The following is a 94,312-nucleotide window of genomic DNA, read 5'->3' as shown; positions in this document are numbered from 1 at the left end:
TGATTGAAGTGATTGACTCAATACAGCAAACGAATACCGGTCGCTTAGCTCAGCCGGGAGAGCACCTCCCTTACAAGGAGGGGGTCACTGGTTCGATCCCAGTAGCGACCACCACTTAATTTCGTTGCACAGCTTTCCAGATTTCGGAACGAATTTATCAACTACATCCATGTAGTTGACCCTAACTGGCCGCGCTGAAGCGCGTTTAAACTTTGTTCCAGACAAGTTTATGCCTGGTGACATTAGTGCTGTGGTCCCACCTGATCCCATTCCGAACTCAGAAGTGAAACGCAGTCACGCCGATGGTAGTGTGGGGTCTCCCCATGTGAGAGTAGGTCATCGCCAGGCGCCAAATAAAACAAAAAGGCCACCCAACAGGGTGGCCTTTTTGCTTTGCTTAAACGCTTATAACTGTCAATTGCGTGCGTCAGTCGGCACAATTGCCCTATTAATCTGGGTCTGTGTAATTTGAACGGTATAATCCGGGAGATGGAAGTGGAATGTCGTTTGGGATGTGGCGCCTGTTGTATCGCGCCTTCCATCAGTAGCCCGATCCCGGGAATGCCGCAGGGCAAGCCCGCCGGTGTGCGTTGCGTTCAGCTCAGTGATGATAATTTGTGCCTGATCTTTGGCCAGCCTGAGCGGCCCCAAGTATGCAGCGACTTCAGCGCTACTGTGGATGTGTGTGGCGCCAGCAACGAAGAGGCTATGTGGATCATCACATCTCTGGAATCTGCAACAAATTGATTTTTCTAGGTGATTTATGCAATTGACCCGCTATACCGACTTTGGCATACGAACTTTGATGTATATGGCGGTGCAGCCTGAACGTACGGCGTTATTCCGAATCGCCGAGATCACAGAAGTATTTGATTTGTCGCCAAATCATGTTTCGAAAATCATCCATCATCTGGGTAAGGTTGGATACCTGCAGACGGTGCGGGGCAAGGCGGGTGGTTTCCGTTTGGCAAAAGCGGCCGGTGATATCAACCTTGGCGCTTTGGTTCGTGAGCTTGAGCATTCACTCGCGCCGATAGATTGCAGCAAACCATATTGCCGGCTTACACCTGCCTGTCAGCTGAAAGGCGTATTGGCCGAGGCGGTGGCGGCTTATTTAGCGGTACTCGATCGCTATTCTCTCGCGGACATAGTCTCAAATAGGGACGAGTTGCTGGCGCTGCTGCCGGACCGCACTATCTCAGTCTTACAGCTGGGCTAGTTCCTTGTTGCTGTGCCAGGCGATATGGCAACAGATGTGAGGTTGGCACCAAGGTAATGCCTTCCTGTGCCAAACGCGGCAGATTGGCTTTCAGAAATCTGACTGTGGCGGGATGAGGATGGGCAATAGCAACGGCAAAGCCTTGCTGGTGTGCCTGTTCCATCATGATCCTGAATTGCTTCTCCAGTGCTTTTTTACTGGTGTCATTGTCCAGAAATACATGTCGCTTCAACATAGGCACGCCAATCGCTTCGGCCTGATTGGCCGCTTTGCTGTGTCCTGTGGTCAGGCTGTCGACGAAATACAGATTGTTTTGCTTGAGCCGCTCCATCACCCACAGCATATGGCTGTCCATTTGGGTCAGCAGGCTGCCCATATGATTGTTTGCCCCTTTGGCGTAAGGAATGCGGACAATGGCATCGTCGACCTTACGCTTAATTTCCTGCTCGCTCATGTCTTTGGTCAGCCCGCCTTTACCGAGCGGCTTGCCATTTAATGCCTGCATCGGCAGGTGCAACATAATTTCGTAGCCCTGCTTATGGGCTTTACCTGCAAGCTCAACGCCAAGCGGACTGAGTGGAATAACCGAGAGGGTAATATCTTTTGGAAGTGACAGGACATCCTCATCGGTTTGACGATAGCCTATATCGTCAATGATGATAGCCAATTGGGCCCCTTGGGCTGTAAACATCCCTGCTGCAAGCAGCAAACCAAGCAAATAGCGCACTGAGTATTATTTTATTGTTTATTTTTGCTGTTCAATCCAGTCGATGGCGGAGGCCAAGATAGGGTCTGAAGCAGAATTAAGTATCGTTTCAGGCTCGATTATAGGCACATCGTTACCGTCTTTAACAGTATTCCCGCTGGCTATTTTTATGTCGGGCTCTATTCCTTTTGCATGAATATCATGGCCTTTGGGAGTGCTGTAATGGGCAATCGTGAGTTTGATGGCGCTGTCCATATTGATGGTGGGTATGATGCTTTGCACTGTCCCCTTGCCAAAGCTGGTTTCGCCCATCAGCAGTGCCCGACCATTTTCCTGCAGTGCCGCGGCCAGTACTTCCGAGGCCGAGGCTGAACCTTTGTTGATGAGCACCAATATAGGTACGTTGGCCATCAGGGTTTGCGGTGAGGCGTAATAGTCTGAGTTGGCGTCGAAAAAGCGGCCGGATGTTGAGACTATTCGCCCCTTTGCGAGAAAGAGGTCGGCGATGCGGATGGCTTGATCAAGCAGGCCGCCCGGATTGTTGCGTAAATCGAGAATGAGCCCTTTGGCCGGTGTATGCCACTGCTCGAGCTGGGCAATTAGCTCTTCGGTGCTGTTTTCCTGAAAGCTGGTGAGCTGAATATAGCCGATGTCGCCTTCAAGCCATTTACCCGCCACTGAACTCACCGAAATGGTGCCCGGTTTGAGGGTGACACTGTAGCTTGCTTCTGCATGCTTTAGCGTCATTGTCAGTGGCAAATCATTCACGCTGTGATAGCGGATTTCGGCCAGCACGGCACTTAAATCCATGTCCTCAACTGGCTTGTGATTCACGGTTTCTATGGTGTCACCGGCGGCAATACCTGCCTTGGCGGCCGGTGAACCGGAAAACGGGGCGACAATGCGGATATGGTTGTCGTCAGACGCAATCTCAAAGCCAAACCCAAAATACTCGCCACGATTACTGTCTTTTACATGGGTAAGATCCTGATGCGAAAGGTAGCTCGAGTATGGGTCCAGCTTTTTGAACATGCCTTCGATGGCGCCCTGAATAAGCTCATCCCTGCTTATCTGATTCACGTAATAGGTTTCGATGGTATCCATAATGTCTACCAGCAATGGGTAGTCATACTGGCTTAACATGGATTTGGCGTTTTCCTGTCCTGACAGGCTGACCGAGAGGCCAAGTGTCAGACCCAGGCACATAGCGCCGAGATAGCGGATGAACTGTGACATAAAAGGCCCCCTGCTGTGCGGGGCAGGTATCAGCGCTTGCAGTAAGTTGCCGGGTCGACGGCCTGCCCCTTGTGCCTTATCTCGAAGTATAGGCCAGGCTCTGTCTGTCCACCGGAACGTCCTACCAGTGCCACGGTTTCGCCGCCGTTGACCAGGTCACCCGGTGATTTAAGCAGGGCCTGTGCGTGACCGTAAAGGCTCATATAACCGTGGCCGTGATCGAGCACCAGTACCATACCAAAGCCTTTAAGCCAGTCGGCATAAATTACCTTGCCGTCGGAAATGGCTTTAATATCCTGACCTTCGGGGGCAGAAAGCACTACGCCTTTCCATTTGATTTGTCCTGAGCGGGCGGCGCCGAAGGATTCACTGAGGCTGCCCTTGGTTGGCCAGCTTAGTTTGCCACGCTGACTGGCAAGGCCGGTGAGTTTGGGGCTGTCTTTCACGGCTTTGAGTGCCTGATCCAGTACCCGCTTGAGGCTTGCTTCTTCAATTTGCAGCTGTTCAAGCTCGGCGCCGCGGGACGACAGCGTCTTTTGCAGTTCTTTTATGGTGGCCTGACGCTGCGACTGCTCGGCTTCGAGACGCTTGGATTGTTCCTGCTGCTTGGCGGCGAGCGCGGTCAGCTTTTCCTGCTCATCGATTTGCTCGGCATGGTTTTGCCTTAGCTCATCCATGGTGAGCTTGAGTTCGTTGATGGCTTTCATGCGGGCGTTGTTCAAATACTGGTAATACGCCAGCATGCGCTCAACTTTGGCCGGATTTTGCTGGCTGAGCAGCATCTTGGTGTAATCGTGACTGCCGGCAAGGTAGGCGCTGGCCAATTGTTTGGACAGGGTTGCTTGCTGGCTCGCCTTAAGGCGATTGAGTTCTTCGCTGCGGCCTTTGAGGCCTTCGAGTTTGCGGTCAACCTGTTTGAGGCTGGCACGGGTTTCCTTCACCGCTTTGGCCACACTGGCGATGGCCTGTTCATCCTGCTTCAGCAGCGCCTGCAGTTTTTCACGGCGTTTGCTGGCGTCTTTCAGCACATTCTGTTCTTTGGCTATCTGGCTTTGCAGCGATTTAAGCTCAGCCTGACGGCGCTCCAGATCATCGGCCTGGAGCGGCATAGAGAAGATAAGAAAGCCAGCGAGGATGCCGGCTTTCTTCAGAATGTGCTGCGACAAATGCATTACTCTTCGATGGAAATCAACACGCGGCCGGTCATATCGGCCGGAATGTCCTGTCCCATGAGGCTGAGCATAGTGGGTGCGACGTCACTCAGACGGCCACCTTTGGCGATGTGGGCTTTACGGCCAACATAGATGAAGGGTACCAGCTCGCTGGTGTGCGCCGTGTGTGCCTGACCTGTGCTTGGGTCACGCATTTGTTCGGCGTTGCCGTGGTCGGCGGTGATGATACATTCGCCGCCCACTTTACCCAGCGCCTCAACCACCCGGCCAATACAGGCGTCAACTGCTTCGCACGCCTTGACGGCGGCATCGAAGTTACCGGTATGACCGACCATGTCCCCATTGGGATAGTTACAGATGATCACATCATACTTAGCCGATTCAATTGCTTCCACCAATTTGTCGGTGAGTTCAGTCGAGCTCATTTCCGGCTGCAGGTCGTAGGTGGCGACCTTGGGCGAATTGATGAGGATGCGGTCTTCGCCGTCAAAAGGCTGCTCTTTGCCACCGTTAAAGAAGAAGGTGACGTGGGCATACTTTTCCGTCTCGGAAATACGCAGCTGGGTCATGCCGCGGTTTTGCAGCACTTCGCCGAGGGTGTTGCTGAGATCTTCCGATGGGAAGGCGATGCTGCCGGCGATGTCTGAGGCATATTCGGTGAGCATCACAAAGTTGACCTTTGGAGTCACGGCGCGCTCAAAGCCATTGAAAGCAGGGTCGGTGAAGCTGCGGCTTATCTGACGGGCACGGTCGGCGCGGAAGTTCATAAAAATCAGCGCGTCGCCATCGTTCAGGGTTACCGCCTGGTCGTTGGTATCAACAATGGCGCTTGGTGAAACAAACTCATCGTTTTCGTCACGGCCATAAGCGGCGTCCAGCGCGGCAACGGCGCTGTGATAACTGTGCTTGCCTTTGCCCTGGGTGATGAGGTCGTATGCCTGCACCACGCGGTCCCAGCGGTTGTCCCTGTCCATGGCGAAGTAACGGCCGATAACAGAGGCTACGCGGCCAACATTCAGCTCACTGAACAGGGCTTCAAAGTGGGCGAGGCTGCCTTTGGCGCTGCGTGGCGGCGTGTCGCGGCCATCGAGGAAGGCGTGCAGATACACCTTGGTGGCACCGCGTTTGGCGGCCAGCCGTACCATGGCTTCAATGTGCTCTTCGTGGCTGTGTACGCCACCGGGTGACAGCAGGCCCATCAGGTGCACAGCACCACCTGCGGCAATCGCCGCATCCACTGCCTGACACAACGCCGGGTTGGCATCAAACTCGCCATCTTCAATGGCTTTGCTGATGCGGGTCAGTTCCTGATACACGATACGGCCGGAGCCGAGGTTGATGTGGCCTACTTCGGAGTTGCCCATTTGACCGTCGGGCAAGCCCACATCGTGGCCTGAGCCGGAAATTAAACCGCTTGGATAAGTGGCATTGAGCCTGTCGAGCACTGGGGTATTGGCATGGAAGATCGCATTGCTTTCATGATCTTCACGATAGCCCCAGCCATCGAGGATCAGTAGTGCCAGAGGACGTTTGGCTGTCATCGTGGTTTACCTTCAAGATTGATAAAGGGAAGAAGCGTTGAATCCGGAAAATTGTTCAAATATTACTACGACAGCCACCAAGGGACAAAGGCATTTACCCCGATTGCGACCATCGGCGGATTTTGTGCGGTAAGCGCGGCGCGCGCGTGAATCCGGGGCCAATTTGCTGCATTGTGGTGTGTTGGTGGTATACTCTCAGCCCACAAAGTTTCAGGTCTCCAACCAGACGGAATATCATGCAAGAATACATCGAGTTTTTCAGGGCGAATCCCATGCTCAGCCTGGCCTGGCTGGGTCTGTTTGTGGCACTGGTTATCACCACCATCAAGTCAATGACTTCCAAGGTGAAAAACGTCAGCACCCAGGAACTGGTTCAGCTGGTGAACAAAGAAAACGCCAAAGTGGTGGATGTGCGGGCCAAAGAAGAGTTTCGCAAAGGCCACATTGTCGGCGCCGTGAACCTGACCATGTCAGAGATCAAAAATAATCAGATTTCTTCCCTTGAAAGTGCCCGCAAGAGCCCCATTATATTGGTGTGCAACGCTGGCATGACGTCTGGTCAGGCCGCTCAGCTGCTGGTTGCTCAGGGCTTTGAGCAGGTTTACAGCCTCAAGGGCGGTATGGGTGATTGGCAGGCTGCCAATTTGCCGGTGCAGTCAAAGCGCTGAAAATAAAGCGTTGCAATCCTGTGGTGGATTTTGCAGTGTAGCCACAGCGGGGATGCCTGAGGGCATCCCAACTCTTTGGTCGGCAAAGGGCTTTTGAAGTTTTTTTAGCTGGCAAGATCTGAACCGGGACGGTACTGAGATCCACTTGCGGCCTCAATAGCCCAGCCCATAAAAACAGGCTTAAAAAAGCCGACACAACTTATTGATAGGTAGGAAATTATGGCTGAAGTAGCAAATAACGAACAACAAGCCCCACAGTTCAACATTCAACGCATTTACACCAAGGATGTGTCGTTCGAAACTCCAAACAGCCCAGCCGTGTTCCAAAAAGAGTGGAGCCCTGAAGTTAAGCTGGATCTGGATACCCGCAGCACCAAGTTGGCTGATGACGTATTTGAAGTGGTACTGTCACTGACTGTAACTGCCCAAAACGGCGCTGAAACTGCTTTCCTGTGTGAAGTTCAGCAAGCCGGTATTTTCCACATCGGTGGTCTGACTGAGCCACAACTGGCCCACTCACTGGGTGCCTACTGCCCTAACATCCTGTTCCCGTATGCCCGCGAAACTGTGGCCAGCCTGGTAGCCCGTGGTACTTTCCCACAGCTGAACCTGGCGCCGGTTAACTTCGATGCTCTGTTTGCCCAGTATGTGCAACAGCGCGCTGCTGCCGCTCAGACCGCGCAGCCTGAAGAAGCCAACGCGTAACACGCAATGAAAGATACTGCCGATATCACGGTATTGGGGGCGGGCTCCTATGGCACCGCCCTTGCCATTTCTCTGGCCAGCAACGGTCATCGCACCCTGCTGTGGGGCCACGATGCATCCCATGTTGCCAAGCTCGCCAGCGATCGCAGCAATCAGGCGTTTTTGCCCGGGATTGCCTTTCCCGACTGCCTGATCCTTGAAGCCGATTTGGGCAGGGCGCTGGCGGCATCACGCAACATTCTGGTGGTGGTGCCAAGCCACGTGTTTGGCGATGTATTGCAGCAGGCCAAACCTTTGCTGCGTGCCGACTCCCGTATTGTGTGGGCCACCAAGGGGCTTGAGCCTGAAACCGGCCGTTTGCTGCAGGATGTGGCACGCGATGTACTGGGCGATGCCTTCCCGTTGGCCGTGCTTTCGGGCCCGACCTTTGCCAAAGAGCTTGCCGCCGGACTGCCAACGGCAATTTCTGTGGCCGGCACGGATGCAACCTTCACCAGCGAACTGGTGGAGCTGCTCCACAGTCCCAAACGCCTGAGGGTGTATGCCAATGATGATTTCATTGGCCTGCAACTTGGCGGCGCAGTTAAAAACGTGATTGCCATCGGCGCCGGTATGAGCGACGGCATAGGTTTTGGTGCCAATGCCCGTACTGCGCTTATCACCCGTGGTTTGGTGGAACTCAGCCGACTTGGCGAAGCCCTCGGCGCCCAGCAGGCGACCTTTATGGGCATGGCCGGCCTTGGCGACCTGGTGCTGACCTGCACTGATAACCAGTCGCGCAATCGCCGTTTTGGTCTGGCGCTGGGCAAGGGTTGCGATGTCGATACCGCCCAGGCCGAGATTGGCCAGGTGGTCGAAGGTTATCGCAACACCAAAGAGGTTTATACCCTCGCCAAACGTCTCGGGGTCGAAATGCCCATTACCGAGCAAATTCACGCTGTGCTGTATCTGGGCAAATCGCCGCTGGATGCGGCCAAAGAATTGCTCGCCCGTGAGAAAAAATCCGAAACCGCCCCAACCGAATAAACCGGCTTCTTGCCGAGTAAAAGCGCTGGGTCGGACAAAAAAGGATGCTAGAATTGGCATCCTTTTTTTATGTCCGGGAGTCAGGGCGGATGTCAGCCAGTCAGTATCATCAGGTCATTATCATAGGCGCAGGCGCAGCCGGGCTGATGTGTGCGCTTACCGCAGGTTACCGCGGCCGCGATGTGCTGGTGCTTGATAACGCCAAGCAGCTGGGGCGCAAAATCCTGATAAGCGGTGGCGGCCGTTGTAATTTTACCAACCAGCAAACGCTGCCATCGGCCTACTTGTGCTCCAATCCCCATTTCGTGAAGTCGGCGCTCGCCCGTTACACCCAGTGGGATTTTATCGGCATGGTGGAGCGCCACGGTATCGCCTTCCATGAAAAAACGCTCGGGCAGCTGTTTTGTGACGACTCGGCCAAAGACATAGTGCAGATGCTGACGACAGAGTGCGACTGGGCCGGGGTGAAAGTTCAGCTGCGTACCGAAATAACCTCAGTAGAAAAATCCGATCAGGGCTTTGTGCTGGCGACCAGCGCCGGCGAATACCGCTGTGATTCACTGGTGATTGCCACCGGCGGTTTGTCTATGCCCAAGCTTGGCGCCACGCCTTTTGGTTACCGCATTGCCCAGCAATTCGGCTTGAAGGTACTGCCAACGTCGGCTGGCTTGGTGCCTTTTACCCTGCAGCCAGACGACAAGGAAAAATTCGAGTGCCTCGCCGGTATCAGTCTGCCGGTGACTGTGACGGCATCCTGTGGCCAGTCATTCAGTGAAGCCTTGCTCTTTACCCACCGGGGTGTATCCGGGCCGGCGGTGCTACAAATTTCGTCGTTCTGGAAACCCGGCGAATCCGTCAGTTTCGACTTGCTGCCGGGTATCGACTTTGTACAGTGGTACAAAACAATCAATGCAGAATCACCCAAATTGTCACTCAAGAACGCACTATCACGGCTGTTGCCGAAGCGTCTGGTCGAGCGCTTGATTGAGCTTGGCGACTTGCCCGACAAAAACCTCAACCAACTTGGCAAAACGGAAGTGGACAGCATTGCCGCGTATCTTGGCAACTGGCAATTGGCACCGGGCGGCACAGAAGGTTACCGCACCGCCGAGGTTACCCTGGGCGGGGTGGATACCGATGAGCTGTCGTCCAAAACCATGGAAGCCAAGCGCTGCCCCGGGCTTTACTTTGTCGGTGAGGTGATGGATGTGACCGGCTGGCTTGGCGGCTATAACTTCCAGTGGGCCTGGAGCTCTGGCTTTGCCGCTGGCGAAGCCGTATAAGACGCAAGGGCTAATTCACTCTCTAGCTCGCGATAAATAAGGACTTTATCCGTCACGTTTTTTTTCTGCTGCTACACTTTTGAGACGGAAGCGATTCGGCTTGGGATCGGAAGTGGGCAGCCAATATGATGGAACCTTATACCGTTCTGATTGTGGATGATGTCAGAACCAACCTGCTGGTTATCGGGCAATGCCTCAAGGGATTGTACAACGTCCGGGAAGCGATCAGCGGGGCGCAGTGCCTGAAGCTTGCACGGACAGAGCCACAGCCAGACCTTATTTTGCTGGATGTGGTCATGCCCGATCTCGATGGCTATCAGGTGTGCAAAGCCCTCAAAGCCGACCCGATGACGGCTGAAATTCCCGTTATTTTTGTCACAGGTAAAGACTCGGACGATGACGAGCAGCACGGCCTGCAGCTCGGCGCCGTGGATTACATCACCAAGCCTATTCGCCCCGCCATAGTTCGCGCCCGTGTTTCCGCCCACATTCAGCTCAAACAGCAGCGCGACAAGCTGCAGCATATGGCGCTGCACGACCAACTCACCGGCCTGTATAACCGTCATTTCCTGGTTGAAAGCGCCCGTCAGCGCCTCGCGCGGGTGGTGCGCCATCGCACGCCGTTGACTGTGGTGCTTATCGATATAGATCACTTCAAAAAAATCAACGACGCCCACGGCCATTTGACCGGGGACAAGGTGCTCACCAAGGTCGCCAAGCTGCTTGAGAGCAATACCCGCCGTGAAGACGTGGTGGCACGGCTTGGCGGTGAAGAGTTCGTGATTTTGCTCGAGTGTCCGCTCGATGTTGCCGCGCAGAAAATGGAGCAATTGCGCCAGCAGGTGGAGCGGCTGGAACCTGAGGGGCTGCATGTAACCGCCAGTTTTGGTTTGGTTGAGGCCAGCCCCTATAACGCCGACTTTTCCCATCTGTTGGTGATGGCGGATGATGGTGTTTACAAGGCCAAAGCCCAGGGACGTAACCATGTAATTTGCTGCCGTGCTGAAACCAGCGCCATCAAGCCTAAAACCTCGCCTCAGGAATAGAGGAATACCCCATGATAAAACCTGTCATTCTTGCTTTGTTACTGCTTCTGCTTGGCGGTTGCAGCGATTCGCCGCCACCCAAGGTGGTACTGGCGATTAATCCCTGGCCTGGCTATGAAATCTTGTATCTCGCCAGCCAAAAGGGCTTTCTAGCGGAAGAGGGGCTGAATATTGAGCTGGCGCAGGTCGCCACTTTGTCTGACGCGCAGCGGGCCTACCTTTCCGGACGGGTAAGCGGATTCACCAGCACCATGATTGAAGCTGTGCAGGTTGAGGCGCTTGGCGGCAAGCCGGTAAAGGTGGTATTGGCGGCAGACTATTCCAACGGCGGCGATGTTATCCTCGCCCACAGCAATTTGCCTGATGTGAAGTCGCTCAAGGGTAAAACCGTTGGCTGTGAAGTGAGCTCGCTCGGGATCTACGTGTTAAACCGCGCGCTTGCGGCCAATGGCATGAGTTTGGATGATGTCAAAGTAATTAACGTTGAGCAGGGCGATGGCGGACGCATGCTGGAGTCAGGTGAGATAGTTGCTATGGTGTCGTATCCGCCTTACTCGTTTGCCATTCTCAAGGAGTCCCATAGCCACCTTATCTTTACCACCCGTGAAATTCCGGGTGAAATTCTCGATACCATTTCAATCGATGCTGACATCCTTGCCACGCAGCCTGACTTTGTTCCCAGGCTCAGACGGGCATGGCAAAAGGCGCTGGATTATTTTCAGGCACAACCTGAAGAGGCCATCGCCATGATGGCACAGCGTGAGGGCATTTCGCCGGATGAGTTTCAGGCCGCCATCAATGATTTGTACCTGCTCAATACAGCAGATCAGCAAAAGATGTTTGATGATGTCAGCAAGCTTGAAAACATGGCCCGCTCTGTGTGTACCACGCTTAAGCATATCGATGCCGTCGAAGGCGACTGCAGCCATGTCATCGGCATGTTCGACGTTTCCGGAGGTCGATGAATGGTAGGGTTGCCGGGCAAGGGCCGTCAAAGCCTCGGCTATAAGCTCAATATGGCAACGGTGCTGATGGCTGCTGTGGTGACTGTGCTTGTCGGGTTTTACTACCGCGCTAACATGCGCGAGCAAATCGCCAATCAGGTGCACCATGAAATGCTGGATTTGGTGAGCAGCCTTAATCTGGCATTAGAGGCGCGTGCTGCTCAGGCTGATGCGCAGCGGGTATTGGCGGCGTTGGCAACCAAAGACTCTATCCAGCAGATGAGTCTGATGCTGGGTGATACCATAGTGGCCGACAGTCATAGTCAGCATGTGGGCCGCAGTGTGGTGTCAGTGTACGGTGATGAGGTGCTGCAGCGTGCCAATGACGTGTTGAAGCGTAAGCGGCAACAAACTTATCAGAGTAACGACGGACTGGTGCATCAATTTGAACTCATTCACCTGATATCTGAAGAAAAGCAGCGGCTCCGCCCGTATGTGGTTTATGTTGCCTACAGCACGGTGGAGCTTGAGCAGGCGGCGCGCTCAAACCTGATTGAGGTGATGGCGATTCAGATAATCAGCTTCTTGCTGCTGCTTGCCATTAACACGCTGGTACAGCAGCGGGTGCTCTTGGGGCCAATCAACCGCATCCGCCGCCAGATTGTTGCCGATCCGCAGCACCCAATTGAATCAGCGAGTACCGATGAGCTGGGGCTGCTGGTCGACAGCTACAACGATTCGATTCTGCAGCGTATTGCACAGGCCAAAGAGTTGGCCCACTCCCGCCGCTATATCGACAATGTTACTGACGTTATTCCGGTGATGCTGGCCTATATCGATGCCGGTCGCTGCTATCGGTTTGTCAATCGTCGTTACTTACAGTGGCTTGATAAGGAGCCGGACGAGGTGCTTGGTCATTTGGTGGCAGACATACTGCCACCTGATATTGAGCGGGTGGTTAATCCGCATCTTGAACAGGCGCTTGCAGGCAATATCCAACAGTTTGAAATGGAGCAGGAGGGGTTTGACAGCGAGCTTTGTTACTTTCAGGCAACCTATGTTCCTGATTTTGATGAAGAGGAAAAAGTCATTGGCTTTTTTGCCTGTATCGAAGATTTAAGCCGGATAAAAATCAACGAGCGCAAAATTGAAGGCTATGCCCAGGAGCTTGAGTTCAATAACTGGGCACTGATGGATGCGCGGGAAAAGGCCGAAGCGGCCGCTAGGTCCAAGGCGGACTTTCTTGCCTGTATGAGCCACGAAATCCGCACCCCCATGAACGGCGTGCTGGGTATTTTGTCGTTACTGGATGAGACCGAGCTGTCGTCGCAGCAGCATCATTATGTCTCGCTTGCATCCTCCAGTGCCGGCTCCTTGCTGGCGCTGCTGAACGACATTCTGGATTTCTCCAAAATCGAATCCGGTAAGCTTGAGATAGAAGAAATCTCCTTTGATTTGATTAAGCTGCTCGACGATTTCCTGCAGCCGCTGGCAATCCGCGCCGAAGATAAGGGGCTTAAACTGCTGCTGGATGTGTCCGGCGTACATCAGCGCTGGGTTAAGGGCGACCCCAGCCGCATCCGTCAAATCCTGATAAATCTGGTCGGCAACGCGATTAAATTTACCGAAATAGGCTGGATAGCCATCCGGGTACAGCTGCTGGTGGAATCATCCCATTCGCTGCGCCTTGAGGTCAGCATTGAAGACACGGGTATCGGTATTGCCAAAGACAAGCTTGAGCAGCTCTTCAGCCCCTTTACCCAGGCCGATTCGTCCACCACCCGTCACTTTGGTGGCACCGGCCTTGGGCTGTCGATTGCCAAGCGATTGTGCGAGCTGATGGGCGGCGATATTCGGGTGCTGAGTGTCCCCTCCATCGGCAGTACCTTCAGTTTCAACGTGCTGCTGCAGGCCGACACCAGCGTCGACAACAACTGGCCGCCGGCGCTGGCCCATCACCGGGTGCTGCTCGGCGGTGAGCTTGGTGCATCTGAGCGAATGCTGATGGATCTGCTGGGAGCCTGGCAAATGGAGCTTAAGTCAGTGGATGGGCACCCTAAAAATGCCAAGAGCTACCATCTGGATGAGGGAGACTACTTTCTGTATTCCGTGCCGGCGCACTTGAGTCAGGTGCGGGACGAGCTTGGCTGGCTTGAGCGATTTGGCCAAGACAACAAGCTGCATGCCATTGCCATTATTTCGCACCGGCAGATGCTCGATTTGCCCGAAGCGGTTATCGCGGGCGCTAATCTGCTCTGTCGGCCGGTACAAATTCAGCGCTTATCCGAGCTTTTGAGCGGCGGTGACAGCGCGCCGCAGACTGGCGGCAAAAAGCTTACGGCGCATTTTCAGGCCAAGGTGCGTTTGCTGCTGGTTGAAGATAACAAGGTTAATCAGCTGGTGGCTTTGGGCATGCTTAAAAACCTCGGCCTTGAAACTGTGGATGTCGCCAACAACGGCCTCGAAGGGCTTGCGACCCTGCAGCAGGCGGATTATGACCTGATTTTAATGGATTGCCTGATGCCGGAAATGGATGGTTATCAGGCAACAACCGCCATTCGTGCCGGGGATGCCGGGGCCAAATATCGTGATATACCCATTATCGCCATGACCGCCAATGCCATGAAGGGCGACCGTGAACAGTGCCTGGCGGCCGGTATGACAGATTACATCGCCAAGCCACTGGACATTGATGCCGTGGCCAAAGTCTTGAGCCAATATGTGTCGGCCGTCGACGGCGCTGGCATGATAAAGGGCGCTGCCTCACCAACAGAGTCGGTGCAGGAGGTGCTGTTTGACCGGGAGCAGGCGCTGAAAATGCTGTCCGGTGATGCAGAGCTGCTGCAGGACATATTGCTGGTATTCCGTGAGGAGATGGCGGTGCATCGGGACGCTTTTGTCAGTGCGATGGCGCAGCGGAATGTGGTTGCTGTGCGTAACGCGGCTCACTCCATAAAGGGGGCGGCGGGCAACCTGTCGATGAAGGCGCTGGCAAAGTCGGCCCGCGACATGGAGCAGGCGGCGCGGGAGCAGGACTGGAGCTTTATCGAGCAGCAACAGGATGACTTTTTAATTCTGCTGGAGAACACCCTGGAGTTGGCTGAGCAGTGATAATTTGAGCCCGGTCGCCTTCTTTGCGGTTAAGGCTTTGGTGAGAAGACATTTATGGTATTTTAGGGGAGAATCAATTAGCCGTAATCCGGCGCTCTCCAGCCATAAAGGAAGCTCACATGGCCAAAGCCAGAATTGGGATAGTCACTGTCAGCGATCGTGCCAGCCAGGGCATTTACGAAGACCTCTCCGGACAAGCCATTATCGACACCCTCACCGCTTATCTCACCAGCGAGTGGGAAGCGGTGTACCGCCTTATTCCCGATGAGCAGGATCAAATTGAAGCGACCCTGATTGACCTTGCCGATAACGAGCAATGCTGTTTGGTGGTAACCACAGGTGGCACAGGCCCGGCCAAGCGTGATGTGACTCCGGAAGCAACAGAAGCCGTGTGCCACAGAATGATGCCGGGCTTTGGCGAGCTGATGCGGGCCGAGTCGTTAAAATTTGTCCCCACCGCGATTTTGTCGCGCCAGACTGCCGGCCTCAGGGACGATACCCTGATAGTCAACCTGCCCGGCAAGCCCAAGTCTATCCGCGAGTGCCTGGATGCGGTGTTTCCCGCCATTCCTTATTGTATTGACCTGATGGACGGGCCGTACCTTGAATGTGACGAGGCCGTCATCAAACCCTTCAGACCTAAAAAATAACGGATGCGTTACTCTCATCCCAACCGGACGTTTGCGGCGCTGCAGCGGCCCCGTGTAGCACTGCGACTTTTCTGTATGATGCTGCTGGCGCTCTGGCTTGCGGCCTGCAGCTCAAAGCCTGAGCCAGAGCCTGCGCCGCCTCCGGTCGCCGTTGCCACGCCCTTATCCGAGCCCAGATTGCTGACACTGTTCAAACAGTGGGAAGGGGTACCGTACCGCCTTGGCGGCATGAGTAAGCGCGGCATCGATTGCTCGGGCTTTACGCTGATGGTGTATCGGGACTTGGCCGGGGTGAGCCTGCCGCGCACGGTAAACGAGCAGTTAACCGGCGGCAAGGCGGTGTCTCGCGGTCAGCAGCGTCCGGGGGACCTCATCTTTTTCAAGACCGGCCGCAATAACCGCCATGTGGGCGTGTCACTTGGTGGCGATCGCTTTGTGCACGCCTCCACCAGTTCCGGGGTGATTATTTCCAGTCTCAGCAACAGCTACTGGCAGCAGAAATTCTGGCAAATCCGCCGTTACGCGGATTAGCACGAGAGCCGAGCGGATCCAACGCGGATTGGGCTTGCGCAGCTTAGAATTGGCTTGCTCAGCCTAGAGCGGACTTGTGCAGCCCACGGCAAAGGCGATGAACCTGGCATCGGTTTCAGCCGTGATGGCGAGCGCAGTGGATGAGAGGATGAGCGGGCTGTGTTCATCGAGCCGGTGTTCACTGGTCTGCACTTCGCCGCGCAGCAGCAGCGCGCCATATACCCCGGCGCCCGGCTGTTTGGCCTGATGCCAGCCACGCTGGGCACCGAGTGCCAACCTTTGCGCCGTTTTCATCACACCCGGACGAACAAACAGATTGAAATCATCTACATGATGCGACAGCAACGTCGCATCCACCCGTTCAGCACCGGCAAAATGCCAGGCCTCAGACTCGTCAGACAGGGTAAAGGTATTGCCATTATGGATGAGGGAAAGTTGGCCATTCAGGATCAGCAGCAGCCGGTCGTAGCCACTGAAGTCACTGAAGGGGCCGGATTGCTCGACCCGGGCGCAGCTGATGCGAAAGTCAAAGTCCCGCGCGGCAAGCGAACTGCCTTTGGGGGCTATCATCAGCTGAGTGGTACTGCCACCGTCCCAGCGACTGGTTACAAAGTCAGTGGCGGCGACGACAAGGGTTGGCATTCCGTAGCATCCTTCAAAGGGTCAGAGGAACTTCTGAACGTACCAGCAACTGGCACTGACTGCTAATCCCTGCTGTTTTGCCCATGACAATCCATGTCGGACCAAATGTTCTGCAAGGCCCTGCCCACGCAGCTCGGGTGGCACAAAGGTGCGGCTGAAATCGACATCATCACCGTGACGGCGATATTCGAGCCTGGCCTCGGCGCCGTCCCGGCTGAGCAAAAACACCTGCTGATCCTGCTGGTGGATAATTTCAGGCATCATGCTTTACTGCGTTCTCTGGCGCGCTGTTTTTTGTAGCTCTTGGCTTCGGCCGGTACCGGGCTGACTTTACCGGTTTCGAGCCACTTGCGCAGGCGGCTGGCATCACCAATATGGCTTTGTTTGCCGTAAGAGTCGAGCACTACGAAGGCCACGCTGCGACGGGCCATCTTGGTCAGCATCACCAGACAGTGGCCGGCTTCGTCGGTAAAGCCGGTTTTGGACAGTTCAATATCCCAGTCGGCCTTTTTGGTCAGGCGGTTGGTGTTGTTGAATGCCAGGCTGTAGCGCGGCTTACCGAAGGTCATGTCTTTGTTGGGGGTTGAGCTTAATTTGCCAATCAGCGGGTACCTGTCGGCTGCCTTCAGCAGCTTCACCAAATCATTGGCGGTCGAGACGTTTTTCTCACTGAGGCCTGTGGGTTCGACAAAGCGGGTGTTCTTCATGCCAAGGGCTTTGGCTTTGGCATTCATGGCTTTGATAAAGGCCTTGTAGCCGCCCGGATAATGGTGCGCCAGGCTGGTGGCGGCGCGGTTTTCGGACGACATCAAAGTCAGCAGCATGGCGTTTTCGCGGCTTAAGGTGCTGCCAAGGCGCACGCGGGAATACACGCCCTTCATGTGCGGATTATCGCGAATGGTGATGTCGATGGTTTCTTTCATCGGCAGCTTGGCATCCAATGTCACCATGGCGGTCATCAGCTTGGTCACCGAGGCGATGGGCACCACCAGATTGGGATTGCTCGAATACAGCACCTCATTGGTTTTGGTATCGACCAATACCGCGCTGTAGGAGGCCAGTTCCTGAACCGGTTTTTCTTTGGTTTTGGTTGCTGCAATGGCTGCGGGTGAGGCCAGAAGCCCCAGCACCAGCATGCTACCGAGAATATGCGCAAATTTGGATTTCATGGGTGTCGCCACAATATCAAAGTTTCAATTTGTTGTTTTGTTATAGTGTTTTTGCCATCTGGGTGACAATAAACCAAGTGTAATCAAGGGTGAGACAATCACAAGTTGTCAGGGTTCGATTTGTTGTATATTTTTTAGCAGCTTGTACAGGTCCTCTGGCATATCGGCTTTGCGTTGTTGCCTGAAATCAAACATCACGGCCACTGAGCTGCCTGTGGTGGTAACGGCCTGTTGGTTGTCACTGAAAATCTCGTATTCAAGGGTAAAGCGGTCGCTGTGAACCTTGGAAACCGACACGCTGATGCTAAGGGTGTCAGGGTAAGTCACGGCGCGCTTGTATCTGGCCTGATTTTCGCTGATCACCGGGCCGCAGCCCGCGCGGTACAGCTGCTCAAGCGGATAATATTTCTCGAAAAAGGCGATGCGGGCGGTTTCAAAATAACGGAAATAGGCCACGTTATTGACGTGAGCCAATGCATCCATCTCTCCCCAGGCCACACTCACCTGGCACACAAAAGTGGCATTGTTATCTGACATTTCCGGCTCCCCAGTCACCTTAAACACAGACCTTAAACACAGACCTTAAAAACACAGACACCGGCCATCGCGCTCGGACAAACAAAAAACGCACCGTCCGGCGGCGCGTTTTCGCGTTATGGCAGCTTATTCGAAGGTCAATTCGTCAAAGCTTTGCACAATACGGTATTTGCCGGTGCGAATGCCGGGGCTGCGCACCATCTGGCAGGTGATCATGCCTGCCGCTTCGGCGGCCTTGAGTTCATCAACCAAATCCGACACAAACAGGATTTGTCTTGGGGTCAGACTGATGGTGTTAATCACGTTAGAATAGGCTTGCTTATCGAGCTTGTTGCCGGTGCGGGTATCAAAGTGACCGTTGAACAGCTCGGTCAGATCGCCGCCATCGCTGTGACCAAACAGCAGTTTTTGCGCATCGACTGAACCGGAAGAAAAGCTGTACACCCGCAGGCCCTGGGCGCGGTAGCGCTTAATGGCTTCGATAAAATCCGGGAAAATATGGCCCTTGAACTCACCCTTGCCGTAGCCTTGCTTCCAAATCAGGCCCTGCAGGGTTTTGAGTGGCGTTACCTTGCGGTCTTCGGCAATCCACTGCACCAAAATCTCGGCCACGCGGGCTACATCGGCATCGGGCTCGAGCGCAATATCGCGCACATCGCTCATGCAATAATCCACCAGAGGGTTATGCTGCTGCTCGGTCAGAAACTCGACCATCACCTTGGCGGAGTAAGGGAATAAGGTATTCTGAATAAAGTTGAGATCTGTGGTGGTACCGGCGGTGTCCACAATGACGGCTCTGATCCCCATGGGTTTGTATACTCCGTTGAATAATGACCACAAATGCAGCGCTCAGGTGTGCCGCTTGATCCTAAAGTGAATCCTTGTTGTTTGCCAGTGAATTCGGGGCTGATATGCAGCAAAATCCACACAAAATCCACATAAGTAAGCAGGTTCCGGCTTGAATTTGGCTGTGACTTGGTGGGAAGGCTGGTCGCCCAGCTGCAATTGCCCAGCCTGACTGCTGCCTTGATGTGATTTTGGCGAGCAAAAGCCCCTTTCGTGATACTTAGTGGGTTAACTCAGCCAGTTAATTCAGGCATCGAATTCAGTCTCTCAACTCAACTGTTAAATTCAGCAATATCGGTCAGGCAGCTGTGATTGGGGTTTGGCACACTAGGGCCGTTGAAATGTGACTCCCTGAATGAAAGGGATGGGCTGAAAGAAGAAAGCGAAACCAAGAGAGTGAAGCAAAAAGAGATGTCATCAGAGATAAGCTCAGAGCTTGAACGAGCCCTGGCGGCGACCTTACCCACAGGGCTCGACCCCAGGCTTGCGCGGGTGTGCGACTACATAGGTCGTCATCTGGATGAGGATTTGAGCCTCGACAGCTTAAGTCGGGTGGGGCACTTGTCGCGGTTTCACTTTCATCGACTGTTTGCGGCCGGGCTTGGCATTCCGCTGGGGCGTTTTGTGCAGCTGCAGCGGCTCAAGCGGGCGTCGTTTCGGCTCGGATTCGAGCATTCCATGCGGGTGCTCGATATTGCGCTGGAGGCTGGGTTCGATAGCGCCGAGGCTTTCAGTCGTGCCTTTAAGCGCGAGCTTGGCCTGAGCCCTTCGGCATTTCGACAGACACCTGACTGGGCGCAGTTGCACTCGGTTATGGACAGTATCAAAGTGCCCCGGCAAGGGTTAACAGGAACCAATATGGACATAAAACTGATTGAGATGGCAAGCCTGGCCGTGGCCTGGCTGGAACACAAGGGCAATCCGGCGCGGGTGCTGGACACCAGTGCGCGCTTTATCGAATGGCGTAAGCAAACCGGGCTGTCGCCCATTGCCAGCTCGCGCACCTTTGGTATTCCCAATGGCGATCCGGCCACCATGCCAGCCCAGGACTTTCGCTTTAAAGTGGCGGGCAGTGTTAAAGCGCCCGTGCCGGCCAATCCCCAGGGCGTGGAGAATGGTGAAATCGCTGGTGGTCGCTACGCCGTTATCCGCCACCTCGGCAGCCACGCCACCATGGATGCCAGCATTTACGGCCTTTTCCGCGACTGGCTGCCCCAAAGCGGTGAGACTGTGCGCGAAGCGCCGCTGTTTTTCGAGTACCTGAATTTTGTGCATCAGGTGGATGAATGTGACCTTATCACCGACATTTTTGTGCCACTGAACTGACGGTGAGGCTTAACTCAGCGGATAAAGATACTCCCCGGCTCGGGCCTGGATCTGGCTCGGCTTCAGCGCCTCTGGCGCTGGCATTGATGCTGTCGCCGGGGAGTATTCTGCTTGTCAGTGAATGCTTCTAAGATGAACGTTGTTTGCGTTAAAGCTTGTGGCGAATAGCCTGCAGTAGCGCCTCGGTTGACCAATCCAGGCCGTTGTAAGGCAGGTCGGGGGCGTAGTATTCGCCGTTGCCGCGGCTGCGGTTGACATACATCTTGTTGGGAATGATCACCGCCCCAAGGCCAGATGGAAACGCCTCGGTGCGGATATCCATGTAGCTGGAGTCGGCGCTGCTTGGCGCGCCAAATAGCCTTGTATTGTCAAACAGCTTGAAGGTATCCAGTGCATCCAGACAGGCGCTGGCGCATTGGCCCGGCACCAGCGCAATCACTGCGGTTGTCAGCGGTGAGATATCCCCGGGCAGCTCCTTCATGGCATCGGCAATGCTCATTGCCGCAACTTCATCTTTTTGTTTGAAAAAGGGCTCGTTTTGCTTGAGTGAAGCCGCCATGCCGTTGGCGGCCTCGGTGAAATACGGCAGGTACTCTGTCTGGCCCTTGCTCTGGAGCTCTTTAACGATACCTTTCACATATTCGGTATTACCGGCTGATGCCCGCCACCAGACTACGGTGGCGGCACCCTTTGCCTCAAGCCGGCGTAACACCCGGCCTTCGCCCCACAATGCCTTGGCGACACGCTCACTCCATAAAGAGGAGCCGCCCTGATTGTGGCGCAGGTCGAGCACTATGGCTTTTGCCTGTTGGAGTTTGCCGCGCTGCGCCGTGAGTTCACTCACCAGCTTGTCATAGGCGGCAGTATCATTTTCATCCGGCATAAAGGTGGGCAGGGCTACCCAGGCAATATCCTTATGCCAACTCAGCCCCACCGGCAGACGATCGCCGTTGTAATCGGCCTGCAGTGCCTCGAGTGCCGCTTCCGGCCGCACTGACCAGTTAAGTTTGAGGCTTAACTTACCCCTGGCGGTATCAAACTCGCAGCGCTCCAAAGGGGCAATAAAAGGATTGCTATAGTCCGCGAGCACCCGGTGGCCAAAGCTCCACTTATGGCCCGGCTGGTTTTTTTGCCCCTGAAATTGAAATACCCGCTCATCAAACAGTGTATCGATGGATTTGCCATCACAGCCCAGCACCTTATCGCCGCGCTTAAGCTCAGGCAGGGTACTGTACGACACCCACAGGGCATCGCCGCGCCAGACGGTATTGAAACCGGGCCAGCGGGTTTGCGGGACGTCCGCATCTTCAATGTTGGCGTAGGCACCGGCGTGGCCATCCTGAAGGCCAGTGCTGAAACGGCCGATGGCGGCGACATAGCTGCTGGCATCGGTCACTTTGGGAGTTAATGCCAGTGCATCGTTGCGTGCCTTGTCGAGCTGGGCGCCGAAGCCGGGATTGAGCGGGTCGAACATACCGGGGTGGTTGTCGCGGGTGATTTGATACGCGGCTTCGATGTCGGCTCTGGCGGTAGTGGCCCAGGCTTCAGCGGTTTGCGGCAGCGCTGGCTCGGCGGCGGCCACAAACAAGGGGAACAGGGCAGAGGTAGCGGCAGCTATTTTCAGTTTAGACAGCTTCGTTTTCATGGGCCTTCCTGGCTTATTTTTCAGTATGTTATCCAAAAGGCTTTGTAATCTAACCCGCCCACGGATATTTGCCAAGTTTGCGGTCGATAGTGACAACTGACACATGTTTCGGGGCGGGATACCGCCTAAGCTGGCCCAAGCTTATCGGCAAATCCGGAGGGAACCATGAAAGCCGCTTATCTGCTACTGCTCTTGCCCCTGTGTGGTTGTAACAGCGAATCGCTGGAAACCAGCAACTTTGGCAGCAGTTACTTCAAAAATGATTATCAGCTTATCAATGCCACCAATCATGAGGTGGCGTTTCATATCTCCAACGCCGATTGGGACGGCAAGGAGCGCGACCCGTCCAACCCCAAGTACCACTACAAGACCCTGCTGCCCGGCCATCCGGCCGAAACCATTCGCCACGAGGTGAATGCCGAAGAGCGCATCAGTGTCTATGGCGCCGTGCCCAATCAGACGCTGAGTGCCAAGGCGGCGCTCAAGGTGAAGCGGGACGTGCGTTATCACTTTCTCGCCTGGCAGGGAGATGGGCCTTTCAATGTGTCGGTGTTTGCTCAGGAGCGGCGCGACGTGAACAGCGAGTTTTCGCTGCGGCTGTTTGCCGCCGATGGGGTGAATGTCAGGGTGGGCGAGCAAAGATTCGCTCTGGCGCGGGGCGAACTCAAGGGCCGCTATCAGTTGCAAAACTGCGCAGGCACCATCGAAGTCAATGATATTCCGGTGGATGTCTGCGATGGGTCGCTCGGACGTTCCTACTTGTTGGTCATTGACAAGCAAGGGCGCAAGGGGCTTTATCTGGAGCAGTGATGATGGGATTTGGGATGGATTCTGGCATGGATGCAGCAACAAGAACCTGGTTTAGCCGCGCGCTCGACAAGAGCGGCTCGGCCGAGAGTCCGGCGCACGCCTTTTTGCTGCTCTTGGTGTGCGTGCCTGTGCTCTGGTACACCCTCAGCAATATCGCCGCGGGCAATGACTTACGCTTTGCCATGCCACCCGGGCTTGCCATGTTGCTGGTGACGGTATTGATTCTGGCGTTTGCCTATGTGAATGCCATCGACATGCCTGCCATGGCGCGGCTTCGTTTGCAGGTGCCGGCGCTGCTCGGGTTGCTGCTGATAGTCTCCAACAGCATCATCCTGATTCTGACCATAATTCTGATGACCAATCTGCCGAAGGTGCTGTCGGTCAGGCGCTGTATCGCGGTGGCGATTGCGCTGCCGCTTGCCTATGTGGCGGTTACCGAGATTGAGTACGGCTGGATCAATGCCGTGCTCTACAGCGCCTACAACCTGTTTTCGCTACGCCTGTCCTGGGCCAATCTCAAGGAGCAGGAGGCGAGTGCGACCAATCGACGCCTGCTGCGGGAGCTGCAGGCCACCCAGACCCTGCTCGCCGAGACCGCCAAGCGGGACGAGCGGCTGCGCATTGCCCGCGATTTACACGACATGATGGGCCATCGGCTCACGGCGCTGAATTTACAGCTCGAACTGATGCGTCAGCTCGGCGGTCAGCCGCAGCCTGCCCAGCTCGAAAAGGCAAAGGGGCTCGCGGAAGATCTGATGGCCGATGTGCGCCGGGCGGTGTCGGATATTCGCAGTCTGTCAGGCATTAACTTAAGTCAAAGCCTGCGGGCGCTTATCGACGATATCGACAAGCCCAGAGTGGTGCTGGCCATCGATGAGCGGGTGCACTGCGACAACACGGCGGTGGCCGAGCTGCTGCTGCGCGCCACTCAGGAGGCCATGACCAATATCCGCCGCCACAGCGATGCCAGCGAGTGCCGGATAGAAATCTGGCGCGATGACACCAGCCTCTATTGGCAGGCCGCCGACAACGGCAGCATGCTGAGGGCTATCACGCCGGGCAATGGTCTTAAAGGCATGCGCGAGCGTGCCCAGGCGCTCGATGGCACGCTCGATATCGCCTGTGGCCTTGGGCTCACCCTCACCATCAGTCTGCCGCTGCCCTTGATTGAGCAAGCCTGATTGAGCAAGGCTGATTGGTTAATGCTGATGGAGGCGTGATGATGGTAAATGTACAGGGGGAGCAGCCCATGATGCCCGGGGTGAGGGTGATGGTGGTGGATGACCAGCTGTTGGTGCTCGAAGGGCTGTGCAGCCTGCTGGCCATTCACCCGCAAATCGAGGTGGTCGCTCGCGCCACCTCGGCGCTGCAGCTGGCCGAATTACTTGCTGCCAGCCGTGCCGAGGTGCTGATCATGGATGTGCGGATGCCGGGGCTTTCCGGCATTGAAGCGCTGAGGCTGCTGCGGGAGCAGGAGCGGCTGGCGGGCCGCGCGCCAATCCCGGTGCTGATGTTGTCGACCTTCGATGAGCACGAGCTGGTGCTGGAGAGTTTGCGGCTGGGGGCGCAGGGATATTTGCGAAAAGACATCAGCTTTCAGAGCCTCACCGACGCGGTGCTTGAGCTCGCCGCAGGCAAGCGCCATATTCAACCCGCAGTCACCGCTGGGGTGGTGAGCCGCGCCGAGCTTGAATCCCTCAATCGTGACCTGCCTTTTACGCCGCTGTCGGACTGCGAGCTGGACGTACTGCGACTGATGGCGGCGGGATATTCCAATGTGGAAATCGCCTCGGCGCTGTTTAAGTCCCGCGGCACCATACGTAATCAGGTGTCGTCCATTCTCACCAAGCTGGTGGCCCGTGACCGCACCCGCGCCGTGCTGCGCGGCATCGAACTCAAGCTGCTGTAACTGTGCTTTTTAGCGGGTGCGTGCCTCAGCTGTCCACTCAGCTATCCACTCTGGTGTTCACTCAGGTATCCAGCCAGCGGCGGAACTCGGCGCTGCGGGTCTTGCTGGTGATAAGCGGCTCATCGAGGCAGGAAAGATACACGGCCAGGGTGTCTTTGCCATAATTTTCAAAGCGTTCGATAAAATTGATATTGACCATGTCGCTGCGGCTGATGCGAAAGAACACCTCAGGGTCGAGCTGGGTTTGCAGCTCGTTGATGGAGCCTGAGGTGAGCATATGGTGCTCGCCGCTTGTGTCGCAGGCCATTACCACCCCGCCGGAGGTGCGAAAACAGGCCACGTCGGTAAGCGGCAATACGTGCATCCCCTGGGCCTTTTTAAGCAGCAGCCGACTCTTGTAATTACCGGTTTTGACAGCGGTCCTGGCGGCGAGACTCAGTTTGAGCTGCTCGAAGTTGGCCATGGCCTCGCTGAAACGCTTAAAGGAAAAGGGCTTTAGCAGATATTCGATGCCCTGATTGGCAAAGGCCTGCATCCAGTATTGCTCGTAGGAGGTGGTAAATATCACCGGGCAGGGCAAATCCAGCGCCTGCATGGCAGTAAATACCTGACCATCCAGCAATTCCACATCGGAAAATATCAGCTCAGGCGCCGCTATCCCCTGTGGCTGCTCAAAGAAGCCAATCACCTCATCCACCCGTGACAGCACTGCCAGCACTTCGGCGTCGTCGAAATAGCGCTCGATGTAGCCTATCAGTTTCTCTGCTGCCAGCGGCTCGTCTTCAATGACCAGGATTTTCACGCCTTCTCCCTGTGTGATGGCCGCCTGTCAGGCGGCGGTGTGCGTTGTGGTTGTATGAGTTGTGGTGGCGGTTTGTGCCTTTGCTGCCGCCGCGCTTTGCAATGGAATGGCAATACAGAACTCGCCATCGTCTTTGGTTACCCGAATATCCCGGCCGCACAGGCTCAGGCTGCGGGCGGAAAGATTGGCAAGCCCAAGGCCGCTGGAAGCCGGTTTAAAGGCCTTTTCACGCATCGGGTTGCGGATTTGGATTTCGCCTTCGAAGACCAGCACCCTGATGGGCAGCGGCGCGGCGCTGTCACCCTGATTGTGCTTCACGGCATTTTCGAGGGTTAACTGCAAGGTGCAGGGCGGCAGCAGTTGACTGAGCGCTGCGGCATCCTCGGTGAAATCCGGCAGCTCAAGCCGATAGGCGCCATTGAAGCGAATATCCAAAAGCGCCATATAGTCCCGGGCAAAATCGAGCTCCTGATGCAGCGGCACCAAAGGCCGTTCACGGTTTTCCAGCACATAGCGGTAGATATCGCAAAAGGTGTGCAGAAACTCCTCGGCCTCGTCCGGATCTTTACTGATAAGCGCCGACAATACATTGAGATTATTGAATAAAAAGTGCGGGTCCAGCTGAGCCTGCAACAGGGCAACCTGACGTTCGAGGGCGAGCTTTTTCTCCCGCTCCAGCGCCACGGCTTGCTGCTGGTGGTTGTCCAGCACCTTGAGCACCAAAGTAACGCCGCCCACCATCAGGTGCAGCGCCAGATTGGTGGCGATGGACAGCAGCAGGTGGTAGCCATCGATATGCTGCAAACCGGCGGCGATTTCGATGGGCAGGGTGGCCATGCTCATCAGCAGGGCAAAGGCGATGGCAGAAACCAGATACACCTTGATGTAGTGGCTCGGGCGCGGGCTGAGCCCCCGACCTTTGCTCAGCAACTGATAGCATTTGAGGGTGAGCCACTGGGCCACAAAGGATTGCAGCGCAATCCAGATGGGGGCATCAAAATGCACCACCAAAGGCTCATCGGGGCCGGTTCTCAGCAGGGCGGCGTAAAAGGCCACCGCCAGTGAGAATGCAAAAATTGCCAGAATGTTGAGTAGCTTAGCCATTGCCATTAGTTAGTCCCTTCAGGAAGACGGAGTATAACCTGACCTTTTTCGTCAAGGAACTCCAGCTTGGCTTCGCCGCTTTCGGTCACGACCATCTGGATGCGTTTGTTGCCATCGGTGTCGTGCAGCTGCAACTTGGCATCGCCATTGAGGGTGCCGTAAAAGGCGCGGTAGGTGCCAAGCTGCTTGTCTTTCTCAAGCTGGGCGTAAATGGCTTCGGCCGTGGCTGTGTCGCCTGCTTTGCTCGCTGCCAGATATTCGCGCACCCTGGCGAAGTCCATTTCCTGGTCGCTGCGGTCCATCACCGTCAGGCCGCTCAGCTGATAATCGCCCTGTTCTATGTGCTGCATCATCAGGGTTTGGTCCTGGTTGTAGCGGTCAAAGCTGATGTGCAGGCCGTGGTCTACCTGGCCGTCTTTCTTGTGGCCGCGGAACACAAAACCGCCGTTTTCAGTGCCTTCGTCGTTATAGAAAATCATGCCCGGGCGGGCTTCTTCGCTGCGCCATACTTCCTTGCCGTATTTGTCGACCCCGGGAGAGCGCTCGGAGTTGGCCAGCACAATGCGGTTAAAGCCGCTCTTTTCGATGATGTTGATCCGCTCAACCGAGATTTCATCAAACACCTTGGGGGCGCTCGCCTGATACAGCTGCAATCCGCCGAGGGCGACAAGGCCACTAAGCAGCACGCCATTGATGAGTTTTTGCGTTGAAAGCTGTTTGTCCAATTTATTGAGTGCGTTATCCATTGTTGGCTCCGTGAATTTATGGGGTTGCGACTGCATCGCTGTTGTTGGAGCCAGAATAGGCAAACAAAAACCCCCGCTACAGTGAGAAACCCTGAGCGGGGGGAATTTACCGATAAGCGGGGGAATGAGCGCCTTTTCGTTACCTTTGTTGCATTGAATTGGTAATGGCGACCTCTGCGTAACCTTGATGCCACTATGGCTAACAGGGCGATAAAGCCCTGCGCAGTAAACTGTTAGCCAGATCGGACTTTGGGCCATTGGCGCTTTTATGTGCCGGGCGACGGGGCTAGTATCTGCGACCTTTTTTCCGGCCGTGGCAGCGGCGCGGTATCCAAAACCGGCAACAAACCAGACAAGACATAATGATCAGAACCTTTCTAGGCGGCTTTGCCGCATTTGGCCTGCTGTGCAGCAGTGTTGCAGCGCAGGCAGACGATATCACCCTCGGCCGCACCATTTTGCTGGAACACAGCAACCACGGCGCCGAAATCCCACTGATTATTTGCCGCAAAACCGATGCGGTAAAAATCCGCGCCGAGCGCGACCTGCATCTGCGTAAGGCGGTATTTACCTTCCGTAACGGCGAGACCCGCACCATTCAGTTTCAGCGCAAACTGAAAAAAGGCGAGACCACAGATTGGCGCAAGTTTTCTTACCGTCGCTGCGTGAAACACATCGAAGTGTTTGGTGAGGCCAAAGACGGCACCGCCGGGGTGAAGGTGCTTGGCCGCGAGCGCGACAAGGATTGATAAGCCCAGTGCATGTCATACAAAAAAGCCGCATCTGATGCGGCTTTTTGTTAATGGCGGCGCTTATTTACACTTTGAAGCGCGCCACTTCATCCTTTAGGGTAACGCCAAGGTTTGCCAGCTCAGTGCTGGCATCGGCATTGTGCTGGGCATTTTCGGTGACTGAGGCGATGCTTTCCTGAAACTCATTGATGCTTTGGGCTATATCGGCAATCACCGCCGCTTGCTCCTCGGTGGCCGTGGATACTTGGGCATTCATCATCACTATCTGGTTAATGGATGCCTGAATTTGCCCGATGATGGATGAGGAATTTTCAGCTTTCTCGCGGCTGCTGCGGGCGCTGGCTTCGGCGCGGCCCATCTCTTTAACCGCCTGCTGCGACATGCTTTGCAGCCGGTTAATCATTTCGGTAATGTTCTCGGTGGCTTTTTGAGTGTTGTGGGCGAGCTGGCGTACTTCGTCGGCCACCACCGCAAAACCGCGGCCTGAGTCGCCGGCACGGGCCGCTTCAATCGCGGCATTCAGTGCCAGCAGATTGGTTTGCTCCGCCACGCCACGGATCATCAGCACCACCTGATTTATCTCATTACTTTGCTTGTTAAGATCCTGAATAATTTCTGCATTGCTGATAACTATGCCCGCCAGTACCTCGACCGATTCGATGCTGTCGCGGATTGCGTCGCCGCCTTCTTTGGTGAGGCTTTCGACCTCACTGGCCTGATTCGAGGTGTTGACCGCATTTTGAGATACCTCGGCGATGGCGGCGTTCATCTCTGTGACGGCGGTGGCTATCATGGTGGTTTGCTGGCTTTGCTGCTCTGAGGTGGATGCCATCACGCTGCTGATGTTGCTCATTTCTTCTGATGCGGCACTTAAGGTTTTAATGCCTGAAAAAATGTTATTCACCAGGCTTTGCAGTTTCGCTGTCATGCTGTTGAAGGAGTGGCCGATATTGGCCAGTTCGTCTGAGCCTTTGACGGCGACCCTGCGGGTTAAATCGGCCGATTGGGTAATGTAGCTGATGGTGTTGCCAAGCTCAGACAGCGAGCTGTGTATTCCCCGAAACACAGCCACACCGATGAGGCTAAGCAGAAGGAGCAGGCCGATGCCGGATCCGAGCAGCACCTTGCGGGTGGCGGCGGCTTCCTGGTCGCCCTGCTGCTTTAGTTCCTGACTCATTTGCACCTGTTTTTCTATCAGGCGTTCCAACTTGTCGTTAAGGGGCGTTGCCAGTTCACGCAGTTGGTTAAGCTGTGCGTCAGAGGCCGGAGCGCCGTTAATGCCAGAGAGCATGGAGTCCAGCCACGAATCCAGCGCGGCAATCAAGGGCTTGGTTTGCGCAATCATCTCTTCTTCTTGGGGGCCGTGGCTGATGCTGGTGTACGCGCTCCATTCCTTCATGGCGTGGCTTCGCACCTCGGCCACCTGCCGTTTAAGCTCGTCACCGGAGAGTTTGCCCTGATGGTTGGCATACAGCAGCTCGGCTATGTCGACGGTGAGGTCGTTTTGCACCGAGGCTATTTCATGCATAGGCAGCAGGCGATGTTCGAACATCTCATCGATTTCGTGCTGCATGTTATTGATTTCGTGCATGACAAAACTGCCAAGCAGAATAAATGCCAGCAGTGGCAGGGTGACCAGCAACAAAATCCGTTGTTTTACGGTGAGAAATAACAGCATTGCGGCGTCCTTTTGCTACTGTGGCTGACTGCTTTTTATACAATTGAGGTTAGCAGTCGCAGCACAAATTCGCCAACTTTGACCGGGCTTTGCCTGAAACCGGGCAGCAAAAAGGCGCCCAAGGGCGCCTTTTCGTAGAGAACAGAAACGCTTGCTGGCGCCCTATTTGGCGCCTTTTGCCGGCAGCAGGAACTTAAGTCCATGGGTAAAGCCGCGTGGTGCCACACTTAAATGATCTTCGTCGTTCAGTACATCTAGGCGCAGCTTAAGGGAGGGATAGCCGCGCTGTTTGAGGGTTTTCTCAAACTGGCGTGCGTCGGTCACCATGTTGTAGCGGGTGGCGTAACGCTCATCCCCCGGCTTCATGTCTTCATATTCGCCCACGTACACATACACCCGTGCTGCCAGGTCTTTGTTTGATTTGGCATAGCGCTGCTCGAACGACCACATCACATGCTCATCAAACCAAAAGGACGGGCTGCCAAGGATTAAGCCTGAAAACATCTCGGGGGCAGTAAACATGGCCTGAGCGCCCAGCAGGCCGCCGTAGGAGTGGCCAAGGAACAGTCTGCGCGCCTCGTCGGTGCGGTACTTATCGGCAATAAAGGGGAATACGCTCTGCGCCAGATACTGCAGGTATTGCTGCCCCTGACCATGTGGCGTGTCGGTATTCGGGCCATTGAGGGATGGCGTGTAATCGCGCCTTCTGCTTGGCATGCCGCCTTCACCAATGGCGTAGGACAGCCCCACCAGAATGTATTCTTCCACCACCGGCTTATCGAGATTGAGGCGGCGGGTGATTTGTCTGAGCATGGCAAAGGCATAGTCGGCATCGGTGACATAAAGCACCGGATAGCGTCGCTCTGTCTCCTTGTCATAGGAAGGCGGCAGCGCGACAAACACCTGATAATCGCGGCCACTCTTGGGGTCGGCGACATTCCAGACTTCGGTGCCGACCACCTCATAGGGCTGACCCTCGCCGCGCTGCTCGCCAAGTGCGCTGGCAACCTGCACCTCGGTCATTTTGGGGTTTGTTGGGGCGTTGGCGAAGGCTTGGTTTGCTGTTGCCAGATTAGCGGCGCAGGCAAGCAGAAACGCGAATATCCGTGTCATGTAAAGAATTCCTTTAGGTAAGATGCGCCAAGAAGTCAGGCGGCAGGTAGGCCGCAGGCGCAAAAGAGGCCATTGTTATGTGGTTTATGCGGCTTGTCTACAGATAACCCCCCGTGCCCACGCTGGTGAACACAGGAACGGGTGAAGCTTGCCTGTTTGCCTTGGTTTAGGTTGCTGCATATAGGCTTGAATAGATTCATTTACCCTTATCGAGATAGGGTTGTTGGAGTTATTCTATTGGCATTGTGGTTAATGTGATTAATTGCCACCGCTTTTCTCAACAAAATGGAATCCAGCAATGTACAGACACTATCCCATTGCAATTCAAGCAGGCTCGGATGATTGCGCATATTGCGTGATCTTTCCTGACCTTAAAGGCTGCTACTCTGCCGGAGACTCCTACGCCGAAGCGCTGTCGGAAGCCAAGGCCGCGCTCGAAATGCACCTTGAATCCCTTGCGGATACAGGGGAGACCCCGCCGCCAGCGTCGGAAATTGATGAGCTGATCCATCTTGCTGAATATCGCGGCCATCATTGGGCGCTGCTCGAAGTGGATTTAACGCCTTACCTCGGCGGATCAGAAAAGAAAAACGTCACGCTTCCAAGCTTGGTACTGAAGAAAATTGATAACCTTGTCGCGCAAGAACCAGCCTATAAAGACCGCTCTAACTTCCTGCTGATTGCGGCAATGAATGAGCTTCAAAAGCACCGCGGAGTCTGAACAAAAAAGCCCCGGATTCGGGGCTTTTCTTCAATAGCAGATATGCTCGTCTAGCGAAGGGTCATGCACAGGCATTGTAGCCAGAAACGCCCTTTCATGCTCGCGCTCCACCGCCATGTAATCGCTATGGGACGTTACCGTAAACTGATACCTCAAGCTAGTCAGCGCGCGGTGCATTGCATACGGTGACGCCGTTCTCCGGATTGCGCTAGGGTGAGGGATAAACTCAGGAAAGCCGTAGACTCTCCGAATAAATACCTCCTCATAATCTTCCGGCAGTACACTGATTTTGCCGGTGTCCACAGCCGACTCAGACTCAATGCTTACCTGAAAGGACGCTAAACCGTCCTCAATTTCAAAAACAAACAATTCCATGATCACTCCTTTGAAGCACTGTTTGGCCTTTATCGTTCAGTCGCGTGCGACTGAGCCTCAGCATCACTGATGAACAAGTTTCCCGCTCTTCACCACATCCACCAGAGGATTCACGCCGTAGGAATAGGCTAATTCCGCCGGGGTGGAGATGCGCCACAGGCAGAAGTCGGCCTCCATACCTTCACGCAATACGCCAACGCGCTGGTCGCGGCCAAGGGCGCGGGCGGCGTTGCGGGTAACTCCGGCGAGTGCTTCTTCCGGCGTTAAGCGGAACAGAGTGCAGCCCATGTTCAGCATCAGCAGGGTCGAGCAAATAGGAGAGGAGCCGGGGTTAAAGTCGCTGGCGAGCACCATGGGCACCTGATAGTGACGCAAAAGATCAATGGGAGGCAGCTTGGTTTCGCGCAGGAAGTAAAAGGCGCCCGGCAACAGCACGGCGCAGGTGCCGCTGTGGGCGATGGCCTTAACACCGGCTTCGTCGAGGTATTCGATATGGTCAACCGACTTAGCACCAAGGCGTGCGGCCAGTTCACTGCCGCCAAGGTTACTGAGCTGCTCGGCGTGCAGTTTAACATCCAGTCCCAGCCCCTTGGCGGCGCTCAGCACCCGCTCGGTCTGCTCGAGGTTAAAGGCGATGTTTTCGCAGAACACGTCGGCGGCATCGGCAAGATTCTCGGCCACTACGGCAGGCAGCATCTCGTTGACCACCAAGTCGACATAGGCCTCGGTTCCGGCTTCGCCCTGACCCTTGAATTCGGGCGGCACCGCATGGGCGCCAAGGAAGGTGGTAACTACATCCACATGATGATGTTTGCCAAGTTCGCGGGCGACCCGCAGCAGCTTAAGTTCGGTGTCGAGATCAAGGCCGTAGCCTGATTTGATTTCTACCGTGGTCACGCCTTCTTTGGCGAGCGCATTGAGGCGGCGACGGGCGAGGTCGAACAGCTCGGCTTCATCGGCTTCGCGGCAGGCCTTTACGGTACTGACAATGCCACCACCGGCGCGGGCTATGTCTTCGTAGCTGGCGCCCTGCAGGCGCAGTTCAAATTCGTTGGCGCGGCTACCGGCAAACACCAGATGGGTGTGGGCATCAATCAGGCCGGGGGTGAGCCAGCCGCCGTGGCCGCGATAGACAGGGGTTGCCAGCACATCAAATTCGGGCAGATCGGCGCGTTTGCCTATCCAGGCGATTTTGCCATCCTTTACTGCCAGCGCCGCCTCGGTGATGGCGCCGTAGGCCTCGTTGCTGGACGGGTCCATGGTGGCAATGTTGATATCAATCCAAACCTGATCCCAAGACATGCTGACTCCTGCTGTGCTGGTAGGGTGTTGGCGCGCCGCCTGAAAACCAGTGCGGGCACCGACTAATCTATTGTTACGGCTTGATCTTTGCCAAACCAAGCAGTATCTACTTGTATATACAAGCTCGGATTATAGCCGACCATACGTCACTAAGACAGGTGCCCGGCTCAGTTGCCCCATCAAGGAAGGCCCATGACCACAGCCAAGTTTGCCGAAATCAAAGACCATATCCGCCGCCATATCGAGTCGGGTGAATGGGCCGAAAACAGCCGGGTGCCGTCGGAGAACCAACTCGCGGAGCAATTTGGCTGCAGCCGGATGACGGCGCGGCGCGCTCTGACTGAACTGGTGGACGCCGGGGTGCTGGAGCGCTCCCAGGGGCTTGGCACCTTTGTCGCGTCGCTTAAGTCGCAGTCGAGCATGCTGTCCATCCGTAATATCGCCGATGAAATCCGTGCCCGTGGCCACGGCTACAGCGTGCGGGTGCTGGAGCTTGAATCCATCCGTGCCATCGCGCCGATTGCCATCGCGCTGGGGCTTGAAGAGGGCTGCGAGGTGTTTTACTCGCTGCTGGTGCACTGCGAAGAAGGAGTGCCGCTGCAACTTGAAGAGCGCTTTGTAAATCCTGAGCTTATTCCCGAATATCTTAAGCAGGATTTCACCGCCCAGACACCGCACGAGTATTTGTCACAGGTGGCGCCGCTAACCGAGGCGCGCCACACTATTGAAGCTATCAGCCCCAAGGCACAGGTGTGCAGCCGTCTTGAAATCGACGCAGCCGAGCCGTGCCTGCAAATCATCCGCCGCACTTGGTCGCGTCAGGGCGTGGTGAGCTTTGCCAGGCTGGTGCATCCCGGCAGTCGCTTCCGGCTTGGCGGCCATCTCACCTTTAAATAACGCGCCGCAACGCACAAGGGACCATTTATCCCCTGTTCGTCGTATGCCTTTGGCGGGGGCGGCGGCGCTAAAATGAGTTAATTTCAGTGAAGGAGACACAGCATGCGCTGGCAAGGCAGACGGGAAAGTTCCAACGTGGAAGACAGACGCGGGCAACAGCCAGCCATGGCCGGCACCGGAGGCGCATCCATGCTGCCGCTGCTGCTGGGCTTGGTGCGTACCAAAACCGGGCGGATGTTGCTGCTGGTCGGCGTGGTAGTGATGCTGGTGCTGGGGCAAAACCCGCTTAACTTGCTGGCGCCGCAGGGGCAACAGGTCATTACCACCGAGGGTGATACCAAGGCGTATCAGACCGAAGCCGACTTTGTGAAGGTGATTCTGGCCGAAACCGAAGACTTCTGGCGCGCCGAGTTTACAAGTCAGGGCATGCAATACCGCGAACCAACCCTGGTGATGTTTACCGGCGCCACCCAAACCCAGTGTGGTATGGGGCAGGCGGCCATGGGGCCGTTTTATTGCCCGCCCGATGAGAAGGTGTATATCGATTTGTCGTTCTTTCGCCAGATGAAAACCGACCTTAAGGCCGGCGGCGACTTTGCGCAGGCTTATGTGATAGCCCACGAAGTGGCGCACCATGTGCAGAATCTGCTGGATATATCCGACAAAGTACACCGTGCCCAGCAGGGCAGCAGCAAGGTTGAGGGCAATAAGTTATCGGTGAAGCTTGAGCTGCAGGCCGATTGTCTTGCCGGATACTGGGGCGCCGATGCCGAGCGTAAGGGTTTGCTGGAGCGGGGCGACTTTGAAGAGGCCATTACCGCCGCCAAGGCGATTGGCGATGACACGCTGCAGAAAAACGCCACCGGCCGGGTGATGCCGGAAAAATTCACCCACGGCAGTTCGGCCGAGCGGATGCGCTGGTTCGACACCGGCTTTAAGGCATCGTCCATGGGGGCCTGCGATACTTTCGGTCGCTGATGGCTATACGGTCCGGTCGCTGACAGCGATAACCGATCCTGCTGTTGAGGAATTGCCGGGCAAGTTGGTCTCGGCTTGCGTGAGCTGGTGAGCGGTTTTTCAGTGCTTATCGGCAGTAAGTATGAGCTAAGTAATGTAAAAGGGGCCTTCGGGCCCTTTTTTCATGGCGAGGCGGCGCGCGAAACACATTTCCATACAGAACACTGCGTTTGGTATCTGATTAGACCAAAGGATAAATCACTTTTTATTCATGAATTTAATCTGAATTATGGAGTGCCGTGCTGTATATGGAATTTTGCCAAAGTCAGGGAATACCGATAGCATAGGCCGGGTTAATCCTATAAATACACGGAACCCGGTTTGCCGAGACTGCCGCGACTGTCATTGGCCTTGATGGCGCCTCTTTGCCTGATGCTGCTCTACCTGATGTTGGTAGTGGCCGAGTATTGGTATGAGAAATCTGAAACCCAGCAGCAGGTAGCCCAAAACCAACTGGCGCAGGTGCGCAACCAGATGTTCCGGCTGCAGCATATTGTCTCCGATGCCATGGCGGTTCAGGACGTGGAGCGCATCTCGCAGGAGGTGTCGCTGGCGGCGACCGACTTGGATTTGATGGTGCTGGTGCTGGTGGACCCGGCCAGCAACATTCGCTACGCCAACCATCTGGTGTGGCAGGGCAGCCGCGCCAGTCAGGTGATTGATGGTTATGATGTGCTTCGCCATCAGCAAACCGTGACCGCCGACAAGCCCTGGGTCGAAATCAATCCGCAGCGGCTGTCCATTCAGGCCTATTATCCCCTCAGCCACAAAGGCATTCCGCGCTACGGCGATATCAACCTGATTTACCTTGAATACGACCTCTCAGGTGCCTACGGCCGCGCTATTGGCCAGCTTGAGCAGCGTTTTATGCAGATCTGGGGTGGCGGCGCCGTATTTATCATCCTGTTTTTAATCGTGTTCCATTTTGTTTGTGTGCGGCCACTGCGGCAACTGCTGGGGCTGGCGCGCCGCGGCGAGCCTGAGGCGTTGGCCCGCACCGTGGACTTTGCCTCCACCGAGCTTGCCCGCTTGCAGGAATACCTGTACCAGAATGAATCCAGGCTGCAGCGGTCGCAAAAGCAGCTGCGCGATGCCGAGCAGCGTTGGCTGTTTGCGGTAGAAGGCTCGCAAACCGGCATTTGGGACTGGCAACTGGCTTCAGATGAGCTGTTTTTATCGGACCGCTGGAAGCTAATGCTGGGGTTTGCCCCCGGCGAAATCGGCACCGAATACGGCGCATGGGAGCGGCTGCTGCATCCTGACGACAAAGCGCAGGTACTGGAAAAGCTGCAGTCCTACCTTAATGGCAAAAGCGATGTGTACGAAAGCCGCCACCGCATGCGCCATCGCCAGGGGCACTACATTTGGGTGCTGGACCGTGGCATGGTGGTGGAATGGCAACCGGACGGTCGTCCGGCGCGGCTCATTGGCAGCCAGCGCGATGTGTCTGAAGATGTGCGCAACCAACAGGCGATTGCCCATCAGGCCAACCACGATGCCCTCACCAATCTGGCAAACCGCCGCGCCGTGATGGACGCGCTGTTTGAATTCCAGCAGGCCTCCAGCGCCGCCATGGCGCGCACCGGCGCGCTGCTGCTGATTGATTTGGATAACTTCAAGCTGATTAACGATGCCCTCGGCCATCATCACGGTGACCGGCTGCTTATTCAGGTGGCGGCGCGGCTGTCGGGCTTTTTTACCGACAATGCGCTGGTGGCCCGCCTCGGTGGCGATGAGTTTGCCATTATGGTGCTCGACTTAGCCAAGGACAGCGCCACCGCTGCCCATCAGGCGCAGCAGCTCGGGTCTGAGCTGCGTCAGTTGCTGGCGCGCACCTTTAATCTTGCTGATCAGCAGATTAACGTATCGGCTTCGGTCGGTATTTGCCTGTTCGACAATCAGCATCCGCTGGAAGCCTCGCAGCTGCTTAAGCGTGCCGACATGGCCATGTACGCCGCCAAAGACAGTGGCCGCAACGGCTGTGCTCTGTACACCGACGAGCTTGAAGGTAAGGCGACCGAAAATCTGTGGCTGCAAAACGAGCTGCGCCACGCCATTGAGCGCAATCAGTTGTCGCTGGTGTTTCAGCCTATCTACAACCAGGCCGGGGAGCTGGTGTGCTGCGAAGCCCTGTGCCGCTGGTATCACCCCGAGCGCGGGCCAATTTCGCCGGCGCGTTTTATTCCGGCGGCGGAAGATTGCGGCCTAGTCGTCAGTATTGGCCACTGGGTGCTGCTGGAAGTGTGCCGCACCATCAAGAGCATGGCGGCCAGAGGCACGCCGATGCCGGCGGTGGCGGTAAACATCAGTGCCCGCCACTTCAACCAGAGTGACTTTGTTGAGCGCCTGATTGCACTGCTTAAAGCCCACGATGTGTCGCCGTCGCAAATTGAGCTGGAGCTGACCGAATACGCGCTGCTGTCGAATCTGTCGGTGATCAGCGAACGCATGCAGCGGCTGCGGGCGCTGGGTTTCTCCATCGCCATCGATGACTTCGGTACCGGCTATTCGTCGCTGAGTTATTTGCAGAGTCTGCCTTTGTCACGGCTTAAGCTCGATGCCGCCTTCGTGGCGAAAATCGGCACCGAAGCCGGTGATGCCATAGTGCGGGCGATTGTGGAAATGGCCCACAGCCTGACATTGCAGGTGGTGGCCGAGGGCGTTGAAAGCCGCAGCCAGCACCAGCATTTGCAGTGGCTGGGCTGCGAGTTTTATCAGGGGTATTTGCTTGGCAAGCCTATGTCGGCCACCTTGTTGGTGAGCCCGGACACAGATAACCCGGTCGACATGCCTGCCTGAGTCGCCTCCCGGCGATTAATCCCTTCAGCGATTTGCCTTGTCAAAAAACGCCAGCATGGCGGCAATGGCTTTGCTGCGCGGCTCCTCTTGCTCCATCAGAATTTCATGGCGGGCGCCTTCAATCGGCAGGAGCTCACACAGACCGCCGACCGCGCGGTTTTGCGCCTTGTTATCCACGATAGTGTCTTCACTCGCCTGCAAAATCAGTAGCGGAATTTTACTCTCCCGCGCCGCCAGCAAGCTTTCATCGCAGGCATCCAGCGCTTCCAGCAGCCAATGGTTGCTGGGCGAGCCCAGTTGCAGCCGTGGATTGGCCTGATACAGCTCCCGATACGCCTGATAGCGCGCTTCGCTCTTGGTCAGCTCATTTTTGGCAAAGGGCACGGGCGTGTAGTCCTTGCCGCCGAGAATGTAGTTGGCGCCGCCCTTGGCGGCGGCGTCGAGTTTGTGCGCCAGCCAGCGGATAAACACCTTGTTCATCGGCAGGCATATGCCATACATGGGCGCCGAAAAACAGGCCGCCTTGAACAGCCCCGGATGCTGCTGCAAATAGAGGGTGCCGATGGCACCGCCCATGGAATGACCGGCCATAAACAGCGGCGCTGTTGCCCTTGAGCGCACCACTTCGTTGATAAAGGCACTCAGGTCGCTGATGTAATCATCAAACTTTGCCACGTGGCCCATGTGCGGGTTGGCGCAGACCCGGGTCGAAAGCCCCTGACCGCGATGGTCGAGGGCATAGACGCTGTAGCCGGCATCATAAAACGCCTGATACAGCTCCAGATACTTGATAAAGGCTTCGATACGGCCGTTGGAAAAGACGATGCTGCCCTTGGGGCTCGGGTGCTCCAGGGCCATCCAGGCGATGTGGATGCCGGGGGCTGTATCCAGAGTGCCAAGCTCGCAGCGGTCAAACAGCGCTTGCTGGGCGGGGGCGACGATAAGGGATTTTTTTAACACGTTGTTTTGCTTTTCAAGTTTAACATCAGGTGTCGCCGAAATTGCCGGGGCCATAGCCCCGGCTTTCGGTTTGTCTGCTAAGACTAACCCAAACTGGCGCGCTTAGCCTGCCTTGGCGGTAGCAATAAAGTCATCGATTTGCTGCTCCAGCACCGACAAGGGCACACTGCCGTGGGCCAGCACCGCGTCGTGGAAGGCGCGGATATCAAATTTATCGCCCAGCGCCGCCTCGGCCTTGGCGCGCAGACGCTTGATGGTCAGCTCGCCAATCTTGTACGACACCGCCTGACCCGGCCAGGAGATGTAGCGGTCAATTTCGGTGTTGACGTTATGCAGCGACAGCGCCGTGTTTCCGGCCATAAAGTCGATGGCTTGCTGACGGCTCCAGCCCTTGGCGTGCATGCCTGTATCCACCACCAGACGGGCGGCGCGCCACATCTCGTAAGTCAGGCGGCCAAAGTTGCTGTAAGGGTCGGTGTAGAAGCCGCCTTCGAGCCCGAGATACTCGCTGTACAGACCCCAGCCTTCGCCGAAGGCGGAGATATAGCTGTAACGGCGAAAGTCCGGCAGTTTATCCAGCTCCTGATTGAGGGCGATTTGCAGGTGATGACCGGGCACAGCCTCGTGCAGGGTCAGGGCTTCCATTTCGTACAGCGGGCGCTTGTCGAGTGCATAGGTGTTGACCCAGTAATAACCGGCTTTATCGGGGCTGGAGGAGCCCGAGTAGCGGCCTGTGGTGTACTTGGGCGCAATCTCTGCCGGTACCGGCTCGATGCCGTAGGGCTGACGCGGCAGCTTGCCAAAGAACTTGGGCAGCATGGCATCGGCCTTCTTGGCGATGTAGGCCGCTTCCTTCAACAGCTGCTCGGGGGTAGTGGCGTAGAAGCGCGGGTCGGTACGCAAAAAGTGCAGGAATTCATCGAAGCTGCCCTTAAAGCCGGTGCTCTTGATGACCTCTTCCATTTCGGCGCGGATGCGGGCCACTTCTTTGAGGCCCAGCTGATGCACTTCGTCTGAGGTCATGTCCAGCGTGGTGTAGTAGCGCACCCGGTTTTCGTAAAAGGCGTTGCCGTTTGGCATGTCGTAGGCGGCAATGGTCTCGCGCGCATTCGGCATGTATTCGGTGGTCATAAAGTCATAGAAGGCCTGATACTGGGGCAGTACCTTGTCGGCCACGGCTTTACGACCGGCTTTGGTCAGCTCGGCTTTGTCGGCGGCGCTGAAGCTTGCCGGAAACTGCTTGAACGGCTCGAAGTAGCTGCTTTGCTCCACCGGCACCATAAAGGCGCTGATGCTGTCTTCAAAGCCGTTGAGCGTTACCTTGGGTGGCGTGATGCCGCTGGCGAGCCCCTGACGCAGCCAGAAGGTTTGCTGGGCAAAATACTGGGGCAGGGCGTCGAGCTTGGCCAGATAGTTGTCGTAATCTTCGCGGGTCTTGAAGCTGCCCTTGGCCATGGAGGCGATGTAGGCGTGGAATCCGCCTTCGGACGAGATGGGCATGTAGTGGTCTTTAAACTCATACATGTCGACTTCGTTCTGGATTTGACCCTGCAGAATGTCGGCGTTGATGCGGTCTTCTTTGGAAAGCTTGCTGCGGTCCAGCGCGGTCAGGGAGGCGAGTAGCTCCTGACGCTTCAGCTGGGTTTGGGCCAGGCGCTCGGGTGACAGATCCGGCAGCTTGCGGGCGGCGGCTTTATCGCCTTTGCTGGCGGCGAGGCCCGGGCTGATTTCAACTTCAAGCGCCCAGGCCTTGTCTATGATGCTTTGCAGATTTTTATCAAGCGGTGCCACCTTGGCGGTGGTTTCGGCTGCTTGGCTCTGTGGCTCGGCAGTTTGCGCCGGGCGGCTGGCGTCGTAACTGTATTTGTAGGCGTCACTGGCGGTGGTAGTGACGTTACAGCCGGATAAGATGCCGCCAACGGCGATAACCAGCAGAGTGGGTTTGAAGAGCTTGTGCATGCCGATTCCTTGTAATTTTAAGTTTTCCACGCTGGGATTATGCCTGACTCACATCACCTTTCCAGTCCGAATGGCAAAAGTTTACCCGCTGACTTTGTGAGAAATTGTTGATTTTGAGAGCAGATTGATGATTAGTCGGAATAGACAGCGAATTTGCGTGTTAAACTTGGAGTCTGCCCAAGACCTAGAAAACATAATCAGTTGGCGGGGCATTCAAACAGGGGTTAACTATGATAGATAACAAGATTCCATTGGTGGATCTCCACCGGCATCTTGACGGCAACGTCCGGGTGCAAACCATTTGGGAGCTGGGTCATCAACACGGTATCGCCTTGCCGGCGGATTCGTTGGAGACTCTGGCACCTTTCGTACAAATTCAGGGTAAGGAAACCAGCCTGGTCGCGTTTTTGAAGAAACTCGACTGGATGGTGGCCGTACTTGCCGATCTGGATGCAGTGCAGCGTGTTGCCCGCGAAAACGTAGCCGATGCGGCGCTGTCAGGCCTTGATTATGCCGAGCTGCGTTTCAGCCCTTACTACATGGCGATGAACCACAAACTGCCGATTGAAGGCGTGGTGGAAGCCGTGATTGATGGCGTGAATCAAGGGCTTAAAGACCATCCACAGGTGAAGATTAACCTGATTGGTATCATGTCCCGCTCCTTTGGTGTGGATGCCTGCAGTGCCGAACTGAATGGCCTGCTCGCCCATCGCGACAAGCTGGTGGCCATCGACCTGGCCGGTGACGAGCTGGGCTTCCCGGGGAACCTGTTTAACGATCACTTCAAGCGCGCCCGTGACTCGGGGCTTAACATTACCGTGCACGCCGGTGAGGCCGCCGGTGCCGAAAGCATGTGGCAGGCGATTCAGGAGCTGGGCGCTACCCGTATCGGTCATGGCGTGAAGGCGGTTCAGGATCCCAAGCTGATGGAATACCTGGCCAAGCACCGCATTGGTATCGAGTCTTGCCCCACCTCCAACCTGCAAACCTCCACCGTGAAGTCGCTGGCTGAACATCCGCTGCGCACCTTCGTGGATGCCGGTGTGCTGGTGTGCCTCAACACAGACGACCCGGGTGTGAGCAATATCGACATCAAACACGAGTACGCCCTTGCCCATAACGAGATGGGCTTCAGCGCCGCCGAGCTTGCCAAACTGCAGGCCAATGGCGTGGAGATGGCGTTTATCTCTGACTCAGAGCGTAAAGCGCTGTACGCCGCCAAAGCCTGATGTAAGCGATTAAGCTGATAAAAAAACCGGCCCAGTGGCCGGTTTTTTGTTGGCTGATGCAGCCTGAAGCTTAAATCACCCGTGAGAACTGCTGCTGACGGGCCTTCTCGCGGAAGTACACGTCGAAGCACATGCAGATGTTACGAATAAGCAGGCGGCCTGTATCAGACACATGGATGCGGCGGTTTTCTATGGTCACCAGCTTGTCGTCGATAAAGGTTTGCAGCAGCTTTAAATCCTGGGCGAAGTAGTCTTCGAAGGTAAAGCCAAACTTCTCATCGATAACAGCCATATCCAAATCGAAGTGACAGATCAGCTGCTTAATCACCACGCGGCGGATTTCGTCGTCGTGATTGAGCTTGCAGCCCTTCCACAGCGCATGACCATGGTCGTCGATGGCTTCGTAGTAGGGGCGGATATCTTTCTGGTTCTGGGCGTAGCAGTCGCCAATCTGGCTGATGGACGATACACCCAGGCCCAGCAGGTCGCATTCTTCCTGGGTGGTGTAGCCCTGGAAGTTGCGGTGCAGCTTGCCGGCGCGTTGCAGCTTGGCGAGCTCGTCGTCTGGCTTGGCGAAGTGATCCATGCCGATGTACTGATAACCGGCGCCGACCAGGGTCTCGATGGTCTGGTGCAGGATTTCCAGCTTCTGCTGCGGTGATGGCAGATCTTCGTCCTTAATTTTGCGCTGGGCGGCAAAGCGCGCAGGCAGGTGGGCGTAGTTGAACACCGACAGGCGGTCTGGCGACAAATCGAGAATACGCTGGATGGTCTCGGCGAAGCTTTCTGGCGTTTGATGTGGCAGGCCGTAAATCAAATCCACGTTGGTAGATTCGAAACCCATGGCCTTGGCCTTGCCAATCAGGTCGAAAATAAACTGCTCGTCCTGCGGGCGGTTTACCGCTTCCTGAACCTGCTTATTGAAGTCCTGCACCCCGATGGAAATACGGTTGAATCCGGCTTCTTTGAGAGTATCGAGCATGGTCAGCTCAATTTCACGCGGGTCAACTTCAATGGAGAACTCGCCTTCGGCGGAAAAGTTGAAGTTGTCCTTCAAAAGCTTGGTCAGACGCAGAATTTGAGCAGGGCTCAGGAAGGTCGGCGTGCCGCCGCCCCAGTGCATCTGGGTCACGGTATAGCCCTTGAACAGCGGGGCCCGGCTTAAGATTTCACTCGCCAGATATTCGATGTACTGATCAGCCTTATGGGCGTGGCGGGTGATGACCTTGTTACAACCACAGTAGTAACAAAGCTTGGCACAGAAGGGAATGTGAATATAGAGTGACAGTTTGTCGCTCTTGCTGTGCTCAATGGCACTCAGCAGATCTTGCTCGGTAAAGCCGTCGTTGAATTCCAGCGCCGTTGGATACGAGGTGTAACGGGGACCGCTGTAGTTGTATTTCTCGATCATCGACTGATCCCAGCTGATGGTAGTGGGCTGCTTCAAGTCGTGTCCTCCGGTAATTTAGCAATGGGCGAAGTATGAGGCCTTTTCGGCCAAAGAACCTTGATCCAGGTTGTAAATTTCGTCACAGGGGAAGGAATATCCATGAAAAAGACCCTCTTGTCTGTCAGTTTGTGGGCGTTATGTGCCAACGCTCACGCACTGACCCTCATCCATGCGGGCACCGTGGTTGATGGGGTCTCGGCCAAGGCCGTGACCGAGGCTACAGTCGTGCTGGACGGCAATCGCATTCAGGCTATCGAGCGGGGTTTTCGCGCACCGGGCGAGGGCGATACAGTAATCGATTGGCGCGATGGCACCCTGATGCCCGGCTTTATCGATATGCACACCCACCTGACGTTTCAGGGCAGTAAAGACGCTTACCTCGAACCCTATACCCTGAACCCGGCCGATGTGGCACTGCGCGGCGTGATGTACGGCAAACTCACCCTGAATGCGGGCTTTACCACGGTGCGGGACTTGGGCGATGCCGGGCTTGGCTCCATCGCGCTGCGTAACGCCATAAACAAGGGCTGGGTCGAGGGGCCGCGGATTTTTACTGCCGGCACCAGCATTGCCACCACCGGCGGCCACGCCGATAAGACCAATGGCCGTAATCACGAGCTGATGGGTGACCCGGGGCCAAAAGAAGGGGTAATAAACGGTGCGGCCGAGGCCTACAAGGCCGTGCGCCAGCGCTATAAAGACGGTTCCGACCTTATCAAGATCACCGCCACCGGCGGGGTGTTGTCGGTGGCCAAGAGCGGTGAAAACCCGCAGTTTACCGATGAGGAACTCACCGCCATAGTCGCCGCCGCCAAAGACTACGGTTTTAAGGTGGCGGTACATGCCCACGGCAAAGAAGGCATGAAGCGCGCTATTCTCGCCGGGGTCAACACCATAGAGCACGGCACTTACATGGATGAAGAGCTGTTTGCGCTGATGAAGAAAAACGGCGTGGCGCTGGTGCCAACCCTGACTGCGGGCGAGTACGTGGCCGACAAGGCCAAGATTGACGGCTTCTTTCCCGAGCTGGTGCGCCCCAAGGCGGCGAAAATCGGCCCCAAAATTCAGGATACCTTTGCCAAGGCCTATAAAGCGGGCGTGACCATCGCCTTTGGTACCGATGCCGGGGTGTTCGAGCATGGCAAAAACGGCCGTGAATTCACTCTTATGGTGCAGGCGGGCATGCCGGAAATGGCGGCTATTCAGTCGGCTACCTCGGTGGCAGCCTCAGTGCTGGGGCAGAGCGAGCTTGGCTCCATTAAGGCAGGGCAGCTTGCCGACTTGGTGGGTGTGAAGGGTAATCCGCTGGAAAATATCAGCCTGCTTGAGAATGTGCAGCTGGTGATTAAGGATGGTCAGCGGGTGAAATAAGATGGCGTTTTATCTGCTTCAGACAAACAAAAAGGGCGCATAGCGCCCTTTTGTGTATCCGGCATCTGGCTGCCTGTCAGTGACAGCCCATCAGTGACAGCTTGAAAGTTTAAACTCTTTCAATCGCTTGGCGTCGTCCAGTATGGCGTCAGTCAGTTCGGATTCGGATTTCATCCGCTCGAAGTCAAACCGCATCCGCTCCTGCTTTGGCAGCGCCTTACGCTCTTCCATAATCGGATGGTTGCGAATGCGCTCAAAGTGCTTGAACAGCGCCGGATAGTCGCCGCTGACCCGCTCACTGAGTGACAGTGCTTCGAACAGCCGGGCAATCCGTACCACGCCTTCGGAGACTTCACATCTGTCTTCCAACATGGCGTGGGCAATGTAGCGAATATCTTCAAATATCGATTCGCGGCGGGCATCGGCGACAGCTTTCTGCTCGGCCTGCGCTTTGGCGCGCGCCTCGGTTTGCTTTTTCAGCTGCCACAGCAGTGACGCGGCATAAACTGCCAGCGCCAATACTATCAGTACCGCTACTATGATCAGGGCTTGGGACATGCCGGCTCCCTATCAGTCTTTGTCCTGGTATTGTTTGAGCACATCGGCGCCGGATTCGAATTTCTTCAGCAGCGCTTCTTCATCATCGTCGTCGTAGTCGACGTCGGCTTCATCGAAGTCGCTGATGCCAAGCTTGTCCATCAGGGCTTCGATTGTCGCGAGCTGCTCATCGAGCCAGCGCTGATCTTCGGCGCCCAGCACGCGGCCTTCTTCGAGACGGTCCAGCAGCTGGTTCAGGCGTGGATCTTCTTCGAGTTGCAGCAGCAACTGCTCATCACTCAGCTTTGGCTGCTTGGGCTTGGCCACTTTTGGCTCGGTTTTCGCCTGCGGCGCAAGCTGCAACGCTATCGGCTTTTTGCTGCCGTGGCGTGGGTCCTTATTGGCCTTTTGGCCTGAAGAACCCTGTTTGTCTTTACCCGGATTCTGACGGCTGCCGGACTTATTGCCTGTGTCGCGTTTTTTCGTTGAGGACACGCGCTCTGACTTGGGTGTCCGAGGCGCTTGTTGAGGGGCGCTGGAGGGTGCCTTGCGTGACTTCTTGATACGGGTCATGGCTTGTATTAACTCCGGAATAACCTGGTACAACCCGGTTTAAACGGCCGGGTCAGTGTTGGGGTCGCGTTTTATAGCAGATCCCGATGGTTTTTGCATCAGAATGCAGTCGTTTTCGGCAAATATTAGCCGAAAGCCGCTGGCCGAGGCGAGATATTCGAAGGTGGCTTTACCGGGAAAGCTCACATGGGCCAGATTGTTTTTGTGGTGCCATTTGTTAAACCGCTGCGGATCGCTCAGCATGCGGGTGCTCATGGCCAGATATCCGCCCGGTTTTAACAGGCGGGTAAACAGCTGCCATTCGCGGTGGGGCGCGCCGAAGTGCTCAAACACCCGAAAGCAGCAGATAAAGTCGTAACTGTGCTGCAGCGATTCACCGTCCGGCGCCATAAAGGGGTCGTATTGCCACAATTCATGGCCAGTAGCCTGGATGTGGGCAAGGCTTGATTGGTCCAGCACCCGGCCATAGTTAAGCCCTTTGAGCTGATTATGGCCCTGCGCCTGCAATTCCTGCAGCAAGGGCAAAATAAACTGGGGCAACTGACGCTGGTTCTCTAAGCTGCCACCGCGGCCATAACGTTGGCGGATGGCATTGGAGGGCAGGTGGCTGGCACCATCGGCAAACACCAATGCACAATGGCTGCAGACGTGAAAGCTGCGCTTCCTGTCCTGAAAAAACAGCCGGGTTTCCAGCTTAAGACACAGGGGACACCGTCGCATTGAGAATGGGATTACCGAAGGTTAGTGCCGGACTTGCGTGGCAGTATATCATGCACAAAAGAAAAAAGGCGGCAGTTGCCTGCCGCCTAACATCGGTGCCTTAGCACCTTATCCTGATTCCAAGTATCCTTACTTGCTATGTGACTTTCCCGGTCAGATCCGTCTTTTTTTTACTGCTTTCCTTGCGGAAATTTCTCGTTTTCGGTCTTCCAGACACTTTCTTTCATTCTGACGCCATCCTGACGACAGTTTCCGTAGATGGTCTCGCGACACATCCCTATCCAACCCGTCTTCATTGACGTTAAGGCAACCATCCGTGTTTCATGTACCTTCCGGTGATAACAGCATCCAGCCGGTGCATCCAAAGCATAGAGCTTCCGTTGCTTATCTGTACAAAGTACAGAATCCTGTTGGTTGAGTATCCCTGAAGTTTTAAGGGGAGTGCTAAACAGCAAAGTGCCAAAATCGGCGTTCCCTTATTTGATTTGCCCCGGATTTCAGACCGAAATCACTACTCGTTATTATTATTTGCGAGTGGGTGCAGCGATATTATTGTTATTGATTAACTTTATTCTTTTATCTTGAATGTAAACCGTACCATAACCTGTATGTTGTTAGCGTGATTTTTGTTCATACAGATGGGTTTGTTGCGGTACGTGGGCAATTAAACCGAAAAGCGTGATCAGTGTCAAGTAAAAATATAATCAGTTGACGTAAACGTCAACTTCGGGGTGTAAAAAAGGGCGACACCAGGCCACCCTTCTCTCATCCCTGCGAATTACTGCAGGTTAGCCATGTACTTGGACAGGGCTTCGATGTCAGCGTCGGTCAGTTTCTTGGCAACGTCCTGCATCATACCGTTCAGATCGTTGGTACGGGCTTTGTCGCGGAACTTGGTCAGCTGGATCTTGATGTAGTTGGCGTGCTGGCCAGCAACCATTGGGAAGCCGGCTTGCTCAGTACCTTTACCGTTAGGGCCGTGACAGGCTACGCAAGCTGTGATGCCGCGAGACATGTCGCCGCCTTTGTACAGCTGCTCACCCAGGGCCGGAACGTCGGCTACCGGAGCGTGGGTTTGGGTTTGGCTGGCGAAGAATGCAGCCAGATCAGCCATGTCCTGTTCATTCAGGGTCATGACCATGCCACCCATGATAGGATCCATACGGCCTTCTTTGCCGCCGGTTTTCATGGCGTTCTGGAAATCATGCAGTTGCTTTTCCAGATATTTGGCGTGTTGACCGGCGAGCTTGGGGTACATGTCGATCATGCTGTTGCCGTCGGCGCCGTGACAGGCAACGCACAGAGCCGCTTTGGATTGACCCGCAGCCGCATTACCTTCAGCCATAGCAGTGGTAGACATAGCAGCGAGAACAGACAGCGCAAGAGCTAACTTTTTCATAGCGTTCCAACTTCTTGTTAAGATTATTGTCCCGAGCTTACCGGCCTGGCCCGCAAGCGTGGTAATATAGCGTAATGTGATCGGGGCAATATTTTACACGAAAACGTGCAAAAGTAAGCAATTCTTCGACAAATTCTGCCCAACCCTGACAAATTTCCGGAGTCCAGAGTGAGCCAAACACGTATCGATTTTCGCCAAACCAAGTTTTTGATCAGCGCACCGGATATCGCCCATCTGGACAAGCATCTGCCGGGTGATGTGGGGGTTGAAATTGCCTTTGCCGGCCGCTCCAATGCCGGTAAATCGAGCGCACTCAATGCCTTGACTGAACAAAAAAACCTGGCGCGTACCAGTAAGACCCCGGGCCGTACCCAGCTGATTAACGTATTCGAGCTGGATGAACATCGCCGTCTGGTGGATTTGCCAGGCTACGGCTTTGCCAAAGTGCCGCTGGAGATGAAGCGTAAATGGCAGAATGCCCTCGGTGAGTATCTGCAAAAGCGCGAGTGTCTCAGTGGCGTGGTGGTGCTGATGGACATTCGTCATCCGCTCAAAGATTTGGATCGGCAGATGATTGAATGGTCGGTGGCGAGCCAAATTCCGGTGCTGGCGCTGCTCACCAAGTCAGACAAGCTGAGCCAGAGCGAAAAAATGAAGACAGTTAACACGGTCCGTAAAGAGCTGGCCGAGTTTGGCGACTGGGTCGCGGTGGAGTCGTTTTCGGCGCTGAAGGGCACCGGCAAACCCAAGGTGCTGTCTATTCTCGAAGCCTGGTGCAACCCCGACTGGCTCAATGACCAAATCGCCGAAGGCAAGGCTGAGTAAGTCATTCTCCTTGTAAGTCATTATCTTGAAAGTTGTTTTCAAGAAATGGCGATTTTTGAGAACGGCTCGATTTAATTAAAGCGTCGCAATTGCGGCGCTTTTTTATGGGCGCTATTTCTCTCGGTGTATTCATAAGCCGCGCCTTTTCTCTGCGTTTTTCTGTGCGTGTTTCTGAGCGCCTGCTGAAGGATTGCCATGACAGCGTGTTCCACGCTGACTTGGCTCGGTATGGTTGCTAAGCGCAGAAGAATGGGCCAGAGCGGAGCTTAGAAACAAAGCCGTGAATCTCAGCCACGAATCAAAGCCGCGAATCCAAGGCGTGAATCTAAGCGCGGGTGAGTGAGATTAGGCCAAGTGACTCTTAGACCAATGAGATAAAGCGAGCGTAGCTGCAACAGTTCAGGTGATATCGAAAGGGTTTTCGCAACAGCGCCGGTTAACTTCGGCAGCAAAACATTGGCGGGCGATAGCGAAGCGTTTTCTGGTCAAAAAAGCATAAAAAAACGCCGACGGACAAGCCATCGGCGCAAAGTCTTAGCTCTTTGGGGAGAAGCTAAAAAATTCAACAAGACTCAAGTACCACCAAACTGCTTCGATGGCTCTCAATGAACACATCTTATCCGGTCTTTGTGTTGAATTAAAGTAAAAGCTCTAAAATTTTTTCAGGGCATAAAAAAAGCCCCAGCATACAGGATGCTGGGGCGCCATAATTTGGCATCACTATCAAGTGAAATAAAGGTCTGAAAGATAGAACATCTTAACCTCTGTACCCTACGCCGAGAATAATACCCCAATCGGCGAAAATATGAAAACAGTTTTTTTGAAAAAGAGACAATAATGTGACCCGGATCGCGCCAGATTGGCTCAAAAATCCGCCTGTTTTGGTTGTAAAATTACCAACTAAGATTTCATATCAATGGGTTAAGTGATCATTGTCGACTATCAAGAATTTTTCTGATCAATTGGTAACGGTTTGAGTTTTTACTCGGCACCGTGTGGCTAAAGGCTGTTTTTGGTGGATTGTTCGGTAAATCCGGCATCTGGGTTGGTGAAAATCCGTACGGCAGGCAGGAGCTTTAAACCGAAACGTCATGCGTTTGAGCGCACTAATTGGTTGAGGTCCCTGGTCCAGGCGCTTGGACTCAGATGCTTGGACTCAAGTGCTTGGTCCAGATGTTTGGACTCAGGTGCTTGGACTCAAGTGCTTGGTCCAGATGTTTGGACTCGGGCGCTTGGACTAAGGTGCTCGGACTCAAGTGTTTGCTCCAGATGCTTGGACTCAGATGCCTGAATTCAGGCGCGCTTGGTTAGGCACTTGGATCCTTCGGTTTATTCAGACATCTGCCTTTCTCTGCCGAGCGCTTGATGTCAGTGGCTCAGCTGCTTGTCCTTGCCGGCTTAGGCATTTTCAGCATTCGGGCTCCAAGGCATTCAAGAGCTTAGCAACAAAAAAAGGCCCCGAGGGGCCCTTCTCTTTTTTGTCGCACTCTTATTTCACTTTTATCGCACTCATATCGCTCTGCAGCAAAACGCAAAGCTAACAGGGTGCTGTGCACTTGTGCTCAGCGCCAGCAGGTATCAGTGTGCCTGATCCCAGTTATCGCCAAGTCCGGCTTCGGCAAGCAGTGGCACATCCAGATTAGCTGCGCCGGCCATCAGTGCACACACCTTGTCTTTGAGTATGTCGGCCTTGTCTGCGTCCACTTCAAACACCAGTTCGTCGTGTACCTGCATGATCATCTGGATTTCGCCTGTGGTCTCAGTCTTAATCCAGTGCTGAATGGCTATCATCGCCTTTTTGATGATGTCGGCGGCTGTGCCCTGCATCGGTGCGTTGATGGCGGCACGTTCGGCGGCCTGACGGCGCATGGCGTTACGGTCGCGAATTTCCGGCAGATACAGACGGCGGCCAAACAGGGTGCTGACATAACCCTGCTCTGACGCCATGGCGCGGGTTTCTTCCATGTACTTGAGTACGCCCGGATAACGCTTGAAGTAAGTGTCTATGTAGCTTTGGGCCTCATTGCGGGGAATATCCAGCTGGCGCGCCAGACCGAAGGCCGACATGCCGTAAATCAGGCCAAAGTTCACCGCCTTGGCGCGGCGGCGCTGCTCTGTGGTCACGGTTTCAAACGCCACATCAAATACTTCGGCGGCGGTGGCGCGGTGAATGTCTTTACCTTCGGCAAAGGCACGCAGCAGGCCATCATCCTGAGACAGGTGCGCCATGATCCTGAGTTCAATCTGCGAGTAGTCGGCCGCGAGAATGCGTTTGCCTTCGGGGGCGACAAAGGCCTGACGGATGCGGCGGCCTTCTTCGGTGCGGATAGGAATGTTCTGCAGGTTCGGGTCGCTGGATGACAAGCGGCCGGTGGCGGCGTTGGCCTGATGATAACTGGTGTGCACCCGACCTGTGCGGCCGTTGATCATCAGTGGCAGCTTGTCGGTATAAGTACTCTTAAGCTTGGTCAGGCTACGGTGCTCGAGGATAACCTTGGGCAGCGGGTAATCCAGCGCGAGTTCGACCAGCACTTCTTCGGCGGTGGACGGCGCGCCCTTGGGGGTCTTTTTCAGTACAGGGTATCCGAGCTTATCAAAAAACAGCTCCTGCAATTGCTTGGTGGAGGCGAGGTTGAACGGCTCACCGGCAATGTCGTGGGCTTTCTTTTCCAGCTCATCAATTTTGCGCGCCAGCTCATCGCTTTGCTGACCGAGCAACATGCTGTCGATGAGTACGCCGCGCCGCTCAATGTCGGACAGTACATCAATCAGCGGCAACTCAAGCTCGGTAAACACTGACTCGAGCCCTTGCTCTTTGCTTAAGCGTGGCCACAGGTGCTGGTGCAGTCGTAAGGTGATGTCGGCATCTTCGGCGGCATAGGGTGCCGCCTGCTCGAGGGCAATTTGATTGAAGGTAAGCTGCTTGGCACCTTTGCCGGCGATGTCTTCAAAGGCAATGTTCTTGTGGCCCAGGTACTTGAGTGCCAGGCCATCCATGTCGTGGCGGCTCGCGACCGAGTTGAATACGTAGGACTCCAGCATGGTATCGAAGGCGACGCCTTTAAGCTGGATGCCCGCGTTCGCCAGTACGCTGATGTCGTACTTGAGGTTCTGGCCCACTTTTTTGATAGCGGGGTTTTCAAGAATAGGCTTCAGTTTGGCGAGTGTTGCTTCGCGGGGCAGCTGCTCGGGGGCACCGGGGTAGTCGTGCCCAAGTGGCAAATAGGCGGCGATGCCGGGTTCAATGGCAAACGACAGCCCAACCAATTCGGCCTGCATATAGTCAAGGCTGGTGGTTTCGGTATCCACCGCAAACAGTTCGGCCTTGCCGAGCTTCTCAAGCCAGGTATCCAGCTCAGCGTCAGTCAGCAGAGTCTGGTAATCGGTTGTCACCGGTGCCGCAATGGCCGGCGCTTCAGTGGTTTCTTCTGCTATCACCGCTGCCGGCTTTTGGCCAAGTGGCGACTTGTTGTCGAGCACTTCGGCGAGCCAGCGTTTGAATTCCATTTCGCCGTAACAGGCGATCAGCTCGTCGCGATTGGGCTCGGCCAGAGTCAGTGAATGCCAGTCCTGCTCAAGCTCAACGTCGGTTTTGATGGTGGCGAGTTGGTATGACAGCTCCAGCATCTCGGCGTTGTCACGGATTTTGGCGGCCATGGTTTTGGCGCCGCGAAAGCCAAGGTCGGTGACGCAGTCTGGCTCGGCAAGCAATTTGGTCACGCCGCCTGCGCCGGTGAGCATCGCCAGCGCAGTCTTTTCTCCCACGCCTGGCAGGCCCGGAATGTTATCGGCTTTATCGCCCATCATCGCCAGCAAGTCGATAATCAGCTCTGGCCCCACGCCAAACTTGGTGGCCACTTCTTCGGGGCCGAGTATGGTGTCGGTCATGGTGTTGATAAGCGTGATGTGTTCATTCACCAGCTGTGCCATGTCTTTGTCGCCGGTGCTGATAAGCACCTTGCGACCTTCGGCGGCGGCCTGCACTGCGATGGTGCCAATCACATCGTCGGCTTCGACACCGGAAATGCTGATAAGCGGTAAGCCCAGCGCCCTGATGATGCGGTGCAGCGGCGCGATTTGGCTGCGCAGGTCATCGGGCATGGGCGGGCGGTGCGCCTTGTAGTCGGCAAACATCTCGTTGCGGAAGGTCGGGCCCTTGGCATCAAATACCACCGCCATCTGGGTCGGCGCAAAGCGCGACATCAGGCTTCGCAGCATGTTGACCACGCCATACACGGCACCAGTGGCTTCACCTTTGGAATTGGTCAGGTGCGGCGGGGCATAATAGGCGCGGTAAAGATAGGAAGAGCCATCCACAAGGATGAGCGGGTTGCTGGCTATTTCAGGCATAGATTCGGCTTCGACAGTCCATGGATTCTTGGGGGCTTAGCATGCCACAGATAGGGAAAATCGGCCACAGCAAAGGGCTCACGGCCTGTGGATAAGTCTGTGAGCTAAAAGATCAACAAGTTGGAATGTCTTTCGATAAGGCTGAAGGGCAGTTTGTTAAGTTGTTGATTATTGTTGTTTTTGCCTCTTTCTGTGAGGCGCTTGGCAATTCCGTTAAATCTTCCTGATCTGTGGATTCTTTTGTTGGTTGTTTTTCTGCCTTCAGCAAGCGATGCTACTTCCTGTGCCTTGCCGAAGGTGATGAAATAACTTAGCACGATTTTTAATCAGATCAACCAATATGTGTCTGACTCGTTAAAACCAAATTACATAAGAAAGGAATTTTTTATGAAGAATGTAGCTGTTTTGCTGGCGGGCTGCGGAGTGTTCGATGGCAGCGAAATTCATGAGGCCGTACTGACCCTGCTTGGCCTGTCCAGAGCCGGTGCCTCGTACCAGTGTTTCGCCCCGGATATCGACCAATTGCACGTGGTCAATCACCTGACCGGTGAAGTGGCGCAAACCGAAAAGCGTAACGTGCTGGTGGAAGCGGCCCGTATTGCCCGAGGCAATATCAAGCCTACCACAGCGCTGAAAATTGCTGATTTTGATGCACTTATCATCCCAGGCGGCTTTGGCGCAGCCAAAAATCTGTGCAACTTTGCCCTTGTTGGTGCCGACTGCGAGGTATCCGCCGAGGTGCGCGACTTTATCAGCGAGTTTGCGCTGGCCAAAAAGCCGGTGGGCTTTATCTGTATCGCCCCTGTGATGATCCCCAAGCTCTACGGTAAAGGCGCCATCGGCACCATAGGTACTGACAAGGGCACGGGCGAGGCCTTCTGCGCCATGGGCGGTGAGCATAAAGATGCGCAGGTCGATGAGATTATCGTCGATGAAGCCAATAAGGTGGTGAGCACCCCAGCGTACATGCTGGCCGGCAGCATTGCCGAGGCGCACTCAGGTATCGAAAAGCTGGTGAATAAGGTGCTGGCGCTGGCATAAGGCGGCAGCAGTTAAAAAGCCGCTGGCGCTGATGCGATGCACTGTACCAGCGGCGTTACCTTGTTTTGCGGCTGTCCCACAGGGCTTGCAGCAGGCCGACCATCAAACCGCCGAGGTGGGCGGCATTGGCCATCGACAGGCCGAGCACATCAAAAAAGCCGAGTACCATCCACAGCACCATAAAGCCCATGTAACTGGCAGGCAGGCTGATCCCGGCCGACGGTTTACGCACGCCCATCAGCCAGCTGTAACCAGCAACGGCATACACCACCCCGGACAAGCCGCCAAAATTGGGGCCGGTTAAGAAATACTGGGCAATATTGGGCACAGTGCCTGCCACCAACAGCAAGATAAGCAGCGGTTTGGTACCGATGCGGGTTTCAATCCGGCCACCGAGAAACCACCACCACAGCAGGTTAAAGCTGATGTGCATCAGTGAGAAGTGCAGCAGCGTGGGGGTAAACACCCGCCACAGCTCGCTGGCCTGAAAGGTGCCGGTTGCGCCAAAAAAGCTCAGCAGCGCAAAGGTTTGGTCGCCAAAACCAAGATTCAGTGCGGCGTAAACCAGCACGCAAAGCGCAAAAATCACCAGCGTCAGTGGGCCCGCGCCTGTGATAAAGCGGCTTAAGAGTGACAAGCCCGGCGCGCCGTAATCGAGATGGGATGAGGTAGTACCGGACTCCCAGGAGGCGGCCAGGTATTTTTCATCCAGCGGGTTTTGCCGGAAACGGGCAAACTCGGCCTGCGCCGCGCTTAAATCGCTGGCGCTGACCACGCTCAGCACCACCACGTCATCGAGGAATGTCTGATGACATTCAATGCCCTGGCTTTTGAGGTAATCCACCAGTGCCTGCGCGGCGCGGGGATTAGGCAGGCGGCCGAATTCCATCACAGGTTGGCCATCGCCCAGGCGCTGTAGCCGCCATCGAGGCTGTAAACGTCATCAAAGCCCTGTTCGGCCAGGTAGTTGGCGGCATTCTGGCTGCTGATGCCGTGGTAGCACACCACCACCAAAGGCTTGTCCATGTCGGCTTCGGCAATAAAGCGCGCCAGGTTTTCGTTATTCAGGTTTACCGAGCCTTCGATGTGGCTGGTGGCATAGCTTTGTGGATCGCGGATATCGGCGATTTGCACGGCGGCGCCATCGGCGCGCAGGTGAATGAGCTCGTTAACGCTCAGATGTTTGAATGACATAGGCTTCTCAAAACGTTGGAGCGCATTGGAGCGCTTAAAAATCCTGGGTTCTAGTGTGCAACAGGGCGCGGTACTCTGTACAGCGCCCTGCAGGCAAAATCAGGCACAGGCAAGCGCCGTAGCGCCTGCCGTTGCACTTTCAGGTTAATCCCAGCTCAGGATAACCTTGCCGGACTGGCCGGAGCGCATGGCATCGAAGCCCGCCTGGAAGTCATCCACCTTGAACTGGTGGGTGATAATAGGGGAGATATCCAGACCAGATTGCAGCAGGCTCGCCATCTTGTACCAGGTCTCGAACATTTCACGGCCATAAATGCCTTTGATGATGAGGCCCTTGAAGATCACCTTGCTCCAGTCGATGGCCATCTGGCCGCTGGGAATACCGAGCATGGCGATTTTGCCGCCGTGGTTCATGGTATCGAGCATGGCGTGGAACGCAGCCGGTACGCCGGACATTTCCAAGCCTACGTCGAAGCCTTCGGTCATACCGAGTTCACTCATCACGTCTTTGAGGTTTTCTTTGGCCACGTTCACGGCGCGGGTAGCGCCCATTTTGCGGGCCAGCTCCAGGCGGTATTCGTTCACATCGGTGATCACCACGTGGCGGGCACCAACATGGCGGCACACGGCGGCGGCCATGATACCGATAGGGCCTGCGCCGGTGATCAGCACATCTTCGCCAACCAGATCGAACGACAGTGCGGTGTGCACCGCGTTACCGAACGGGTCGAAAATTGACGCCATTTCGTCGCTGATGTCATCGGGAATTTTGAACGCGTTAAAGGCCGGGATCACCAGATACTCGGCGAAACAACCTTCGCGGTTTACGCCCACGCCTGTGGTGTTGCGGCACAGGTGAGTGCGGCCGGCGCGGCAGTTACGGCAGTAGCCACAGGTGATGTGGCCTTCGCCGGAAACGCGGTCGCCAATCTTGAAGCCACGTACTTCCTGGCCGATACCGACCACTTCGCCCACGTATTCGTGACCGACAACCATGGGTACCGGGATGGTCTTTTGTGACCACTCGTCCCAGTTGTAGATATGCACGTCGGTGCCGCAGATGGCAGTTTTACGGATTTTAATCAGCAGATCGTTGTGGCCCATTTCAGGTTTGGGCGCATCAACCATCCAAATGCCTTCTTCAGGCTTGAGTTTTGCGAGTGCTTTCATGTTTTGCTCCAAAACAGGCATCAGATGATGCCCATTTCCTTACCAATGCGGGTGAAGGCTTCGATGGCTTTATCCAGCTGCGCGCGGGTATGGGCGGCAGACATCTGGGTGCGGATCCGGGCCTGGCCCTTTGGCACCACAGGGAAAGAGAAACCAATCACGTAAATATCTTCTTTCAGCAGTCGGGCTGAGAATTCAGCTGCCAGTTTGGCATCGCCCAGCATCACAGGCACGATGGCGTGGTCGGCACCGGCGAGCTTAAAGCCAGCGGCAGACATTTGCTCGCGGAAGTAACGGCTGTTTTCCCATACCGCTTCACGCAGGGCCTGGCCATCTTTGAGCATGTCCAGCACGCGGATAGAGGCCGCAACAATCGATGGCGCCAATGAGTTGGAGAACAGGTACGGACGTGAGCGCTGGCGCAGCCAGTCAATCACTTCTTTTTTGCCGGAGGTGTAACCACCTGATGCGCCGCCAAGGGCCTTGCCCAGGGTGCCGGTGATGATATCAACCCTATCCATCACGCCACAAAATTCGTGGGTGCCACGGCCATTTTGGCCAACAAAGCCAACGGCGTGGGAGTCGTCCACCATCACCAGTGCGCCGTATTGGTCGGCGAGATCGCACACACCTTTGAGGTTGGCAATTACGCCATCCATAGAGAACACACCGTCAGTAGCGATAAGGATATGACGGGCACCAGCCTCGCGGGCGGCTTTCAGCTGGGTTTCCAGATCGGCCATATCGTTGTTGGCGTAGCGGAAACGCATGGCCTTACACAGACGCACGCCGTCGATGATGGAGGCGTGGTTCAGGGCATCGGAGACGATGGCGTCTTCAGGGCCAAGCAGGGTCTCAAACAGACCGGCGTTGGCGTCGAAGCAGGAGGAATACAGGATAGTGTCTTCGGTGCCGAGGAATTCAGACAGCTTGGCTTCGAGCTGTTTGTGGATGTCCTGGGTGCCACAGATAAAGCGCACCGAGGCCATGCCGAAGCCGTGGTCGGTCAGACCTTGCTGGGCAGCCTTAACCAGTTCGGGATGGTTGGCCAGACCCAGATAGTTGTTGGCGCAGAAGTTAATCACTTCCTCGCCGCCTACTTTGATGGATGCTTGTTGCGGTGAGACGATCACCCGCTCGCTCTTGTACAGGCCTTCGGCCTTGACGTCGGCAAGCTGCTGTTTAATCTGCTCGTAGAATGAGGTTGATGCCACTTGTCTCTCCTTAGTTAACTTTATTCTGCTTTTGCTGGAGTGACGGCATTCTAACCCTAAACCAAATGCCGGAGCAGCTTTTTTTACGGGGACTCTGGCCGGATAACTTAGTTTAGGGCAAGCGAGGTTTTCACATAAATAAAACTAATCATTAACCTTAACAAATGCCGCAGCAGTACCGTTTGATTGTAGTCCCGCGTCGGTGAAAATGTCAGCAAGATAAAGCCGAGGAGCGGATGTCGTGAATGCTGAATGGTTAATGATGAAAGCTGGGTCGCGGGCCGTGGGATGCTTTTGCGGCGGAGGAAATGAAGAGCCATGCGCGGCAAGCGCCGCGCGTGGTTGACAATACTGGTGCTTTCGTCAGCTCAGGTTTAAGCGCAAGACTGAGCCTGAGCGGCCAAACGGCTCAGCAGCTCAGGCTGCCAGCGTTTGAAAGTGCTGCTCGAGGCGGCTGAAGGTCGGAATTGAGTCTTCGGTGGCGTAGGATTTGAAAATCATCAGCACCCGCAGCAGACCTTCGTACAAAGACGCTTTACTGATGGTGCCTATGCTGGACTGAGTCAGTTTGTAACTTATCCAGAAGCCGATAATCATCTTGATGGTGTCGGCCAGATCCGCGATGTTCTCATCGGGGATGTTGAAAATGCCGTCGTTTTTCAGCTGCTTCAGCACGCCGATGGACTGCTCCAGCACCGCCTGCTGCACCTTGAGGTAGCGCTGCTTGAGAGTTTCATCCCGGGCCAGAATATCGGCGAGGTTGGCGTACATAAAGCGGAACTGCCACATGGTGTAAAACATGGCATCGAAATAGCCCATCAGCAGTTCCAAATCCACCTTCTGACCGTGGTAGGGCTTAAAGCCACTGAGCAGGTGCTGTTCGTATTGATCGAAGATGCAGCGGATGATGTCTTCTTTATTGCGGAAGTGGTAGTAGAGGTTCCCCGGACTGATATCCAGATGGGCCGCGATGTGATTGGTGGTGATGGTGCGTTCACCATGTTCGTTGAACAGCTCAAGGCTTGCCTGAATGATTTTGTCGCGGGTCTTCATGGGTATCCTGTCTTATTGTTGGCGTGCCGCTTCCGGCGGAGCGCTCTTTGCTTATGACTGCATCAAAGCTTATGTTAGCATTGGCCTAATTTATCAGGCAAAAATCGTACAATATTTGATTAAAATGGTCCGGATTTTCTACTCGTTTTTACTGTATTTATTGTCGCCGCTGCTGCTGGTGTATCTGGCGCTGCGGGCGTTCAGAAGTCCGGACTACCGTGGCCGCTGGGCTGAGCGCTTTGGTCTGGCGCCGCTGCAGAAGACAGATGTGGTGGTGCATTCTGTCTCGATGGGCGAAACCCTGGCGGCCTTGCCGCTTATTCGCCGCATGCTGGAGCTGCGTCCGGGGCTTAAGGTTACCGTCACCACGTCGAGCCCCACGGGTTCAGCCGAGGTGATTAAGGCGTTTGGCGACAGGGTGCAGCACTGTTATCTGCCGTTTGATCTGGGCTTTGCCGTGCGGCGTTTTGTAAAAATGCTGCAGAGTGAAGAGCTTATCATTATGGAAACCGAGCTGTGGCCAAACCTCATCGCCGCAGCCAAGGCCCGTAACATGAAAATTTCTCTGCTTAACGCCCGCCTGTCGCAAAAATCCGCTGCAAGCTACGCCAAGTATGCCGCGCTCACCGGCCCCATGCTCCAATCCCTCGACCGGATTGCGGTGCAAACCGAGGCCGAGGCGGCGCGCTTTATCGCGCTGGGCGTCGAACCGAGTCGGGTCACGGTATGCGGCAGCCTTAAATTTGATATCAATATTGCCCCTGAGCGCAAAGTTGCAGCGCGGGCGCTTCGCTCTGAATGGGGGCGTGAGCAGGATTTACTCTGGGTTGCCGGCAGTGTGCATCCCGGCGAATTTGCCGCCATGCTCAATGCCCATAAAGCGCTGCTGCAAAGCAAACCATCGGCATTGCTGATTATGGTACCTCGACACCCAGAGCAATTTACCAATGCCGCCAAGGCGGTGGAAGAAGCGGGCCTCAGCCTGGCGCGGCGCAGCGAAAACGCCGTGCCGGTTGCCGGCATTCAGGTATTGCTTGGCGACACCATGGGCGAGCTTCTGACCTGGTACGGCGCGGCCGATGCCGCCTTTGTGGGCGGCACCTTGATTGAAAACGGCGGCCACAATCCGCTCGAGCCCGCAGCTATGGGGCTGCCGGTTGCCGTAGGGCCACACCATTGGGACTTTAAAGAAATCACCGGCCTGCTGCGGGATGAAGGTAATCTTACCGTGTGCGACTCGCCGGAAGGTTTCAGCGCCTGGTTGCATTCTATGGCATCTGATCCGAGCTTACGTGAGGATGGCGGTGAAGCGGGGCTTAAGGTGGTGGAAGCCAACCGCGGCTCACTCAAGCGTCAGTTGGCTGTGCTGGGGTACTAACGACCTTCAGGCTGCGGCGTAACCCGCCAGCAGCCACTGCCAGCAGGTATCATCAAAGGCAAGCGAGGGAAGCTTGCCTTTTTCTTTATCAAAAGAACGTCTTAATCTTGAAAGGTTGGCCTGCTGCCAGCTCTGGGCTGGCGTGCGGATTTCGCCTCTGTCGAAGTCAATCAGCGCAAACCCGTCGGGGCCTTTGAGGATGTTTTTGGCATTAAGGTCAGCGTGATACACGCCGCGACGATGAAAACGGCCGATGCAGGTGCCAAGTGCCTTCCAGTCGTCTTCGTTCATTGGCCCTTGTTCAAGCCAGGCGAGCAGGTCGCGGCAACCCGGCATCCGCTCAATCAGGATGTCGGCGCTGTACCAGAGTGCGAACCTTTGCACCCGCGCGCCCACCGGCCGTGGTACAGGCAAGCCTTCATGATGGAGCTTTTCCAGCAGCGCCAGCTCTGCAAAGGCGCGGGTGTTTGCAAGGCCTGTGTAAAAGTATTTGTCTTTACTGAATTTTTCCATCATCCCGCCGCGCCAGTAGTGGCGCAGTACCCAGTCTTCACTTGCCTCGGGATGGCGCACAAACCAGGTGGTATAGCGTCCTTTGGAGCTGCCGGTCACGGCGTTTTGCGCCTGCCAGTATTCGGGCGTGAAGTATTCCGGCGCAAGTGCGACAGGCTCGCCTTCGGCGCAGGCCAGTGTAAAGGGCGGGAAGTTTTGCTGCTGCATGTCGGGAATTCTTGTCCAAAGCGTGGAACCTGGCGCCATTCTACATTAAGATCCGGCCTTTGTACGCAGCAGCTTTCCGGCCATGACATTCGACCCAAGCAAGATGAAATCCCTGTGTTTACTGCGCCTTTCAGCCATCGGCGATGTGTGCCATGCGGTGGCCATGGTGCAGGCGATTCAGCGCCAATACCCCGGCCTTTCCATCACCTGGGTGATTGGCAAGGTGGAGTATCAGCTGCTTAAGCACTTGCCGGGCATCGAGTTTGTGATTTTCGATAAATCAAAAGGCTTCAAAGCCTATGGTGAGCTGCGCCGTGCCCTCAAGGGGCGTGATTTTGACGTGCTGCTGCACATGCAGGTGGCCCTGCGGGCGACTGTTGCCTCTTTGATGATCCCCGCCAAAGTGCGGATTGGCTTTGACCGTGCCCGCGCCAAAGAAGGCCAGTGGCTGGTGACCAATGAGCGGGTCGAAGCGCTCGCCACGCCCCATGTGCTGGAAGGCTTTATGGGGTTTGCCAAAAAGCTGGGAGTCACTGAACTTGCGCCCAAGTGGGACATGCATATTCCTGCAGCCGACGAGGCTTTTGCTGCCGAGCTGGTGGCCGATGGTGAAAAGGTGCTGGCAATTTGCGCCGCTGCCAGTAAGGCCGAACGCAACTGGCTGCCCGAACGTTACGCTGCCGTGGCTGACTATGCCGTTTCCAAAGGATACAGGGTATTGCTTTGCGGCGGCCCAGCCCAGCTTGAAAAAGATCTGGCGGCGGCGATTGAGGCTAATTGTTCGGCCACGCTAACCAATCTTGTTGGAAAAACCTCTTTGGTGCAGCTTCTTGCGGTATTAAAGCGGGTTTCGCTGGTAATTGCCCCTGATACGGGCCCAGCGCATATGGCCGTGACCCAGGGCACGCCTGTGATAGGTTTGTACGCTCATTCCAATCCCGGACGCACCGGTCCTTATCTCTATCAGGACTCTGTGGTGAGCGTTTATGATGAGGCTATCCGCGAGCAGCACCCGGGCAAAACGATTCCCTGGGGGCTTCGCGCCAAAGGCAGTCATCTGATGGAAAAGATAAGCACAGACACTGTGATAGCCATGTTTGATCGGGTGACTGCCAACACAGTGCGGCCAGTATAAATCAGCCGCGATAGACAGGCCGCAGCCGCCATAGAATGTTTGTAATCAGCTGGTCGTAATAGACAGGTTGCATCAGACCTGTCGAAATAGGCCGGCCGCAACAGCCTGGCGCAATCGCCGGGTGAGATCATCTGAAAGCAAGGCTTTTTAAGCCGCCGAATCGCGGCGCGGTTGTGGCCAAAGCTTTTGGGGCTTGTGCGGACAATTCAATAATCAGGCAGGCAAGATAGCCCGCACCAAGTAAAGGGAACCAGGCTACCAGTGGAAGGGAAGCAACCTAAGTTTCTGTTTTTACCTGTTTCTGATGCTACCGGCATCGGCGAGTATATGCGCTCGGTGATCATCGCCGACGAAATTGTGCGCCTGTATCCAGAAGCGCAAATCCATTTTTTGCTGAGTCGTGAGGCACCTTACGCCAGCAGCTGCCCTTATCCTGCAACCTTACTTGACGACAGCCCGACTCTCGCGGTCGGCGCCGTGTGTGACTTTATCAGCGACTTCAGCCCGGACGTGGTGCTGTTTGATGCCTCCGGCCGCCGCTCGCAGCTTGCCCACGCCAAACGCTGCGGCGCGCGGGTGATTTTTATCAGCCAGCATGCCCGCAAGCGCCGCCGTGGCATGAAGCTCTCCCGCGCGCGCCTCACCGATGTGCACTGGGTGGCGCAGCCTGAATTCGCCATTGCGCCGGTATCCGGATTTTCCCGCAATAAACTCAAGTTGTTTCGCCTGCCGCAGCCTGTGGCAACCGGCCCTTTTTTCAGCCGTCCGACCGCGTCGCATCAGCAGGCGCTGCTTGAACAATATGGGCTTGAGCGTAACAACTATTGGCTGGTCAATGCTGGCTCCGGCGCCCATCAACTGCAAGGTCAGTCGGCTGTACTTAAGTTTGCCGAGGCGGTCTCTGCCAGCTTTGCCAGCAGCCTGGTTCCGGCGCTGGTGGTGCTCGGCCCCGGCTTTAAAGGCGAGACACCGAGCCTGCCTGGGGTAACTTTTGTGCCGTCACTTGGTAATCGCGACTTCATTAATCTGCTTGAGGCGGCCCGCGGCGCCTTGCTCTCGGGTGGCGATGGTTTGTTGCAGGCCATTGCCCTGAAAAAACCTTGCCTTGCGGTAGCCGTCGCCAAAGATCAGCCGCTGCGGATAGCCGCCTGTATGCGCATGGGCCTTGTTGTTGGTGGTGAGGCCGATGCCATTAGTGAGGGAATGGTATTGCTTAATGCAAAGTTGCCCGAGCTTAAGGCTGCGCTGTCGCAGCATAGCTGCGGCAATGGTCTGGACTGGGTCGGTGCTGAACTGCCCCGGCTGCTTGATTGGAAACATGCAGGATGAAGAAGCGTGTTGCGATAGTGATAGACAGCCTCGCCGGCGGCGGCGCCGAGCGGGTGATGTTGACACTGGCCAGCTCGCTCCTTGATGCCGGCCACTCGGTCGACATGATTACGCTCGCAGATGACAGGGAGCATAGCCTGCCGCCGGGGCTTAGGGTGCATTGCTGCTTTGGCGCCAAACCCGGTGCCATTACAGGATTTTGGCGGGCGGCGCAGTCTGCAGCCAAGCTTGGGCGCTTTATCGGCGCCATTGAGGCGGCCCATGGCCCGTTTGACCTTATCCTCTCTAATCTTGATAAAGCCAACCTCTTAATGGCGCGGCTTAAGCTGCCACACCTCTTTTTTGTGGTGCATAACTCAGTGGAAGAGGAGCTTAAGCGTCAGCGTAAGCTTGGGCCTTTGGCGTATTTTTCCATGCTAAGAGCCAAGCGGGCGCTCATGGGTAAGCGTCTGGTAGCGGTGTCGCGCGGCATTGCCGATGAAATCCGGCAGACCGGGCGCATCCACCCCCTCAGTATTGAGGTGATTTACAACCCGTTCGATTTTGCAGCGTTGGCGGAAAAAGCTTCCGAGCCGCAGGACTTGCCCAAGGGCGATTATCTGGTGCACGTTGGGCGGATGGCCAAACAGAAGCGCCATGATGTGCTGTTTCAGGCGCTGGCACAAAGCCGCCATGGTTTAGCGCTGGTGCTTTTGTGCCAGAATGTAAAAAAAGCCCGTAAGCTTGCCAAAAAATATGGGGTCGAGGACAGGCTTATTCTGCCGGGGTTTCAAACCAATCCTTACCCCTGGATTAAAGAGGCTAAATTACTGGTACTGAGTTCAGATTACGAAGGCCTGCCGACTGTGCTGATTGAGGCGCTGGCGCTGGGCACGGCCGTGGTCAGTACCGATTGCCCCCATGGCCCGAATGAGATTTTAACCGGCGAACTTAAGCGCTTTTTGGTGCCAAGGCGCGACAGTTCGGCGCTGGCGGCTGCGATGGATGATGCTGTTAATCATGCAGCTGCATCTGATGCGCCGCGAATAACATTGCCAGAATCGCTCAGGCGCGAGCTTGAGGCAACGCAGGTGATGGCGCGCTATCTGGCGCTGTGCGATAAAAGTTGATAACTTGCTCGCGCATAACAGTCAGCTTATGTGCTCAGCATAAAGACGGATTTCAATCCAAGGATTTTTATGACCCAACGTGACGTCGCTCTGGTGATTACCAGCTGCAACAGATTCGATTTGCTTGAAGATACCCTGCGAAGCTTTTTTGCCTTCAACACCTATCCCATCAAGCAGCACATCATTGTGGAAGACAGCCATAACATCGCCAAGCTGCGCGCGACCCTGGCCAAGTTCCCCGGGGTGGATTTCACTGTGCTGCACAATGACCCGCAGCTTGGGCAGATGAAAAGCATCGACCGGGCCTATGCCGAGGTGCGCTGCGATTACATTTTTCACTGTGAGGATGACTGGGAGTTTTATCGCAAGGGCTTTATCGAGGATTCGTTCAAGGTGCTCGACAGCGATGAGAAGATAGTGACTGTGTGGCTAAGAGAGCAGGACGACACCAACGGTCATCCGGTGGCGCCTGAGATTTATAAAACGGCGGATGCCGAGGCTTTGCCATATCAGCAGATGATCACCCATCACCGCAAGCATGAAAAAGCAGATTTATGGCATGGGTTTACCTTTAATCCCGGCCTGCGTCGCTTAAAGGATTACCAGCTGGTGGCGCCCATCAGCAGTTATTCAGGGGAGCGTACCCTGTCTGAAGCCTATTTCTCCCACGGTTTTCGCGGCGCGATTTTCCCCAAGGGTTATGTACGCCACATAGGCGACCATCGCGGTATCCGCTATAAGCTGACAACGCCGTTGTGGGTTAAAGATTTGTCAGTATCGTTTCGCCGTTTACGCCGAAAGCTGGCAGCGCTGGTCGGCCGCTGAGGTCGGCGCCGGGCGCTCATTCACACACTCATTCAGGCCCTGGTCGCAGCGTACTTTACGCTCGGCCAGGCAGGCCTCAAACAGCAGGTTGTTTTTCTCAAGTGCCGCTTTGCAGTTCTCTTTGTGATACAGATGAAAGGCAACCCCGGCAAATTTCAGTACTTTGCGTTTAAGCCCCAGGTGTAACAGCCGGGCGGCAAATTCTTTGTCTTCCGGTCCCCAACCCTCAAAACCAATATTAAAGCCGTTGATGGCCAGCGCATCGGCGCGCCAAAAGGCGAGGTTGCAGGCATGTATGCTGTCGGCCGAGCTGCATTTTGACATCGCCACCTGCCGGGACAGCCAGGCGAAGCGCAGCGCCGTGCTGCGCCCCCGATACAGGCCTGTTGAAAAGACGCTGGGCACCAATCCTGAGTTAATGACTTTGTCACTGAGCGCTGCAGTCATGCGGGCGCGTTTGCCGCTGACAAAGTGCCCGCGTGCCGCTGCCTTCAGGTGATCGGCGATAAAGTGGCGCTGCAATACCAGGTCACCATCAATCAGCACTATGTAATCACCCTTGGCTTTGGCGATGGCCTTGTTGCGGCTCATGGCAACCCTGAAGCCCTTATCCTCTTGCCAGCTGTGAATCAGCGGCACCGGAAACCGCGCCTGAAAATCTGCAATCAGCGAAGCAGTGGCCTCGGTTGAACCGTCATCGGCGATGATCACTTCATCGGGCAGACGCGATTGGCGCAGCACCGATTCGAGCACGCACTTGAGCGCCTCGGGCCAGTTGTAAGTGGTAACAATCAAAGAGACAGACAGAGCTTCGGACATAGTCGCAGACAGAAAACGAATATTCCGGACATTATATTGTTTTAAGCGTATGTGGCGTAATGAAAATAGGTTAATTAACCATTTCGTTGGATTGGTTAACTTCGCATTTACATTTTGTCATGGTTTGCACGAGAGCCACTAACCAAGCGGCAGCAAAGTCGCGCAGAAATGTTGGGCAGCAAGCCTTTCAGAGCGTGGCTACAAAGGCTTCAAAGGCGTCGGTCACTGCCGCTGTGGCGTAATGCTCTGGCAGCGGTTTGGTAAAAGACTGAGGGTTTGCCAAAGCGTGCGCGATAACCTCGCCTAACTGCGATTCATCGTTTACCAGCCCGGGAAACTCTTTACCAAGCACTTCGCACCCGCCCAGGGTCGCCGTGCTGACCATGGGGATATTCAGTGCCATGGCTTCGAGCAGCACATAGCCCATGGTTTCTGTATCAGAACTGAGCACCAGACAGGATGCCTGCTTAAGCAGAGGAAAGGGGTTATACAGATTGCCGGTAAATACCAGGTTATCTGCTACCCCAAGTTCGGTGGCAAGCGCCAGCAAACCGGGAATGCGGGGCCGGGAATCGTCCTGCTCTTTACCGACAAACACCAATTTATGGCCATGCAGTGCCGGGGTTTGTGCATAGGCACGAATGAGCCTGTCCTGCCTTTTTTCAGCGCTGATGCGGCCGATGTGAATAAGGTAAGGCTCCGCTATGGCGTGGGTAGGCGTTTGCTGCGCCTTAAGTTGCACGGCCTGCTCATCAAAAGGGTTGTTGATTACCCTGTGCTGCCGTCCGGTCCAGTGACTGAGCTCATCAGCCATCGCGCGGGACACCAGAATTTCGCGGCCACGATAGCGTTTGCGTGCCTTAAATCGATTCAGCAGGCGCGTAAACCCGCCGCGACCCTCGCGATAGGGGGCGCAGCAGTCGCTGTGGATAATGGCGATGGTGGCATCTTTGGGGGCATGGCGATGGCCGACGTTATCAACCAGCACCAGTTGCTCATTTTCCTTTGGCTGGTATTGCCTGAGCCACTTTTTATCTATGGCACGCACCGCATCAAAGCCCTGCCAGTGGCTTGCTTCTTCGCTGCTGAATGTGCCAAGGCAGAGGATTTCTACCCTGTGGCCACGGCGTTGCAGCGTCTTGCCAAGCAAGGCTGTTGCCAGCTCAGCGCCGCCCGGGGCCAACTGGCGCAGTACAAAACGGTAGTGCATTAGGGTTTGTTGTTTTCGTGGAATTCGTACAACTTGGCCTCTTTCAAAAAGGCGTAATAGGCTTCCATCACCGACAGAATAAAGCCGCGTTTGCCGGAAAAGATTTTACGTTGCAGCAGGTATTCTTTTAAAAACACCAGCGGGAATACCAGCAGTAATTTGGCGAGGGAATAGCGTTTACCCTTCACAAACTTCTCGTTGGCTTTGAGTGTTGAATAAGTGTTGTTTTTGGTGGTGATAGCTGAAATGGAATCGTAGCCGTAATGATCGAAGGCGTGATTGATGAATATTTCCTTGCCATCCACCGAGGCACTTTCGTGGGCCATGCGTGAGTCGTCAAAGTGCGATTTGGACTTTTTATAAAAGCGATGATTGTTGGCTTTTTTGCTGAAGCGCGACAGGGGTTTGCCGATGAAAATATCGTTGCGCCAGAAGCGCACGCTGTCGGCCTTGTCCTGTGCCATTATGTCGCGAAATGCAGCCACCAATTCAGGGTTAATGGCTTCGTCACCATCGAGATTAAGTACCCACTCGTGCTTGCAAAGCGACATCGCATATTGTTTTTGCTTGGCATATCCCATCCAGTCGTGGTGGTGAATGCTGGCGCCATAGGCTTTGGCTATCTCGAGGGTTTTGTCGGTACTGCCTGAGTCCACCAGGATGATTTCATCCATGTCCTGCACGCTGGCCAGGGTTTTGGCCAGATGCTTTTCTTCATTCTTGGTGATGATAAAGACACTGATGGGCAGCTTCATTGAAATCTCGACTCTCCGGGTTAAGCTGCGGATTATATCATTTGTCGCGCCCTTGTCTTGTTAACTCGGTTTTATCCGTCTTTGAGACAGAATGAATTTAACACCGCTTGTGGTACTATCCGGCCAATTAGTTGGTGTACGGCGGCGATATCGCGGCTGATGAAGGGAAACAGTTCTGATGAAATTTAAGGTCCTGGTGATCAATCTGGACTCCAGTGTCGACAGATTGACTTCAATGCAACAACAGCTCGACCAGCTCGGGCTGGCCTTTGAGCGCATCAGCGCCGTGCGCGGCAGTTTGCTGAGCGCCGACGAAAAGGCAAAGGTGTATGACCTTAAGGCCAATCAGGCCAAGTACGACAAAGTGCTCAACGATGGCGAAATCGGCTGCTATCTAAGCCACGTGCGCAGCTGGGAAAAAATCCTCGAAGACGACCTGGATTTTGCGCTGGTGCTGGAAGATGATGCGATTTTAACCCCTGAAATCACTGGGTTTATCAGCAAGCTGGCAGAGCTGTCCCTGGACTGGGATTACATCAAGCTGTCCCACGGCAGCAAGACCAAACGTATCGAGCAACAGCTTGATTTGGGGGATGGCCTGTCGCTTGGCACCTGTCTTAAGCTGCCATCCACCACCACAGGGCAGTTTGTCTCGGCCAGCGGCGCGAAAAAACTGCTCGCGAGCGCCTATCCGATTGCCCGCCCCATCGACATGGATATTCAATACTGGTTTGAGAAAGACCTGCGCTGCCTGGTAACCCGGCCGTTTCCGGTGCTTAATGGCGACTTTGGCAGCGAAATCAATAAGACCGCCGATCGCCGCCAGGTAGAGCGCAATCGCCTCAAACGCCTGTGGCAAAAACTGACTTATGAAACAGGCCTGTGGCTCTCCCGCTCGCGGATGGGAACCCTGCCTGTTCCACTGAAGCGAGAGGAGCGCTGAGCATGCATACCCGTGCCATCTATCCGGGCACCTTTGACCCGGTCACCAACGGCCATGCCGATTTGATTGAACGTGCCGCCAATCTGTTCAAGCAGGTGGTGATAGGTGTTGCTGCAAGCCCGTCAAAACAGCCGCGTTTTTCATTGGAAAAGCGGGTGGAGCTGCTGAAAAAGGTCACTGCCCATTTGGACAATGTGGAAGTGGTGGGATTTACCGGGCTGCTGGTGGATTTTGCCAAGGAACAACAGGCCAGTGTGCTGGTGCGTGGTCTGCGTGCGGTATCGGATTTTGAATACGAGTTTCAGCTCGCCAACATGAACCGCCGCCTGAGCCCTGACCTTGAAAGCGTGTTTTTGACACCGGCTGAAGAAAACTCCTTTATCTCTTCTACTCTGGTGAAGGAAGTGGCCTTGCATGGCGGTGATGTCAGCCAGTTTGTTCATCCCGAGGTTGCCAAAGAGCTATTGGCGCTGCCCCGCAAAAAGTGATTAACGAAAAGGGATTTCGATGAAGTACGTAACACTCTCAGCCCTGAGTCTGGCCATGCTTGCCACTCAGGCCCACGCGGCTCCCTGGGTCGACAGTTCAGATTTGTACCTTCGCGCCGACATTCAGGCGCTGGCGGATGCCGGCGTTATCACTATGCCGGTCAACACCTTCCCGCTGATGTGGGCAGGGATTGGTGCCGATTTGACCAAGGCCGAGCCGGCACTGATGAGCGCCGATGTGGCCGCTGCCTATGCCAGGGTTAATTACTACTACCGCCAGGCGGTAGATAACAGCGGCAACACCCGTATCAAGGGCACCGCGGCGACCGATCCGGCCCGCTTTCAGCACTACGGCAGTGATTACCGTGAAAAAGCCGAGTTCAAAGCGTCCCATGAATACATGAACAGCCGCTTTGCTTTTAAAGTGTCGGCGTCTGCCAATTATGAGGCGCAGGACGACAAAGATTTTCGCTTCGATGACTCCTGGGCCGCTGTGGTATTGGGTAACTGGGTTATCAGTGCCGGCACCATGGAGCAGTGGTGGGGCCCGGGGTTTGATACCGCGCTGCACAAGTCGAGCAATGCCCGCCCCATGCCCTCGGTGATGCTGAGCCGCAACAATGCTTCCGCCTTCGAAACGCCCTGGCTGTCGTGGATTGGTCCCTGGACCCTGACCACGGGGATCAGTTGGATGGACGATGAGCGCGCCATCAAGGATGCGCTGCTGTGGAATTTCCGCGGCACTCTGCGCCCTATCAAACAGCTGGAAATCGGCGCTTCCTGGACGGCGCAGATGTGCGGTGAAGGGCAGGACTGCGGCTTTGATACCTTCTGGGACACCATCAGCGGTGGCGGTGAGTGCGCCGATGGTTCGCTGGACTGCGATCCTGAGTTAAACTCGCGTCTAGGCAACCAAATGGCCGGCTGGGATATTCGCTATGGCGATACCTGGTTTGATGTGCCGGTTGGCCTGTATATCGAGCGCACCTGTGAGGACTCAAGCGGCCCCATGCCGTGGGATCTGGCGGACTGCGCCAAGATGGTTGGGGCGGATACCCGCTTTGGCAACAAAGAGCAGCAGTACAAGCTGTTCCTCGAGTACACAGATACCCTGGTTGCCTGTGGCACCGACAGCAACAGCTTTAACTGTTTCTACGAGCACACCACTTACCTTTCTGGCTCCCGCTATTATCGCCGCTCGCTTGGCTCGACCTACGACAGCGATGCCGAAACCTGGGTGCTGGGGCTTATTGGTCAGTTCAGCGACAGCAAGGGCATCAATGCCTTTGTGCGCTATGCGCAGCTGAATAAGGACGGCGTCAGTACCGGGAATAAATGGGCACCGCAGCCTGTGAAAGAAGATCTGCTGATGCTGGAGGTCTCCTACCGTCAACCTCTGCTCAAAGGCATGGTGACTGTGGGCGGCACTGTCTCCAAGTCGGACTATGAGACCGACAGCAGCAATGACGCCACTGTGTTTGGCAGCTACGAATACCGCTTCTGAGCATCAGCTTGCAGCTAAACACACAGCAAAAAGCCCCGGGTTCGGGGCTTTTTTGTATCGCTTTGCTGACTAGATGCTAGGCTGATTCGAACTATGTGCTGCCCGGGTTAAGTCACTCTTTCTTTGAACGAGAAGCTGTGAACAAGATTCAGCGCGCAAACATCAGTGGGCGAGAATAAGCACTGTCCCCGCCACAGTCATGGCGGCGCCAAGCCAGGCGCCGATGGCGGGGCTTTTGCGGTACACAAGCCACAGCAGCGGCAATACCAGAATTGGGCTGACCGAGGACAGAATCGCCACCAGACCGGCATTGCCGTGCTTGAGTGCCTGCAAAATCAGGGTCATCCCCAGCACCATAGACAAGGCGGCGTTGCCGACTGTCAGCGCCAGCACCTTGGGCGTAGCCGGGGTTTTGGCCTTGGCAACCGAAAAGCCCAGTACCAGCAGCGCGAAGTGAAGCGCAAAGGCAGTACTCATACGCACTGCTGAGGCGGCCACCGCATCGATATCGGTTTCCATCAGGGGTTTTAGCATCAAGGTCGAGGCCGATTGACACAGAGCCGACAGCAATGCCAACGCAATACCGCGCTTTATCTGATAGTTACCCGATTCCCAGGCATGCTCCTCGCCCTTGCGTTTGCCAAACAGGATAGCGGTCATCACGCCGCTGATGAGCAGCGAACTGCCAATCAGGGTCCAGCCCCAGAGGGTTTCGCCGAGAAACAGATACGCCAGCAGCGCTGAAAACAGCGAATGCGTGGCAAACAGAACGCCTGCGCGGCGTGGGCCGAGGCGGTTCATGGCGGCAAACAGCGCCGTATCACCAATAAAGATACCTATGATGCCCGACACGGCGAGCAGCCACAGGCTATCCGCTGTCAGGGTTTGCCAGCTGCCCATTACCAGTGCAATCAGCCACAGCATCAGGCTGGCGCTCAGCATCCTCAGCCGGGTAAAGGCAAAGGCACCCAAATGGGTAGAGGCGGTGGCAGACATCAAACTGCCAACGGCCCAGCAGGCCGCAGCCAGCAGGGCGAGATATTCGTAACTCAAGGGCTTAACCCACTCTGAACAAAACCGCACACAACACGGCAAAAGGAGCGCCATTATAGGAAGTGTACCGGCTGCGCTCCAGTATGCTTTTGTTCTATGGAAGTCGGCTTTTTCGCGGTAAAGCTGTTATAGGTTAATAATATTCACCTGTAATATTGCTATATCATGATTTGCCGCAAATGCAGATGAAATTATTTCTTCTGGCAGAGTGCGCAAAACACGGTCGTCCTTTGCCCGAGGCGAATTTCAGACAAGAGATGGCCGCACTCGCTGCAGGGCTCGCCACCCCGGCCATACACATGCAGCTTCTGGGCAAAGTAGCCCGGTTTACCATCGGCATTGGTAAAGTCCTTAAGCGTGGTGCCGCCTTGCTTGATGGCGTGGGCGAGAATGGTTTTTACCTCGGCACTGAGTACTGTCAGGCGCTCTGCATCCACCTTGCCGGCTTCGGCCTCGGGATGGATACCGGCGGCAAACAGCGCCTCGTTGGCGTAAATATTTCCCACACCCACGACGATGGCGTTATCCATCAGGCACAGCTTGATGGCCTTTTTCTTGCCCTTGAGTGCGGCAATAAGGTAATCGGCATGAAAGGCCGCTGACAGCGGCTCAGGGCCGAGTTTCTCAAGCAGCGGATGGGCTTCTTCCGGCAGCTCGCACCAAAGCCAGGCGCCAAAGCGGCGCGGGTCGTTAAACCTCAGCACTCGGCCATTTTGCAGCACCAAATCAATATGATCGTGCTTTTCAATTGGCGTGTCTTTGGGCAGTACCCGCAAACTGCCGGACATGCCCAGATGCACTATGCTGGTGCCGGCGTCTGTGTCGATAAGCAGGTATTTGGCGCGGCGGCGCACGGCGCGAATGGTTTGGCCGACGATGCGCTGGGCAAGCTCAGGCACAGGCCAGCGCAGGCTGGCGTTACGGACTATCAGGGCGTCAACCACATTGCCTTCAAGGTGCGGCGCAATTCCCTGACGGGTGACTTCTACTTCCGGTAATTCTGGCATGGGTGTTCCTGCTAATCAGATAAAACGTCAGCGAATGATGATTCAGTGCGTGACTAATATTCTGTGCGTAATCAATATTCGGTGCATGACCAAGATTCCGCACATGACCAAGATTCCGCACATGACAAAGAGTCAGTGTGAGCTTGTAAGCTTGGGCTCGATTGCCGCACGCAGGCTTGGCGGCACCAGATACCAGCGCCCCTGGGGAGATTTCAGTATTCCTTCGTCAAACAACAGCCATGCCTGCGGCTCACGCTCGCCAATACGGATAACCAACTCGCGCGGATCGCTTGTGGCCAAAGGAGCTTCACTGAGCGGCGAAACCTTAAGCCCAAGCCAGGCCTTGCCCCATGCGTCGCAATTGCTGATGCCCTCATCGCACACAAAGCGCCCGTCTGTGCGCTCAAGGGACAGGCCATCCAATTGCAGTGAGGTCAGGGGCGTGGTGTCATCGAACAGCGGCGCCGCGTCGTCCGGCATGCCGTTCATCTGCTTATCGAGCAAGGTCAGCACCGACACCATAAGGATGCAGGCGATGATAATGATGTTATTCCAGGTTCGGCGCTTGAGAGCCATGGCAGTCTCACCCCATAAAAACACAGTGCCAGCGTGATGCTGGCACTGAGTGTAACATGGCAACGGCTTAAGGTTCAGCCGCCGGTGGCGTTCATAAAGCGCAGGATTTGCACTTCACCTGTATCAAACCTGTGCTCGCGCGGTTTGAGTGGCATGGCGGCGCTGATGGCTGCCTTAAGGCGTTCAACATCGCCGGGATGCTGGCGCAGTACGGCTTTGAGATCCACCGAATGCTCGTTGCCAAGACACAGCAGCAGTCTGCCTTCCACGGTAACCCGCACCCGATTGCATTCGTGGCAAAAGTTATGGCTGTGGGGCGAGATAAAGCCAACATGGATTGGACTGTCGCTCATCCGGTAATAGCGCGCCGGGCCACCGGTGCGTTTGTCTGAAAGCTCAAGCGGATAGCGGGTCTCTATTATGGCTCGCACCGTGTCGCTGGATAAGTGGCGGGATGACTCCCGCTCATCCATCATCCCAATCGGCATTTCTTCGATAAAGGCGATATCGAGTTTGCGGCTGCGGCAAAACTCCAGCAGATCGAGTATTTCATCGTCGTTCTGGTCTTTTAAAATCACCGAGTTGATTTTGATGCGTTTAAAGCCGGCGGCAATGGCGGCATCTATGCCTGCCACGACCCGCTCAAGCTTGCCATTACGGGTCAGCGCCGAGAAACGCTCGCCCTTTAAGGTATCCAGACTGATGTTAAGCCGCTTAAGACCGGCGGCTTTCAGCGCAGGTGCGAGTTTGGCAAGCCGCGAGCCATTGGTGGTCATCGACAGGTCGTCGAGCCCCGGTAAATTGCCAAGTTCCCGTACCAGGGCTTCGCAGTCGCTGCGCACCAGCGGCTCGCCGCCGGTGAGGCGGATTTTTTTCACCCCAAGTTCGGTAAAGGCGCGGCCGATAAGCGCCAGCTCTTCAAGGCTAAGCACCTGCTCTTTGGGTAAAAAACAGGGCTCTTCTTCCATGCAGTAAACGCAGCGAAAATCGCAGCGGTCGGTGACCGACAGGCGCAGGTACTCCACCGTCCGGCCAAAACTGTCGCAAAGGGTTTGCATGATGCGACCTTAGAGCAAATCGGCGAAGGGCTGGATGTAAACCGTGCTGCCCGCGGGCAGATGTTCATCCGGCTCGCCAATCACAATCAGGCAGTTACCCTTGACCATGGAACTCAGCATGCCCGAGCCCTGTGCGCCTGTGGTTTTCACGTGCAGGCGGCCATCGTCACCGAGGCGGTAAATACCACGGAAAAACTCGGTGCGGCCGGTGCGGCTTCGCAGCGGCTCATCTGTGATGGCCGGAATGAACTTGGGCTCGCAGGACTTTTCGCCGGCGAGTTTGCGCAGCGCCGGCTGCACAAATTGCAGGAAGGACACCATCACGGCCACCGGATTGCCGGGCAGGCCGAAAAACAGTGCCTTGTCTATTTCACCTTTCGCTATTTCACCAAAGGCGAGCGGACGGCCGGGGCGCATGTTGATACGCCAAAAGCCAATCTGACCAAGTTTGGCCAGCGCAGTCTTGATGTAATCGGCATCGCCCACCGATACGCCGCCGGAGCTTATCACCACATCGGCGCGGCTGGCGCCGTCTTTGAGCGCCGCGATGAGGCTCGCTTCGCTGTCTTCGATAATGCCTAAGTCGATGACTTCGCAGCCGAGGCGTTTGGCCATGGCCTTGATGGTAAAGCGGTTGGAGTCGTAAATGCAGCTGGGTTTAAGCTCATCGCCCGGCGCCGAGACTTCATCGCCGGTAGAAAATACCGCGATGCGTGGGCGGCGATTCACCTTTACCTTGTCAAAACCAAGGGATGCCAAAAGACCGGTAGCAGCGGCATCGATACGGCTGGCGCCGGGCAGTGCCACCGAGCCTTCGGCTATGTCTTCACCGGCAAGGCGCACGTGCTGGCCAAGGGTCAGTTTGCCAATGAGGCTCACGTTGTCGCCCTTATCGTCGGCCATCTCCCGCGGCTGCACCGAGTCAGCGCCGGCTGGCAGCGGCGCGCCGGTCATAATGCGCACGGCTTCTCCTGGGCCAACGGTGCCATCAAAGCCGTGGCCCGCAAACGAGCTGCCGATGATAGACAGCGACTCAGGCATGGGCTCAGTAAAGCGAAAGGCAAAGCCATCCATTGCCGAGTTGGTTTGCTGGGGCACATCCACCGGGGAAATCGCATCTTTGTTGAGCACACGGCCATCGAGTTCGTCCAGTGACACCAGCTCGGTGTCAGTTAGCGGGCGCACCTTTGACAGAATGGCATCCAGCCCCTGACGCACCGACAGGGTTTGGCTCATGTCGGCTTCGCAGCCGCAGCTTGGCGCAATTGGCAGCGCAGGCGCCGCCGGACACCAGTTGCGGATATGGTTTTCGACAAAGTCGGCGATATTGCTGACGTTGTTGATATCAAGCCTTGGGGTGTCGCCGGGTAACACTGTGTCGTCACAGCAGGCCACCGCCAGAATGTTGGGATCTTCGGTATGGATAAATGGCTTGCCGTGGGCGGCGCGGTGCAGCTCAATCTTTGGCAGGGCGAGCTTTTTAAAGCCTTCGACCAGTACTATATCGACCTTGTCGGCTTCGATTTGCTTAAGCAGGTGGGTGAGTTCTGGGTCTGAGTCGCGGGTATCTTCGGTCATCAGCGCCCAGCGTACGTGTGAGGCAACCAACATCTGGCGGGCGCCGGCTTTACGCAGCTCGTAGCTGTCTTTGCCGGGCACATCCACCTCAAAATTGTGGTGAGCATGCTTGATAACCGCAAGCCTGAGGCCGCGACGATTGAGCTCAGGAATAAGCTTCAGCAGCAGGGTGGTTTTGCCGGTGCCGCTGTAGGCACAAAAGCCCAGAACCGGAATGGGCAGCGGATTGTGGAAGGCTGTGGTCATGCTCACCTCTGAAAATTTACTGAGTCAGCGCCTGGGTTAATTGTTCTACTTGCTCTGGCGTATTGACGTTTACAAAGGCATTGGGCTGGTCGGCAAAGGACTCCACCGCTACCTTGTGTTTGGCGTACCAAAAATCGATTTTGCGCTCACCGGCATCCAAAAATGCCTTCATCGAATCGCGAAGGCTTGGCTTGAGCAGCATCACGACCGGCTGCTCGTACTCGCCATCGCTGGCGACGGCTACATCGGCATCGGCGGCGTCCATGGCGGCCTTGAGCCTAGGTACCAAATCTGTTGGCAGGCAAGGGCAGTCGCAGGGCACTACCAACAAGAGGTCGGCCTGGGTTTTACCCATGGCGGCGACCATGCCTGCCAGTGGCCCCAAAAAGCCGCTGTCGTCGTCGCCAAAGACTGTGTCTGAGTACAGAGCATACCGACTTTGATTGCGGTTGGCGTTGATCAGGATCTCCTTAACCTGCGGCCGGATGCGGTCTATGGCGTGCTCAATCATGGGTTTGCCGATTAATTCGACAAGTCCCTTGTCCTGACCGCCCATTCGTCGGGCCTGGCCACCGGCAAGGATCACAGCATCAATTCGCAAGGACATAGTGGGTTTCCTGTGAAGGTGTGAAACGAATATCAAGATTGGTGGCGATACGGCCATCCTGAATAAGCCATCGACTGGTGCACAGCGCAGTGAGCTGGCCATGCTGGTGGCTGGCAATCAACAGCCCGGTGCCATCGGCTTTAAGCCTGGCCGTCATGGCCAGCACCAGCTCGCGGGATTCTTTGTCCATGTTGGACACGGGCTCATCCAGCATCAGCAGCCTTGGCTTAAGCAGCCAGGCGCGGGCGATGGCAAGGCGCTGGCGCTCGCCGCCGGAAAGATGACTCGCCTGGCTTTTGGCCAGATGGCCGAGTTTGGCAAGTTCCAGCGCCTCGGCGATGGCGCTGCCTGCGCTATCAGCCGGTGCTAACTCAAGTGCCAGCTTTAGATTGTCTTTGACTGTACCGTCATACAGATACGGATGCTGATGCAGGTATACAGCGCAGCCATTGAGGGTATTTTTTTGCCACAACTTTTTGGTGGCAAAGCCTTCGGCGCTGACACTGCCGCTGCTTGGCGTTTGCAGCCCGGCAAGAATTTTCATCAGCGTGGTTTTGCCGCTGCCGTTATCGCCCATTAAATAAATACAGTCGCCTTCGGCAAAGTGCAGATTGGCGCCGCTGAACAGTTGCCGCTGCTGGAATTGCATGCCCAGATCACGGGCTATAATGCTTGCCATCAGTGACTCCTTACTTGGTTTTTGCCGCGCAGGCTGCCAAGGGCAAAGTTCATAATAATCGCCAGAAACAGCAGCACCAGCCCTAAGGCGATGGCCTGGGCAAAATCGCCCTTGCTGGTTTCAAGCGCAATGGCGGTGGGGATGTTGCGGGTGACATACTCGATATTGCCGCCCACCATCATGGAGCAGCCGACTTCAGTTACAATCCGCGAAAAGGCGGCGATAACCGCCAGCAGCAGTGGCCCGCGCAGCTCACGGCAGACCATCATAATTGCCCGTGGCAGTGAGGCGCCGAGGGTGAGGGCGGTTTCCCAGGCGCGGCGGTCGGCGCTGGTAAAGGCGGCCTGGCTCATGGCAATCAGCACCGGGGCGCAAATCAACATCTGCCCCAAAATCATGCCCTTTTGAGTAAACAGCCAGCGCAGGTCGCCAAGGGGGCCCATGCGTGAAAGCAGCAAATACACCAAGAGCCCAATCACCACGGTGGGGATGGACTGCAGGGTTTGCACCAGATTAAGCACAAAATTGCGGCCGCGAAACTGGGTAAATGCCAACACAAAGCCCAGCAGCACCGACGGTAGCAGGGTAATAAGCAGCGCCGCCAGCGATACGCCGAACGACACCCAGATGATGGACCAAACGTCCTTATCGAGGGAAAACAGCAGGCCGAGGGCCTGCTGTATTAATGCAAACCAGCCTTCATTCATTGACGATAGGTAGCCTTGAAGAGTTGCTCTCCCTGTACCTTGAAGTCATTGATCTTTTGCTGTCCCTCAGCACTGATCAGCCAGTCACTCAGCGCCTTGGCACCCTTGTGATTAAGGTTAGGGAACTTGGCAGAGTTAATCAGGATCACCTGATAGGGGTTAGCCAAAGTGGCGCCGCCATCAAAATCCACACCCAAATCCAGCTTGCCCTTGTAGGCCACGTAGGTGCCGCGGTCGGACAGGGTGTAGCCCTGCAGCTCATTGGTCATCAGCAGGGTTTTGCCCATGCCCTGACCCACAGAGGTGTAGCCTTTAAACTCGGGTTTAACCCCGGCAGCAGCCCAGATTTCCAGTTCTTTTTTGTGGGTGCCTGAGTCGTCACCACGGGAGATAAAAGGTACGCCTGAGGCGGCAATCTTGCCAAAGGCTTCTTCGGCATTGGCGCTGCCTTTGATTTTGGCCGGGTCATTTTGGGGGCCGAGGATCACAAAGTCGTTTTCCATGATGCCGCGCGGCTCACTGCCAAAACCCTCTTCAACAAACTTGGCTTCAGCGGCGGGGGCGTGGGTCATCACCAGATCCACATCGCCCTGACGGCCCAGAGCCAGCGCCTTGCCGGTGCCGGTCGCAATCACCTGAACCTTGTAACCGCTCAGGGATTCGAAGGCGGGCAGAAGCTCCTTCAGCAGGCCTGAGTTTTCGGTGCTGGTGGTGGTAGCAAGCTTTATCACTTCTTCGGCGTGGGCCGGGGTGATGCTGATAAGGGCGGCGAGTGTGGCTCCTAACAGGTGTTTGCTGCTGAACATTGTATCTCCTTGGCGTACGTCCATGCCTTTAAGTGTTGCAACCGGCGCGTACCGGATGCGGCTGCCTGCTGTTTAGCAATTTGAATGCCAACGAATATATAGGGATTTGCTTCACAATCCTGAGACCAAAGTGTGAAGCAGGTCGCAAGTGCAGCAAAAAAACGCCAGACAAATTGTCCCAGTCGCCATTTTGGCTGGTCCATAGTGACCTATTGGCCATATGGTGGTGATAGAATGAACGCATATTGCGTCAAAATGTCCAGAAGAAGACAAGATGAACCAGCCAGATGTTGCCAAACCCCTGCCGACCGCCGTTTCCGTACTCATAGTTGATGATGAGCCGGGGATGCGCTCGTTTCTCAATAAAGCCCTGTCGAAAAAGTTTGCCCTGGTGGAAACCGCCGGCAGCGTTGAAGAGGCAGAGCAGCTGCGCAGCCGTTGCCATTTTGATTTGCTGATTGTGGATATTCGCCTGCCGGGCCGCTCCGGCATTGAGTGGCATGAGGCCTTAAATGATGAAGAGCGCCGCTCCGACATCATCTTTATGACCGGCTACGCCGACATGGAAGTGGCGATTCAGGCGCTGCGCGCCGGTGCCTCTGACTTTATTCTCAAGCCATTTCACCTCGAGCAGATGATGAAGGCGGTGGACCGCGCCATTGAGCGGCGCTTGCTTAAGCGCGAAAACCTGATGCTGCGCCGCGAAGTGTCTATCGGTTACTCCTCGACCATCATAGGCAACAGCGCCGCCATGCAGGAGGTGAAGTCCATCATAGCGCGGGTCGCGCCCACCAATGCCGTGGTGCTGATTGAAGGCGAATCCGGTACAGGCAAAGAGCTGGTGGCGCGTCAGCTGCATCAGCTCTCGGGCCGCCATGGACCTTTTGTGCCGGTTAACTGCGGCGCTATTGCGCCTGAGCTGCTCGAAAGCGAACTCTTTGGCCATGCTGCCGGCTCCTTTACCGGCGCCAAGGGCGCGCGGGAAGGCCTGTTCAGTTTTGCCTCCGGCGGCACCATATTCCTTGATGAAATCGGCGAGATGCCGCTCAAGATGCAAACTGCGCTGCTGCGGGTCCTCGAGCAAAAAGCCATCCGGCCGGTGGGCAGCGAAAAAGAAGTCTCCATCGATGTGCGCGTGGTCGCGGCCACCAACCGCAAACTCGCCGATGAGGTGGAAGCGGGGCATTTTCGCCGCGACCTTTATTACCGCCTCAATGTGCTTGAAATCCGCATTCCACCGCTGAGGGAGCGCCCCGAGGATGTGGTGGAGCTGACCCATCACTTTACCCGCATGCTCGGCGCCGAGCTTGGGGTGCGGGAGCTGGTGTGGAGCCATGAAGATCTGACCAAATTGCAGCAGCACGAGTGGCCGGGCAATATCCGCGAGCTGCGTAACATGATTGAGCGCTGTATTTTGCTGGGTAAACCGCCGGCGGAATACTGGAAGCAAAGCGTGAAGGCGCCGGAGCCGGGCCAGTTTGGTTATCCGCTGGAGTGGCCGCTCAAGGACGTGGAAAAACACCATGTGCTGGCGGTCGTTGAGGCCCATGGCGGCAATAAGTCGGCCGCGGCCCGCGAGCTTGGGGTGTCGCGAAAGACCCTCGATCGCAAGTTCAAAGAATGGTTTGGAACCGACACTGACAGCGGTGAGGAGGACTGAGTATGTCGTTCTTCACCCAGCTTTTTGGCGTTGACTGGCGCCAGATGCAGGCCAAGGTGCGCTATCGCATTCTCATTCTGACCCTGTTGCCGATTTTGCTGACCCTGGTGAGTCTGGTGTTTATCACCATTTACTGGAACATCAGCTACACGGGGCAGCAGCTGTTTATGAAGGTGAAGGCCGACCTGACTGTGGCCAACAATACCCTGGAGCAGGTGCAGCGCCAGCAGGAAAAACAGCTGGAAAACCTGCTTGGCTCCTGGGAGTTTCAGAGCCATTTTCGCCGTGAACTGTCGAGTGCGGCCGCCCCGAGTCATGCGCTTGAAGATTATCTGGCCGAGCGGCGCGAATCGCTGGATCTCGACTTTTTGCGTCTGGTCAGCGTCGAGCAGGCCGCCGCCGATCCGGATTTGCGCCACATGCTGCCCAAGGTGAAGTCGGGCGATCCCTTTTCTGGCCTGATGGTGCTTTCTTCCAAGCGTTTGGCGCGGCTTGACCCTGTGCTTGCCGAGCGGGCGCGGCTTGAAATCTTGCCAACCCAACGCGCCGATGCGCCCGACCGCGAGCAGGAAGACCGCGGCATGCTGAGCCGCAGCCTGATGCCCATCGCCGATGACTCGGGCACAGTGGGCTGGTATCTCGATGGCGGCATTTTGCTTAACCGCGATATCCGCATTGTCGACCATATTCGCGATCTGGTGTACGACAAGGGTACGCTGCCCGAGCGCTCCATCGGCACTGTGACCATCTTTTTGGACAATGTGCGTATCAGCACCAACGTGCCGCTGCATTTTTTCCCCCGCGACGGTGAAGACAAGGGCCGGGCACTGGGCAGTCTGGTGTCGGAAGAGGTGCGCCATAAGGTGCTGACCCAGGGCCAGACCTGGGTTGACCGCGCCTTTGTGTACAACGACTGGTTCATCTCGGCCTACGCGCCGCTAACCGATGTGCGCGGCGAGCGTATCGGGATGATTTACACAGGCTTTTCAGAAGCGCCCTTTATTCACAACTACCTGCTGAACATCATAGAGCTTGGCACCATTCTGATGTTGGTGCTCCTGGTGTCGGGCATGTTGGTGTACCGCGGCGCTTACAGTCTGCTGCAGCCTATCGAGCGTATTCACCATGTGGTGCAGGCGGTGCAATCGGGCCGCAATGTGCGCATTGGTGAGCTGGGGCTTGAGAAAGACAATGAACTTGCCAACCTCGCCGAGCAGTTCGACCGCATGTTGGACTTGCTGCAGCGGCGCAATACTCAAATTCAGGCGGCGGCCGAGCAGCTTGAACTGAAAGTAGAGGAGCGCACCCGCAGTTTGCAGGAGAAGACCGAAGAGCTGCAGCGTAACGTTGCTTTGCTCAACGAAACCCGGGCACAGCTGGTGACCAACGAAAAACTCACCGCCCTTGGCGAGCTCACCGCCGGTATTGCCCATGAAATCAATAATCCCACTGCTGTTATCCTTGGCAATATGGAGCTGTTGCGCTCAGAGCTTGGCGACGACGCCAGGCGGGTGGATGAAGAAATCGATTTGGTGATACAGCAGGTTGGCCGTATCAGCACCATTATTCGCAGCCTGCTGCAATACAGCCGCCCGGGCGAATTTAATGCGCCGCTGGAGATGCATCAGATAACGCCGATCATCGAGGAGATGCTGGTGCTGGTGCGTCACTCCATCAAGCGACAGGAAGTGGTACTTATTCAGGAGCTTAATGCCAGCTGTCCGGTTGAGGTGAATCGGCCGCAGCTGCTGCAGGTGCTGATTAATCTGGTGGTTAACGCCGCCCACGCGATGGACGGTAAGGGCCGGATCTGGATCCGTACCAGCGATTGGGTCGTACGCGACGAGCCGGTCGGGGTCAAAATTGACATCGAAGACGAAGGCTGCGGCATAGCGCCTGAGCTGCTTGGGCGGATCTTCGACCCCTTTTATACCACCCGCAAGGACGGCACAGGCTTGGGGCTGTCGTTAAGCTACGGCATCATCAAGCGCATAGGCGGCACGATTGAAGTCAGCTCAACCCAGGGCAAGGGCACGGTATTTACCATTGGTTTGTACCACAAGGCTCGGGAAGAGCGCGGGCAGAATCCCTATGAAGGGCTGATGCTGGGTAACGCATCGCTTCAATAGTGGCAGCAATAAGCGCGTCAATAAACTCAGTAACACGCCCAAGCGATCGGCTACGCATTTAAGCGATGAATTTGAGACCCGAATTCAAGTGAAAAACTGAAGTCAAAAGCTTGTGTGAAGAGCTTAAGCGAATAGCTGGGGCGACCAAGCCAAGAACGTGAGCAACGCTAAAGCGGTGAACTTCGGTAACGAGCTTAGGTAAGGGTGTACGAAACACAGATGGGAGCAGAGCCTGAGGAAATCACCCAACGCACTGCTTTTTAGATAAAAAAAGAACCGGGTCGGGAGACCCGGTCACAAAGTGTGTGTGAGCAATGTCGTGCATGTCAACTCAGAGACACCAACCCTGCGAAGCGGTGGGAGATGAGTTTTGGAACGCGAGTTAATAATAATCATTCTCATTTAATTTGCAATCGACTTTGCTGCTTTTTCGTCAATCTTTACATTGTCAATTCTAAAGTCTTATCTAACCAATTGAAATAAAAGCTTTGATTCAGTGCCAAAGCCAAAGCCAAAGCCAAAGCCAAAGCCAAAGCCAAAGCCAAAGCCAAAGCCAAAGCCAAAGCCAAAGCCAAAGCCAAAGCCAAAGCCAAAGCCAAAGCCAAAGCCAAAGCCGGAATTGATTCAGAGGCGGGTGAGAGACAAAGACTGCCGCGCCTTAACGCTGGTGGCAAAAGTAACAGATAAAAAAAAGCCGGGTGATGAACCCGGCCACTAAAGAGAGTGTGAGCAATGTCGTGCTTTGCAAACTCAGGAACACCATAACCCGAAGAATTTCGCTTCAGTCAGGATGAGTTTTGGAACGCAAGTTAACGATAATCATTCTCAATTGAGTTTGCAAGCACTTTATTCGCTTTCACTACTTTCGATTGGCTTTTAGCCGTTACACCAGTGCTTTTTGCAGACTGATTTTGTGCTCGGCCAAGGGCAGACCGTCGCTGTTGATGGCGGCTATATGATAGCGATTTTGCACCAACATGGTCAGCATGGCTGGGAAGCGGTTGCGGGTCTTCACCTTAAGCTGCTGGTAGCCTTGCTGTTTTGCCCAGTTCTCCTGGGTGTCGAGCATTTGTTTGGCGAGCCCAAGCTGACGATAGTCAGGGCAAACGCCGCCGAGCCAGCTATAAAACTCGCCGGGAGCCTTTTCGTAGCCAAGTTTGAAACCCGCGAGTTCCCCTTCTACAAAACAGAGCAGCAGCAAGGCTTTTGCCGTGCCAATGCGCTGCAGCATAGCGTCGGCGTTGACCGGCGCATCAAATTCCGGAATGCGGCGCATCAGCTCGGCCGCCTGGGCGGCATCCGCCAGGGTAACAGGGCTAATGGTTTGAATTTGAATGGAGTACATCTCTTTCTCCCAAATAAGAACCGCCCATAAATGGGCGGCTGCACAAAAACTGGCCGGATTATAACAGGTCTGGCCAGTTGATTCAGCAATATTGGCCGTCGTCGCCCCGGCGCAGGATGCGCTCCTGCAGCAATTTCAGCAATACGCCGTAAGCGGGCAGGAACAGACCAACGCTCACCAGCAACTTGAAGCCGTAATCAACGGCCGCGATTTCGACCCAGTGCTCGGCCATAAAGGCATCGCTGGAGGCATAAAAGGCAACACTGAAAAACACCAGCGTATCAAGCAGATTACCGGCAACTGTCGAGGCGGCCGGCGCCACCCACCAACGGCTGCTCTGGCGCAGGCGGTCGAACACCCGAATGTCCATCAGTTGGCCAAAGAGGTAGGCCGCGAAGGATGCCAGTGCAATCCGGAATACGAAGCTGTTGAATTCACCCGCCGCAGCAAAACCTTGCCAGGCTCCCTGATGGAACAGCACGCCAATAAAGTAGGAAATCAGCAGCGCCGGCACCATGGCGCGGAAAATAATCCGTCTTGCCGCTTGCTGACCAAAGATGCGCACGGTCAAATCGGTTGCCAGATACACAAAGGGAAAGCTGAAAGCGCCCCAGGTTGTGTGGAAACCAAAAAGCTGAAATGGAAGTTGAACCAAATAGTTACTGGCGCTAATCACCAGTATGTGAAATCCCGCAAGCAGGAAAAGCGCGCGTCTGAACTGCGCGTCAGTCAATTGCAACATAGTGTGACCTTTTTATTTGGGTTGGCGGGGTGAGGGAACCCGCAATGATGGAATGGCTGATGCCGGTTTGACGCCGAGCTTTTACTCAAAAGCAGTGGCGGGCTGCGAATTATAAGAATCAAGCGCCGGAACGCAAGCGAAAAGCTCACAAAATCACCGCTTCTGTCTCAATCCACTACAATTAAGATCCGCAGTTACGATGCCAGCTTTGGGTTCGCATTTGAGTGTCGTTACTGCAAAACCGCCGCGAAGGAGGGTTCATGCTGACGTTTAAGCGGTTATTCGTGTTGATATTTTGCTGCCTTACCATCCTCGTACCGGCTAGCCACGCTCAGGCTGAGCCGGTGCAGATCCGCGTGGTGACAGCCGCCTGGCTTGGTTATGCCAATGCCGAGGGTGAAGGTTATTACTTCGACCTGCTCAGGCGCGCATTTCCGGCGCCGGACTGGGAGTTGCAGGTCACTGTGGTGCCGTTTGCCCGCAGCATCCAGCTGGTGAAGCACGGCAAAGCCGACCTGGTACTCGGCCTGTACCGTGGTGATTTGGCGCCCGGCCTTTACAGCGCTGAGCCGGTTGAACTTGATAAAGTGGATGTTGCGCTGACCCCTGCGATGGCGCGGGACTGGCACGGGCTGGATTCGCTCGCACAGCGCAAGGTGCAGGCCTATCTCGCCTATGGCTTTAATCGGCTCATCCCCGAACCCATGTATTATGAAGAAACCAGCAGCCTTGACGATATGCTGCGAAATTTAAACGATGGCCGTATCGATGCGGTGCTCGACTATCGTCCGGGTATAGAGGCGGCGGCTGGCCGTATCGGCAACCGGCAGTTTGAAATTCTTGATGATGTAATCAGCGCCGAGGTGTATTTCGGCTTTGCCGACACCCCTTTTGGCGCATCGCTTAAACTGCACTTTGACCAGGCGCATCGTGAGCTTATCGACAGCGGTGAGCAGGCAAGCATGTACGACCGCACCCAAAGGGAGCTTGGGCTAAAGCCTTGATGCATCGAAATTCTACAAAACCTTGAATTTCAATCCGTATCGACCGGATGAGTGGGCAAGTTTGTATGACCGCATCCAACAATGCGAGTTTGGGCTAAAGCCTTGAGGCGCTTAAATTCTTAAAAGCGAAGTCGCAAAAGCCTTAGAGCTCAACCAGTATCGACAGAATGGTGGCAAGTTTATTGTCGAGCTCCTGCCATTCGGCCTCTGGGTCTGAGCCGGTTACTATCCCCGCGCCGGCAAACAGATTCAGCCTTCCGGGCTCAATCAATGCACTGCGGATAGCCACCGAAAACTCGCTCTCATGCTTGTTCAGATAGCCGCAGGCGCCGGCATACCAGCCACGGTTATAACCTTCCTGCTGACGGATAAAGCTCAGTGCACTGTCGCGCGGTAAGCCGCCGACGGCCGGGGTGGGGTGCAGTGCCTGCAGCAGCTGAAAATCGTTGATGCAGGGCTTGAGCTGTGCCCGGATAGCGCGGTGCAGGTGCTGAATATGGGGCAGCTTAAAAATTTTGGGTGATTCATCGGCGCCAACGTAACTGCTCAGCGGCGCGAGATGCTCAACAATGTGCTGTCGAACCAGTTGATTCTCATGGCTGTTTTTACTGTCATCCAGCAGCTGCTGCGCCAGTTGGTTGTCTTCCTCCACACTGACACCGCGCACCGTGGTGCCGGCCAGCGCCTCGGTAAACAGCTCCTGCTGACGGCGGCGGTACAAACGCTCCGGCGAGCAGGAAATAAAGGTGCGCTCAGGGGAAAACTGAAACCCAAACTGAAAGCTTGATGGGCTGCGGCCCTGCCAGCAGGCGAGTACCATCCAGGGATCTATGGGTTCATTGATTTCCAGTTGTGACAGCCGTGACAGCACCACCTTGGGGGTGTGCTGATTGAATTTGCCGGCGGTGACCTGTTCGACCAGCTGTTTCCAGCGGGGGAACTCGGGATATTCGCTGCGGCCAAGCAGGTGCACCTTGCCGGGTGGTGTCAGAGGTCTGGGCTTTTGCAGCTGCTCCAGCGCCGCCAGCGCGGCATCGCACTCCGTTTGCCGGTCGCGGCCTTCAAAATTCAGATTCAAAATAAGCTGAAAGTCTTTGCCACTGCGGCGCAGCTCCATGCGCGGCAGCACAAAATGAGCGCGGCCAAATTCCGGCCAGCCGCTGACGTCACGGTCGAACGCCACGCCGCCGTAATAGCGGATGTTGTGGTTGCTGCTAAGGTCGCGTTGGTGTTGATACACGTTGGCGAGCTGCTGATCGCTGACCGGGTCATCAAACAAGAAGTCGGCCGCCGCGCCGATGGCCGCCACTTCGTCTTCTTTATCGCGGCCATGCCAGTAAATGCGCGGGTAGAGGGTTTGGGATGCCAGCCACGAAATCAGCGGCAGCGCGGGGACGCTTTCAATCAGCTGCACCAGAGGCTCGCAATGCTCAGCACCCCGAAGCCGCTGAATTTTGGCTTCGAGGGATAAACGCGCCCCGTTAAGTGACATGGCAGACAAATTGGCTCTCCGACAGATTGGCAACACACTGCTTTTATTGCTGTTGTTGCCCAACTTAAAGAGCATGCCGACCGGTGTCAATTGCCGCGCATTAAAGGTGTGAATTGTGCCAAAACCCTACATCAGCAAATGCTGATTTTGTGCGGTGTATAGCAAATCTGCATGGTGTTGGCTTTATCCACTTTCACTTCGCGGTGAGTGGGTGAGAGCATCAAACAGGCCGTTAGGGCGAGATAAAACTCAGGCAGTAGTTATTAACTTTGCAGCGTATTTCACTACTTCTGATGGCTTTGGTTAGGATTATGCTCCATCGATATTGGGTTGCTCCTGCGAAAATTGCTGAATTGTTAAGTTTTAATTGTACAAAAAATGCGCTCCAGCTTTGGGTTGTAACTAATTGATACAAAGGCATTTGTTTTGTGATCGGCACCGAGTCTTGGAGCGCCAGCCCGTTTAGATCTCTGTCAGCTATAGCGCACAATTCAATAGCAGCATAAAATCCGAATTCCTGAATTCTTTACTAGGTCTTTTGTCGTATAAAACAAAGATTCAGGCAGGTCATCAGGCGATGATTTAGGATTATTATAAGCATGCAATGTCGTAAACAGGGGGCTTCGCGCCATGGCCGATAAGGCTCAGGATTCCAATCTTTTGAAACTGCCGGTGGATAAACTGACGCAGGGCATGTTCGTCACTGCCATCGACAGCAATGGCAAGGTGGCCATTGCCAACGCCGGGCAAATCAAAAGCCAAGCCACCATCGCCAAGCTGGGTACAAGCGGCATTCGCTTTGTTTGGGTCGATGTTGAGCGCTCGTCCGACGACTGTGGCCTGAAAGCGACAGTGGAAGAAGAAACCGTGGTGGCGGAAGAAGCCGCAAAGCCAGCCAAGGCCATGCCCAGCCGCGATATTCGCCAGGTTCAGGCGAAAAAAATCCTCGGTGAAGCCAAGGGGCTTATCCGCAAGGTGTTGTCTGAAACATTCGAAGGCAAAGCCATCGAAGTCGCGCCTTTTGAAGCACTTGCCGACAATATGATTGAGTCCATCATGCTCGATGCCGACGCGCTCAAGTGCGTATCGGCGCTGCGTGATAAGGACGCGTACCTGCTGGAACACTCGGTCAACGTGGCGTTTTTGCTGGTGACCTTTGGAAAATACCTCAAGCTCGACAAAGAGTTGCTCAAGCAGATGGCGGTGGGCGGCATTTTGCACGACATAGGTAAAATCAAAGTCGATAATAAAATCCTGCACAAACCCGGCAAGCTGACGCCGGAAGAATTTGAACATATGAAGTTGCATCAGGTGTATGCCATTGATGTGATGAAAGATGCAAAAGGCCTGTCGCAGGTCTCCAAAGATGTGTGCCTGATGCACCACGAAAAGCTCGATGGCCGGGGTTATCCGCGTGGCCTGAAGGGCGATGAAATTCCGCTCCATGGCCGTATGTCCTGCATAGTCGATATCTTCGATGCACTGACCGCCACCCGCTGTTACAAAGAGGCGATGAGCCCGGCGGCGGCCTTTAAGATCCTGCTAAGTCTCACCCCATTCCACCTCGACACTGAGCTGGTGTACGAATTTATCCGCTGCATTGGTGTTTACCCGGTAGGCTCGCTGGTGGAGCTGTCCGACGGCAGGGTCGGCATAGTGTGGGAGTCAAAAGAGCGTGACGCGCTGCATCCCGTGGTTAAGTGTTTTTACTCCCTCAAGCACAGGCACTACACCGAAGTGACCTTTGTCGATTTGCTTAAATCTGATTTGAACATCGAGCGCGGCGTATCGCCCTCAAGCCTCGATGTCGACCCCAAACCCTTCTACTGATGCGATGAAATCTGTCAGCGGTGGCTGATACAAAAAGCCACCCTGATTGACTTGCATCCAGATACAAATCCGGTCATCTTCGATATCAATCGAGCACAGAATACTGCTAACTTGCTGAAGTTATTGAAGGAGAGCAGATGCCGGGATTCCATACCCTGACCTTTGACACCTTGCCACGTTTGCCGCTGCGCCCTGGGGTGCTGTACCTGCTGGATGGCGAAGTGCGCCGCCTCGGGGCACTGTTTGAGGCGGCGTCACAAAGGCCGCGCTGGCGCACGTTATCGCTGGATACACGGGATAAAGAAGATGAGCTGGCGCTGGTTTTACTGCGCCTTTGCCGCCGCTACGGCATACACAAACTTGAGCTGGACGATGCTAAGCACCCACAGGCGCCGCTGCTGCGCCGGCTTGCGGCGCTCGATGGCTGGGGCGCAGAAGAGTGGCCGCGTCTTGGTTAGCTTGTAAGATTCCGGTTTTAATTCAGCAGATTGTTGCAGTTTGAATTAACCGCAGACACTGCAGCCGGGGCGGCGCGGCAGTTTCATTTCGCGGATTTCCATGGTCATTGCATCGAGCATCAGCAGTCGGCCGGCGAGCGGTTTTCCCATGTGAGCCAGCAGCTTAATGGCTTCGACTGCCTGAATGCAGCCAATCATGCCCACCACAGGCGCCAGTATGCCTGATTCCACACAGGTGAGTTGCTGCTCCCCAAACAGGCTGGCAAAGCACTGATAGCAGGGGGTATCGCCGCGATAATCGAACACAGTGACCGTACCTTCCATGCGAATAGCCGCGCCGGACACCAGCGCTACCTTGTGCCTGAAACAAGCCTGATTGAGCTGATTTCGCACCGCCACATTGTCGGTGCAGTCGAGCACCAAGGAGTGCTGCGCCACCAGTGCGTCAATTTGCGGGTCATCCAGCACAGCATTGATAGCGGTGACCTGCACATGGGGGTTGAGTTCAGTAACGGCGATTTTGGCCGACTCGACTTTGCTCATGCCAATGCGGCTGTCGCGGTGCAGCACCTGGCGCTGCAGGTTTGACAGCTCCACGGTATCAAAGTCCACCAGGGTCAGTTCGCCCACACCCGCCACCGCCAGATATTGGATGGCCGCGCAGCCTAGCCCGCCGGCACCAATGACCAATACTTTTGCCAGCTTAAGCTTTTCCTGGCCGTCGAGATCCATGGCCTTGATGGAAATCTGCCTGCTGTAGCGCAGCATTTCACTGTGGCTGAGAATGTCTTCCGTCATGGGCTTAGTCCTTAATCGAGCACAGAATCAAAGGGTTCAACCAGCACCATGGCACCCTCGGCGGTATCGCCCTGAAACTGTTCCAGATGCACAAAGCAGTTGGCAAGACTCATGGATGTCAACATGCCGGAACCCTGACCGCCGGTGATGCGCACCTTCAGGCCAAGCTCGTCGCGGCTTAAGATGCCGCGCTGATACTCAACCCGCCCCGGCTGTTTGCGGATGGGGCTTTCAAGCCGCGCCTCCAGCAGCAGAGGCGGTTTTTGCGCCATGCCCTGCATTTTGCGCAGCATAGGCCACACCAGCTTTTGAAATGTCACCATGGACGACACGGGGTTGCCCGGCAAACCGCAAAAAAGCGCCTTACCGATGCGCCCGCAGGCAAAGGGTTTGCCCGGCTTGATGGCGAGCTTCCAGAAGGTGATTTGACCTTCTTCGCTTAAGATCTGTTTGGTGAAATCGGCCTCGCCTACGGAGACGCCGCCCGAGGTTAGCACCACATCGGCGCGGCTTGCCGCCTCAAGAAAGGCGCGGCGAATGGCCTCGGGGTCATCACTGATAACCCCCAAGTCCAGCCATTCCATCCCGGCTTTTTGCAAAAGGCCACGAATGGAGTAACGATTGGAGTCGTAAATTTGCCCGGGCGCGAGCTCGCTGCCCACTGGCCGCAGTTCATCGCCGGTGGAGAAAAACGCGACTTTGAGTTTGCGATAAACCCGCACCTGACTGACGCCGACTGTGGCAAGCACGCCAAGCTCGGCGGCGCGGATACGGCTGCCCAAGGTCAGCACCTTGTCACCGGCCTTAAGCTCTTCACCACGCAGGCGCACATTGGCGCCTTTGGCCTTGGGGGGCTTAATCGTTATTTTGCTGCCGTTAGCCTCGGTTTCTTCCTGCATCTGCACCGTATCACAGGCGGCAGGCAACGGCGCGCCGGTCATGATGCGCACGCATTCGCCGGCCTTAAGGTCGCCGCGAAACGGGTGGCCGGCAAAGGCATTACCTGCGAGGGTGAGCACGCCATCGAAGGCGGCCAGATCATCAAACCGGAAGGCATAACCATCCATCGCCGAATTGCTGAATGGCGGCAGGTCAATCTGACTGGCGAGATTTTCGGCCAGCACCCGATCGAGTGCCTCGGTCAGGCTTACGACTTCAGTGTCGGTAGTGGTATGTACCTGATCCAGAAGTTGAATGATGGCGGCGTCAGGGTGCATCAGCTCTGGGGTGCTGCAGGGATCGTGGCGTTGCATTCAGGCCTCGGGTGGCGTTGGACTGTGATGGGCCATTATGCCATGGCCTTGGTCCATGTCTGTATGCTTTGGGCCGGCAAAAATGTGACCCGCTTCAACTTTGCCGGCCTGGGCGGGCTCAGCGGGTGCTGGCCACCGTTTGCGGTTTGTCGTCTTTGATTTTGAGTTTCATCCCGTCTGAGAGGGTTTCGGCGCCGCGCACCACCACCTGATCGCCTGCGCTGAGCTCGCCTTCGACCGCAATCCAGGGGCCTTCGCCGTCACCAAGGGTCACAGGAATGCGCTCGGCGGTGTTATCCGCGCCAACCCGAAATACGGCCACGCCGCTTGAGCGCAGCACCAGCGCATCGCGCGGGACCAGGGTGGTGAGGGTGGCCGGTGCAATCGGCAGTGCCAGCGATACCAGCTCGCCGATATTGATGTTGCCCGCCATATCAGCCGGTAAATCCAGTCTTGCCTCAAAGGTTTGGCTGCGTACATCTGAAACGGGAATGAGGCTTCGGATCCGGGCACTGAATTCCCCCTGGGCATGGTAGACCTTGAGGCTGTCGCCAATGCTGACCCGGCGGCTGTGCTTGAGCGGCGCGTGCAGCCTGAGCTCCAGATGATCCGGATCGGTAATGGTCAGTACCGGCTCTGCCGGGCCTATGTCTTCGCCGGATTGATGGCGGCGTTCTATCACAATGCCGCTAAAGGGCGCCTTGAGTTCGGTGCGGCGTAAATTGTCGCGGATGATATCGAGCCGCACCTTGGCGAGTGTGAGGTTGCTGTTGGCCAGGTCGCGATCGGAGCGGGTGTCGTCCAGCTCGGTGCGCGAAATGCTCTGGCTGCCAGCGAGTCGCTCAAGCCTGCTCAGGTTACGCTCAAGGCGGCTGAGGGAGATTTGCTCCCGCTCGACCAGCGCCTGCTGCTCGGCAAGTTGCAGTTTGAGCTGGGTATCGTCGAGCCGCGCCACTGTGTCGCCCGCCATCACCCGCTCGCCGGGCTCCTGCACCCATTGCAGCTTGCCGCTGACGCCTGAGGTAAGCTCGGCCACGCTGCGGCTGTGCACTGTGCCAATCACCATCAGCTTGGGCGACAGCGGCCGCTGCTCAACTGTCTTTACGCCAACCGTACGTTCATCCTCCGCCCATGCGTTGGAAAGAGTGCCAAGCAGCAATACCAGAGCTGCGATAGTTTTCATGGTGTTACCTCATCGGCAAGGGGGCTGGACGGTTTGGGAACGCCTGCAAGGCGCAGCAGGCTTGGCATTAGCAGCAGGGTAAACAGCGCCGAAAAGGTCATGCCGCCGACAATCACGGCCGCGAGGCCACGGTAAATCTCGCTGCCGACACCCGGCACCAGCATCAGCGGCAACATGCCGAAGATGGAGGTGAGGGTACTCATGTACACAGGCCGGGCGCGGGTGGCGACGGCGTCGGTAATGGCATCGTCAAGGCTCATGCCGTCGCGGCAGGACTGGCGCGTCTGGTCAACCAGCAAAATGGCGTTATTGACCACCAATCCCAGCAGGATGATAAAGCCAATCATGGTCAGCAAATCCAGGCTCTGGAACGTAAAGAGGTTAAGCAGCTGCAGGCTCAGCACGCCGCCGCATACCGCCAGTGGCATCGACAGGATCACCAGCAGGCTGTCTTTAACCGACTTGAACATGGCCGCCATCAGCAGAAACAGGATGATCACCGCCATCAAAAAGTTGGTGCCCATTTGTTTTATGGTGTGGCTTAAGCGGTCGGCTACACCGCGAAACGCCAGCGAGCCTTCGGCTGGCAGCAGGGCACGGATTTGCTCCAGTGTGCCGCTGTTAAGCTGCTCCATGGCTTCATCCATCGACAGATCCTGGGGCGGGATCACCAGCAGTGAAATCGCCCGGCGGCCATTGACCCGCTGCAACTGGGTCGGGCCAACGGTGCGCTGAATTTGCGCCAGCTCGCCTATGGTTTGCACCCCGGCACCCTGAGTGTAGACAGGGGTCGCTGCCAGTTGCTCCGGGTAT

The 94,312-nt window shown here is 55.6% G+C and carries 88 protein-coding genes, 1 tRNA gene and 1 rRNA gene (1 of these 90 running past the window's edge); 39 read left to right on the top strand and 51 right to left on the bottom strand.

The window, feature by feature from the left end:
• Window positions 1-38 precede the first annotated feature (38 nt).
• From KJI95_RS17015 to KJI95_RS17000, 4 genes are all read left to right on the top strand, one after another.
• Window positions 39-114, top strand: a tRNA-Val gene (locus KJI95_RS17015).
• 118 nt (window positions 115-232) lie between these two features.
• A 5S ribosomal RNA gene (gene rrf / locus KJI95_RS17010) occupies window positions 233-348 on the top strand.
• A 147-nt stretch (window positions 349-495) separates the two neighbouring features.
• A complete protein-coding gene (locus tag KJI95_RS17005) occupies window positions 496-747 on the top strand; it encodes a YkgJ family cysteine cluster protein (protein ID WP_214508389.1) in 252 nt (83 codons plus the stop codon).
• 16 nt (window positions 748-763) lie between these two features.
• On the top strand, window positions 764-1,219 hold the full coding sequence (locus tag KJI95_RS17000; protein WP_214508388.1) for an Rrf2 family transcriptional regulator: 456 nt from the start codon (window positions 764-766) through the stop codon (window positions 1,217-1,219).
• Here KJI95_RS17000 and KJI95_RS16995 read toward each other — a convergent pair.
• The 4 genes from KJI95_RS16995 to gpmM are packed head-to-tail and all read right to left on the bottom strand — an operon-like array spanning window position 1,194 to window position 5,874.
• Window positions 1,194-1,946 carry a divergent polysaccharide deacetylase family protein gene (locus tag KJI95_RS16995; RefSeq protein ID WP_432653815.1) on the bottom strand — a complete coding sequence of 251 codons (753 nt, stop codon included), beginning with the start codon at window positions 1,944-1,946 and terminating at the stop codon, window positions 1,194-1,196. The two genes, KJI95_RS17000 and KJI95_RS16995, sit on opposite strands and share 26 nt — an antisense overlap.
• A gap of 18 nt (window positions 1,947-1,964) precedes the next feature.
• Window positions 1,965-3,161 carry a S41 family peptidase gene (locus KJI95_RS16990; RefSeq protein ID WP_214508386.1) on the bottom strand — a complete coding sequence of 399 codons (1,197 nt, stop codon included), beginning with the start codon at window positions 3,159-3,161 and terminating at the stop codon, window positions 1,965-1,967.
• Window positions 3,162-3,190: 29 nt separating this feature from the next.
• On the bottom strand, window positions 3,191-4,333 hold the full coding sequence (locus KJI95_RS16985; RefSeq protein ID WP_432653814.1) for a murein hydrolase activator EnvC family protein: 1,143 nt from the start codon (window positions 4,331-4,333) through the stop codon (window positions 3,191-3,193).
• Complete coding sequence (gene gpmM, locus KJI95_RS16980; RefSeq protein WP_214508385.1) at window positions 4,333-5,874, bottom strand: 2,3-bisphosphoglycerate-independent phosphoglycerate mutase; 1,542 nt, start codon at window positions 5,872-5,874, stop codon at window positions 4,333-4,335. The genes KJI95_RS16985 and gpmM overlap by 1 nt, the downstream gene beginning before the upstream one ends.
• A 236-nt stretch (window positions 5,875-6,110) precedes the next feature.
• Here gpmM and KJI95_RS16975 point away from each other — a divergent pair, with 236 nt between their 5' ends.
• From KJI95_RS16975 to KJI95_RS16935, 9 genes are all read left to right on the top strand, one after another.
• The gene (locus KJI95_RS16975) at window positions 6,111-6,542 is read left to right on the top strand and encodes a rhodanese-like domain-containing protein (protein ID WP_214508384.1); all 432 of its coding nucleotides are present in this window, start codon (window positions 6,111-6,113) and stop codon (window positions 6,540-6,542) included.
• Between the two features lie 219 nt (window positions 6,543-6,761).
• Complete coding sequence (gene secB / locus KJI95_RS16970; protein ID WP_214508383.1) at window positions 6,762-7,247, top strand: protein-export chaperone SecB; 486 nt, start codon at window positions 6,762-6,764, stop codon at window positions 7,245-7,247.
• 6 nt (window positions 7,248-7,253) lie between these two features.
• Window positions 7,254-8,273: an NAD(P)H-dependent glycerol-3-phosphate dehydrogenase gene (gene gpsA / locus KJI95_RS16965; protein ID WP_214508382.1), complete on the top strand. Its 1,020-nt coding sequence runs from the start codon at window positions 7,254-7,256 to the stop codon at window positions 8,271-8,273.
• Between the two features lie 89 nt (window positions 8,274-8,362).
• Entirely contained in the window at window positions 8,363-9,556 is a 1,194-nt protein-coding gene (locus KJI95_RS16960; protein ID WP_214508381.1) for a BaiN/RdsA family NAD(P)/FAD-dependent oxidoreductase, read from the top strand.
• A gap of 125 nt (window positions 9,557-9,681) precedes the next feature.
• Window positions 9,682-10,602, top strand: a complete 921-nt coding sequence (locus tag KJI95_RS16955; protein ID WP_214508380.1) for a GGDEF domain-containing response regulator — start codon at window positions 9,682-9,684, stop codon at window positions 10,600-10,602.
• Window positions 10,603-10,613: 11 nt separating this feature from the next.
• On the top strand, window positions 10,614-11,567 hold the full coding sequence (locus KJI95_RS16950) for an ABC transporter substrate-binding protein (RefSeq protein WP_214508379.1): 954 nt from the start codon (window positions 10,614-10,616) through the stop codon (window positions 11,565-11,567).
• Complete coding sequence (locus tag KJI95_RS16945; protein WP_214508378.1) at window positions 11,568-14,657, top strand: ATP-binding protein; 3,090 nt, start codon at window positions 11,568-11,570, stop codon at window positions 14,655-14,657.
• A gap of 119 nt (window positions 14,658-14,776) precedes the next feature.
• On the top strand, window positions 14,777-15,307 hold the full coding sequence (gene mog / locus KJI95_RS16940; RefSeq protein WP_214508377.1) for a molybdopterin adenylyltransferase: 531 nt from the start codon (window positions 14,777-14,779) through the stop codon (window positions 15,305-15,307).
• Between the two features lie 3 nt (window positions 15,308-15,310).
• The gene (locus KJI95_RS16935; RefSeq protein ID WP_250885914.1) at window positions 15,311-15,838 is read left to right on the top strand and encodes an NlpC/P60 family protein; all 528 of its coding nucleotides are present in this window, start codon (window positions 15,311-15,313) and stop codon (window positions 15,836-15,838) included.
• Between the two features lie 63 nt (window positions 15,839-15,901).
• Here the strand turns inward: KJI95_RS16935 and KJI95_RS16930 are convergent, their stop codons facing one another.
• The 5 genes from KJI95_RS16930 to mtnC form a co-directional block, all read right to left on the bottom strand.
• On the bottom strand, window positions 15,902-16,480 hold the full coding sequence (locus tag KJI95_RS16930; protein ID WP_214508376.1) for a HutD family protein: 579 nt from the start codon (window positions 16,478-16,480) through the stop codon (window positions 15,902-15,904).
• Window positions 16,481-16,501: 21 nt separating this feature from the next.
• Window positions 16,502-16,741: a GNAT family N-acetyltransferase gene (locus KJI95_RS16925; RefSeq protein ID WP_214508400.1), complete on the bottom strand. Its 240-nt coding sequence runs from the start codon at window positions 16,739-16,741 to the stop codon at window positions 16,502-16,504.
• Window positions 16,741-17,649: a D-alanyl-D-alanine endopeptidase gene (gene pbpG / locus KJI95_RS16920; RefSeq protein ID WP_214508375.1), complete on the bottom strand. Its 909-nt coding sequence runs from the start codon at window positions 17,647-17,649 to the stop codon at window positions 16,741-16,743. The genes KJI95_RS16925 and pbpG overlap by 1 nt, the downstream gene beginning before the upstream one ends.
• Window positions 17,650-17,757: 108 nt before the next feature.
• Window positions 17,758-18,186 carry an acyl-CoA thioesterase gene (locus KJI95_RS16915; protein ID WP_214508374.1) on the bottom strand — a complete coding sequence of 143 codons (429 nt, stop codon included), beginning with the start codon at window positions 18,184-18,186 and terminating at the stop codon, window positions 17,758-17,760.
• A 126-nt stretch (window positions 18,187-18,312) separates the two neighbouring features.
• Window positions 18,313-18,993 (bottom strand): acireductone synthase, encoded by a 681-nt coding sequence (gene mtnC / locus KJI95_RS16910; RefSeq protein WP_214508373.1) that lies wholly within the window; start codon window positions 18,991-18,993, stop codon window positions 18,313-18,315.
• Window positions 18,994-19,443: 450 nt separating this feature from the next.
• Here mtnC and KJI95_RS16905 point away from each other — a divergent pair, with 450 nt between their 5' ends.
• Window positions 19,444-20,358, top strand: a complete 915-nt coding sequence (locus tag KJI95_RS16905; RefSeq protein ID WP_250885913.1) for an AraC family transcriptional regulator — start codon at window positions 19,444-19,446, stop codon at window positions 20,356-20,358.
• 148 nt (window positions 20,359-20,506) lie between these two features.
• On the opposite strand, the gene KJI95_RS16900 is transcribed toward KJI95_RS16905, so the two are convergent.
• On the bottom strand, window positions 20,507-22,003 hold the full coding sequence (locus tag KJI95_RS16900) for a S41 family peptidase (protein ID WP_214508372.1): 1,497 nt from the start codon (window positions 22,001-22,003) through the stop codon (window positions 20,507-20,509).
• A gap of 165 nt (window positions 22,004-22,168) precedes the next feature.
• Between KJI95_RS16900 and KJI95_RS16895 the strand changes: the two genes are divergently transcribed.
• The 3 genes from KJI95_RS16895 to KJI95_RS16885 are packed head-to-tail and all read left to right on the top strand — an operon-like array spanning window position 22,169 to window position 24,722.
• Complete coding sequence (locus KJI95_RS16895) at window positions 22,169-22,813, top strand: hypothetical protein (protein ID WP_214508371.1); 645 nt, start codon at window positions 22,169-22,171, stop codon at window positions 22,811-22,813.
• Entirely contained in the window at window positions 22,813-23,994 is a 1,182-nt protein-coding gene (locus tag KJI95_RS16890; RefSeq protein WP_214508370.1) for a sensor histidine kinase, read from the top strand. Before KJI95_RS16895 ends, KJI95_RS16890 begins: the two co-directional genes overlap by 1 nt.
• Before the next feature lie 38 nt (window positions 23,995-24,032).
• Window positions 24,033-24,722: a response regulator transcription factor gene (locus tag KJI95_RS16885; RefSeq protein ID WP_250885912.1), complete on the top strand. Its 690-nt coding sequence runs from the start codon at window positions 24,033-24,035 to the stop codon at window positions 24,720-24,722.
• Between the two features lie 61 nt (window positions 24,723-24,783).
• On the opposite strand, the gene KJI95_RS16880 is transcribed toward KJI95_RS16885, so the two are convergent.
• Genes KJI95_RS16880 through KJI95_RS16870 form a run of 3 tightly spaced genes read right to left on the bottom strand, consistent with a single transcriptional unit; the run spans window position 24,784 to window position 27,374 of the window.
• Window positions 24,784-25,524, bottom strand: a complete 741-nt coding sequence (locus tag KJI95_RS16880) for a LytR/AlgR family response regulator transcription factor (RefSeq protein ID WP_214508369.1) — start codon at window positions 25,522-25,524, stop codon at window positions 24,784-24,786.
• Between the two features lie 27 nt (window positions 25,525-25,551).
• Complete coding sequence (locus tag KJI95_RS16875; RefSeq protein ID WP_214508368.1) at window positions 25,552-26,628, bottom strand: sensor histidine kinase; 1,077 nt, start codon at window positions 26,626-26,628, stop codon at window positions 25,552-25,554.
• Window positions 26,629-26,633: 5 nt separating this feature from the next.
• Window positions 26,634-27,374, bottom strand: a complete 741-nt coding sequence (locus KJI95_RS16870) for a hypothetical protein (protein ID WP_214508367.1) — start codon at window positions 27,372-27,374, stop codon at window positions 26,634-26,636.
• Between the two features lie 362 nt (window positions 27,375-27,736).
• Between KJI95_RS16870 and KJI95_RS16865 the strand changes: the two genes are divergently transcribed.
• Complete coding sequence (locus KJI95_RS16865) at window positions 27,737-28,123, top strand: DUF2541 family protein (RefSeq protein ID WP_214508366.1); 387 nt, start codon at window positions 27,737-27,739, stop codon at window positions 28,121-28,123.
• Window positions 28,124-28,190: 67 nt separating this feature from the next.
• Here KJI95_RS16865 and KJI95_RS16860 read toward each other — a convergent pair whose 3' ends face one another.
• Complete coding sequence (locus KJI95_RS16860) at window positions 28,191-29,804, bottom strand: HAMP domain-containing methyl-accepting chemotaxis protein (protein ID WP_214508365.1); 1,614 nt, start codon at window positions 29,802-29,804, stop codon at window positions 28,191-28,193.
• Between the two features lie 162 nt (window positions 29,805-29,966).
• Window positions 29,967-30,917, bottom strand: coding sequence for an alpha/beta hydrolase (locus tag KJI95_RS16855; protein ID WP_214508364.1), 951 nt, complete (start codon window positions 30,915-30,917; stop codon window positions 29,967-29,969).
• Between the two features lie 298 nt (window positions 30,918-31,215).
• Here KJI95_RS16855 and KJI95_RS16850 point away from each other — a divergent pair, with 298 nt between their 5' ends.
• Window positions 31,216-31,638, top strand: coding sequence for a type II toxin-antitoxin system HicB family antitoxin (locus KJI95_RS16850; protein WP_214508363.1), 423 nt, complete (start codon window positions 31,216-31,218; stop codon window positions 31,636-31,638).
• Between the two features lie 30 nt (window positions 31,639-31,668).
• Here KJI95_RS16850 and KJI95_RS16845 read toward each other — a convergent pair whose 3' ends face one another.
• On the bottom strand, window positions 31,669-32,013 hold the full coding sequence (locus KJI95_RS16845) for a hypothetical protein (protein WP_214508362.1): 345 nt from the start codon (window positions 32,011-32,013) through the stop codon (window positions 31,669-31,671).
• 63 nt (window positions 32,014-32,076) lie between these two features.
• Window positions 32,077-33,315, bottom strand: coding sequence for an imidazolonepropionase (gene hutI / locus KJI95_RS16840; RefSeq protein ID WP_214508361.1), 1,239 nt, complete (start codon window positions 33,313-33,315; stop codon window positions 32,077-32,079).
• Between the two features lie 192 nt (window positions 33,316-33,507).
• Between hutI and hutC the strand changes: the two genes are divergently transcribed.
• The 3 genes from hutC (at window position 33,508) to KJI95_RS16825 (ending at window position 38,028) form a co-directional block, all read left to right on the top strand.
• Window positions 33,508-34,212 (top strand): histidine utilization transcriptional repressor HutC, encoded by a 705-nt coding sequence (gene hutC / locus KJI95_RS16835; protein WP_214508360.1) that lies wholly within the window; start codon window positions 33,508-33,510, stop codon window positions 34,210-34,212.
• Window positions 34,213-34,314: 102 nt separating this feature from the next.
• Complete coding sequence (ypfJ, locus tag KJI95_RS16830) at window positions 34,315-35,190, top strand: KPN_02809 family neutral zinc metallopeptidase (RefSeq protein WP_214508359.1); 876 nt, start codon at window positions 34,315-34,317, stop codon at window positions 35,188-35,190.
• 360 nt (window positions 35,191-35,550) lie between these two features.
• Window positions 35,551-38,028, top strand: coding sequence for a putative bifunctional diguanylate cyclase/phosphodiesterase (locus KJI95_RS16825; RefSeq protein WP_250885911.1), 2,478 nt, complete (start codon window positions 35,551-35,553; stop codon window positions 38,026-38,028).
• Window positions 38,029-38,052: 24 nt separating this feature from the next.
• Here KJI95_RS16825 and KJI95_RS16820 read toward each other — a convergent pair whose 3' ends face one another.
• Window positions 38,053-38,988, bottom strand: coding sequence for an alpha/beta fold hydrolase (locus KJI95_RS16820; RefSeq protein WP_349356754.1), 936 nt, complete (start codon window positions 38,986-38,988; stop codon window positions 38,053-38,055).
• Window positions 38,989-39,090: 102 nt separating this feature from the next.
• Entirely contained in the window at window positions 39,091-40,947 is a 1,857-nt protein-coding gene (locus KJI95_RS16815; RefSeq protein WP_214508357.1) for a DUF885 domain-containing protein, read from the bottom strand.
• 230 nt (window positions 40,948-41,177) lie between these two features.
• On the opposite strand from KJI95_RS16815, the gene add reads away from it, so the two are divergent.
• On the top strand, window positions 41,178-42,176 hold the full coding sequence (gene add, locus KJI95_RS16810) for an adenosine deaminase (protein WP_214508356.1): 999 nt from the start codon (window positions 41,178-41,180) through the stop codon (window positions 42,174-42,176).
• Between the two features lie 70 nt (window positions 42,177-42,246).
• Here the strand turns inward: add and hemN are convergent, their stop codons facing one another.
• Window positions 42,247-43,623: an oxygen-independent coproporphyrinogen III oxidase gene (gene hemN / locus KJI95_RS16805; protein ID WP_284730718.1), complete on the bottom strand. Its 1,377-nt coding sequence runs from the start codon at window positions 43,621-43,623 to the stop codon at window positions 42,247-42,249.
• A 102-nt stretch (window positions 43,624-43,725) separates the two neighbouring features.
• Between hemN and KJI95_RS16800 the strand changes: the two genes are divergently transcribed.
• Window positions 43,726-44,997: a metal-dependent hydrolase family protein gene (locus KJI95_RS16800; protein WP_214508355.1), complete on the top strand. Its 1,272-nt coding sequence runs from the start codon at window positions 43,726-43,728 to the stop codon at window positions 44,995-44,997.
• A 90-nt stretch (window positions 44,998-45,087) separates the two neighbouring features.
• Here the strand turns inward: KJI95_RS16800 and KJI95_RS16795 are convergent, their stop codons facing one another.
• The 4 genes from KJI95_RS16795 to KJI95_RS16780 form a co-directional block, all read right to left on the bottom strand.
• The gene (locus tag KJI95_RS16795) at window positions 45,088-45,555 is read right to left on the bottom strand and encodes a DUF2489 domain-containing protein (protein ID WP_214508354.1); all 468 of its coding nucleotides are present in this window, start codon (window positions 45,553-45,555) and stop codon (window positions 45,088-45,090) included.
• A 12-nt stretch (window positions 45,556-45,567) separates the two neighbouring features.
• The gene (gene yihI, locus KJI95_RS16790; RefSeq protein ID WP_214508353.1) at window positions 45,568-46,107 is read right to left on the bottom strand and encodes a Der GTPase-activating protein YihI; all 540 of its coding nucleotides are present in this window, start codon (window positions 46,105-46,107) and stop codon (window positions 45,568-45,570) included.
• A 39-nt stretch (window positions 46,108-46,146) separates the two neighbouring features.
• Window positions 46,147-46,827 (bottom strand): methyltransferase domain-containing protein, encoded by a 681-nt coding sequence (locus KJI95_RS16785; RefSeq protein ID WP_214508352.1) that lies wholly within the window; start codon window positions 46,825-46,827, stop codon window positions 46,147-46,149.
• Between the two features lie 778 nt (window positions 46,828-47,605).
• Window positions 47,606-48,226, bottom strand: a complete 621-nt coding sequence (locus KJI95_RS16780) for a c-type cytochrome (RefSeq protein ID WP_214508351.1) — start codon at window positions 48,224-48,226, stop codon at window positions 47,606-47,608.
• A gap of 168 nt (window positions 48,227-48,394) precedes the next feature.
• On the opposite strand from KJI95_RS16780, the gene yihA reads away from it, so the two are divergent.
• Window positions 48,395-49,051, top strand: coding sequence for a ribosome biogenesis GTP-binding protein YihA/YsxC (gene yihA / locus KJI95_RS16775; protein WP_214508350.1), 657 nt, complete (start codon window positions 48,395-48,397; stop codon window positions 49,049-49,051).
• A gap of 1,578 nt (window positions 49,052-50,629) precedes the next feature.
• Here yihA and polA read toward each other — a convergent pair.
• The gene (gene polA, locus KJI95_RS16770) at window positions 50,630-53,401 is read right to left on the bottom strand and encodes a DNA polymerase I (protein ID WP_214508349.1); all 2,772 of its coding nucleotides are present in this window, start codon (window positions 53,399-53,401) and stop codon (window positions 50,630-50,632) included.
• A 387-nt stretch (window positions 53,402-53,788) separates the two neighbouring features.
• Here polA and elbB point away from each other — a divergent pair, with 387 nt between their 5' ends.
• Complete coding sequence (gene elbB / locus KJI95_RS16765) at window positions 53,789-54,442, top strand: isoprenoid biosynthesis glyoxalase ElbB (RefSeq protein ID WP_214508348.1); 654 nt, start codon at window positions 53,789-53,791, stop codon at window positions 54,440-54,442.
• A 55-nt stretch (window positions 54,443-54,497) separates the two neighbouring features.
• On the opposite strand, the gene glpG is transcribed toward elbB, so the two are convergent.
• From glpG to KJI95_RS16740, 5 genes are all read right to left on the bottom strand, one after another.
• On the bottom strand, window positions 54,498-55,331 hold the full coding sequence (glpG, locus tag KJI95_RS16760) for a rhomboid family intramembrane serine protease GlpG (RefSeq protein WP_250885910.1): 834 nt from the start codon (window positions 55,329-55,331) through the stop codon (window positions 54,498-54,500).
• A complete protein-coding gene (gene glpE, locus KJI95_RS16755; protein ID WP_214508346.1) occupies window positions 55,331-55,636 on the bottom strand; it encodes a thiosulfate sulfurtransferase GlpE in 306 nt (101 codons plus the stop codon). The genes glpG and glpE overlap by 1 nt, the downstream gene beginning before the upstream one ends.
• 144 nt (window positions 55,637-55,780) lie before the next feature.
• Window positions 55,781-56,806, bottom strand: a complete 1,026-nt coding sequence (gene tdh, locus KJI95_RS16750) for an L-threonine 3-dehydrogenase (protein WP_214508345.1) — start codon at window positions 56,804-56,806, stop codon at window positions 55,781-55,783.
• Between the two features lie 20 nt (window positions 56,807-56,826).
• Window positions 56,827-58,020, bottom strand: a complete 1,194-nt coding sequence (locus tag KJI95_RS16745) for a glycine C-acetyltransferase (protein WP_214508344.1) — start codon at window positions 58,018-58,020, stop codon at window positions 56,827-56,829.
• Between the two features lie 417 nt (window positions 58,021-58,437).
• Window positions 58,438-59,073 (bottom strand): TetR/AcrR family transcriptional regulator, encoded by a 636-nt coding sequence (locus KJI95_RS16740; RefSeq protein ID WP_214508343.1) that lies wholly within the window; start codon window positions 59,071-59,073, stop codon window positions 58,438-58,440.
• Between the two features lie 124 nt (window positions 59,074-59,197).
• Here KJI95_RS16740 and waaA point away from each other — a divergent pair, with 124 nt between their 5' ends.
• Window positions 59,198-60,451, top strand: a complete 1,254-nt coding sequence (gene waaA / locus KJI95_RS16735; RefSeq protein ID WP_214508395.1) for a lipid IV(A) 3-deoxy-D-manno-octulosonic acid transferase — start codon at window positions 59,198-59,200, stop codon at window positions 60,449-60,451.
• Window positions 60,452-60,457: 6 nt separating this feature from the next.
• Here the strand turns inward: waaA and KJI95_RS16730 are convergent, their stop codons facing one another.
• A complete protein-coding gene (locus KJI95_RS16730) occupies window positions 60,458-61,171 on the bottom strand; it encodes a 3-deoxy-D-manno-octulosonic acid kinase (protein WP_250885909.1) in 714 nt (237 codons plus the stop codon).
• Window positions 61,172-61,253: 82 nt separating this feature from the next.
• Between KJI95_RS16730 and KJI95_RS16725 the strand changes: the two genes are divergently transcribed.
• The 4 genes from KJI95_RS16725 to KJI95_RS16710 all read left to right on the top strand — a co-directional run bounded on the left by KJI95_RS16725 (window position 61,254) and on the right by KJI95_RS16710 (window position 65,569).
• Entirely contained in the window at window positions 61,254-62,306 is a 1,053-nt protein-coding gene (locus KJI95_RS16725; protein WP_214508341.1) for a glycosyltransferase family 9 protein, read from the top strand.
• Window positions 62,307-62,567: 261 nt separating this feature from the next.
• Window positions 62,568-63,635 (top strand): hypothetical protein, encoded by a 1,068-nt coding sequence (locus tag KJI95_RS16720; RefSeq protein WP_214508340.1) that lies wholly within the window; start codon window positions 62,568-62,570, stop codon window positions 63,633-63,635.
• Window positions 63,632-64,744: a glycosyltransferase gene (locus KJI95_RS16715; protein WP_214508339.1), complete on the top strand. Its 1,113-nt coding sequence runs from the start codon at window positions 63,632-63,634 to the stop codon at window positions 64,742-64,744. The genes KJI95_RS16720 and KJI95_RS16715 overlap by 4 nt, the downstream gene beginning before the upstream one ends.
• A gap of 69 nt (window positions 64,745-64,813) precedes the next feature.
• Window positions 64,814-65,569, top strand: coding sequence for a glycosyltransferase family 2 protein (locus KJI95_RS16710; RefSeq protein ID WP_214508338.1), 756 nt, complete (start codon window positions 64,814-64,816; stop codon window positions 65,567-65,569).
• On the opposite strand, the gene KJI95_RS16705 is transcribed toward KJI95_RS16710, so the two are convergent.
• The 3 genes from KJI95_RS16705 to KJI95_RS16695 all read right to left on the bottom strand — a co-directional run bounded on the left by KJI95_RS16705 (window position 65,534) and on the right by KJI95_RS16695 (window position 68,353).
• The gene (locus tag KJI95_RS16705; protein ID WP_250885908.1) at window positions 65,534-66,388 is read right to left on the bottom strand and encodes a glycosyltransferase family 2 protein; all 855 of its coding nucleotides are present in this window, start codon (window positions 66,386-66,388) and stop codon (window positions 65,534-65,536) included. The genes KJI95_RS16710 and KJI95_RS16705 overlap by 36 nt on opposite strands.
• 187 nt (window positions 66,389-66,575) lie before the next feature.
• On the bottom strand, window positions 66,576-67,598 hold the full coding sequence (locus KJI95_RS16700; RefSeq protein WP_214508337.1) for a glycosyltransferase: 1,023 nt from the start codon (window positions 67,596-67,598) through the stop codon (window positions 66,576-66,578).
• Window positions 67,598-68,353 carry a glycosyltransferase family 2 protein gene (locus KJI95_RS16695; RefSeq protein ID WP_214508336.1) on the bottom strand — a complete coding sequence of 252 codons (756 nt, stop codon included), beginning with the start codon at window positions 68,351-68,353 and terminating at the stop codon, window positions 67,598-67,600. The genes KJI95_RS16700 and KJI95_RS16695 overlap by 1 nt, the downstream gene beginning before the upstream one ends.
• 178 nt (window positions 68,354-68,531) lie before the next feature.
• Between KJI95_RS16695 and KJI95_RS16690 the strand changes: the two genes are divergently transcribed.
• From KJI95_RS16690 to KJI95_RS16680, 3 genes are read left to right on the top strand one after another with little or no spacing between them, the layout of a single operon-like run.
• Window positions 68,532-69,296 carry a glycosyltransferase family 25 protein gene (locus KJI95_RS16690; RefSeq protein ID WP_214508335.1) on the top strand — a complete coding sequence of 255 codons (765 nt, stop codon included), beginning with the start codon at window positions 68,532-68,534 and terminating at the stop codon, window positions 69,294-69,296.
• A 2-nt stretch (window positions 69,297-69,298) separates the two neighbouring features.
• A complete protein-coding gene (gene coaD / locus KJI95_RS16685; protein ID WP_214508334.1) occupies window positions 69,299-69,784 on the top strand; it encodes a pantetheine-phosphate adenylyltransferase in 486 nt (161 codons plus the stop codon).
• Between the two features lie 19 nt (window positions 69,785-69,803).
• Window positions 69,804-71,288 (top strand): capsule assembly Wzi family protein, encoded by a 1,485-nt coding sequence (locus tag KJI95_RS16680; protein WP_214508333.1) that lies wholly within the window; start codon window positions 69,804-69,806, stop codon window positions 71,286-71,288.
• 162 nt (window positions 71,289-71,450) lie between these two features.
• Here the strand turns inward: KJI95_RS16680 and KJI95_RS16675 are convergent, their stop codons facing one another.
• The 9 genes from KJI95_RS16675 to KJI95_RS16635 form a co-directional block, all read right to left on the bottom strand.
• Window positions 71,451-72,341, bottom strand: a complete 891-nt coding sequence (locus KJI95_RS16675) for a DMT family transporter (RefSeq protein WP_214508332.1) — start codon at window positions 72,339-72,341, stop codon at window positions 71,451-71,453.
• Window positions 72,342-72,532: 191 nt separating this feature from the next.
• A complete protein-coding gene (mutM, locus tag KJI95_RS16670) occupies window positions 72,533-73,348 on the bottom strand; it encodes a bifunctional DNA-formamidopyrimidine glycosylase/DNA-(apurinic or apyrimidinic site) lyase (RefSeq protein WP_214508331.1) in 816 nt (271 codons plus the stop codon).
• Between the two features lie 132 nt (window positions 73,349-73,480).
• Entirely contained in the window at window positions 73,481-73,924 is a 444-nt protein-coding gene (locus tag KJI95_RS16665; RefSeq protein WP_214508330.1) for a hypothetical protein, read from the bottom strand.
• A 74-nt stretch (window positions 73,925-73,998) separates the two neighbouring features.
• Window positions 73,999-74,982, bottom strand: a complete 984-nt coding sequence (gene moaA, locus KJI95_RS16660) for a GTP 3',8-cyclase MoaA (RefSeq protein WP_214508329.1) — start codon at window positions 74,980-74,982, stop codon at window positions 73,999-74,001.
• Window positions 74,983-74,991: 9 nt separating this feature from the next.
• On the bottom strand, window positions 74,992-76,806 hold the full coding sequence (locus KJI95_RS16655) for a bifunctional molybdopterin-guanine dinucleotide biosynthesis adaptor protein MobB/molybdopterin molybdotransferase MoeA (protein WP_214508328.1): 1,815 nt from the start codon (window positions 76,804-76,806) through the stop codon (window positions 74,992-74,994).
• 16 nt (window positions 76,807-76,822) lie between these two features.
• Window positions 76,823-77,413, bottom strand: coding sequence for a molybdenum cofactor guanylyltransferase MobA (gene mobA / locus KJI95_RS16650; protein ID WP_214508327.1), 591 nt, complete (start codon window positions 77,411-77,413; stop codon window positions 76,823-76,825).
• A complete protein-coding gene (locus tag KJI95_RS16645) occupies window positions 77,397-78,092 on the bottom strand; it encodes an ABC transporter ATP-binding protein (protein ID WP_214508326.1) in 696 nt (231 codons plus the stop codon). Before KJI95_RS16645 ends, mobA begins: the two co-directional genes overlap by 17 nt.
• A complete protein-coding gene (locus tag KJI95_RS16640) occupies window positions 78,092-78,799 on the bottom strand; it encodes an ABC transporter permease (protein ID WP_214508325.1) in 708 nt (235 codons plus the stop codon). Before KJI95_RS16640 ends, KJI95_RS16645 begins: the two co-directional genes overlap by 1 nt.
• Window positions 78,796-79,605 (bottom strand): ABC transporter substrate-binding protein, encoded by an 810-nt coding sequence (locus KJI95_RS16635; protein ID WP_214508324.1) that lies wholly within the window; start codon window positions 79,603-79,605, stop codon window positions 78,796-78,798. The genes KJI95_RS16640 and KJI95_RS16635 overlap by 4 nt, the downstream gene beginning before the upstream one ends.
• Before the next feature lie 274 nt (window positions 79,606-79,879).
• Here KJI95_RS16635 and KJI95_RS16630 point away from each other — a divergent pair, with 274 nt between their 5' ends.
• Together KJI95_RS16630 and KJI95_RS16625 are read left to right on the top strand one after the other, a co-directional pair.
• Window positions 79,880-81,265, top strand: a complete 1,386-nt coding sequence (locus KJI95_RS16630; RefSeq protein WP_214508323.1) for a sigma-54-dependent transcriptional regulator — start codon at window positions 79,880-79,882, stop codon at window positions 81,263-81,265.
• Window positions 81,266-81,267: 2 nt separating this feature from the next.
• Entirely contained in the window at window positions 81,268-83,394 is a 2,127-nt protein-coding gene (locus KJI95_RS16625) for a sensor histidine kinase (protein WP_214508322.1), read from the top strand.
• A 440-nt stretch (window positions 83,395-83,834) separates the two neighbouring features.
• Here KJI95_RS16625 and KJI95_RS16620 read toward each other — a convergent pair whose 3' ends face one another.
• From KJI95_RS16620 to KJI95_RS16610, 3 genes are all read right to left on the bottom strand, one after another.
• A complete protein-coding gene (locus KJI95_RS16620) occupies window positions 83,835-83,999 on the bottom strand; it encodes a hypothetical protein (protein WP_214508321.1) in 165 nt (54 codons plus the stop codon).
• A gap of 278 nt (window positions 84,000-84,277) precedes the next feature.
• Window positions 84,278-84,739, bottom strand: a complete 462-nt coding sequence (locus tag KJI95_RS16615) for a GNAT family N-acetyltransferase (RefSeq protein WP_214508320.1) — start codon at window positions 84,737-84,739, stop codon at window positions 84,278-84,280.
• Window positions 84,740-84,821: 82 nt separating this feature from the next.
• Window positions 84,822-85,481 carry a 7-cyano-7-deazaguanine/7-aminomethyl-7-deazaguanine transporter gene (locus KJI95_RS16610; protein WP_214508319.1) on the bottom strand — a complete coding sequence of 220 codons (660 nt, stop codon included), beginning with the start codon at window positions 85,479-85,481 and terminating at the stop codon, window positions 84,822-84,824.
• 260 nt (window positions 85,482-85,741) lie between these two features.
• On the opposite strand from KJI95_RS16610, the gene KJI95_RS16605 reads away from it, so the two are divergent.
• Window positions 85,742-86,485: a substrate-binding periplasmic protein gene (locus KJI95_RS16605; RefSeq protein WP_214508318.1), complete on the top strand. Its 744-nt coding sequence runs from the start codon at window positions 85,742-85,744 to the stop codon at window positions 86,483-86,485.
• Window positions 86,486-86,627: 142 nt separating this feature from the next.
• On the opposite strand, the gene KJI95_RS16600 is transcribed toward KJI95_RS16605, so the two are convergent.
• Window positions 86,628-87,986 (bottom strand): isochorismate synthase, encoded by a 1,359-nt coding sequence (locus KJI95_RS16600; protein WP_250885907.1) that lies wholly within the window; start codon window positions 87,984-87,986, stop codon window positions 86,628-86,630.
• Window positions 87,987-88,607: 621 nt separating this feature from the next.
• Between KJI95_RS16600 and KJI95_RS16595 the strand changes: the two genes are divergently transcribed.
• Together KJI95_RS16595 and KJI95_RS16590 are read left to right on the top strand one after the other, a co-directional pair.
• Window positions 88,608-89,807, top strand: coding sequence for an HD-GYP domain-containing protein (locus tag KJI95_RS16595; protein ID WP_214508317.1), 1,200 nt, complete (start codon window positions 88,608-88,610; stop codon window positions 89,805-89,807).
• 137 nt (window positions 89,808-89,944) lie between these two features.
• Window positions 89,945-90,265 carry a hypothetical protein gene (locus tag KJI95_RS16590; RefSeq protein WP_214508316.1) on the top strand — a complete coding sequence of 107 codons (321 nt, stop codon included), beginning with the start codon at window positions 89,945-89,947 and terminating at the stop codon, window positions 90,263-90,265.
• Between the two features lie 45 nt (window positions 90,266-90,310).
• On the opposite strand, the gene moeB is transcribed toward KJI95_RS16590, so the two are convergent.
• From moeB to KJI95_RS16570, 4 genes are all read right to left on the bottom strand, one after another.
• Window positions 90,311-91,063, bottom strand: a complete 753-nt coding sequence (gene moeB / locus KJI95_RS16585; protein ID WP_214508315.1) for a molybdopterin-synthase adenylyltransferase MoeB — start codon at window positions 91,061-91,063, stop codon at window positions 90,311-90,313.
• Window positions 91,064-91,074: 11 nt separating this feature from the next.
• Window positions 91,075-92,316: a molybdopterin molybdotransferase MoeA gene (gene moeA, locus KJI95_RS16580; protein ID WP_214508314.1), complete on the bottom strand. Its 1,242-nt coding sequence runs from the start codon at window positions 92,314-92,316 to the stop codon at window positions 91,075-91,077.
• 118 nt (window positions 92,317-92,434) lie between these two features.
• On the bottom strand, window positions 92,435-93,499 hold the full coding sequence (locus KJI95_RS16575) for an efflux RND transporter periplasmic adaptor subunit (protein ID WP_214508313.1): 1,065 nt from the start codon (window positions 93,497-93,499) through the stop codon (window positions 92,435-92,437).
• Window positions 93,496-94,312: the 3' end of an efflux RND transporter permease subunit gene (locus tag KJI95_RS16570; protein ID WP_214508312.1), read on the bottom strand. The gene runs 2,261 nt beyond the window's last position; the window shows 817 of its 3,078 coding nt (coding positions 2,262-3,078); the start codon falls outside the window, past its right edge; the stop codon is at window positions 93,496-93,498. Before KJI95_RS16570 ends, KJI95_RS16575 begins: the two co-directional genes overlap by 4 nt.

It is taken from the genome of Shewanella jiangmenensis, from assembly GCF_018596335.1.
Taxonomy (GTDB): domain Bacteria; phylum Pseudomonadota; class Gammaproteobacteria; order Enterobacterales; family Shewanellaceae; genus Shewanella; species Shewanella jiangmenensis.
Note: the sequence above shows the minus strand (reverse complement) of the source record. Positions and strands in the feature narration are given on the sequence as shown.

Coding starts and splice junctions, on each gene's coding strand:
- KJI95_RS17000 (WP_214508388.1), top strand. CDS start 764: ATGCAATTGACCCGCTATACCGACTTTGGCATACGAACTTTGATGTAT.
- KJI95_RS16990 (WP_214508386.1), bottom strand. CDS start 3,161: ATGTCACAGTTCATCCGCTATCTCGGCGCTATGTGCCTGGGTCTGACA.
- KJI95_RS16985 (WP_432653814.1), bottom strand. CDS start 4,333: ATGCATTTGTCGCAGCACATTCTGAAGAAAGCCGGCATCCTCGCTGGC.
- gpmM (WP_214508385.1), bottom strand. CDS start 5,874: ATGACAGCCAAACGTCCTCTGGCACTACTGATCCTCGATGGCTGGGGC.
- KJI95_RS16975 (WP_214508384.1), top strand. CDS start 6,111: ATGCAAGAATACATCGAGTTTTTCAGGGCGAATCCCATGCTCAGCCTG.
- secB (WP_214508383.1), top strand. CDS start 6,762: ATGGCTGAAGTAGCAAATAACGAACAACAAGCCCCACAGTTCAACATT.
- gpsA (WP_214508382.1), top strand. CDS start 7,254: ATGAAAGATACTGCCGATATCACGGTATTGGGGGCGGGCTCCTATGGC.
- KJI95_RS16960 (WP_214508381.1), top strand. CDS start 8,363: ATGTCAGCCAGTCAGTATCATCAGGTCATTATCATAGGCGCAGGCGCA.
- KJI95_RS16955 (WP_214508380.1), top strand. CDS start 9,682: ATGATGGAACCTTATACCGTTCTGATTGTGGATGATGTCAGAACCAAC.
- KJI95_RS16950 (WP_214508379.1), top strand. CDS start 10,614: ATGATAAAACCTGTCATTCTTGCTTTGTTACTGCTTCTGCTTGGCGGT.
- KJI95_RS16945 (WP_214508378.1), top strand. CDS start 11,568: ATGGTAGGGTTGCCGGGCAAGGGCCGTCAAAGCCTCGGCTATAAGCTC.
- mog (WP_214508377.1), top strand. CDS start 14,777: ATGGCCAAAGCCAGAATTGGGATAGTCACTGTCAGCGATCGTGCCAGC.
- KJI95_RS16935 (WP_250885914.1), top strand. CDS start 15,311: ATGCGTTACTCTCATCCCAACCGGACGTTTGCGGCGCTGCAGCGGCCC.
- KJI95_RS16930 (WP_214508376.1), bottom strand. CDS start 16,480: ATGCCAACCCTTGTCGTCGCCGCCACTGACTTTGTAACCAGTCGCTGG.
- KJI95_RS16925 (WP_214508400.1), bottom strand. CDS start 16,741: ATGCCTGAAATTATCCACCAGCAGGATCAGCAGGTGTTTTTGCTCAGC.
- pbpG (WP_214508375.1), bottom strand. CDS start 17,649: ATGAAATCCAAATTTGCGCATATTCTCGGTAGCATGCTGGTGCTGGGG.
- KJI95_RS16915 (WP_214508374.1), bottom strand. CDS start 18,186: ATGTCAGATAACAATGCCACTTTTGTGTGCCAGGTGAGTGTGGCCTGG.
- mtnC (WP_214508373.1), bottom strand. CDS start 18,993: ATGGGGATCAGAGCCGTCATTGTGGACACCGCCGGTACCACCACAGAT.
- KJI95_RS16905 (WP_250885913.1), top strand. CDS start 19,444: ATGTCATCAGAGATAAGCTCAGAGCTTGAACGAGCCCTGGCGGCGACC.
- KJI95_RS16900 (WP_214508372.1), bottom strand. CDS start 22,003: ATGAAAACGAAGCTGTCTAAACTGAAAATAGCTGCCGCTACCTCTGCC.
- KJI95_RS16895 (WP_214508371.1), top strand. CDS start 22,169: ATGAAAGCCGCTTATCTGCTACTGCTCTTGCCCCTGTGTGGTTGTAAC.
- KJI95_RS16890 (WP_214508370.1), top strand. CDS start 22,813: ATGATGGGATTTGGGATGGATTCTGGCATGGATGCAGCAACAAGAACC.
- KJI95_RS16885 (WP_250885912.1), top strand. CDS start 24,033: ATGATGGTAAATGTACAGGGGGAGCAGCCCATGATGCCCGGGGTGAGG.
- KJI95_RS16875 (WP_214508368.1), bottom strand. CDS start 26,628: ATGGCTAAGCTACTCAACATTCTGGCAATTTTTGCATTCTCACTGGCG.
- KJI95_RS16870 (WP_214508367.1), bottom strand. CDS start 27,374: ATGGATAACGCACTCAATAAATTGGACAAACAGCTTTCAACGCAAAAA.
- KJI95_RS16865 (WP_214508366.1), top strand. CDS start 27,737: ATGATCAGAACCTTTCTAGGCGGCTTTGCCGCATTTGGCCTGCTGTGC.
- KJI95_RS16860 (WP_214508365.1), bottom strand. CDS start 29,804: ATGCTGTTATTTCTCACCGTAAAACAACGGATTTTGTTGCTGGTCACC.
- KJI95_RS16855 (WP_214508364.1), bottom strand. CDS start 30,917: ATGACACGGATATTCGCGTTTCTGCTTGCCTGCGCCGCTAATCTGGCA.
- KJI95_RS16850 (WP_214508363.1), top strand. CDS start 31,216: ATGTACAGACACTATCCCATTGCAATTCAAGCAGGCTCGGATGATTGC.
- KJI95_RS16845 (WP_214508362.1), bottom strand. CDS start 32,013: ATGGAATTGTTTGTTTTTGAAATTGAGGACGGTTTAGCGTCCTTTCAG.
- hutI (WP_214508361.1), bottom strand. CDS start 33,315: ATGTCTTGGGATCAGGTTTGGATTGATATCAACATTGCCACCATGGAC.
- hutC (WP_214508360.1), top strand. CDS start 33,508: ATGACCACAGCCAAGTTTGCCGAAATCAAAGACCATATCCGCCGCCAT.
- ypfJ (WP_214508359.1), top strand. CDS start 34,315: ATGCGCTGGCAAGGCAGACGGGAAAGTTCCAACGTGGAAGACAGACGC.
- KJI95_RS16815 (WP_214508357.1), bottom strand. CDS start 40,947: ATGCACAAGCTCTTCAAACCCACTCTGCTGGTTATCGCCGTTGGCGGC.
- add (WP_214508356.1), top strand. CDS start 41,178: ATGATAGATAACAAGATTCCATTGGTGGATCTCCACCGGCATCTTGAC.
- KJI95_RS16800 (WP_214508355.1), top strand. CDS start 43,726: ATGAAAAAGACCCTCTTGTCTGTCAGTTTGTGGGCGTTATGTGCCAAC.
- KJI95_RS16795 (WP_214508354.1), bottom strand. CDS start 45,555: ATGTCCCAAGCCCTGATCATAGTAGCGGTACTGATAGTATTGGCGCTG.
- yihI (WP_214508353.1), bottom strand. CDS start 46,107: ATGACCCGTATCAAGAAGTCACGCAAGGCACCCTCCAGCGCCCCTCAA.
- KJI95_RS16785 (WP_214508352.1), bottom strand. CDS start 46,827: ATGCGACGGTGTCCCCTGTGTCTTAAGCTGGAAACCCGGCTGTTTTTT.
- KJI95_RS16780 (WP_214508351.1), bottom strand. CDS start 48,226: ATGAAAAAGTTAGCTCTTGCGCTGTCTGTTCTCGCTGCTATGTCTACC.
- polA (WP_214508349.1), bottom strand. CDS start 53,401: ATGCCTGAAATAGCCAGCAACCCGCTCATCCTTGTGGATGGCTCTTCC.
- elbB (WP_214508348.1), top strand. CDS start 53,789: ATGAAGAATGTAGCTGTTTTGCTGGCGGGCTGCGGAGTGTTCGATGGC.
- glpG (WP_250885910.1), bottom strand. CDS start 55,331: ATGGAATTCGGCCGCCTGCCTAATCCCCGCGCCGCGCAGGCACTGGTG.
- glpE (WP_214508346.1), bottom strand. CDS start 55,636: ATGTCATTCAAACATCTGAGCGTTAACGAGCTCATTCACCTGCGCGCC.
- tdh (WP_214508345.1), bottom strand. CDS start 56,806: ATGAAAGCACTCGCAAAACTCAAGCCTGAAGAAGGCATTTGGATGGTT.
- KJI95_RS16740 (WP_214508343.1), bottom strand. CDS start 59,073: ATGAAGACCCGCGACAAAATCATTCAGGCAAGCCTTGAGCTGTTCAAC.
- waaA (WP_214508395.1), top strand. CDS start 59,198: ATGGTCCGGATTTTCTACTCGTTTTTACTGTATTTATTGTCGCCGCTG.
- KJI95_RS16730 (WP_250885909.1), bottom strand. CDS start 61,171: ATGCAGCAGCAAAACTTCCCGCCCTTTACACTGGCCTGCGCCGAAGGC.
- KJI95_RS16725 (WP_214508341.1), top strand. CDS start 61,254: ATGACATTCGACCCAAGCAAGATGAAATCCCTGTGTTTACTGCGCCTT.
- KJI95_RS16715 (WP_214508339.1), top strand. CDS start 63,632: ATGAAGAAGCGTGTTGCGATAGTGATAGACAGCCTCGCCGGCGGCGGC.
- KJI95_RS16710 (WP_214508338.1), top strand. CDS start 64,814: ATGACCCAACGTGACGTCGCTCTGGTGATTACCAGCTGCAACAGATTC.
- KJI95_RS16705 (WP_250885908.1), bottom strand. CDS start 66,388: ATGTCCGAAGCTCTGTCTGTCTCTTTGATTGTTACCACTTACAACTGG.
- KJI95_RS16700 (WP_214508337.1), bottom strand. CDS start 67,598: ATGCACTACCGTTTTGTACTGCGCCAGTTGGCCCCGGGCGGCGCTGAG.
- KJI95_RS16695 (WP_214508336.1), bottom strand. CDS start 68,353: ATGAAGCTGCCCATCAGTGTCTTTATCATCACCAAGAATGAAGAAAAG.
- KJI95_RS16690 (WP_214508335.1), top strand. CDS start 68,532: ATGAAATTTAAGGTCCTGGTGATCAATCTGGACTCCAGTGTCGACAGA.
- coaD (WP_214508334.1), top strand. CDS start 69,299: ATGCATACCCGTGCCATCTATCCGGGCACCTTTGACCCGGTCACCAAC.
- KJI95_RS16680 (WP_214508333.1), top strand. CDS start 69,804: ATGAAGTACGTAACACTCTCAGCCCTGAGTCTGGCCATGCTTGCCACT.
- mutM (WP_214508331.1), bottom strand. CDS start 73,348: ATGCCAGAATTACCGGAAGTAGAAGTCACCCGTCAGGGAATTGCGCCG.
- KJI95_RS16665 (WP_214508330.1), bottom strand. CDS start 73,924: ATGGCTCTCAAGCGCCGAACCTGGAATAACATCATTATCATCGCCTGC.
- moaA (WP_214508329.1), bottom strand. CDS start 74,982: ATGCAAACCCTTTGCGACAGTTTTGGCCGGACGGTGGAGTACCTGCGC.
- KJI95_RS16655 (WP_214508328.1), bottom strand. CDS start 76,806: ATGACCACAGCCTTCCACAATCCGCTGCCCATTCCGGTTCTGGGCTTT.
- mobA (WP_214508327.1), bottom strand. CDS start 77,413: ATGTCCTTGCGAATTGATGCTGTGATCCTTGCCGGTGGCCAGGCCCGA.
- KJI95_RS16645 (WP_214508326.1), bottom strand. CDS start 78,092: ATGGCAAGCATTATAGCCCGTGATCTGGGCATGCAATTCCAGCAGCGG.
- KJI95_RS16640 (WP_214508325.1), bottom strand. CDS start 78,799: ATGAATGAAGGCTGGTTTGCATTAATACAGCAGGCCCTCGGCCTGCTG.
- KJI95_RS16635 (WP_214508324.1), bottom strand. CDS start 79,605: ATGTTCAGCAGCAAACACCTGTTAGGAGCCACACTCGCCGCCCTTATC.
- KJI95_RS16630 (WP_214508323.1), top strand. CDS start 79,880: ATGAACCAGCCAGATGTTGCCAAACCCCTGCCGACCGCCGTTTCCGTA.
- KJI95_RS16625 (WP_214508322.1), top strand. CDS start 81,268: ATGTCGTTCTTCACCCAGCTTTTTGGCGTTGACTGGCGCCAGATGCAG.
- KJI95_RS16615 (WP_214508320.1), bottom strand. CDS start 84,739: ATGTACTCCATTCAAATTCAAACCATTAGCCCTGTTACCCTGGCGGAT.
- KJI95_RS16610 (WP_214508319.1), bottom strand. CDS start 85,481: ATGTTGCAATTGACTGACGCGCAGTTCAGACGCGCGCTTTTCCTGCTT.
- KJI95_RS16605 (WP_214508318.1), top strand. CDS start 85,742: ATGCTGACGTTTAAGCGGTTATTCGTGTTGATATTTTGCTGCCTTACC.
- KJI95_RS16595 (WP_214508317.1), top strand. CDS start 88,608: ATGGCCGATAAGGCTCAGGATTCCAATCTTTTGAAACTGCCGGTGGAT.
- KJI95_RS16590 (WP_214508316.1), top strand. CDS start 89,945: ATGCCGGGATTCCATACCCTGACCTTTGACACCTTGCCACGTTTGCCG.
- moeB (WP_214508315.1), bottom strand. CDS start 91,063: ATGACGGAAGACATTCTCAGCCACAGTGAAATGCTGCGCTACAGCAGG.
- moeA (WP_214508314.1), bottom strand. CDS start 92,316: ATGCAACGCCACGATCCCTGCAGCACCCCAGAGCTGATGCACCCTGAC.
- KJI95_RS16575 (WP_214508313.1), bottom strand. CDS start 93,499: ATGAAAACTATCGCAGCTCTGGTATTGCTGCTTGGCACTCTTTCCAAC.